The 89,550-nt window shown below is 73.7% G+C and carries 86 protein-coding genes and 1 riboswitch (1 of these 87 cut by a window edge); of the genes, 48 read left to right on the plus strand and 38 right to left on the minus strand.

The window, feature by feature from the left end; genetic code table 11:
- The 6 genes in view from ACFY3U_RS13050 to rfbB are tightly spaced (each overlapping or abutting the next) and all read right to left on the minus strand, a layout consistent with a single transcriptional unit that may run on beyond the window.
- On the minus strand, positions 1 to 675 hold the 5' portion of the coding sequence (locus tag ACFY3U_RS13050; RefSeq protein ID WP_387199679.1) for a glycosyltransferase family 2 protein. Its footprint begins 354 nt before the window's first position; 675 of the gene's 1,029 nt are visible here — the first part of the coding sequence; the start codon lies at positions 673 to 675; its stop codon lies off the left edge, out of view.
- The gene (locus ACFY3U_RS13055; RefSeq protein ID WP_387199682.1) at positions 672 to 1,985 is read right to left on the minus strand and encodes a lipopolysaccharide biosynthesis protein; all 1,314 of its coding nucleotides are present in this window, start codon (positions 1,983 to 1,985) and stop codon (positions 672 to 674) included. The genes ACFY3U_RS13050 and ACFY3U_RS13055 overlap by 4 nt, the downstream gene beginning before the upstream one ends.
- On the minus strand, positions 1,982 to 2,683 hold the full coding sequence (locus ACFY3U_RS13060; protein WP_387199685.1) for a glycosyltransferase family 2 protein: 702 nt from the start codon (positions 2,681 to 2,683) through the stop codon (positions 1,982 to 1,984). The genes ACFY3U_RS13055 and ACFY3U_RS13060 overlap by 4 nt, the downstream gene beginning before the upstream one ends.
- The gene (locus ACFY3U_RS13065; RefSeq protein WP_387199688.1) at positions 2,676 to 3,062 is read right to left on the minus strand and encodes a DUF2304 domain-containing protein; all 387 of its coding nucleotides are present in this window, start codon (positions 3,060 to 3,062) and stop codon (positions 2,676 to 2,678) included. Before ACFY3U_RS13065 ends, ACFY3U_RS13060 begins: the two co-directional genes overlap by 8 nt.
- A complete protein-coding gene (gene rfbD, locus ACFY3U_RS13070) occupies positions 3,059 to 3,946 on the minus strand; it encodes a dTDP-4-dehydrorhamnose reductase (RefSeq protein WP_387199691.1) in 888 nt (295 codons plus the stop codon). The genes ACFY3U_RS13065 and rfbD overlap by 4 nt, the downstream gene beginning before the upstream one ends.
- Positions 3,943 to 4,944 carry a dTDP-glucose 4,6-dehydratase gene (gene rfbB / locus ACFY3U_RS13075; protein WP_387199694.1) on the minus strand — a complete coding sequence of 334 codons (1,002 nt, stop codon included), beginning with the start codon at positions 4,942 to 4,944 and terminating at the stop codon, positions 3,943 to 3,945. The genes rfbD and rfbB overlap by 4 nt, the downstream gene beginning before the upstream one ends.
- An 88-nt stretch (positions 4,945 to 5,032) precedes the next feature.
- On the opposite strand from rfbB, the gene rfbA reads away from it, so the two are divergent.
- From rfbA to ACFY3U_RS13095, 4 genes are all read left to right on the plus strand, one after another.
- Positions 5,033 to 5,908, plus strand: a complete 876-nt coding sequence (rfbA, locus tag ACFY3U_RS13080; RefSeq protein ID WP_387199697.1) for a glucose-1-phosphate thymidylyltransferase RfbA — start codon at positions 5,033 to 5,035, stop codon at positions 5,906 to 5,908.
- The gene (locus tag ACFY3U_RS13085) at positions 5,905 to 6,528 is read left to right on the plus strand and encodes a dTDP-4-dehydrorhamnose 3,5-epimerase family protein (protein WP_387199699.1); all 624 of its coding nucleotides are present in this window, start codon (positions 5,905 to 5,907) and stop codon (positions 6,526 to 6,528) included. Before rfbA ends, ACFY3U_RS13085 begins: the two co-directional genes overlap by 4 nt.
- Positions 6,529 to 6,596: 68 nt before the next feature.
- A complete protein-coding gene (pafA, locus tag ACFY3U_RS13090) occupies positions 6,597 to 7,955 on the plus strand; it encodes a Pup--protein ligase (protein ID WP_387199702.1) in 1,359 nt (452 codons plus the stop codon).
- A 62-nt stretch (positions 7,956 to 8,017) separates the two neighbouring features.
- Positions 8,018 to 8,215: a hypothetical protein gene (locus ACFY3U_RS13095; RefSeq protein ID WP_387199705.1), complete on the plus strand. Its 198-nt coding sequence runs from the start codon at positions 8,018 to 8,020 to the stop codon at positions 8,213 to 8,215.
- Positions 8,216 to 8,305: 90 nt separating this feature from the next.
- Here the strand turns inward: ACFY3U_RS13095 and ACFY3U_RS13100 are convergent, their stop codons facing one another.
- Together ACFY3U_RS13100 and ACFY3U_RS13105 are read right to left on the minus strand one after the other, a co-directional pair.
- A complete protein-coding gene (locus tag ACFY3U_RS13100) occupies positions 8,306 to 9,394 on the minus strand; it encodes a DUF3866 family protein (RefSeq protein WP_387199708.1) in 1,089 nt (362 codons plus the stop codon).
- A gap of 43 nt (positions 9,395 to 9,437) precedes the next feature.
- Complete coding sequence (locus ACFY3U_RS13105; protein ID WP_387199711.1) at positions 9,438 to 10,439, minus strand: cation diffusion facilitator family transporter; 1,002 nt, start codon at positions 10,437 to 10,439, stop codon at positions 9,438 to 9,440.
- 107 nt (positions 10,440 to 10,546) lie between these two features.
- On the opposite strand from ACFY3U_RS13105, the gene ACFY3U_RS13110 reads away from it, so the two are divergent.
- The 7 genes from ACFY3U_RS13110 (at position 10,547) to ACFY3U_RS13140 (ending at position 16,946) form a co-directional block, all read left to right on the plus strand.
- Positions 10,547 to 11,548 carry a helix-turn-helix transcriptional regulator gene (locus ACFY3U_RS13110; protein ID WP_387199713.1) on the plus strand — a complete coding sequence of 334 codons (1,002 nt, stop codon included), beginning with the start codon at positions 10,547 to 10,549 and terminating at the stop codon, positions 11,546 to 11,548.
- Positions 11,545 to 12,543 (plus strand): helix-turn-helix transcriptional regulator, encoded by a 999-nt coding sequence (locus ACFY3U_RS13115; protein WP_387199716.1) that lies wholly within the window; start codon positions 11,545 to 11,547, stop codon positions 12,541 to 12,543. Before ACFY3U_RS13110 ends, ACFY3U_RS13115 begins: the two co-directional genes overlap by 4 nt.
- A 10-nt stretch (positions 12,544 to 12,553) precedes the next feature.
- Complete coding sequence (locus ACFY3U_RS13120) at positions 12,554 to 12,802, plus strand: hypothetical protein (RefSeq protein WP_387199719.1); 249 nt, start codon at positions 12,554 to 12,556, stop codon at positions 12,800 to 12,802.
- A 213-nt stretch (positions 12,803 to 13,015) separates the two neighbouring features.
- Positions 13,016 to 13,384, plus strand: a complete 369-nt coding sequence (gene tatA, locus ACFY3U_RS13125) for a Sec-independent protein translocase subunit TatA (protein ID WP_387199721.1) — start codon at positions 13,016 to 13,018, stop codon at positions 13,382 to 13,384.
- Positions 13,385 to 13,402: 18 nt separating this feature from the next.
- Positions 13,403 to 14,356 carry a twin-arginine translocase subunit TatC gene (gene tatC / locus ACFY3U_RS13130; protein ID WP_387199724.1) on the plus strand — a complete coding sequence of 318 codons (954 nt, stop codon included), beginning with the start codon at positions 13,403 to 13,405 and terminating at the stop codon, positions 14,354 to 14,356.
- A 176-nt stretch (positions 14,357 to 14,532) separates the two neighbouring features.
- Positions 14,533 to 14,910 carry an SCP2 sterol-binding domain-containing protein gene (locus ACFY3U_RS13135; RefSeq protein ID WP_387199726.1) on the plus strand — a complete coding sequence of 126 codons (378 nt, stop codon included), beginning with the start codon at positions 14,533 to 14,535 and terminating at the stop codon, positions 14,908 to 14,910.
- Complete coding sequence (locus ACFY3U_RS13140) at positions 14,907 to 16,946, plus strand: glycogen debranching N-terminal domain-containing protein (RefSeq protein ID WP_387199729.1); 2,040 nt, start codon at positions 14,907 to 14,909, stop codon at positions 16,944 to 16,946. Before ACFY3U_RS13135 ends, ACFY3U_RS13140 begins: the two co-directional genes overlap by 4 nt.
- 67 nt (positions 16,947 to 17,013) lie before the next feature.
- Here the strand turns inward: ACFY3U_RS13140 and ACFY3U_RS13145 are convergent, their stop codons facing one another.
- The 3 genes from ACFY3U_RS13145 to ACFY3U_RS13155 are packed head-to-tail and all read right to left on the minus strand — an operon-like array spanning position 17,014 to position 19,464.
- Positions 17,014 to 17,763 carry an amino acid ABC transporter ATP-binding protein gene (locus ACFY3U_RS13145; RefSeq protein WP_387199731.1) on the minus strand — a complete coding sequence of 250 codons (750 nt, stop codon included), beginning with the start codon at positions 17,761 to 17,763 and terminating at the stop codon, positions 17,014 to 17,016.
- Entirely contained in the window at positions 17,763 to 18,572 is an 810-nt protein-coding gene (locus ACFY3U_RS13150; RefSeq protein WP_387199734.1) for an amino acid ABC transporter permease, read from the minus strand. Before ACFY3U_RS13150 ends, ACFY3U_RS13145 begins: the two co-directional genes overlap by 1 nt.
- Positions 18,573 to 18,609: 37 nt before the next feature.
- Positions 18,610 to 19,464: an ABC transporter substrate-binding protein gene (locus ACFY3U_RS13155; RefSeq protein WP_387199736.1), complete on the minus strand. Its 855-nt coding sequence runs from the start codon at positions 19,462 to 19,464 to the stop codon at positions 18,610 to 18,612.
- Between the two features lie 247 nt (positions 19,465 to 19,711).
- Positions 19,712 to 19,823: riboswitch (SAM riboswitch) on the minus strand.
- Between the two features lie 220 nt (positions 19,824 to 20,043).
- Here ACFY3U_RS13155 and ACFY3U_RS13160 point away from each other — a divergent pair.
- From ACFY3U_RS13160 to ACFY3U_RS13170, 3 genes are all read left to right on the plus strand, one after another.
- Positions 20,044 to 20,694: a fasciclin domain-containing protein gene (locus ACFY3U_RS13160; protein ID WP_387199739.1), complete on the plus strand. Its 651-nt coding sequence runs from the start codon at positions 20,044 to 20,046 to the stop codon at positions 20,692 to 20,694.
- A gap of 99 nt (positions 20,695 to 20,793) precedes the next feature.
- Positions 20,794 to 21,702 (plus strand): hypothetical protein, encoded by a 909-nt coding sequence (locus ACFY3U_RS13165; RefSeq protein WP_387199742.1) that lies wholly within the window; start codon positions 20,794 to 20,796, stop codon positions 21,700 to 21,702.
- Positions 21,703 to 21,849: 147 nt separating this feature from the next.
- Positions 21,850 to 22,407, plus strand: a complete 558-nt coding sequence (locus ACFY3U_RS13170; RefSeq protein WP_387199745.1) for an RNA 2'-phosphotransferase — start codon at positions 21,850 to 21,852, stop codon at positions 22,405 to 22,407.
- On the opposite strand, the gene ACFY3U_RS13175 is transcribed toward ACFY3U_RS13170, so the two are convergent.
- The 6 genes from ACFY3U_RS13175 to ACFY3U_RS13200 all read right to left on the minus strand — a co-directional run bounded on the left by ACFY3U_RS13175 (position 22,374) and on the right by ACFY3U_RS13200 (position 30,726).
- Complete coding sequence (locus ACFY3U_RS13175; protein ID WP_387199747.1) at positions 22,374 to 22,580, minus strand: hypothetical protein; 207 nt, start codon at positions 22,578 to 22,580, stop codon at positions 22,374 to 22,376. The two genes, ACFY3U_RS13170 and ACFY3U_RS13175, sit on opposite strands and share 34 nt — an antisense overlap.
- Before the next feature lie 86 nt (positions 22,581 to 22,666).
- On the minus strand, positions 22,667 to 23,404 hold the full coding sequence (locus ACFY3U_RS13180) for a GAF and ANTAR domain-containing protein (RefSeq protein WP_387199750.1): 738 nt from the start codon (positions 23,402 to 23,404) through the stop codon (positions 22,667 to 22,669).
- A 266-nt stretch (positions 23,405 to 23,670) separates the two neighbouring features.
- Positions 23,671 to 25,038 carry a carbohydrate-binding protein gene (locus tag ACFY3U_RS13185; RefSeq protein ID WP_387199753.1) on the minus strand — a complete coding sequence of 456 codons (1,368 nt, stop codon included), beginning with the start codon at positions 25,036 to 25,038 and terminating at the stop codon, positions 23,671 to 23,673.
- A gap of 115 nt (positions 25,039 to 25,153) precedes the next feature.
- Positions 25,154 to 27,406 carry a catalase gene (locus tag ACFY3U_RS13190; RefSeq protein ID WP_387199756.1) on the minus strand — a complete coding sequence of 751 codons (2,253 nt, stop codon included), beginning with the start codon at positions 27,404 to 27,406 and terminating at the stop codon, positions 25,154 to 25,156.
- A 124-nt stretch (positions 27,407 to 27,530) separates the two neighbouring features.
- Positions 27,531 to 29,090 carry a Na+/H+ antiporter gene (locus ACFY3U_RS13195; RefSeq protein WP_387199759.1) on the minus strand — a complete coding sequence of 520 codons (1,560 nt, stop codon included), beginning with the start codon at positions 29,088 to 29,090 and terminating at the stop codon, positions 27,531 to 27,533.
- A gap of 190 nt (positions 29,091 to 29,280) precedes the next feature.
- Positions 29,281 to 30,726, minus strand: coding sequence for a cellulase family glycosylhydrolase (locus ACFY3U_RS13200; RefSeq protein ID WP_387199761.1), 1,446 nt, complete (start codon positions 30,724 to 30,726; stop codon positions 29,281 to 29,283).
- A 213-nt stretch (positions 30,727 to 30,939) separates the two neighbouring features.
- Here ACFY3U_RS13200 and ACFY3U_RS13205 point away from each other — a divergent pair, with 213 nt between their 5' ends.
- Positions 30,940 to 32,025, plus strand: a complete 1,086-nt coding sequence (locus tag ACFY3U_RS13205) for an NYN domain-containing protein (protein ID WP_387199764.1) — start codon at positions 30,940 to 30,942, stop codon at positions 32,023 to 32,025.
- A gap of 54 nt (positions 32,026 to 32,079) precedes the next feature.
- On the opposite strand, the gene ACFY3U_RS13210 is transcribed toward ACFY3U_RS13205, so the two are convergent.
- The 3 genes from ACFY3U_RS13210 to ACFY3U_RS13220 form a co-directional block, all read right to left on the minus strand.
- Positions 32,080 to 32,931, minus strand: a complete 852-nt coding sequence (locus tag ACFY3U_RS13210; RefSeq protein ID WP_387199766.1) for an SAM-dependent methyltransferase — start codon at positions 32,929 to 32,931, stop codon at positions 32,080 to 32,082.
- A 112-nt stretch (positions 32,932 to 33,043) separates the two neighbouring features.
- Positions 33,044 to 33,385 carry an MmcQ/YjbR family DNA-binding protein gene (locus ACFY3U_RS13215; RefSeq protein ID WP_387199768.1) on the minus strand — a complete coding sequence of 114 codons (342 nt, stop codon included), beginning with the start codon at positions 33,383 to 33,385 and terminating at the stop codon, positions 33,044 to 33,046.
- A gap of 46 nt (positions 33,386 to 33,431) precedes the next feature.
- Positions 33,432 to 34,424, minus strand: coding sequence for an undecaprenyl-diphosphate phosphatase (locus ACFY3U_RS13220; RefSeq protein ID WP_387199771.1), 993 nt, complete (start codon positions 34,422 to 34,424; stop codon positions 33,432 to 33,434).
- Between the two features lie 216 nt (positions 34,425 to 34,640).
- Here ACFY3U_RS13220 and ACFY3U_RS13225 point away from each other — a divergent pair, with 216 nt between their 5' ends.
- On the plus strand, positions 34,641 to 36,098 hold the full coding sequence (locus ACFY3U_RS13225; protein WP_387199774.1) for an SDR family NAD(P)-dependent oxidoreductase: 1,458 nt from the start codon (positions 34,641 to 34,643) through the stop codon (positions 36,096 to 36,098).
- A gap of 13 nt (positions 36,099 to 36,111) precedes the next feature.
- Here the strand turns inward: ACFY3U_RS13225 and ACFY3U_RS13230 are convergent, their stop codons facing one another.
- Entirely contained in the window at positions 36,112 to 36,951 is an 840-nt protein-coding gene (locus ACFY3U_RS13230; RefSeq protein WP_387199777.1) for an SAM-dependent methyltransferase, read from the minus strand.
- A 211-nt stretch (positions 36,952 to 37,162) separates the two neighbouring features.
- On the minus strand, positions 37,163 to 38,425 hold the full coding sequence (gene kynU, locus ACFY3U_RS13235) for a kynureninase (RefSeq protein WP_387199780.1): 1,263 nt from the start codon (positions 38,423 to 38,425) through the stop codon (positions 37,163 to 37,165).
- 206 nt (positions 38,426 to 38,631) lie between these two features.
- Here kynU and ACFY3U_RS13240 point away from each other — a divergent pair, with 206 nt between their 5' ends.
- The gene (locus ACFY3U_RS13240; protein ID WP_387199783.1) at positions 38,632 to 39,675 is read left to right on the plus strand and encodes a zinc-dependent alcohol dehydrogenase family protein; all 1,044 of its coding nucleotides are present in this window, start codon (positions 38,632 to 38,634) and stop codon (positions 39,673 to 39,675) included.
- A 58-nt stretch (positions 39,676 to 39,733) separates the two neighbouring features.
- Positions 39,734 to 40,660, plus strand: coding sequence for a diacylglycerol kinase family protein (locus ACFY3U_RS13245; protein WP_387199786.1), 927 nt, complete (start codon positions 39,734 to 39,736; stop codon positions 40,658 to 40,660).
- On the opposite strand, the gene ACFY3U_RS13250 is transcribed toward ACFY3U_RS13245, so the two are convergent.
- Together ACFY3U_RS13250 and ACFY3U_RS13255 are read right to left on the minus strand one after the other, a co-directional pair.
- Entirely contained in the window at positions 40,623 to 41,570 is a 948-nt protein-coding gene (locus ACFY3U_RS13250; RefSeq protein ID WP_387199788.1) for a DMT family transporter, read from the minus strand. The two genes, ACFY3U_RS13245 and ACFY3U_RS13250, sit on opposite strands and share 38 nt — an antisense overlap.
- Positions 41,571 to 41,667: 97 nt before the next feature.
- Complete coding sequence (locus tag ACFY3U_RS13255) at positions 41,668 to 42,432, minus strand: HAD family hydrolase (protein WP_387199791.1); 765 nt, start codon at positions 42,430 to 42,432, stop codon at positions 41,668 to 41,670.
- A gap of 86 nt (positions 42,433 to 42,518) precedes the next feature.
- Between ACFY3U_RS13255 and ACFY3U_RS13260 the strand changes: the two genes are divergently transcribed.
- Positions 42,519 to 45,320: a DEAD/DEAH box helicase gene (locus tag ACFY3U_RS13260; protein WP_387199794.1), complete on the plus strand. Its 2,802-nt coding sequence runs from the start codon at positions 42,519 to 42,521 to the stop codon at positions 45,318 to 45,320.
- Positions 45,321 to 45,486: 166 nt separating this feature from the next.
- Positions 45,487 to 46,380 carry an MHYT domain-containing protein gene (locus tag ACFY3U_RS13265; protein ID WP_387199797.1) on the plus strand — a complete coding sequence of 298 codons (894 nt, stop codon included), beginning with the start codon at positions 45,487 to 45,489 and terminating at the stop codon, positions 46,378 to 46,380.
- Positions 46,381 to 46,430: 50 nt separating this feature from the next.
- Here the strand turns inward: ACFY3U_RS13265 and ACFY3U_RS13270 are convergent, their stop codons facing one another.
- Positions 46,431 to 47,351 carry a 5'-3' exonuclease H3TH domain-containing protein gene (locus tag ACFY3U_RS13270; protein WP_387199800.1) on the minus strand — a complete coding sequence of 307 codons (921 nt, stop codon included), beginning with the start codon at positions 47,349 to 47,351 and terminating at the stop codon, positions 46,431 to 46,433.
- A gap of 113 nt (positions 47,352 to 47,464) precedes the next feature.
- Between ACFY3U_RS13270 and ACFY3U_RS13275 the strand changes: the two genes are divergently transcribed.
- On the plus strand, positions 47,465 to 48,538 hold the full coding sequence (locus ACFY3U_RS13275) for a DUF4037 domain-containing protein (RefSeq protein ID WP_387199803.1): 1,074 nt from the start codon (positions 47,465 to 47,467) through the stop codon (positions 48,536 to 48,538).
- Here the strand turns inward: ACFY3U_RS13275 and ACFY3U_RS13280 are convergent.
- Entirely contained in the window at positions 48,522 to 48,869 is a 348-nt protein-coding gene (locus tag ACFY3U_RS13280) for a cupin domain-containing protein (RefSeq protein ID WP_387199806.1), read from the minus strand. The two genes, ACFY3U_RS13275 and ACFY3U_RS13280, sit on opposite strands and share 17 nt — an antisense overlap.
- 181 nt (positions 48,870 to 49,050) lie before the next feature.
- Positions 49,051 to 50,076 (minus strand): aldo/keto reductase, encoded by a 1,026-nt coding sequence (locus ACFY3U_RS13285; protein ID WP_387199808.1) that lies wholly within the window; start codon positions 50,074 to 50,076, stop codon positions 49,051 to 49,053.
- Between the two features lie 169 nt (positions 50,077 to 50,245).
- Between ACFY3U_RS13285 and ACFY3U_RS13290 the strand changes: the two genes are divergently transcribed.
- The 6 genes from ACFY3U_RS13290 to ACFY3U_RS13315 are packed head-to-tail and all read left to right on the plus strand — an operon-like array spanning position 50,246 to position 57,173.
- Positions 50,246 to 51,730 (plus strand): hypothetical protein, encoded by a 1,485-nt coding sequence (locus tag ACFY3U_RS13290; protein WP_387199811.1) that lies wholly within the window; start codon positions 50,246 to 50,248, stop codon positions 51,728 to 51,730.
- A 48-nt stretch (positions 51,731 to 51,778) separates the two neighbouring features.
- Positions 51,779 to 52,894 carry a M24 family metallopeptidase gene (locus ACFY3U_RS13295; RefSeq protein WP_387199814.1) on the plus strand — a complete coding sequence of 372 codons (1,116 nt, stop codon included), beginning with the start codon at positions 51,779 to 51,781 and terminating at the stop codon, positions 52,892 to 52,894.
- The gene (locus ACFY3U_RS13300; protein WP_387199817.1) at positions 52,891 to 54,033 is read left to right on the plus strand and encodes an acyl-CoA dehydrogenase family protein; all 1,143 of its coding nucleotides are present in this window, start codon (positions 52,891 to 52,893) and stop codon (positions 54,031 to 54,033) included. The genes ACFY3U_RS13295 and ACFY3U_RS13300 overlap by 4 nt, the downstream gene beginning before the upstream one ends.
- A gap of 9 nt (positions 54,034 to 54,042) precedes the next feature.
- On the plus strand, positions 54,043 to 54,258 hold the full coding sequence (locus tag ACFY3U_RS13305) for a DUF433 domain-containing protein (RefSeq protein ID WP_387199820.1): 216 nt from the start codon (positions 54,043 to 54,045) through the stop codon (positions 54,256 to 54,258).
- 60 nt (positions 54,259 to 54,318) lie between these two features.
- A complete protein-coding gene (locus ACFY3U_RS13310) occupies positions 54,319 to 54,804 on the plus strand; it encodes an Lrp/AsnC family transcriptional regulator (RefSeq protein ID WP_387199823.1) in 486 nt (161 codons plus the stop codon).
- Positions 54,801 to 57,173, plus strand: coding sequence for an ATP-binding cassette domain-containing protein (locus ACFY3U_RS13315; RefSeq protein ID WP_387199826.1), 2,373 nt, complete (start codon positions 54,801 to 54,803; stop codon positions 57,171 to 57,173). The genes ACFY3U_RS13310 and ACFY3U_RS13315 overlap by 4 nt, the downstream gene beginning before the upstream one ends.
- 15 nt (positions 57,174 to 57,188) lie before the next feature.
- Here ACFY3U_RS13315 and ACFY3U_RS13320 read toward each other — a convergent pair whose 3' ends face one another.
- Entirely contained in the window at positions 57,189 to 57,755 is a 567-nt protein-coding gene (locus tag ACFY3U_RS13320) for a histidine phosphatase family protein (RefSeq protein ID WP_387199829.1), read from the minus strand.
- A 211-nt stretch (positions 57,756 to 57,966) separates the two neighbouring features.
- On the opposite strand from ACFY3U_RS13320, the gene ACFY3U_RS13325 reads away from it, so the two are divergent.
- Together ACFY3U_RS13325 and ACFY3U_RS13330 are read left to right on the plus strand one after the other, a co-directional pair.
- A complete protein-coding gene (locus tag ACFY3U_RS13325; RefSeq protein WP_387199831.1) occupies positions 57,967 to 58,161 on the plus strand; it encodes a CsbD family protein in 195 nt (64 codons plus the stop codon).
- Positions 58,162 to 58,226: 65 nt separating this feature from the next.
- On the plus strand, positions 58,227 to 58,562 hold the full coding sequence (locus ACFY3U_RS13330; RefSeq protein WP_387199834.1) for a YnfA family protein: 336 nt from the start codon (positions 58,227 to 58,229) through the stop codon (positions 58,560 to 58,562).
- Between the two features lie 54 nt (positions 58,563 to 58,616).
- Here the strand turns inward: ACFY3U_RS13330 and ACFY3U_RS13335 are convergent, their stop codons facing one another.
- Entirely contained in the window at positions 58,617 to 60,023 is a 1,407-nt protein-coding gene (locus ACFY3U_RS13335; RefSeq protein ID WP_387199837.1) for a KamA family radical SAM protein, read from the minus strand.
- Between the two features lie 156 nt (positions 60,024 to 60,179).
- Between ACFY3U_RS13335 and ACFY3U_RS13340 the strand changes: the two genes are divergently transcribed.
- The 9 genes from ACFY3U_RS13340 to ACFY3U_RS13380 all read left to right on the plus strand — a co-directional run bounded on the left by ACFY3U_RS13340 (position 60,180) and on the right by ACFY3U_RS13380 (position 70,583).
- Positions 60,180 to 61,229, plus strand: coding sequence for a zinc-binding alcohol dehydrogenase (locus ACFY3U_RS13340; RefSeq protein WP_387199955.1), 1,050 nt, complete (start codon positions 60,180 to 60,182; stop codon positions 61,227 to 61,229).
- 5 nt (positions 61,230 to 61,234) lie between these two features.
- Positions 61,235 to 62,800, plus strand: coding sequence for an amidohydrolase (locus ACFY3U_RS13345; protein ID WP_387199840.1), 1,566 nt, complete (start codon positions 61,235 to 61,237; stop codon positions 62,798 to 62,800).
- Positions 62,801 to 62,838: 38 nt separating this feature from the next.
- Positions 62,839 to 64,398: a lysine 5,6-aminomutase subunit alpha gene (locus ACFY3U_RS13350; RefSeq protein WP_387199842.1), complete on the plus strand. Its 1,560-nt coding sequence runs from the start codon at positions 62,839 to 62,841 to the stop codon at positions 64,396 to 64,398.
- Positions 64,399 to 64,508: 110 nt separating this feature from the next.
- On the plus strand, positions 64,509 to 65,288 hold the full coding sequence (locus ACFY3U_RS13355; RefSeq protein ID WP_387199845.1) for an OAM dimerization domain-containing protein: 780 nt from the start codon (positions 64,509 to 64,511) through the stop codon (positions 65,286 to 65,288).
- Positions 65,285 to 65,683, plus strand: a complete 399-nt coding sequence (locus ACFY3U_RS13360) for a hotdog domain-containing protein (protein WP_387199848.1) — start codon at positions 65,285 to 65,287, stop codon at positions 65,681 to 65,683. The genes ACFY3U_RS13355 and ACFY3U_RS13360 overlap by 4 nt, the downstream gene beginning before the upstream one ends.
- A 46-nt stretch (positions 65,684 to 65,729) precedes the next feature.
- Positions 65,730 to 67,124 carry a glutamate mutase L gene (locus tag ACFY3U_RS13365; RefSeq protein WP_387199851.1) on the plus strand — a complete coding sequence of 465 codons (1,395 nt, stop codon included), beginning with the start codon at positions 65,730 to 65,732 and terminating at the stop codon, positions 67,122 to 67,124.
- Between the two features lie 422 nt (positions 67,125 to 67,546).
- Positions 67,547 to 69,157 carry an apolipoprotein N-acyltransferase gene (gene lnt, locus ACFY3U_RS13370; protein WP_387199958.1) on the plus strand — a complete coding sequence of 537 codons (1,611 nt, stop codon included), beginning with the start codon at positions 67,547 to 67,549 and terminating at the stop codon, positions 69,155 to 69,157.
- Positions 69,158 to 69,200: 43 nt separating this feature from the next.
- Positions 69,201 to 69,974, plus strand: a complete 774-nt coding sequence (locus ACFY3U_RS13375) for a polyprenol monophosphomannose synthase (RefSeq protein WP_387199854.1) — start codon at positions 69,201 to 69,203, stop codon at positions 69,972 to 69,974.
- Positions 69,975 to 70,058: 84 nt separating this feature from the next.
- Positions 70,059 to 70,583, plus strand: a complete 525-nt coding sequence (locus tag ACFY3U_RS13380) for an FxsA family protein (protein WP_387199857.1) — start codon at positions 70,059 to 70,061, stop codon at positions 70,581 to 70,583.
- Between the two features lie 60 nt (positions 70,584 to 70,643).
- Here ACFY3U_RS13380 and ACFY3U_RS13385 read toward each other — a convergent pair whose 3' ends face one another.
- Positions 70,644 to 70,985, minus strand: a complete 342-nt coding sequence (locus ACFY3U_RS13385) for an RNA polymerase-binding protein RbpA (protein WP_387199860.1) — start codon at positions 70,983 to 70,985, stop codon at positions 70,644 to 70,646.
- A 218-nt stretch (positions 70,986 to 71,203) separates the two neighbouring features.
- On the opposite strand from ACFY3U_RS13385, the gene ACFY3U_RS13390 reads away from it, so the two are divergent.
- Entirely contained in the window at positions 71,204 to 72,685 is a 1,482-nt protein-coding gene (locus ACFY3U_RS13390) for a peptide MFS transporter (RefSeq protein ID WP_387199862.1), read from the plus strand.
- 76 nt (positions 72,686 to 72,761) lie between these two features.
- Positions 72,762 to 74,822: a molybdopterin-dependent oxidoreductase gene (locus ACFY3U_RS13395; RefSeq protein WP_387199865.1), complete on the plus strand. Its 2,061-nt coding sequence runs from the start codon at positions 72,762 to 72,764 to the stop codon at positions 74,820 to 74,822.
- A 65-nt stretch (positions 74,823 to 74,887) separates the two neighbouring features.
- Here the strand turns inward: ACFY3U_RS13395 and ACFY3U_RS13400 are convergent, their stop codons facing one another.
- Positions 74,888 to 76,048: a hypothetical protein gene (locus tag ACFY3U_RS13400; RefSeq protein WP_387199867.1), complete on the minus strand. Its 1,161-nt coding sequence runs from the start codon at positions 76,046 to 76,048 to the stop codon at positions 74,888 to 74,890.
- 129 nt (positions 76,049 to 76,177) lie between these two features.
- Here ACFY3U_RS13400 and ACFY3U_RS13405 point away from each other — a divergent pair, with 129 nt between their 5' ends.
- Both ACFY3U_RS13405 and ACFY3U_RS13410 read left to right on the plus strand, forming a co-directional pair.
- Positions 76,178 to 76,732 carry a GNAT family N-acetyltransferase gene (locus ACFY3U_RS13405; protein ID WP_387199870.1) on the plus strand — a complete coding sequence of 185 codons (555 nt, stop codon included), beginning with the start codon at positions 76,178 to 76,180 and terminating at the stop codon, positions 76,730 to 76,732.
- 21 nt (positions 76,733 to 76,753) lie between these two features.
- The gene (locus ACFY3U_RS13410) at positions 76,754 to 77,341 is read left to right on the plus strand and encodes a hypothetical protein (RefSeq protein ID WP_387199873.1); all 588 of its coding nucleotides are present in this window, start codon (positions 76,754 to 76,756) and stop codon (positions 77,339 to 77,341) included.
- A gap of 34 nt (positions 77,342 to 77,375) precedes the next feature.
- On the opposite strand, the gene ACFY3U_RS13415 is transcribed toward ACFY3U_RS13410, so the two are convergent.
- Entirely contained in the window at positions 77,376 to 78,101 is a 726-nt protein-coding gene (locus ACFY3U_RS13415) for a sulfite exporter TauE/SafE family protein (protein ID WP_387199876.1), read from the minus strand.
- Positions 78,098 to 78,514, minus strand: a complete 417-nt coding sequence (locus tag ACFY3U_RS13420; protein ID WP_387199961.1) for a YkvA family protein — start codon at positions 78,512 to 78,514, stop codon at positions 78,098 to 78,100. Before ACFY3U_RS13420 ends, ACFY3U_RS13415 begins: the two co-directional genes overlap by 4 nt.
- 142 nt (positions 78,515 to 78,656) lie before the next feature.
- Between ACFY3U_RS13420 and ACFY3U_RS13425 the strand changes: the two genes are divergently transcribed.
- Positions 78,657 to 79,142 (plus strand): DUF1992 domain-containing protein, encoded by a 486-nt coding sequence (locus ACFY3U_RS13425; protein ID WP_387199879.1) that lies wholly within the window; start codon positions 78,657 to 78,659, stop codon positions 79,140 to 79,142.
- Between the two features lie 7 nt (positions 79,143 to 79,149).
- Here the strand turns inward: ACFY3U_RS13425 and ACFY3U_RS13430 are convergent, their stop codons facing one another.
- A complete protein-coding gene (locus ACFY3U_RS13430) occupies positions 79,150 to 79,716 on the minus strand; it encodes a maleylpyruvate isomerase N-terminal domain-containing protein (protein WP_387199963.1) in 567 nt (188 codons plus the stop codon).
- Positions 79,717 to 79,859: 143 nt separating this feature from the next.
- Entirely contained in the window at positions 79,860 to 80,444 is a 585-nt protein-coding gene (locus tag ACFY3U_RS13435; RefSeq protein ID WP_387199882.1) for a hypothetical protein, read from the minus strand.
- Between the two features lie 338 nt (positions 80,445 to 80,782).
- Between ACFY3U_RS13435 and ACFY3U_RS13440 the strand changes: the two genes are divergently transcribed.
- Positions 80,783 to 81,220 (plus strand): alpha/beta fold hydrolase, encoded by a 438-nt coding sequence (locus ACFY3U_RS13440; RefSeq protein WP_387199885.1) that lies wholly within the window; start codon positions 80,783 to 80,785, stop codon positions 81,218 to 81,220.
- A gap of 539 nt (positions 81,221 to 81,759) precedes the next feature.
- On the opposite strand, the gene ACFY3U_RS13445 is transcribed toward ACFY3U_RS13440, so the two are convergent.
- Both ACFY3U_RS13445 and ACFY3U_RS13450 read right to left on the minus strand, forming a co-directional pair.
- Positions 81,760 to 84,171 carry an FtsX-like permease family protein gene (locus ACFY3U_RS13445; RefSeq protein WP_387199888.1) on the minus strand — a complete coding sequence of 804 codons (2,412 nt, stop codon included), beginning with the start codon at positions 84,169 to 84,171 and terminating at the stop codon, positions 81,760 to 81,762.
- Between the two features lie 38 nt (positions 84,172 to 84,209).
- Positions 84,210 to 84,926: an ABC transporter ATP-binding protein gene (locus ACFY3U_RS13450; RefSeq protein WP_387199891.1), complete on the minus strand. Its 717-nt coding sequence runs from the start codon at positions 84,924 to 84,926 to the stop codon at positions 84,210 to 84,212.
- A gap of 439 nt (positions 84,927 to 85,365) precedes the next feature.
- Between ACFY3U_RS13450 and ACFY3U_RS13455 the strand changes: the two genes are divergently transcribed.
- Positions 85,366 to 85,722: a hypothetical protein gene (locus ACFY3U_RS13455; RefSeq protein WP_387199894.1), complete on the plus strand. Its 357-nt coding sequence runs from the start codon at positions 85,366 to 85,368 to the stop codon at positions 85,720 to 85,722.
- 259 nt (positions 85,723 to 85,981) lie between these two features.
- On the opposite strand, the gene lexA is transcribed toward ACFY3U_RS13455, so the two are convergent.
- Positions 85,982 to 86,629, minus strand: a complete 648-nt coding sequence (gene lexA, locus ACFY3U_RS13460) for a transcriptional repressor LexA (RefSeq protein WP_387199897.1) — start codon at positions 86,627 to 86,629, stop codon at positions 85,982 to 85,984.
- A gap of 239 nt (positions 86,630 to 86,868) precedes the next feature.
- Between lexA and ACFY3U_RS13465 the strand changes: the two genes are divergently transcribed.
- From ACFY3U_RS13465 to ACFY3U_RS13475, 3 genes are all read left to right on the plus strand, one after another.
- Entirely contained in the window at positions 86,869 to 87,618 is a 750-nt protein-coding gene (locus ACFY3U_RS13465; protein ID WP_387199900.1) for a TnsA-like heteromeric transposase endonuclease subunit, read from the plus strand.
- Positions 87,615 to 89,189 (plus strand): integrase, encoded by a 1,575-nt coding sequence (locus ACFY3U_RS13470; protein ID WP_387199903.1) that lies wholly within the window; start codon positions 87,615 to 87,617, stop codon positions 89,187 to 89,189. Before ACFY3U_RS13465 ends, ACFY3U_RS13470 begins: the two co-directional genes overlap by 4 nt.
- Positions 89,190 to 89,239: 50 nt before the next feature.
- Positions 89,240 to 89,550 (plus strand): transposase (locus ACFY3U_RS13475; RefSeq protein WP_387199906.1); only part of this gene is annotated, 311 nt, incomplete at its 3' end.

An 89,550-nucleotide genomic window follows, 5' to 3' on the forward strand; every position in this document is an offset into this window, starting at 1 on the left:
CAGGTAGAGCTTGAGCGAGTTGCGGGAGAACTCGTAGTGGTGGGCGACCACGGCGTCCGGGACGTACTCGGCGCGCAGGCCGCGCTGCCAGAGCCGCAGGCTCAGCTCGGTGTCCTCGTGGTAGGCGAAGTACTCGGCGGCGAAGCCGTCCAGCTCGCGCCACAGCTCCCGGTTGATCACGAAGCAGCAGCCGCTGAGCGACGGCACGCTGGTGCGGACGGCGTGCGCGCTGGCCGGCTCGCCGTTGCCGCCGGCCCAGGACAGGCCCATGAAGTGCAGCGGGTTGCCGGAGGTGTTGATCAGTTCGGGGTTCTCGGCGAGCCGGATGGAGGCCATCGCGGCGCCGACGCCCGGAACGCCTGCCACCGCGACCACCTTGGCGAGCGCGTCGGGGGCGACGATGGCGTCGGAGTTGACGAAGGCGAGCCACTCGCCGGTCGCCTCGGCGGCGCCGACCCGGCAGCCGCCGGAGTAGCCGGTGTTCTCCTCGGGCCGGATCACCCGGACGCCGGGGAAGCCCTTGACCACGTCGATGCCGTCGCCGGTGCAGCCGTTGTCCACCACGATCAGCTCGATCTCCACGTCGGTGGAGGCGAGCACGGCCCGGGCCCCCTCCACCAGGTACGGCTCGGCGCCGTACGCCAGCATCACCGCGGAAACCAGCGGGCGGGTCATCGGATGCCTCCGGTCGCTCCGGTCGCCACGGCCTCGTCGACCGGCCGGGCGGGGGTGGTGGGGGTGGTGCGGGGGCCGGAGCGCAGCAGCACGGCCATCACGGCGGCCACCACCACCGAACCGACGGCGTAGCCGAGCTCGACGCGCAGCGCCAGCGGCGCCGGGTACGCGGTCACCGCGGCCAGCGCGGCGACCCCGACGACCCAGGCCAGGGCCTGGGACCGGTGCCGGTCGAGGGCGAGCAGCCCCTGGCCGAGCACCATCGCCCAGAGGTAGGCGAGGGTGGCGACGGCCAGCCAGGCGAAGTCGCCGTGGTCGAGCACGTCGGCGGTGTCGAACAGGGTGCGGACCAGCCAGGGCCCGAGCAGCACCGCGCCCAGGGCGCCGAGGACGCCCAGCGCGGTTACGATCCCCAGCGCGCGGCGCAGCTGGGCGCGGAACCCGGTCAGGTCGTCGCTGCTGGCCGCGGTGGCCAGGCCGGGCAGCAGGGACGCCTGCAGCGAGGCGAAGACGAACAGCGGGATGCGCACCAGCACCAGCGCGGACAGCAGCGCCCCGGCGGTGGTCTCGTCGGACGGGTCGAGCAGCCGGACGTTGATCACACCGATGTTCACCACGACCTGGGAGAGCAGGCTGGAGACGGTGAGTAGGCCGAGCCCGCGCAGCAGCGCCGGCCAGGCCACCGGCACGCCGCCGCCGATGGCGCGCAGCACCGGCGGCAGGGTGGCCAGCACGCCGAGCAGCGGGGCGATGACCAGCACGACGCCGTACCAGATCGGGTCGGTGACGCCGGTCAGGCCGAGCAGGGCGACCATGGCGATCCGCAGGCCGCCGTCGACCCCGAGCTGGGTGCCGTACCAGGGAAAGAGCTGGAGGCCGGAGAGCACGCCGCGGGTGGTGTAGGCGACCGCCATGGCGGCGAGCGCGCCGATCAGCACGGTGACCATGGTGTCGTCGCCGGCGAAGAACCGGTCGGTGAGCTGCCGGTGCAGGGCGAGGACGACCCCCACCATGACCACGAGGACCGCGCCGGCCAGGATCGCGCCCCGGGTGAGCACCGGGCCGGCCGCCTGGCCCCGGGTGCGCCGGCCGGCGACCACCCGGGCCACCTCCTGCTCGACGGGGAGGAACACGCCGATGCCGAGGGTGAAGACGATCGCCCAGAGCACCGACAGGGAGGAGTAGTCGGCCTTGGCCAAATTGTGCCCGGCGACCGCGAGGTGGACGTACGAGGCCAGCCCGAGCAGGGCCAGCCCGGCGCCGACCGCGAGGGTGCCGGGTGGGACGAGATTGAGCAGCCGGCGGATCACCGGCGGATGAGCGCCAGCGTGAGCACCGCGAAGGCGCGACCGAGGTAGATCATGGCCTTGGCGGGGGAGTGGCTGGGGGTGCCGGCCATCCGCTTGCGCATGGCCACCGGCACCTGGCGGATCCGGTAGCCGCGCCGGGCGGTGTGCACCAGCGTCTCCACGGTGTCGCCGAGGTACTCGGCCGGGTACCAGCCAGCGAACATCTCGATCACCCGTCGGTTGGCGGCGCGGAACCCGGAGGTGGTGTCGGTGAGCTTGGTCCGGGCGACCTTGGACAGCACCGCGGAGAGCATCACCATCGCCCAGCGGCGGGGGCCGCGGACGCTGTAGTCGCCCTCGCCGGCGAACCGGGCGCCGATCACCAGGTCGTTGTCGTCGAGCAGGTCGATCAGCTTCGGCACGTACCGGGGGTCGTGCTGCCCGTCGGCGTCGATCTGCACGGCGACGTCGTAGTCGTTGTCCCGGGCGTACCGGTAGCCCAGCCGCATGGCGCCGCCCACGCCGAGGTTGTACGGCAGCTTGGCGACCCGGGCGCCGGCCGCGGCGGCCACGGCGGCGGTCCGGTCGGTGGAGCCGTCGTCGACCACCAGCACGTCGACGCCGGGCAGCTCGCCGCGGACCTCGCCGACCACGTCGGCGATCGAGCCGGACTCGTTGAGCGCGGGGATGATGATCAGGGTGCGCTTGCCGTTAACCATCGTGGGACACCAGTTCGTCTCGGGCGGGGGCGATCCGGGCGGCCCGTTCCGCGTCCACCTGGGCGCGGAGCAGGGCGAAGTCCTCGGCGAGGGTGCGGGTCTCCTCCTCCAGCGCGCTGACCTCCCAGCTCAGGTGCACGCACACCAGCAGCAGGAAGACGATGCCGAGGAACAGCACCAGGCTGACGCCGGAGACCACCCCGAAGAAGCCGGCGACGTTGTCCAGCAGCCGGGGGAACAGCGACAGCGGAATGATGATGACCAGCACGCCGAGCCAGAGCATGCCGTACTTTTCGCGCAGCTGTCGTCGGCGCAACAGCTCGACGATGGTGGCCAGCAGGACCAGGCCGGTCAGTGCGGTGACCAGGGTGAGCTTCATGCGACCTTCCACGGGGCGGGTGGAGCGGCTGAGTCGAAGGCGTCGGACAGCGTGTCACGCCAGTCCGGCAGCGGGGGCAGCCCCGCGGCGGCCCAGCGGTCGTGCCCTAGCACACTGTACGCCGGGCGCGCGGCCGGACGGGGAAACCGGTCGCTGGTGGTGGGCCGGACCCGGTCCGGGTCGAGGCCGGCCAGGGTGAAGGTGGCGCGGGCCAGGCCGTACCAGGTGGTGTGGCCGGAGCAGGTGCCGTGGTAGATCCCGGCCGGGGCCCGGCCGGCCAGCGCCGCGTCGGCGAGCCCGACCAGCTGGGTGGCCAGGGCGTACGACCAGGTGGGCTGGCCCTGCTGGTCGTCGACGACGTCGAGGTGTTCGCGCTGGTCGGCCAGCCGCAGCATGGTGGCCACGAAGTTGGGCCCGTGCGCGCCGTAGAGCCAGGCGGTGCGCACCACGTAGCCGGTGTCGGGCAGGAACTCGGCGACCGCCCGCTCGCCGGCGAGCTTGCTGCGGCCGTACGCGTTGATCGGGTCGGTCGGCGCGTCCTCGGGGTACGGGCTGGTGGCGTCGCCGGCGAACACGTAGTCGGTGGAGAGGTGGATCAGTCGGGCGCCGGCCTCGGCGCAGGCGCGGGCGAGGTGCGCCACGGCGTCCCCGTTGACCGCGGTGGCCGCTGCCTCGGCCCGCTCGGCGCCGTCGACGTCGGTCCAGGCGGTGGCGTTGAAGACCACGTCGTGGCCGGCCACGGTGGCCCGGACGGCGTCGGCGTCGGTGACGTCGAGCTCGGCCCGGGTGGTGGCGGTGACGGTCAGGTCGGGTCGGGTGGCGAGCACGGCCAGCAGGTCCCGGCCGAGCATGCCACCGGCGCCGGTGACGAGGACGCGGGTCATGCCGCTCGGGCCGCCTTCAGCGGCTCCCACCAGGCCCGGTTGTCCCGGTACCACTGCACCGTCTCGGCCAGGCCGCGCTCCAGGTCGATGCTGGGGGCGTACCCCAGCTCGCTGTTGATCTTGGTGATGTCCAGCGAGTAGCGGCGGTCGTGGCCCTTGCGGTCGGCGACCGGGACCACCCGGTCCCAGTCGGCGCCGCACGCCTCCAGCAACCGGCCGGTGAGCTCCTTGTTGCTCAGCTCGGTGCCGCCGCCGATGTTGTAGACCTCGCCGGCGCGCCCCTTGAGCTGCGCCAGCGCGATGCCCCGGCAGTGGTCGTGCACGTGCAGCCAGTCCCGGACGTTGCCGCCGTCGCCGTAGAGCGGCACGGTGCCGCCGTCGAGCAGGTTGGTCACGAACAGCGGGATGACCTTCTCCGGGAACTGGTACGGCCCGTAGTTGTTCGAGCAGCGGGTGACCACCACGTCCATGCCGTGGGTGCGGTGGTACGCCAGGGCGAGCAGGTCCGAGCCGGCCTTCGAGGCGGAGTAGGGGGAGTTCGGCGCGAGCGGCCAGGTCTCCGTCCACGATCCTTCGTCGATCGAGCCGTACACCTCGTCGGTGGAGACGTGCACGAAGCGGCCGGTGCCGTGCCGCAGCGCGGCGTCCAGCAGGGTCTGGGTGCCCAGCACGTTGGTGGTGACGAACGGCGCGGCGCCGGCGATCGAGCGGTCGACGTGCGATTCCGCCGCGAAGTGCACGACCACGTCGTGACCGGCGACCACCTCGTCGACCAGCGTCGGGTCGCAGATGTCGCCCTGGACGAAGCGCAGCCGGGGGTTGTCGCGCACCGGCGCGAGGTTCGCCAGGTTGCCCGAGTAGGTCAGCTTGTCGAGCACGGTCACCGCGGCCGGTTCGAGCGCGGGAACGCCCGTGGCGTCGCCGAGGGGCGCCCCCAGCAGCATGCGAACGTACTCCGACCCGATGAATCCGGCTCCGCCGGTGACGAGGATCCTCACGGGACCGGAAGTGTACGCGACCCGTCCGGGCCGGCGGGGGACCTGCACCCCGACGTCCGGTTCGGGGCGCTGCCGGTAGGCTCCCGGCGTGCGCGGAATCCTTCTTGCCGGTGGCACCGGTTCCCGACTGTGGCCGATCACCCGGGCCGTGTCCAAGCAGCTGATGCCGGTCTTCGACAAGCCGATGGTCTACTACCCGCTGTCCACGCTGGTGATGTCCGGGGTGCGGGAGATCCTGGTGATCACCACCCCGGAGGACCAGGCCCAGTTCGAGCGGCTGCTCGGCGACGGCAGCCAGTGGGGGCTGCGCCTGGAGTACGTCACCCAGGCCCGCCCGGAGGGCATCGCGCAGGCCTTCGTGCTCGGCGCCGACTTCATCGGGGACGACTCGGTGGCGTTGATCCTCGGCGACAACATCTTCCACGGCGCCGGCCTGGGCACGCAGCTGGCCGCGAACACCGAGCTGGTGGGCGGCCGGGTGTTCGCGTACCCGGTGGCCAACCCGGAGGCGTACGGCGTGGTCGACTTCGACGCCGACGGCCGGGTGCTGTCGATCGAGGAGAAGCCGGAGAAGCCGAAGTCCCGGTACGCGGTGCCGGGGCTGTACTTCTACGACAACCGGGTGGTCGAGATCGCCCGCGGGCTCACCCCGAGCGCCCGCGGCGAGCTGGAGATCACCGCGGTGAACGAGGCGTACCGGGCGGCCGGCGAGCTGTCGGTGACCGTGCTGGACCGGGGCACCGCCTGGCTGGACACCGGCACCTTCACCTCGATGATGCAGGCCGCCGAGTTCGTCCGGGTGATCGAGGAGCGGCAGGGCATGAAGATCGGCTGCGTCGAGGAGGTGGCCTGGCGGGCCGGCCTGATCGACGACGCGCGGCTGCGCGAGCTGGCCGAGCCGCTGACCAAGAGCGGCTACGGCGACTACCTGCTCGGCCTGCTGGAGTCGGAGGCCCCGCGGTGAAGATCCGGCCGCTGAGCATCGAGGGCGCCTGGGAGGTCTCCCCCCGGCAGCACGGCGACCCGCGCGGGATGTTCATGGAGTGGTACCGCTTCGACCGGCTGGCCGAGGCGGTCGGCCACCCGCTGTGGCTGGCCCAGGGCAACCTGTCGGTCTCGGCGAAGGACGTGGTGCGCGGCATCCACTTCGCCGACGTCCCGCCCGGCCAGGCCAAGTACGTCAGCTGCGTGCGGGGCGCGGTGCTCGACGTGATCGTCGACCTGCGGGTCGGCTCGCCGACCTTCGGCCGCTGGGAGGGCGTCCGGCTGGACGACGTCGACCGCCGCGCGGTCTACCTCGCCGAGGGGCTGGGGCACGGCTTCTGCGCGCTGACCGACGACGCGACGCTGAGCTACCTCTGCTCGGCCACCTACAACCCGACCGGCGAGCACGCGGTGCACCCGCTGGATGAGGACCTGGCGATCGACTGGCCGGCCGGGACCCCGCAGCTGTCCGCCCGGGACGAGGCCGCGCCCACCCTCGCCGAGGCGATCGGGACCGGCCTGCTGCCCCGGTACGACGAGTGCCGGGCGTTCGTGGCCGGGATCGGGCCGGACGGAATGTCGCACTCGGACGGGATTTGATCGACCGGAGCGCACGATGAGTGCGGTGACAGTGACGAACGGGGCCTCCGGGCGGCTAATGTCACACCATGGACCGGCGAATCTTCGGGCTTGAGACCGAGTACGGCGTCACCTGCACCTACCGGGGGCAGCGGCGGTTGTCCCCCGACGAGGTCGCCCGGTACCTCTTCCGCCGGGTGGTGTCGTGGGGGCGATCCAGCAACGTCTTCCTGCGCAACGGCGCCCGGCTCTACCTCGACGTGGGCTCCCACCCGGAGTACGCCACCCCGGAGTGCGACTCGGTGGTGGACCTGGTCGCCCACGACCGGGCCGGCGAGCGGATCCTCGAGGGGCTGCTCATCGACGCCGAGAAGCGGCTGCACGACGAGGGCATCGCCGGCGAGATCTACCTGTTCAAGAACAACACCGACTCGGCCGGCAACTCGTACGGCTGCCACGAGAACTACCTGGTGTCCCGGCACGGCGAGTTCGGCCGGCTGGCCGACGTGCTGATCCCGTTCCTGGTCACCCGGCAGCTGATCTGCGGCGCCGGCAAGGTGCTGCAGACCCCGCGCGGCGCGGTCTACTGCCTGTCCCAGCGGGCCGAGCACATCTGGGAGGGCGTCTCCTCGGCGACCACCCGCAGCCGCCCGATCATCAACACCCGGGACGAGCCGCACGCCGACGCCGAGCGCTACCGCCGGCTGCACGTGATCGTCGGCGACTCCAACATGAACGAGGTCACCACGCTGCTCAAGGTCGGCTCCGCCGACATCGTGCTGCGGATGATCGAGGCCGGGGTGGTGATGCGCGACCTGTCGCTGGAGAACCCGATCCGGGCGATCCGCGAGGTGTCGCACGACATCACCGGCCGGCGCAAGGTGCGGCTGGCCTCCGGCAAGGAGGTCAGCGCGCTGGAGATTCAGCAGGAATACCTGGCCAAGGCCACCGAGTTCGTCGAGCGCCGGGGCGGCGACCAGACCGCCAAGCGGGTGGTGGAGCTGTGGGGCCGGGTGCTGCGGGCGGTGGAGACCGGCGACCTCGACCCGGTGGCCCGGGAGATCGACTGGGTGAGCAAGCTGAAGCTGATCGAGCGGTACCAGCGCAAGCACGACCTGCCGCTGTCGCACCCCCGGGTGGCGCAGATGGACCTCGCCTACCACGACGTGCGCCGCGGTCGGGGCCTCTACGGCCTGCTGGAGCGCCGGGGCCAGGTCGACCGGATCGCCACCGACCCGGAGATCTTCGAGGCCAAGGAGACCCCGCCGCAGACCACCCGGGCCCGGCTGCGCGGCGAGTTCATCCGGCACGCCCAGGAGAAGCGCCGCGACTTCACCGTCGACTGGGTGCACCTGAAGCTGAACGACCAGGCCCAGCGCACCGTGCTGTGCAAGGACCCGTTCCGGGCGTACGACGAGCGGGTGGAGCGCCTGATCGCCAGCATGTGACGCCGGCCGGCGGCCGGTGCCCCGCGCGCCGGCCGCCGGCCGGCCGGTACGCTTTCGTGGCGATGAACACCTCCGAACCCTCCGGCCGCGAGCGCGGCGGCACCGAGAAGCTGAACTGGGTCGAGCGCCGCCGGGAGAAGATCCGCGGCGAGATCGAGCGCAACCGCCGCGGTGAGTACACCGTGCCGACCTGGGTGCTGACGGTGGCCCTGGTCGCCATCGTCGCGGGTTGGCTCGCCCTCATCTTCCTGGCCGGCTGACGCCCGGCGCCCCGCCTGCCGGGGCGTCCCCGGGCCGGCCGCACCGACGCCCGCCCGGACGCGCGCAGGCCCGGACGAGGTCGGCTCGGGTCAGCGGGTGGCGAGATCCGCGGCGTGCCGGCCGGCGGCCGCCGCGGCCAGGAAGTAGGCGTGATCGGCGTCCAGGCCGCGACCCATCGTGGACAATCCCACCGGGCTGGCCCGCAGCGCCGCGTCGAGACCGTCGACGGGCACGGTGACGACCCGGTGCCGCGCGGCCAGCGGCGCCAGCGCCGCGTCCACCTCGGCGGCCAGCCCCGGCGCCAGGCCCGCCGGCACCACCAGCTCCGCGCCGGCCAGGGCGACCCGGCCGTACGCGGTCAGGCTGTGGTGCGACACCCCACGGTGCCGGGGACGGGGATCGGCGGCGGAGATCCGCAGCGAGCCGACCGGCCGCCCGCCGAGCACCGCCACCGCGTTGACCGCCTCCCCGACCGCCACCCCGGAAAAGCCCCAGCGGGTGCCGGTGCCCAGGTTGCCGGGGCCCTGCGCGACCACCGCCAGGTCGGCGCGCAGCACGTGCCGGGCGGCCAACAGCCCGCTGTGCAGGGTGCTCGCCTCCAGGTCGCCGCCGAACGCCTGCCCGACGCTGACCGTGCCGACCAGCTCGCCGCGCAGCCCGGCCAGGGTGCGCGAGAACCAGGCCGGCAGCGCGCCGCCGTCGGTGAGCAGGTACGCGACCCGGGCGTCCGGCGCGTCGGCGCGTACCCCGGCCAGGATCGCCGGCAGCGCCGAGTGCAGGTCGGCGGTGACCACCGGCATGCCGTCGACGCCCTGGGCGCCGGCCAGCAGCTCGTGGTGCGGTGAGGCCTGCTCGTCCACCCCCAGCACGATCGGCTGCAGCGGGGTGTAGCGGGCCTTGACCAGGTGCCCGGCGTCGCGGCCGTGGCCGACCTCGGGCGGGTCCGGCGGCAGCCGGTCGGGCAGGGCGACGACCAGGGCGTACCCGCCGGTGCCCAGGCCCATCAGCAGCGCCCCGGCGTTCAGCAGCACCCGGTCGCCGACCCGCGGGTCACCGACCAGCTCGGGGTACGCCAGGGCGCGCATGCCGGCGCCGTCGGGCAGGGCGACGTCGAGCTCCACCGCGCCGGCCCAGCGCCGTCGTACCGCCGTGACCGTTCCGGACCGCCATCGCACCATGGCCGGCACGCTATCCGTCGGCCGCGACGGGGCACGGATCGGGTCAGGGTTGGGCGGCCTGCTGGTCGGCCGGCCGGTTCGCCTCGTCCTGGGTCCGCCGGGCCCGCCCCTCCCGGCCGGGCATCGACCGGGTCGGGTCCAGGAAGACGTACCCGATCTCCGGGTAGCGCTCGGTGAGCCGGCGCTCGGCCTCGTCGGCGGCCGCCTCGATGTCCGCGCCGGTGGCGTCGTCGTGGAAGTCGACCTTGGCGGCGACCAGGATGTCCTCCGGGCCGAGCTGCATGGTCATCAGGGTGTCGATCCGGTCCACCGTCGGCAGCCCGACGAGCGCCTGCTCGATCTCCCGGTGCAGCCGCTCCGGCACGGCCCGACCGACCAGCAGCGAGACGTTGCTCTTGGCCAGGATCGCGGCGACCACCAGCAGCAGCACGCCGATCAGGATCGAGGCGATGCCGTCGTAGAGCTCGTCGCCGGTCAGCTGGGACAGGCCCACCCCGGCGGCGGCCAGCACCAGGCCGGTGAGCGCGGCGCTGTCCTCCAGGAAGACGGCCTTGACGGTGGTGTCGGCGGTCAGCCGCAGGAACCGGCGCGGGGTGGTGCGCCAGCGGCGGGACTCGTTGCGCACCTGCCGGACCGCCCGGGCCAGGGAGATCGACTCGATGACGAAGGACACCGCCAGCACGACGTACGACACAAGGTAGTTGCCGGTGTGCTCGTGCACCAGGATGGTGGTCACGCCGTGGGTGATCGCGAAGCCGGCCCCGGCGACGAAGGTGAACAGCGCGGCGAGGAACGCCCAGACGTAGCTCTCCTTGCCGTACCCGAAGGGGTGTCGGGTGTCGGCGGGCTTGGCGCCCCGGCGCAGCGCGAGGTAGAGCAGCACCTCGGTGGTGGTGTCGGCGACCGAGTGGGCGGCCTCGGAGAGCATCGCCGCGGAGCCGGAGAGCAGCCCGGCGACCAGCTTGGCGATGGCGATGGCGAGGTTCGCCGCGCCGGCCACCACCACGGTGCCGACGCTCTCGGTCTTGACGTCACCTTCGGACATGGGGCTCACCCTAGGTCCGGCCGGCGGCCGCCGCTCGGCGAGGTCCGACACCCGGCACGCCCGCGCGGGGTGCACGCCGCCGGCGCGAGGGCTGCTAGCGTTCAACCGTGTCGCGCAGCCGTACCGAACGCCTGGTCAACCTGGTGATCTGCCTGCTGTCCACGCGACGGTTCCTGACCGCCGCGCAGATCGCCGCGACCGTGCCCGGTTACGAGCACGATCCGGACGACCCGAAGGAGCACGAGGCCTTCCAGCGCAAGTTCGAGCGGGACAAGGCCGAGCTGCGGGAGCTGGGCGTCCCGCTGGAGACCGGCACGGCGAGCGTCTTCGACGCCGAGCCCGGCTACCGGATCGCCCACCGGGAGTACGCGCTGCCGGACATCCCGCTGGCGCCGGACGAGGCCGCGGCGGTGGGCATCGCCGCCCGGCTCTGGCAGCACGCCGGGCTGGCCGCGGCCGCCTCCTCCGGGCTGGCCAAGCTGCGCGCCGCCGGCGTCGACGTCGACCCGCAGGCCACCCTCGGCCTGGAGCCGATGGTCACGGTCGACCCGGCGTTCGCGCCGCTGACCGCCGCCGCCCGGGACCGCCGCCAGGTCACGTTCGACTACCGGGTGCCCGACCGGGACGCCCCCGCCCGGCGCCGGCTGCAGCCGTGGGGGGTGGTCTGCTGGCGCGGCCGGTGGTACGTGGTCGGCCACGACCTGGACCGGGACGCCACCCGCTGCTTCCGGCTCTCCCGGGTGGTCGGCGCGGTCCGGGTGACCGGCGCGCCGGGCGGCTACCAGCCACCGGTCGGCGTCGACCTGATCAGCCACGTGGCCCGCTGGTCCGGCCCGGTCGAGCGGCCCGGCCGGGCCACCGTGCTGGCCGCCCCCGGGCGGGCCGCCGGGCTGCGCCGCTGGGCCGTGCGGAGCGTGCCGGGCCCGGACGGCGACCGGCTGGTCCTGCCGTACGCCGACCCGGACCACCTGGCCGGCCAGCTCGTCGGGTACGGCCCGGACGTGCGGGTGCTCGACCCGCCGGAGGTGCGCGAGGCGGTCATCCAGCGGCTCAAGGAGATCGCCGCCCGGCACGACGAGCTGGCCGTCGCCGGTGGTGGTGCCCGGTGACCCGACCCGCCTCCCGCACCTCGGCCGACCGGCTGGCCCGGCTGCTGAACCTGGTGCCCTACCTGCTGGCCCGGCCGGGCATCGAGATCGCCGAGGCCGCCGGCGACCTGGGCGTCACCGAGCGCCAGCTGCGCGAGGACCTGGAGCTGCTCTGGGTCTGCGGGCTGCCCGGTTACGGCCCGGGCGACCTGATCGACATGGCGTTCGACGGCGACCGGGTGACGATCACCTACGACGCGGGCATCGACCGGCCGTTGCGGCTCACCCCGGACGAGGCGATGGCCCTGGTGGTGGCGCTGCGGATGCTCGCCGAGACGCCCGGGGTGGCCAACCGGGAGGCCGTCGAGCGGGCCCTCGCCAAGATCGAGAACGCGGCCGGCGACCTGGTCGGCGCGCCGGTCGAGGTGCGGCTGCCGGGGGAGACCCGCCGGGTCCGGGAGCTGCGCGCCGCGGTGGAGACCCGCCGGGCGCTGCGGATCACCTACTACACCGCCGCCCGGGACGAGAGCACCGAGCGGACCATCGACCCGCTGCGGATGCTGATGGTCGACGGCCGGGCGTACGTGGAGGCGTGGTGTCGCCGGGCCGAGGCGGTCCGGCTGTTCCGCGCCGACCGGATCGACGCGGTCACCGAGCTGGACGAGCCGGCCGTGGTGCCGCCGCAGGCCCGCCCGCACGACCTGCGCGACGGGGTGTTCCGCCCGACGCCCGACCTGCCGCTGATCACCGTGCGGATCGGTCGCGGCGAGCGGTGGATCACCGAGTACTACCCCTGCGAGCGGATCGAGGCCGACGGCGACCAGTGGCTGGTCTCGCTGCGGGTGACCGACCTGAGCTGGGCCCGCCGGTTCGTTCTCGGGCTGGGCCCGGACGTCACCGTGGTCGCCCCGCCCGAGCTGGCCGAGCAGGTACGCGCCCAGGCCACCGCCGCCTTGGAGGCGTACGCCACCCCGGCGCCGGCGGCCGACCCGGCGCTGCCGACTGTCACCCAGTAGGCTGACCGCCGTGGTGACGTGGATCGTGGTCGCGGTGGTGCTGTTCGCCCTCCTGGTGCTGGCCCTGGCGGTCCGCCCGGTGCTGGCGCGGCTGCCCCGGCTACGCCGGGCCGCGCTGGCGTTGCGCCGCCGCCAGGCCGAGGCGGACACGCTGCGGGTGACCGCCGAGGCGCTCCGCGAGCGGGCCGAGGAGCTCCAGCAGCGTTCCGTCGTCACCCAGCGGCGGGTCGAGCTGATCCGGGCCAAGCGGGGCAGCTGATCGATCCCGGTCGGTGCGCCGCGCGCCGGCCGCCCGGACGGTGCCCGATTCGGGCCCAGATGGACGGGTCCAGACGGTTGACGGGACGCTCCGGGGTGGTCAAGACTTCACCGGCCGGGCACCGTTGGCAGTGGCCCGGCGGGTGGCAATGCCCCTCGACGCACGTACGATGGGCTACGACACACCCTCGACTCAGAGCGACTGGAGCTTCCCATGGGTGCCCTCAAGCCGTGGCACATCGCCGTACTCGTGGTCGTGCTGATCCTGCTGTTCGGCGCGAAGCGGCTCCCCGACGCGGCCCGCTCGCTGGGCCGCTCGCTGCGGATCATCAAGGCGGAGACCAAGAGCCTGCACGACGACGACGACCGCGACCTGGCCGAGAAGGCCGACGCGCAGGCCGGCTACCAGCCGCTGCCGCCCAACGGTCAGCAGCCCTACGCCCCGCAGCCGCAGCAGCCGTACGGCCAGCAGCCGCAGTACGCCCCGCAGCCGCAGCAGCAGCCGTACGCTCAGCAGCCGCAGTACGCGCCGCAGCCGCAGCAGCAGCCGGTCAACCCGGTGCAGCACGTCCGCGACAACTGATCGAGGGGCTCCACCACCGTGGCCTTCGCGCTTCGCAAGCGCGGCCCGAGCGAGTTCCAACGGGCCGCCGACGGTTCGATGACGCTCGTCGAGCACATTCGTGAGCTGCGCAACCGTCTCTTCCGTGCGTCCCTGGCGATCCTGGTCGGCTTCGGCTTCGGCATCTGGCTGGCCGAGCCGGTGCGGCACCTGCTCTCCCAGCCGTACTGCAACCTGCCGCAGGCGATCGACAAGGCCACCGGGCAGTGTCGGTTCGTGCAGCTCGGCGTGGCCGACCTGTTCCTGCTCAACCTGAAGATCGGCCTCTGGGTCGGGTTGATCGTCGCGGCGCCGGTCTGGCTCTACCAGCTCTGGGCGTTCATCGCGCCCGGCCTGCACCGGCACGAGCGGCGGTACGCGTACATCTTCACCGCCCTCGCCGCGCCGCTGTTCGCCGCGGGCGCGGTGCTGGCCTTCTTCGTCACCACCAAGGGCCTGGAGTTCCTGCTGGAAATCTCTGGGCCGGACATCGCCACCACCCTCGAGGTGACCCGCTACATCGGGTTCGTCACCAACCTGATCCTGCTGTTCGGGGTGGCGTTCGAGTTCCCGCTGGTCGCGCTGATGCTCAACTTCGTCGGCCTGGTCAGCGCGCGCAAGCTGCTCGGCTGGTGGCGGGTGGCGATCTTCGTGTTCTTCGCCTTCTCGGCGGTGGTCACCCCGACGCCCGACCCGTTCGGCATGACGGCGCTGGCGGTCTGCCTCTCCGCGCTCTACTTCGGCGCGGTCGGCATCGCCTTCCTCAACGACCGGCGCAAGGGTCGCCGCACAGACACCTACGCCGGCCTGGACGACGACGAGGTGTCGCCGCTGGAGCTGGACGACGAGCCCGTCCCGGTGGCCTCCCGGGTCGACTTCGCCGACCCGATCGAGGCGCCCGCCCCGGTCCCCGCGCCCCGGCCGATCGAGCCCCGCTACGACGACATGACCTGACCCGCCCGGGTCACCGACGACGCCGTTCCCGCATCCCCGGGGGCGGCGTCGTTCGCGTCCGGGCCGCCTGCGATTCGTCCCCGCCCGGGGTGGACCGCTGGCTAGGCTGAGGACCGCGTCCGGAACTTGCGGGCCGCGTCGCGACGGCGGCCGGTCGACTCTGCGGAAGTGGTGCGATGGCGGACACGGTCACCCGGTTCTTCGACGACCTGGCCCGCCACGGTCACGAGCGGCTGCTGCCCAAGACGAGCGGCACCATCCGGTTCGACCTGCGGCACGGGCACACGGTCGACCACTGGTTCGTCGAGTTCGGTGGCGGCGCCGTCCGGGTGACCCGGGACGAGCGGGACGCCGACACGGTGATCGGCGCCGACGAGGATTTCTTCCGCCGGATGGCGCTCGGCGAGGCCAAGCCGTTGACCGCGTGGTTGCGCAACGACATCACCGCCGAGGGGCAGTTCCGCTTCGTGGTGATCCTGGAACGGCTCTTCCCGGCGCCACCGGGGGCGCGCCATCCGCGGTCGCTGGTGCGCAACAGGCGGGTCCGGCGATGAGGAGCGAGCTGGTCCGGATCCTGGACGGCAACATGTTCGTGCTGAGCGAGGGCAGCGGCGACATCGAGGCCAGCACGCACAATCCGGGCGGTTTCTTCGACTTCGACACCCGCTTCCTGTCTCACTGGCGGTTGAGCGTGAACGGGGAGCGGCTGAACCCCCTGGCGGTCGACCAGCCGCACTACTTCGAGGTGCGGTTCTTCCTGGTGCCGGGGGTGCCGACGCACTACGTGGACGCCAAGGCGTCGGTGATCCGGGAGCGGTCGCTCAGTGACGGCGCGGTCGAGGAGCGGCTGACGGTGATCAACCACGACGCGGAACCGGTCGACTACACGGTGCGGGTCGACGCCGACACCGACTTCGCGCCGGTGACCGCCGTGCAGCAGCGGCGGCAGCCGGTGGGCCGGCTGGACCGGCGGGTCGAGCCGGGTCGCCTGGTGCTGGCCTACCGGCGGGAGCGGTTCCGGCGGGAGACGGTGGTGTCGGTGGCCGAGCCGGCGGAGATCGACGAGCAGGGGGTGACCTTCCGGTTCCGGCTGGCGCCGGGCGAGCGGTGGACGACCGTGGTCCGGGTGGTCGGTGCGGTGTTGCGCCCGGACGGGCAGGACGTCCGGACCAGCCTGTACCACCATCGGCCGCGGTCGCGGTCCCAGCTGCGGCACGACCTCGACCGATGGTTGGCGCGGGCGCCCCGGATCAGCTGCGACTGGGAGGTGTTCACCGAGACCTACCGGCGCAGCCTGGTCGACCTGGCCGGCCTGCGGTTCTCCCCGCTGACCCTGCCGGACGAGGTGCTGCCGGCCGCCGGGCTGCCCTGGGTGGCCACCCTGACCGGCCGGGACAGCATCCTCACCAGCCTGCAGGTGCTGCCGGTCGCGCCGGAGATGGCGGTGGCGACGCTGCGGATGCTCGGCATCGACCAGGGCGCCGTGCTGGACGACTTCCGGGACGAGGAGCCGGGCAAGATCCTCCGGGAGTTCCGCTACGGCGAGCCGGCCGCGTTCGAGGAGGCACCGGACTCGCCGTACTACGGCAGCGCCGACGTCACCCCGCTCTACGTCGTCCTGCTCGACGAGTACGAGCGGTGGAGCGGGGACGTCGCGGTCGCCCGGGAGTTCGAGGCGGAGGCCCGGGCCGCGCTGCACTGGATCGACGAGTACGGCGACATCATGGGCGACGGGTACGTCTGGTACCAGAGCCGCAACGAGCGCACCGGCCTGGAGAACCAGTGCTGGAAGGAGTCCGCCGAGGCGATCTCCTACCGGGACGGCCGGCTGCCCGGCCTGCCGCGCGCCACCTGCGAGCTGCAGGGGTACGCGTACGACGCGAAGCGCCGCGGCGCCCGGCTGGCCCGGGAGTGCTGGGGCGACCCGGAGTACGCCGACCGGCTGGAACGGGAGGCGGCCGAGCTGAAGCGACGGTTCAACCGGGACTTCTGGGTGGCCGACGGCGAGTACTACGCCCTGGCCCTGGACGCCGACGGCGCACAGGTGGACGCCCTGTCGTCGAACATCGGCCACCTGCTGTGGAGCGGCATCGTGGACGAGGACCGGGCCGGCGCGGTCGCCCGGCACCTGGTCGGTCCGCGGCTGTTCTCCGGGTGGGGGGTGCGCACGCTGGCGGCCGGCGAGGCCCGGTTCAACCCGCTCGGCTACCACGTCGGTGCGGTGTGGCCGTTCGACAACGCGCTGATCGCCGCCGGGCTGCACCGGTACGGGTTCCGCCGGGAGGCCGGCGTGATCGCCGAGGGCATCATCGACGCGGCCGGCTACTTCGCGGGCCGGCTGCCGGAGGCGTTCGCCGGGTTCGGTCGCGAGCAGACCGGCTATCCGGTGTCGTACCCGACGGCCAACAGCCCGCAGGCGATGGCCACGGCGGCCCCGATCCAGCTGCTGCGTACCCTGCTGGGCCTGGAACCGTACGGCGAACACCTGGTGGTGGCGCCGGCCCTGCCGGCGCGGTTCGGCCGGCTCGAGATGCTCGACATCCCCGGCCGGTGGGGCCGGATCGACGCCATCGCCACCACCCGCGACTGACTCCGCGCCCTGCCGGCCCGGCCCGCGCCGGCCGACCGCCACAGCTGAGTCGGCGCGGACCGCCCGGTCAGAGCACCTGGGACAGGAAGCGGCGCAGCCGCGGGTGCTCCGGCGCCTCGAAGATCGCCGCCGGCTCGCCGGCCTCCAGCACCACCCCGTTGTCCATGAAGGCGACGGTGTCGGCGACCTGCCGGGCGAAGCCCATCTCGTGGGTCACCACCACCATGGTCATGCCCGCCGCGGCGAGATCCGCCATCACCGCGAGGACGCCCTTGACCAGCTCCGGGTCGAGCGCGGAGGTGGCCTCGTCGAAGAGCATCACCTGCGGTCGCAGCGCCAGCGCCCGGGCGATCGCCACCCGCTGCTGCTGCCCACCGGACAGCTGCGCCGGGCGGGAGTCGGCCTTGGCGGCCAGCCCGACCAGCTCCAGCTGGGCCCGGGCCAGCTGGGCCGCCTCGTCCTCGGGCAGCTTCTTGAGCTTGCGCAGCGCGAGGGTGACGTTGCGCAGCACGCTCAGGTGCGGGAACAGGTTGAACTGCTGGAACACCATGCCGACCCGCTGGCGCAGGGCGTCCGGGTCGTCGCCGAGCACGCTGCGCCCGTCCAGCAGCACGTCGCCGGAGTCCGGCTCGATCAGCCGGTTGATCGTGCGCAGCAGAGTCGACTTGCCGGAGCCGGACGGCCCGATCACGCAGGCGGTGCCGCCGCGCGCGACGTCCAGGTCGGCGCCGCGCAGCACCCGGTTGGCGCCGAACGCCAGGTGCACGTCGCGCACCGCCAGGCTGACCGGGGTGGTGGTGCCGGTGTCGATGCTCATCACTGTTCCTCTCGTCCGCCGTCGGAAAGCGCGCCGCCGGCCGGCACACCGCCGGGCAGCGGGTGCTCGCCGGCCAGGGCCAGCTCGTCGTCCGGCGCGGCGGGCGGCCGGCCCTGCCGCAGCCGCCGGTCGATGGCGTTCACCGCGTGCGTCAGCGGCACGGTGAGCAGCAGGTAGCACAGCCCGGCCAGCAGCAGCGCGGACTGGTTGCCGGTGTTGGCCGCGTAGTCCTGCCCGATCCGGAACAGCTCCCGCTGGCTGGCCAGCAGGCCGAGGAAGTAGACCAGGCTGGAGTCCTTGATCAGAGCGATCAGCTGGTTGACCCAGGCCGGCAGCACCCGGCGCACGCCCTGCGGGACGATCACCAGCCGCATCGCCTCGCCCCAGGAGAAGCCGAGCGCCCGCGCGCCCTCCAGCTGGGCGGCCTCCACGCTCTGGATGCCGGAGCGGAAGATCTCCCCGAGGTACGCGGCGGCGATCAGCGACAGCGCCAGGATGCCCAGCGGGTACGGGTTGGGCCCCCACAGTCGCAGGCCGAGCGGGGCCAGGCCGACGCCGATGAGCAGGATGGTGGCCGCCGCCGGCAGGCCCCGGAAGACGTCCGTGTAGACCCGGGCCGGCCAGCGCAGCCATCGGGTACGGGAGATGCCGCCGATGGCCAGCAGCATCCCGAACACCGAGCCGAGTCCGGCGGCGGTGACCGCCAGGATCAGCGTGTTGGGCAACCCCACGGTCAGCATCTCGGGCAACGCCTCGCGCATCGACCGCCAGTCGAAGAAGGTGTCCCAGAGGGTGCTCAACGGTTCCATGTCACCTACCGCCCCGCTCGCTCGTCGTCTCGTACCGTCAGGAGGTGGCCGACGCGGACGGCGCCGCCGCCGTGCCGCTGCCCGGGGTGAAGTCGGCCGGGATGGGCCGGCCCGGGTAGTACTGCTCCTGCAGCTTCTTCCAGGTGCCGTCGGCGATGACCTCGTCGAGGCCCTTGTTCAGCGCCTCGCGCAGCGTGTCGTTGCCCTTGGCCACCGCGTACGCGGTCGGCGCCGGGCTGAGCTCCTTGGCCGCGACGGTGATCTTGCCGCCGCTGTCCGCGGCGGACTTCTCGCCGATCTCGGCCGGGGCGATCCACGCGTCGGCGGTGCGGGACCGCAGCTGGTTGAGCGCCGCGTTGTAGTCCGGCACCCGGACCGGGTTCAGGCCCTTGCCGGTGGCGTAGTCGTCCTGCACGGTGCCCTGCACGACCACCACCCGCTTGCCGCCGAGCTGGTCGAAGCCGGTGATCGGCGAGCCGGCCGGCACGTCCAGCCCGAAGTAGCCGAAGTCGTAGCCGTTGCCGAAGTCGACGGTCTTCTTCCGCGCCTCGGTGATGGTGATCGAGGAGCTGCCCACGTCGAACTTGCGGTTGTTGACCTGGGACAGCAGCGCGGAGAAGTCGGTGCCGACGAACTCCACCCTCAGCCCGATCTTTCCGGCCACCGCGGTGAGCAGGTCGTTGTCGAAGCCGGTGAACTTGCCGTCCTTGAGGTAGACGTTCGGCGGCGCGTCGGTGAGCGTGCCGGCGCGCAGCACGCCCGGCTGCTGTAGCCGGTACGGGTTGTCCGCGGCGGCGGACGAGTCGCCGCCGCAGGCGGTCAGCGTGGTGGCGGCCAGCACGGCGGCGGCGCCGAGGACGGCCACCTTGGACAGGGCGGGAAGGAAACGCACGGGTCACTCCAGAGAGGTCGGTCGGCGGGCGTGCGGGCACGCCGGGGAGCGGCGGGCCCGTCGGGCGCGCCGTTGCCGGTGGTACGAGGAGAAAGGCGAGTCGTCTACTGCGCGGCGGGACGGCGACAGCCGTCGCTGCACACCCGCATCAGGTCGACGTGCCGTCGCCGGGTCAGCGGAACGCCGGGCGGCGGGGTGCGGTGGTGCGCAGACATGGTTCTCCAGAGTCGGTGCTGACCTGGGAACCAGGCCACGCTTGCACCGGTGCCACACCGGTGCCTGGTCCTCACCCGGAGCACCCCACCGTGGCGGAGGGTTGCCGGCCAGCGAGCCGGGGCTTGACGCTGGCGCTCATGACCTGCCGGAAACGGTAGCAGCAACCCGACGGTGATCGTCCAGCCGTTATGACGGCCCTCACGTCCGCCCCTTACCCGTGGTGGCCGTGGACGGCCGGGCGGGCCGGGGGCACCGGATTCGTCGAAGCTGTTCGCGACGGGGTGCATCCGCAGAGCGGGGGTGCGGCGAAGCAATGGTCGTGACGACAGTCACCACCAGCTCGCACCGACGAAGGGTTCGCCGATGAACATCGCACGACTCGCCGCCAGGGTCGCCGTGGGCGTCATGGCCACCGCGCTGGTCACCACGGCCGTCGCGCCGGCCGCGCAGGCCAGCGGCAAGACGTTGGGCACGAAGAGCCTGGCCGCCGTCCTGACCAAGGACACCAGCGGCTTCGACCGCAACTCGCGGGACTTCGACGTCCTCACCGCCGCCGTGCTGGCGGTGCTGGACGCCAAGCCGAACTCCCCGGTCAAGGTGCTGACCGACGGCAAGACGGCGCTCACCGCGTTCCTGCCGACCGACGCCGCGTTCGAGGAGCTGGTCCGGGACATCACCGGCGCGCACCGGCTCCCCACCGAGCAGGCGGCCTTCACGGCGGTGGCCGGGCTCGGCATCGACACCGTGGAGAACGTCCTGCTCTACCACGTCGTCCCGGGCGCCACGATCGACCGCAAGGCGGCGCTCAAGGCCGACGGCGCCACGCTCACCACAGCGCTCGGCGCGGGCCTCGGCGTCGACGTGCGCCGCCACTGGTGCTTCACCCAGGTGCGCCTGGTCGACGCCGACACCAGCGACCGGGACGCGCGGGTGATCCGGTTCGACATCAACAAGGGCAACCGGCAGATCGCGCACGCCGTCGACCGGGTGCTGCGCCCGATCGACCTGCCCTGATCGACCGGCCCTCGACCGTCGGCGCCCGGGAGCCCTCCCGGGCGCCGACGCTCGTCCGGGCTCGCGGCGGCCGGGTCGGCCCGTGACATGATGGCGGCCATGGCGAAGCAGCAGGACGTCGGCGGGTCCGACCGGCACAGCGGGTCGGACGGCGCCCCACCCGGCGCGACGGTGGACGGCGTCGACGCGCGCCTCGCCCTCGCGCAGGATCCCGCGACGCCTCAGCTGACCCTCATCGACCTGGCCGCCGACCCGTCGCCGGTGGTCCGCGCCGCGGTCGCGATCCGTTCCGACGCGCCCGCGCAGGCGCTGCGGCCGCTGACTCGCGATCATGACCGACACGTCCGGGAGGCGGTGGCGAGGAACCCTTCGACGTCGCCCGCGAACCTGCTGCGACTGGTCAGGGACGCCGACCGGTGGGTCCGGTGGGCGGTGGCCGGGAATCCGGCCTGCGACGAGGCGATCCGCCGGGTGATGGCGGACGCCCGCGACAAGGAACTGCGCGGGCTCCTCGCGGAGCGGAGCGACCTGGAGCCCGAGATCGCCGCCCGACTGGCCGGCGACGTCTCGCCGGAGGTGCGGGAGCGACTCGCCACCCACACCCCGCACGCCGACGTGATCGCCACCCTGCTGGCCGACCGGACGGCCCGCGTCCGCAAGGGCCTGGCCCGTAACCCGCGGACGACCGTCGCCCAGCGCAGCGTGCTCGCCCGGGACCCGGTGGTCGACGTCCGGGTCGCGCTGGTGCTCTCGGTCGAGCTGACCGAGGCGGACCTGCGCGACCTCGTGGACGACCGCGCCGTGCAGGTGCGGATGGCGATGGCGACCTCCGAGCTGGTCCCGGCGCACATCCGGGAGGCGCTCGGTCGCGATCCCGAAGGCATGGTCGCCGACGCCGCCCGTGACTTCCGGCCGGGGGCGGGCGCCGCCTCGGCGGTGCGGGCTCCGCGCGTCGGTCAGCGGCCCACCGGGACCGCCCGCGGCCGGGCCGGCGACTCGCGGGGCTGACGGCGGTCGGGGCGTCACCCGCGGATCCTCCTACTCCTGCGCCCGGATCAGTCGCAGCGGCGCGGCACGGAGTTCGGGATGTCATCCGACGCGCGGGACGGTAAAACCGGGTCGAGCGCCGGCGCCGGCTTGGTCCACAATGGCGGTGTGGAGCACCGGGCACTGGTACGGCTGAGCAAGCGGATGTCCCTGGCGTTGCGCCACGAGCCGGCCCGGTTCGGCCTGCGACCCGACCCGGGCGGCTGGGTGCCGGTGGCCGACCTGCTCGCGGCGCTACGGATCGGGCGACCGGCCCTCGACCAGGTGGTGGCGGGCAACGACAAGCAGCGCTTCGCGGTGCGGCGGGACGCCGACGGGGTCGAGCGGATCCGGGCCAACCAGGGCCACTCCTACCCGGTGGACCTCGGCCTCGCCCCGGAACCGCCGCCCACCCGGCTTTACCACGGCACCGGCCCCGGGGCGCTCGACTCGATCCGGGCCGGTGGGCTGCACCGGGGCGGGCGACACCACGTACACCTGTCGCCGGACGTGGAGACGGCCCGGCGGGTCGGCGCGCGCCGCGGCGCCGAGCCGGTGGTCCTCGCCGTGGACGCGGCGGGGATGGCCCGGGACGGGCACGTCTTCTACCGCAGCGCGAACGGGGTGTGGCTGACCGACGCGGTGCCGGCGGCCTACCTGGTCTGGGAGATGGCCGGACCGGCCTGATCGCGGGCCGCCGCCGGTCGGTCGGTGTCGAGCCGCAGCTGGTCGGCGCCGGTCAGCCCGGAGCAGGTGCGCGACCTGCCGGGACGGTCGCCGCAGGTCAGCTCGCCGCCGGCCCCGCGGATCAGCCCGTTCGTGTCCAGCAGCGCGCAGGCCGTGCAGGTCGAGCGCACCAACGGCCCGGACCACCACGACCGGGCGCTCGTGCGGGACGTCCAGCGGCAGGGCCGGCGTGACGGTGGGCGCGTCCGGCGCCGGCCGGTCAGTCGCCGTCGAGCCCCGGCCGGCCGGCCGGCACGTGCGGCCGGCTGATCTGCCGGACCAGCGACTCGGCGACGTCCCGCACCTTGCGGTTGGAGTTCTGCGACACCTTGGCGAGGATGGCGAACGCCGCGTCGGGGCCGCACCGGCGCTGCCCCATGATGATCCCCTTGGCCTGTTCGATCACCGCGCGGCTGCGCAGGGCCACACGCATCTGCTCGGCGAGGCTGGCGGTGCTGTCGTAGAGGTGTGCGTTCGCCAGCGCCACCGCGGCGTGGTCGGCGAAGGTCTGCGCGTCCGCGCTCACGTCGTCGAAGACGTACGGCGCCCGACCGTAGACGTTCAACGCGCCCACCACCGCCTCCTGGATGGGCAGGCCGAGCGACATGCTGCTGCCGGCGCCCGCGGCGTGCGCCCGGGCCGCCCACTCCGGCCACCGGCTCTCCGTCGCCATGTTCCGCACCATCATCACCGCGCCGGTGGTGGCCGCGTCCAGGCACGGCCCGCGGCCCTGCTCGTACTGCCAGCCGTCCAGGCGCAGTGCGAGATCGCCGGTGGACGCCGCGGTGTGCGCGTCCGTGCCGTGCACCAGGGTGACCGAGACCTCCGCGGCGCCCGGGATGCTGGCCCGGGCGACTTCGGCGATCCGGTTGAGGACGGTGTCGAGGGTCGTCTCGTCGTGGCGGATCGATCCCAGTTGGAGGAAGGCCTCGGTGAGGTCGAGCGGTGACTGCGGCATGGCGTCTGACGTCCTTGCGAACCGGCGCGCTCGATCCGGCGGAGCCGGCAGCGCATGGCGGGAGCGGTCCGTCCCGTCCACCGCTGATGCGGCTGCGCGGGGTGGACCGGGGGGACCAGCGCCGCTGCTTGACGCTCGCGTCCGGCGCCCCTGTGGACGCCGAATGCGGAGCACCACATTACCGGCCCGTCGGCCGCCGCGGCCACGGACACCACCCGCCGCCCGGCGGGACCGCCGATCGTCGGCCCCGCCGGGGAAACGGTCGGTCAGCGACCCTGCAGCGCCCGGACGTTGTCGCCGAACGTCCAGCCCTTCGCGCCGTCCCAGTTCACCGACCAGGTCATCAGCCCCTTCAGGGCGCCGTGGTAGGTGTTCCAGGCCTGGGCCACCGCCGCCGGGGCCAGGTAACCGCCGCCCGCGCCGGGCTGGGCGGGCAGGCCGGGAACCTGCTTGTCGTACGGCACCCGGACGGTGACGCCCTGCACCACGAGGCCGGCGTTCAGGCAGTCGGTCTGCGCGACGAAGCCCGGCACCGTGCCGGCGGGGTACGACTCGCCGGCGCAGCCGTACATGCTGCCGTTGTAGTACTGCACGTTGAGCCACCAGAGCCGGCCGTTGTCCGCGTACCGCTTCACGATCGGCAGGTAGGCGCCCCAGATCGAGCCGTAGGTGACGCTGCCCCCGGTGACGTACGCGGTCTCCGGCGCCATGGTCAGCCCGAAGTTCGCCGGCATCTGGGCGAGCACCCCGTCGATGATCCGGATCAGGTTGGCCTGCGAGGGGGAGAGCCGGTTGATGTCGCCGCTCCCGCTGAGCCCGGTCTCGATGTCGATGTCGATCCCGTCGAAGTGGTACGCCTTTAGGATCGGCACCACGGTGGCGACGAACCGGTCGGCGACGGCGGCGGAGCTGAGGTCGATGCCGGCGGTGGCGCCGCCGATGGACAGCAGCACGGTCAGCCCGGCGGCCTTCGCCTGGCACATCTGCGCCGGGCTGGGCACCCGTACGGTGGCGTCCATGCCGTCCTCCCAGAGCGCGGTGCCGTCGGCGCGGATCACCGGAAAGGCCGCGGTGACGACGTTGTAGCCGTGCGCGCCGATCCGCGGGTCGGTGATCGGGATCCAGCCCAGCGGCGGGTGCACGCCGTTCGCGGCGCCGTCCCAGTTCTCCCAGTACCCCTGCAGGACCCGGCCGGCGGGCCGGGACTTCACCGCGCAGGCCCCGCCGTCCGGCGGCGCGGTGCCGGACGGGGTGGCCGTGGCGGTGGGCGACGGCGAGGTGGTGGGCGAGGGCGAGGTGGTGGGTGACGGCGGCGCGGTGCTGGTGGGGGAGGGTGTCGGGGTTCCGCCCGGGTCGCAGGCGCCGAGGTCGCGCCAGAGCGCCGGCGTGGCGGCCGGGTTCCAGCCGGCGCCGGGTGGCGGGGTGTGGGTGACCAGCGCCTCGTAGCGTCGGCCGGCGTAGCTCACCCGGGTGCCGGCGGGATAGCTGGTGCCCTCGGTCCAGGCCGGCGCGTCGCAGGCCGCGAGGGTGGTCGTGCCGGTCGCGGCGAGCCCGGTGGCCGCCGGGCCGACGGCCGCGCCGGTGGCGAGCGCCGCCAGCGCCAGCACGGCGGTGGTTCCGCGTCGAAGTCGCATGACATGCCTCCTCATCGATGGGCTGGAGGCTATCAGTTAACTTTGTTAAACGTAAACCGGCGCCGGGCACGCGGAAGGGGGCCACCCGACGCCGGGCGGCCCCCTCCGTGGTGGGTCAGGCGACCGAGGCGGGGAACCGTTCCCAGACCCGGTGCGCGGCCATCAGCTCCTGGACGCCGGACAGCGCCGCGGCGGCGCCGTCGGCCGCCAGCACGCCGGGCGTGCCGGTCACCCCGGCCTGGTCGAGCACGGTCGCCCCGGCGCCCCAGGCGCCGATCGCCTTGGCGTGTCGCCAGCACTCCTGCACCAGCAGCAGCACCCGGGGGTCGACCGCGGCCGGCGTACCCGCCTTCGCGTCCGGCGTCGGCAGCGCGTCCGGCGCCGGCGCCGGCGCGCCGGCCAGCAGCAGGGCGTCGAACTCGACCGACCGGCCGGTGGCGAAGGTCCGCTGCACGGCCAGGTCACCCACCGTCCCGCCGTGCGCGGCGATCAGCAGCGGCACCAGGCCGGCGGCGAGCACCGCCCGGCGTACCTCGCCGACGCCGTCGAGGTCGGACTCCGCGTCCACCACGATCCCGACCGTCCGGCCGTCGGCCGGCCACTCGCGGCCGACCTGGGACAGCGCCGGGCTGGGCGCGACCTCGGCCAGCGGGACGGTGGGCTGCGGCGCGGGCAGGCCCAGCCCGGCGGCGACCTGGGCGCACAGCTCCGGGTCCACGTTGGCCAACGCCCGCAGCTGCCGCTCCTTGATCGCCTGATGGTAGCACTTGCCCAGCTCGAAGGTGTACGACCGGATGATGTGCTCCCTCTCGACCGGCGACATGCTCAGCCAGAACAGGCGCGCCTGGCTGTAGTGGTCGTCGAACGAGGCGGGGTTCGCCCGGACCTTCGGGGCCTCGGCCACGGTGACCGGCACGTCGAGGAACGCGTGCTCCGCGTCGCCGGCCGGGAACGGGTTGCCGCCGTCGAGCGAGTTCGGCCGGTACGGCGCCACCCCGCCGTGCACCGCCTGCTGGTGGAAGCCGTCGCGCAGCATGTCGTTGACGTCGGCGTGCGGGCGGTTGATCGGGAGCTGCGCGAAGTTCGGCCCGCCCAGCCGGGTGAGCTGGGTGTCCAGGTAGGAGAAGAGCCTGCCCTGCAGCAGCGGGTCGTTCGTCACGTCGATGCCGGGCGGCAGATGCCCCAGGTGGAAGGCGACCTGCTCGGTCTCGGCGAAGAAGTTCGTCGGCGTGCGGTTGAGCACCATCCGGCCGATCGGCTGCACCGGCGCCAGCTCCTCCGGGACGAACTTCGTCGGGTCGAGCAGGTCGATCCCGTCGAAGGTCTCGTCCGGGGTGTCCGGGAAGACCTGGATGCCGAGCTCCCACTCCGGGTACGCGCCGGCCTCGATCGCGTCGTACAGGTCGCGCCGGTGGAAGTCCGGGTCCATGCCGCTGAGCAACTGCGCCTCCTCCCACACCAGCGAGTGCACGCCCAGCTTCGGCTTCCAGTGGAACTTCACCAGCACCGTCTCGCCGGCCTCGTTGATCATGCGGAAGGTGTGGACGCCGAAGCCCTCCATCGTCCGGTACGAGCGCGGGATGCCCCGGTCGGACATGTTCCAGATGGTGTGGTGCTGCGCCTCGGTGTGCAGCGAGACGAAGTCCCAGAAGGTGTCGTGGGCGCTCTGCGCCTGCGGGATCTCCCGGTCGGGGTGCGGCTTGCCGGCGTGGATGATGTCCGGAAACTTGATGGCGTCCTGGATGAAGAACACCGGCATGTTGTTGCCGACCAGGTCGAAGGTGCCCTCGTCGGTGTAGAACTTGGTCGCGAAGCCGCGGGTGTCGCGCACGGTGTCGGCGGAGCCCCGCGAACCGAGGACGGTGGAGAACCGGACGAAGACCGGGGTCTCCCGACCCTTCTGGAGGAAGCCGGCCCGGCTGACCGCCGCGCCGCTGCCGTACGCGGTGAACACGCCGTGCGCGCCGGCGCCCCGGGCGTGCACCACCCGCTCCGGGATCCGCTCGTGGTCGAAGTGGGTGATCTTCTCCCGGAAGTGGTGGTCCTGCAGCAGGATCGGGCCGCGCGGCCCGGCCTTGAGGGAGTGGTCGGTGTCGCGCAGCCTGGCCCCCTGCGCGGTGGTCAGGTAGGCGCCCTGCTGGCCGTTCGCGGTCGTCGGCGCGCCGGTGGTGGCACCCGTCGGGGTACGGGTCTGCGGGGCGCCCTGTTCCGGCTTGGGCGGCGGCGGGCCGTGCGGCGTGGTCGGCTCGTCGAGGGGCGGTGGGGCGCTGCCCGGCGCGCCGGGAATCTCCGGCTTCACCACGTCGGCGATCTTCTCTGCGGCGGCCTCCACGGCGTTCTTGACGGCCTTGGCGGGGTTGGAATCCACTGGACGAGTCCCTCCAGGAGCTGAAGAAGCATGCCCCAACCGCCCTACCCTCGCCCGAACGGGCAAAACACGGGCAAGGTCGGCATCGGGCCCGGCCGGTCCCACCACCGCCGCGCGCCCCCGGTCAGTCCTCGGTGTCCGGACCGAGCAGCCGGATCTCCTCCAGATCCAACGCCGCCTGCACCTCACGCAGCACGGTGTCGTCGATCTCGTTGGCGTTGCGCAGCCGGGTCAGCTCGCGCCGCTTGCGCTCCAGCACGCCGAGCCGCAGTCGGCGGTCCAGCTCGCGTTCCCGCTCCGCCTCCTCGCCGGACTCGGCGGCCGTCGACTCCGCCAGGTGCCGCTGGTAGTCGCGCCGCAGCCGCTGCGCCGCGTCCGCCGACGCGCCGAGCTCCGCCGCCACCTCGGGCAGCGCGGTCAGCGCCGCCTCGCTGGCCCGCACCCGTGCCTGCCGCACCTCGACCTCCCGCTGGGCGTCGCCGCGCAGGCCGGCCCAGGCGACCACCGCCGGCAGCGTGGTGCCCTGGATCAGGATGGTCGACACGATCACCACCGCGGTGCAAAAGATGATCAGGTCACGGTCCGGCACCGGCGTACCGGCCAGCGTGGTGACCGGCACGGCGAGCGCGGCGGCCAGCGACACCGCGCCGCGGAAACCGGCCCAGCCGGCCGCCAAACGTACCCGGCGGTCCACGTCCGGCCCGCGCACCACCGGCAGGCCGTACGAGAACAGCTGCACCCAGACCAGCCGGATCACCACCACCAGCGCGGTCACCGTGGCCGCCAGCAGCCACGCCTGCGCCATCGACCGGCTGGTGATGCTCTCGAAGGCCCGGGGGATCTGCATGCCGAGCAGGACGAACAGCGACCCGTTGACGAGGAACGTGGACAGGTCCCAGAAGGCGAAGGCGAGCACCCGCGAGCGGGCCCGGATGACCCGCGGCCCGGCGTACGACAGGATCAGCCCGCTGACCACCACGGCGAGCACGCCGCTGCCGTGCACCACCTCGGCGAGCAGGTAGGCGGTGAACGGGGTGAGCACGCTCAGCGCCCCCTCCCGCAGCGGGTCGTCCAGGCGCTTTCTGATCAGCACCACCAGCAGGCCGACCACCAGCCCGGAGCCCACCCCGCCGCCGGCCGACAGGACGAACCGACCGAGCAGCCCGAGGGTGCCCGGCGCGGCGTGGCCGACGACCAGCCCGACGGCGACCGAGAAGAGCACCAGCGCGGTGCCGTCGTTGATCAGGCTCTCCGCGCGCAGCGTGGTGAGGATCCGGCGGGGCATCCGCTTGGCCAGGCCGGCGACGGCCGCGGCGTCGGTCGGCGCGAGCACCGCCCCCAGCACCCAGGCGGCCTGCTGGCTCATCCCGAGCCGCCCGGCGACCAGCGCCACCCCGACCATGGTCACCCCCACCAGCACGACCGCCAGCGACGTGATCACCAGCAGGTTCGCCCGGATCTCCCGCAGGCTGATCACCAGGCTCTCCCGGTAGAGCACCGCGGGCAGGAACAGCAGCAGCACGACGTCCGGTTCGAGCACCACGTGCGAGAACGGCGGCAGCAGCGCCAGCAGGCAGCCCATGCTGATCAGCAGGACCGGCGGCGCGACGCTGTACCGCCCGCCGATCGTGGTGCCGACCAGCACCGTGGCGCCGAGCACCACGATCAGGACCAGGACCTCCACGGCGTACTCCCGTCTCCGCCGGTGGCGGGTCGTCGCCGCCGGTCCCGGGCCGTCGCGCTCCGGCTGCGCCATCCGACATGCTGGTACGGATTCCGGGGGCCGCGCAGTGGAATCCACGATCCAGCCCGGCCGTCCCGGCACGCGCGACGGCGCCCCGCCCGGGGTGGGCGGGGCGCCGTCGGGGGTGGTCTCAGCTGGTCGGGAAGGCGTCCGGGGTGCGGATCCGGCTGCGCATGAACGCGCCGGACTCGGTGAGCACGCCGGTGCCGGCGTACGTGCTGCCGGCGCAGGTGCCGGGCCGGAACGCGGCGCTGCCCTCGTCGGCGTCGGAGTAGGTCCAGTTGGCGTAGCTGATCTTCAGACGGTCGAGCAGGTCCAGCCAGGCGGTGCTGCTGGCCGCGTCCACCGCGCCGCCGCCGGTGTAGGTGACGGTGCCGAACTCGGTGACGAACATCGGCAGCCGGGCGGCGGCCCGCTCCAGCTCGGCCCGGTAGTTGTCCCTGTGGGACGCGGCGTAGAAGTGGAAGGTGTACATGATGTTGCTGGCGTTCACCGGGTTGTTGATCACCTCGGCGGAGTTGCTCCCGTCGGAGACGCCGAGCGAGGACCAGCCGCGGGTGCCGACGATCACCACCGCGTCCGGGTCGGCGGCGCGGATCACCGGGATGACCTGCTCGGCGTAGTTCTTGATGGTCTGCCAGCTGACGCCGTTCGGCTCGTTGGCGATCTCGTAGATCACGTTGTTCTTGTTCGCGTTGCGGGCGGCCACCGAGGCGAAGAAGGTCTTGGCCCGGTCCAGGTTGTACGTCGGGTCGCCCGGGGTCAGGGTGTGGAAGTCGATCAGGGCGTACATGCCGCGCTCACCGGCCTCGTCGACCAGCGTGTTGACCTGGTTGGTGAACGCGGTCGGGTTCGTCTCGTAGCCCTGCTCCTGCACGTACATGGCGATCCGCAGCAGGTCGGCGTTCCAGTCGGTGGCGAGCGCGTCCAGCGCGGCGTCGTTGTAGCAGCGGGCGAACCACTGCAGGCCGTGCGTGCTCATGCCGCGCAGCTGGATCGGCCGGCCGTACTGGTTGCAGAGGTTGACCCCGCAGACCCGCAGCTGCCCGTTGATCGCCACCGGCGTCGTACCGGTCGGCGGCGGGGTGGTGGGCGGCGGCGTGGTCGGAGGCGGCGTGGTGGGTGGCGGGGTGGTCGGGGGTGGGGTCGAGGTGCCGCCGGTGCAGGCCGTGCCGTTCAGGGTGAACGAAGTGGGCGCGGGGTTGCTGCCCGACCAGGTGCCGTTGAAGCCGATGGTGGTGGCGCCCCCGCTGGCCAGCGACCCGTTGTAGCTCACGTTCCGTGCGGTCACGTCCTGACCGCTCTGCTGGTAGGTCGCGGACCAGCCCTGGTCCACCCGCTGGCCGGCGTCCGGGAAGCGGAAGCCCAGCGTCCAGCCGTTGACCGGGTCACCGAGGTTGGTGACGGTGAGGTTGGCGGTGAAGCCACCGGACCAGGAGTTGGTCGTCCAGCTGACCGCGCAGCCGGTCGCGGCGAGCGCCGGGGTGCTCGGCAGCAGCGCCGCCGCGCCGAGGGTCAGCGCGGCGGCCGCCACGGCGACCAATGATCGGCGGGTGGGGCGGGGGAGTGTCGTCATGGGACCGTCTCATTCTCCGAGGGGGCGGTGACGCGGCGCTCGGGAGCGCTCCCACGGCAGCCTAGAGCGATCGGTAACATCCCCGCAATATGTGCGTCCATCGAAGTCTTGCCGGTGGGCACGGGGCGGGCCGGATCGCGGCGGGGACGACACCGGGGGACCGGCCGCACCGGTTGCCCGGGCCGGACCACGGCCCGGCGTAGGCTGGCCGGCGTGGATCAGGAAGATCGCATTGCCATGTTCCTCGACTACGAGAACCTGGCGCTGGGCGCCCGCGAACACCTCGGCGGCATGGTCTTCGACCTGCGGCCGATCGCCGACGCCCTGGCCGAGCGGGGCCGGGTGGTGGTGCGCCGGGCGTACGCGGACTGGTCATACTTCGACGAGGACCGCCGGATGCTCACCCGCTCGCACGTCGAGCTGATCGAGATGCCGCAGCGGATGGGCGCCTCCCGCAAGAACGCCGCCGACATCAAGATGGCGGTGGACGCCGTCGAGCTGGCGTTCGAGCGGGCGTACGTCTCGACGTTCGTGATCTGCACCGGGGACAGCGACTTCACCCCGCTGGTGCACAAGCTGCGCGAGCTCAACAAGCGGGTGATCGGCGTCGGGGTGGAGAAGTCCACCTCCGCGCTGCTGCCGCCGGCCTGCGACGAGTTCCTCTACTACGACCGGCTGGAGGGGGTGGAGATCCCGCCCGCCCGGGCCCGCCGGGGCCGCCCCGCCGCCCGGGCCACTGAGCCGGCCGCGCCCCCGCCGCCCGAGCTGGAGCCCGAGCCGGAGCAGCCGGTCACCGTCGAGGAGCCGGTCCGCGACGTGGACACCCTCGCCGTGCTGGTCGCCCAGACCGTGGCGGGCCTGCAGGGCAGCTCCAGCGGGGAGGTGACCGCCTCCACGCTCAAGCGCACCCTGCTGCGCAAGGACCCGACGTTCAGCGAGTCGGACTACGGCTTCCGCGCCTTCGGCGAACTACTGCGCCACCTGGCCGAGCGCACCGTCATCGAGCTGACCGAAGGGCCGGCCAAGGGCGACCCGGAGGTGTCGCTGCCCGAGCACGGCGACCGCGAGGTGGCGTTCGGCCTGCTCCGGACCGTGGTGCAGGACCTGGCCGGCGCGGACGGCGCGGTGGCGCTCTCCGGCCTGAAGAACCAGCTGCGCCGGGCCCGGCCCGACTTCAGCGAGAAGAAGCTGGGCTACCGCAGCTTCCTGCAGTTCTGCAAGGCGGCCGCCACCAGCGGCACCGTCGAGCTGCGGTGGAGCCCCGAGGTCGACGACTACCTGCTGTCCCCGCCGGCCTGAGACCGGAGCGCTTCCGCCCGCCCGGCCGGCCGGCGGGAGCGCCGCCGGGCGCGGTCAGGGCTTGCGGGCCACCGCGGCGTACATCGAGGCCTGCGCGACCGGGGTGCGGCGCTGCGGCGGGTCGTCCGCGCGCCACTCGGTGACCGGGGTGATGCCCGGCGGGACGAGCTCCAGGCCGTCGAAGAAGGCGGCGAACTCGTCCCGGGTGCGGAACGCCATGTCGATCTGGCTGGTGGCGGTGCTGGGCGCGGCGGTCGCCGCGACGTGCCCGGGCACCAGGTCCGTGGTGGCGTGCGAGACGGTCAGGTAGCTGCCCGGGGGCAGCGCCTCGACCAGCCGGCGGACGATCCCGTACGGGTCGTCGGCGTCGGTGAGGAAGTGCAGGATCGCCACCAGCATCAGGCCGACCGGTCGGTCGAGATCCAGGGTGGCGAGCAGGTCCGGGTGCTTCAGGATCCGCTCGGGGTCGCGCAGGTCGGCGTCGATGTACGCGGTCGCGCCGCCCGGCGCGCTGGTCAGCAGGGCCCGGGCGTGGGCCAGCACGATCGGGTCGTTGTCCACGTAGACCACCCGCGCCCCCGGCGCCGCGTCCTGCGCGATCTCGTGCATGTTCGGGCTGGTCGGGATGCCGGTGCCGATGTCGAGGAACTGCCGGATGCCGGCCTCGGCGGCGAGGTGCCGGGTGGCCCGCCGCATGAACCGCCGATTCTCGATCACGGTGGTCCGGATGGCCGGATATGCGGCGGCGACGGCGTCCCCCGACGCTCGGTCGGCGGCGAAGTTGTCCTTGCCGCCCAGCCAGTAGTCGTAGCGGCGGGCTGCGTGCGGCACGGTGGGATCGATCCGGGCCGAGGGCGGCGCGTCGTCCGCCGGGGTGGGCACGGGTCGCGACGCCGGCTCGACCATCGGGACCTCCGGGGCGCTCGGGGACGGCCACGGCGATCGTACCGGCCGGGCCACGCGGGCACCGTCCTGCGTGGAGCACGGCTCAGCCGCCCAGCCGACGCGGGGCAGCGGCTCAGTCGCCCAGCCGCTGCCGGGCGAGGAACTTCGGCACCACCATCCGCCAGGCCTCGGTGACCAGCTCGGTCATCTGCTCGTGGTCGAGCCGGTCGAGGTGGCAGCACACCCAGTGGAACCGCAGGTCCGCCGGGCCGGGCAGGAAGAACAGCCCCGGCTCGGCGGCGACCAGGGCGTCCCGCTGCTCCCTGGGGTAGCCGAAGCCCATGGTGCGCTCGTCGCGGGAGAACGCGACGTAGACGATCGCGCCGACCCGGAACTTCACCCGGTCGCGGATCAGGTGCTCGCTGCTGCGCGGCAGCGTACCCGCCAGCGCGCGCACGTCGGCGACGGTGACCATGCCCGGGACCGTACCCCGACCGGCCGCCAACGTCCGGTGCGGCTGGTCAGGCGACCCCGAGCCAGACCAGGCTGACCAGGCCGGCCAGCAGGCAGTAGACCGCGAACGGGGTGAGCGTCCGGGTCTCGAACCAGCGGGTCAGGAACCGCACCGCCGCGTACGCCGACAGCCCGGCGGCCAGGCTGCCGGCCAGCACCTGGCCGCGGATGCCGGCGCCCAGGTCGCCGAAGAGGTCGGGCAGTTTCAACACGCCGGCGGCCAGGATCACCGGGGTGGCCAGCAGGAACGAGAACCGCGCGGCGTCCTCGTGACCGAAACCGCGCAGCAGGCCGGCGGCCATGGTGGCGCCGGAGCGGCTGATCCCGGGCAGCAGGGCGAGGATCTGCGCGGCGCCGATCAGCACCGCCCCGCCCATGCTGCCGGCCGCCAGCCGGTGGTCGCTGGCCAGGTCGACGTCGGCCTGCCGGGCGCCCGGCCCGGCGGTCGCGGCGGAGGCGAAGGCGGTGCCCTCCCGGTCGGAGCCGACCAGCACCGGGACCGGGTCGCCGGCGCGCGCGCCGACCGGCTCGGCGGTGGCGGCCCGCCGGCGCAGCCGCTCCGCGCCGAGCAGCAGCAGGCCGTTGAGCATCAGGAAGACCGCGGCCGGCACGGGTCGACCGAGCACGGTGCGGAAGGTGTGTTCCAGCAGCAGTCCGGCCAACCCGACCGGGATGGTGGCCAGGATGATCATCCAGGCCAGCCGCTCGTCCGGCCCGGCGACCCGCCGGTGCCGCACCGAGGTCAGGAAGCCGCGGACCACCCGGACCCAGTCCCGCCAGAAGAACACCAGCAGGGCCAGTGCGGTGGCCACGTGCAGCCCGACCACGAAGGCCAGGTAGGGCGACTCCGGCGCGGACACGTCCAGGTCGCGGGCCCACCGGCCGCCGATCAGCGCCGGCAGGATCACGCTGTGGCCGAGGCTGGACACCGGAAACAGCTCGGTCACCCCCTGCAGGACGCCGATGACCACCGCTTCCGGATAGGTCAGACCGCCACTCATCCGTGCTCCTCCGTCGGACGTGACCTCCCCGCCGGGCAGCCTACTCCGACATTCGTGCTGGATCCCCGCAAAGGCGCGGGGCGCCGTCGGGGCCGTGGCGCCGGCAGTGGCGTGCGCCACCGGCCCGCGGGCGTGGCGACGAACGTGAAGATGCGTACAGTTCCCGGGGCGGTCGGTCGGCCGACCCGGCGGACGAGGGGCGAGACGGTAGCGGGCATGACGGTGGACGAGACGGCAGGGCCGGGGCGGGACGCGAGCGCCGTGGGCATCGACCCGGAGCAGCTGCGGGCCTGCCTGAGCGTGTTCGAGGCGCTCGAGGAGCTGCCCCCCGAGCACCCCGACGTGGTGCGGGTGCAGCGGGCCACCGCGCGGCTCTACAAGGTGATCAAGCAGCGGCGTCGCGAGCAGCGGCGGGACGCCGTGCTGGCCCACGACCAGGCGGTCACCGCGGCCACCGCGACCGGCGCCCCCGGCCGGATCGACGACGAGACGCAGGGCATTCCGCTGGTGTCACCGACCCCGGGCGCCACCGCCGGCACGTTGATCAACCCGCGTGGCTGCTACATCTGCAAGGTGCGCTACCGCGAGGTGGACGCGTTCTACCACCAGCTCTGTCCGGACTGCGCGACGCTCAACCGGGAGCGCCGGGACGCCCGTACCGACCTGACCGGCCGGCGGGCCCTGCTCACCGGCGGCCGGGCCAAGATCGGCATGTACATCGCGCTGCGGCTGCTGCGCGACGGCGCGCACACCACCGTCACCACCCGGTTCCCGCACGACGCGGTGCGCCGGTTCACCGCCATGCCGGACAGCGACCAGTGGCTGCACCGGCTGCGGGTGGTCGGCATCGACCTGCGGGACCCTGCGCAGGTGGTGGCCCTGGCCGACTCGGTCGCCGCGCAGGGCCCGCTGGACATCCTGATCAACAACGCCGCGCAGACCGTCCGGCGCAGCCCCGGCGCGTACGCCCACCTGGTCGCCGCCGAGTCCGCGGCCCTGCCTGACGGGCCGCTGCCGGAGCTGCTCACCTTCACCGGCGGGCGCGGCGACACCGCGGCGCTGCCCGGCGGCCCGACCACGATGGCCCCGCACGCCCTCACCGCGCTGGCGCTGACCAGCGGTTCCACCTCGCCGGAGCGGATCGCCGCGGCCACCGCCGTCGACGCGGGCGGCCTCGCCCCGGACCTGGCCCCGGTCAACAGCTGGGTGCAGCGGGTGCACGAGGTCGACCCGGTCGAGCTGCTCGAGGTCCAGCTGTGCAACGTGACCGCCCCGTTCGTGCTGGTCAGTCGGCTGCGCCCGGCGCTGGCGGCGGCGCCGACCGGCCGGTCGTACGTGGTGAACGTGTCCGCGATGGAGGGGCAGTTCGGCCGGGGCTACAAGGGGGCCGGGCACCCGCACACCAACATGGCCAAGGCGGCGCTGAACATGCTCACCCGCACCAGCGCCGAGGACATGCGCGCCGACGGCATCCTGATGACCAGCGTCGACACCGGCTGGATCACCGACGAGCGGCCGCACCCGACCAAGATGCGGCTCGCCGACGAGGGCTTCCACGCGCCGCTGGACCTGGTCGACGGCGCCGCCCGGGTGTACGACCCGATCGTCCGCGGCGAACGCGGTGAGGAGCTGTACGGCTGCTTCCTCAAGGACTACGCCCCCTGCGCCTGGTGAGCGCCCCCGGCCCTCAGGGCTTGCGGGCCACCGCCCCGAGGATCGACGCCTCGGCCAGCGGCGGCCGCTCCGCCTCGGGGACGTCCGGACGCCACCGGGTGACCGGCACGATCCCGGGCTCGACCGGCTCCAGCCCGTCCAGCAGGGCGGTGAACTGCGCCCGCGAGCGGGGGATGGTGTCCTGCTTCATCCGGCCGGCGGCGAACTCCGCGTACATCCGCTCGGTGATCTCCGGGGGGATGAAGTCGGTGGTGAAGTGGGTCAGCGCCAGGTAGCTGCCCGAGGGCAGCGCGTCGACCAGCTCGGCGATCACCTCGCGCGGCCGGTCGGAGTCGGTCAGGAAGTGCACCACCGCGACCAGCATCAACGCCACCGGTCGGGACAGGTCCAGCGTCCCGCGCAGCTGCGGGTCGGCGAGGATCGCCCCGGGCCGCCGCAGGTCCGCGTCGAGGTACGCGGTGGCGCCCCGCGTCGAGCCGGTCAACAGCGCCCGGGCGTGCGCCAGCACCATCGGGTCGTTGTCCACGTACACCACGCGCGCCTCGGGGGCCAGCGCCTGGGCGACCTGGTGGGTGTTGTCGGCCGCCGGGATGCCGGTGCCGATGTCCAGGAACTGCCGGATGCCGGCCTCGGCGGTGAGGAACCGCACCGCGCGCCGCAGGAACGCGCGGTTCTCCCGGGCCAGGGTCCGGATGGCCGGGTAGACCGCGGCGATCTGGTCACCGGAGAGCCGGTCGGCGGCGAAGTTGTCCTTGCCGCCGAGCCAGTAGTCGTACCGGCGGGCCGGATGCGCCACCGAGGTGTCGATCAGGTCGGCGAGCCCGCCGGTGGCCGGGTCGGTCGATGCGTCCATGGCGACCTCTCGTCGACGGCGTCGGTGTCCCGCCACCCCGTCGCCGGGCCCGGGGCGGACGTCCGTCGATCCTAGGTGCCCCGCCGGCCCGCCGCTGCCCCGCGCCGCCGCTGCCCCGGTCCGCCGCTGCCCCGCCCGGTCGGTGCCGGGCGGACGGCGTCCGGCCGGCGGCCCCGGTCACCGCCCGCCGCCACCGACCGCCCCGATCCGCTCAGGTGACCCGGGACGCCTCGCCGGGGAACCGCTCCCAGGAGCGTCGCTCGGCGATGTCGCGCAGCCGGTCCAGCGCGTCCCAGACGTCCACGAACCGGGTGTACAGCGGCGCCGGGCCGAGCCGCAGCCGGTCCGGCACCCGGTAGTCGCCGACCACCCGGCCCTCCTCGGCCAGCGCGCGGGAGATCCGCAGCGCCTCCGGGTGGTGCAGCGAGACGTGGCTGCCGCGCCGGTCCGCGTCCCGCGGCGAGGCGACGGTGAAGCCGTACGGGGTGAGCCAGGCGTCGGCCAGCGTCACGATCGCCTCGCCGAGGCGGCGGCCCTTGTCCCGTACCCGGTCGATGCCGGCCTCGGCGAGCACGTCCAGCGCCGGGTCCAGCGCGGCCATCCCGAGCACCGGCGGGGTGCCCACCTGGAACCGGTCGATGCTCGGCGCCGGGTCGTACGTCGGCCCCATGGCGAATTGGCCCCGCTGGCCGAACCAGCCCTGGATCGGCTGGCGCAGCCGGGACTGCAGCTCCTGCCGCACATAGAGGAAGGCCGGCGCGCCCGGGCCGCCGTTGAGGTACTTGTAGGTGCAGCCCACCGCGAGCTGCGCGCCGGTGGCGGTCAGCGCGACCGGCACCGAGCCGACCGCGTGCGACAGGTCCCACAGCACGTACGCCCCGACCCGCTCGGCGGCGGCGTTCACCGCGGTCATGTCCAGCATCGCCCCGCACCGGTACGACACCGCCGAGACCACCACCAGCGCCACGTCCTCGTCCAGCGCGGCGGTCAGCGTGTCCAGCGCCAGCCCCTGGTCGAGGTCGGAGGGGAGCGCCCGCAGGGTCAGCCCGCGCGCCTCGGCGAGCCCCTGCAGCACGTACCGGTCGGTGGGGAACTCCTCGGCGTCGACCAGGATCGTCCGCCGGTCGCCGGCGGCGTCCAGCGCGGCCGCGGCCAGCTTGTAGAGGTTGACCGAGGTGGAGTCGGAGACGGTCACCTCACCCCGGCGGGCGCCGAGCGCGTGCGCCGCGAGCCGGTCGCCGATCCGCCCGGCCCACTCGATCCAGGTCGGCCAGCCGCGCACCAGGTCACCGCCCCAGCCGTCGCGGACCAGCCGGGCGAGGTGGTCACCGGTGGCCGCGGGCAGCCGGCCCAGCGAGTTGCCGTCGAGATAGATCAGGTCCTCGTCGCCGATCACGAACCGCTTCCGCAACCCGGCCAGCGGGTCGGCGTCGTCCAGCTCCTGGTAGCGGGACCGGGGGAACTCCTCGCGCACACGCACTCCTTCGCCTGCCGGCCGCCGCCGGAACCGGCCGAGGGGGACCGGCCGACCGGCTCCAGGGTAGGCGGCCCGGCCGCCACCGGGTGAGCCCGGCCACCACCGGCGGGCGGGGGGTGGGCGACCGGGGACCGGGCCGTCTACCGTCACCGGGGCGGCCACCATGGTGGCCGCCCCCTGTCGCCCCTGCCGAGGACGGTCACATGCGCGCCACCGTGATCCACGGACCGAACGACATCCGCGTCGAGGAGGTCCCGGACGCCGCCGTACGCCGGCCCACCGACGCCGTCGTCCGGGTCGTCACCGCCTGCATCTGCGGCAGCGACCTGTGGGCGTACCGCGGGGTGGCCGCCCGGCAGCCCGGCCAGCGGATCGGGCACGAGTTCCTCGGCGTGGTCGAGGCGGTCGGCGCGGACGTCACCTCGGTGCGCGCGGGTGACCTGGTGGTGGCGCCGTTCGTCTGGTCCGACGGGGTCTGCGACTTCTGCCGGGAGGGCCTGCACACCTCCTGCCCGGAAGGCGGCTTCTGGGGCTCGGCCGGCTCGGACGGCGGCCAGGGCGAGGCGGTCCGCGTCCCGTACGCCGACGGCACCCTGGTCCGGCTGCCCGCCGAGGTGGCCGGCGACGAGCGGCTGCTGACCGCCGTGCTGGCGCTGTCCGACGTGATGTCCACCGGCCACCACGCCGCGCTGGCCGCCCGGGTCCGCCCCGGCGCGACGGTCGCCGTCGTGGGCGACGGCGCGGTGGGCCTGTGCGGCGTGCTGGCCGCCCGCCGGCTGGGCGCCGAGCAGATCATCGCGCTCGGCCGGCACACCGCCCGCACCGACATCGCCCGCTCCTTCGGCGCCACCGACGTGGTGGCCGAGCGCGGGGAGGCCGCCGTCGCCGCGGTCCGGGAGCTGACCAAGGGGCAGGGCGCGGACGCCGTGCTGGAGGCGGTCGGCACCGAGGAGTCGATGCGTACCGCGATCTCGATCGCCCGCGACGGCGGCGCGGTCGGTTACGTCGGCGTGCCGCACGGCGGCAGCGCCGGGGTGGACATCGGCCAGATGTTCGGCCGGAACGTGGCGGTCGGCGGCGGGGTCGCGCCGGCCCGCAACTACATTCCCGAGCTGCTGACGGACGTGCTCGCTGGTGACCTCGACCCGTCGCCGGTGTTCGACCGGACGGTCACCCTGGACGGGGTGCCGGACGGCTACCGGGCGATGGACGAGCGCACCGCGCTGAAGGTGCGCATCACCTTCTGATCACGACCATGACCAGCGGGGGTCGCGCCGGTTAACGGTTGTCGGTCGGGCCGGTACGGTGCTCGCCGTGACCGCGGACGACCACCTCCCGCCCGGCCCCGTCGCCGTGCTGGCCAACCCGGACGCCGGCCGGGGCCGGTACCGGGGACTGCTGCCCCGACTGCTCGACGGGCTGGCCGCCGCCGGCCGCCCGGTCCGGCTGCTGACCGCCGGCACCCCGGCCGATGCCGAGGCGGCCTGCCACGCCGCGGTCGCCGCCGGCGCCGGCGCGCTGGTCACCGTCGGCGGCGACGGGACGGTGCACCGGGCGCTGCAGGCGGTCGCCGGCACGCCGGTGCCGTTCGGTCCGGTCCCGGCCGGCACCGGCAACGACTTCGCGGCCGACACCGGCTTCCCGGCGGATCCGCTCGCCGCGGTGGGGGTGATCGCCGAGGCGCTGCGGGCCGGCCGGAGCCGGCCGGTGGACCTGGCCCGGATGACCGGCGCCGACGGCGCCGACCGGTGGTACGGCGCGGTGCTCGCCGCCGGCTTCGACGCGATCGTCAACGAGCGGGCCAACCGGATGCGCCGGCCGCGCGGCCCCCGCCGGTACGACCTGGCGATCCTGGTCGAGCTGGCCCGGCTGCGCCCGCGCAACTACACGCTCACCCTCGACGGCGTCCCGCACCGGCTGGACGCGGTGCTGGTGGCGGTGGGCAACTGCGCCAGCTACGGCGGCGGCATGCGGATCTGCCCGGACGCCGACCCGACCGACGGGCTGCTGGACGTGGTGGTCGGCGGGCGCTTCGACCGGCGCACCCTGATCCGGGTCAAGCCCCGGCTGTACCAGGGCACCCACGTGACGCATCCGCTGGTGCGCAGCTACCGGGCCCGGACGGTGGAGCTGGCCGCCGAGGGCATCACCACGTACGCCGACGGCGAGCGGGCGCTGGACCTGCCGGTACGGATCACCGCCGTGCCGGGGGCGGTCCGGCTGCTGCGCTGACGACCGGCACGGGCGGCTCGGCCGGCGCCGCCGGCTGCCGGGCGGCGCCGGCCCGGACCGCACCGATGCTGGCCGCGATCACCAGGCCGATCGCCAGCACCTCCACCGGGTGCAACGCCTGGTCCAGGATCAGCCAGCCGGTGAGCGCGGCCAGCGCCGGGCCCAGGCTCATCAGCACCGCGAAGGTCGACGTGGCCAGCCGCCGCAGCGCCAGCAGCTCCAGCGTGTACGGCAGCACCGAGGCCAGCAGCGCCAGTCCCGCCCCGAGCGCCAGCACCCGCGGCTGGGCCAGCCGGCTCCCGCCGTCGACCAGGCCGAACGGCAGGCTGACCAGCGCGGCCAGGGTCAGCGCCAGGGCCAGCCCGTCGGCCCGGGGGAAACGCCCGCCCACCCGCGCCGAGCAGACGATGTACGCCGCCCAGAGCGCCCCCGCGCCGAGCGCCAGGCCGGCGCCGGCCGGGTCGAGCCGGTCGAAGCCGCCCTGACCCAGCAGGGCCACCCCGGCCAGCGCCAGCCCCGCCCAGCACCAGGCGGTCCACCGGCGGGCGGTCAGCACCGACAGGGTGAGCGGCCCGAGCACCTCCAGGGTCACCGCCGGGCCCAGCGGGATCCGCTCGATGGCCTGGTAGAAGACCGAGTTCATGCCGGCCAGCGCCAGCCCGAACGCCACCACCGACCCCCAGGCGGCCCGGTCGTGCCCGCGCAACCGGGGTCGGCAGACCGCGAGCATCAGCAGCGCGCCGATGCTCAGCCGCAGGGTGACCGTGCCGGCCACCCCGGCCCGGCCGAACAGCAGGGCGGCCAGCGCCGACCCGGTGTGCACCGACAGCGCCCCGCCGAGGACCAGCGCGACCGCCCCCAGGTGGCGCCGCTGCGCGGCGGGCGGGTGCGGCTCGGCACGGGTCGTCATGACCGCGACGCTAGCCGGCCGGCGGACCGGCACGCCGGCGGGTCGTCGGCGTGGTGGTGGGCGCCGCACCGGCGCGGTGCCGCCGCGTATGTGCCGTTCAGCCGCGCAGGGCCAGGTCCAGCACCGCGCCGAGCCCGTTGGGCCGTCCGGCGTCGGCGCAGGGCAGCACCAGCACCGCGCAGCCGGCCCGCACCGCCCCCGCGTCGGCCGGGGTGTCGCCCACCATCAGGGCGCGTTCCGGGTCCACCCCGAGCATCCCGCAGGCGCGCAGGAAGATCCCCGGGTCGGGCTTGCAGCGCCCCACCTCGTACGACAGCGCGTACGCGTCGACCAGCCCGTCCAGCCCCCAGGCGGCGAAGTGCGGCCGGATGTCGAAGCCGATGTTGCTGACCACCGCCACCTTCACGCCGGCCTCGCGCAGGGCGGTGAGGGTCGCCACCGTGTCCGGGTACGGCACCCAGCCGTCGGGGATCAGCACCCGCTCGTAGAGCGCGTCGGCGAACCCGTCGATGCCCGCGTCGACCGTCTCGGCCAGCCCGGTGTACGCCCCGCGGTGCGCGTGCTCGTACAGGTCGCGGTCGGCCCAGAGCTCGGCCAGCCGGGGCGGCACCCGGGCCGGCAGCGGCCCACCCGCGCGGCCGGCGGTGAGCAGCCGGTCGGCCAGGGCGGTGACCCGGACCCGCTCCAGCGACACCCCGCAGGTCATCGCGGCGGCCGTCACCCAATCGTGTGGCTCCTCCACCTGGGCCAGCGTGCCGTGGAAGTCGAAGAGCACCGCCTCGACGGGTCGGCGGGACGCGCTCGGGCGGGCGGCGTCGTCGGCGCCGCGCGAGGCGTGGGTCGGTTCGGCATGATCCGGCACGCCGTGCACCCTACCTACCCGCTCCGACTGTCCTGCCGGACGGCCTTGGCCGGTGGCGGTGTGCGACACCAACTAATCTTGGATCCATGTCGAGCCCCGCCGAGCGGTACGCCGCGGCGCGCCGCCGGGCCGCGCAGGCCTCTCAGTTCCCGGCGCTGGACGAGTTCGCCTCCGAGTTGGGGTTCGATCTCGACGACTTCCAGCGGGAGGCGTGCCAGTCGCTGGAGCGGGGCAGCGGGGTGCTGGTGTGCGCCCCGACCGGCGCCGGCAAGACCGTGGTCGGCGAGTTCGCCGTACACCTGGCGCTGCGCGGCACCCCCGACCGGCCGGCGGCCGCCGACGGCGACCAGCCAGCGGCGCCCCGGCGCAAGTGCTTCTACACCACCCCGATCAAGGCGCTGTCCAATCAGAAGTACCACGACCTGGTCGACCGGTACGGCGCCGCGCAGGTCGGCCTGCTCACCGGCGACAACGCGATCAACGGCGACGCGCCCGTGGTGGTGATGACCACCGAGGTGCTGCGCAACATGCTCTACGCCGGCTCCAGCACCCTGGAGGGCCTGGCGTACGTGGTGATGGACGAGGTGCACTACCTCGCCGACCGGTTCCGCGGCGGGGTCTGGGAAGAGGTGATCATCCACCTGCCGGAGTCGGTCACCCTGGTCTCGCTGTCGGCCACCGTCTCCAACGCCGAGGAGTTCGCCGACTGGCTGGTCACCGTGCGCGGCGAGACCGCGGTGGTGGTCAGCGAGCACCGGCCGGTGCCGCTGTGGCAGCACATGCTGGTCGGCAAGCGGATGTTCGACCTGTTCCACGACGCGGACGCGGCGCGCAAGCACGACGTGCACCCGGAGCTGCTGCGCTACACCCGGGACACGATGCGCCGGCTGGAGCTGGGCGAGGGCCGCAGCGCCGGCCCCGGCGGCGGCCGGCGCGGCCCCCGCTGGCGCGGGCCGATGCGCCCGGACATCGTCGAGCGACTGGACCGGGAGGGCTTGCTCCCGGCGATCCTGTTCATCTTCAGCCGGGCCGGCTGCGCCGCCGCCGTGCAGCAGTGCCTCGCGGCCGGCCTGCGGCTCACCTCCGCCGAGGAGCGCGCGGAGATCCGCGAGGTGGTGGAGCGCAAGGTCACCGCGATCCCCGGCGAGGACCTGACCGTGCTGGGCTACTGGGAGTGGCTCGACGGGCTGGAGCGCGGCCTGGCCGCCCACCACGCCGGGATGCTGCCGGTGTTCAAGGAGGTCGTCGAGGAGCTGTTCGTCCGCGGCCTGGTCAAGGCGGTCTTCGCCACCGAGACCCTGGCGCTGGGCATCAACATGCCGGCCCGCTGCGTGGTGCTGGAACGGCTGGTCAAGTACAACGGCGAGGCGCACGTCGACCTGACCCCGGGGGAGTACACCCAGCTCACCGGGCGGGCCGGGCGACGCGGCATCGACGTCGAGGGGCACGCGGTGGTGGTCTGGTCACCCGAGACCGACCCGCGGCACGTGGCGGGGCTCGCCTCCACCCGCACCTACCCGCTGCGGTCGAGCTTCCGCCCGTCGTACAACATGGCGGTCAACCTGGTCGGCACGGTCGGCGCTCAGCCGGCCCGGGAGCTGCTGGAGTCCTCGTTCGCGCAGTTCCAGGCGGACCGCTCGGTGGTCGGCCTGGCCCGCCAGGTGCAGCGCAACACCGAGACCATCGAGGCGTACGCCGCCGAGTCGGCCTGCCACCACGGTGACTTCGACGAGTACTTCGGGCTGCGGGTGGCGATCGCCGACCGGGAGCGGTCCATCGCCCGGCAGGGGCAGACCCAGCGCAAGGCGGCGGCGGTGGCGTCGCTGGAGCGGCTGCGGGTGGGTGACGTGATCCGGGTGCCGTCCGGGCGGCGGGCCGGCCTGGCCGTGGTGCTCGACCCGGCAACCGGCGGCTTCGGCGAGCCCCGCCCGCTGGTGCTCACCCAGGACCGCTGGGCCGGTCGGGTCAGCCCGGGCGACTTCACCACCCCGGCCGAGGTGCTGGCCCGCATCCGGGTGCCGAAGCACTTCAACCACCGCTCGCCCGCCGCCCGGCGGGACCTGGCCGCCGAGGTCAGCGGCACCGGCCTGGATCGGCACGGCGGGCGGCGCGGCGGCCGCAGCCGGCAGGCCGCCGGCGAGGACCACCGGCTCAGCCAGCTGCGCACCGAGCTGCGTAACCACCCGTGCCACGCCTGCCCGGAGCGGGAGGAGCACGCCCGCTGGGCGGAGCGCCGCCGCCGGCTGGAGATCGACACCGAGGAGCTGCGGCAGCGGGTCTCCGGGCGGACCGGCTCGCTGGCCCGCACCTTCGACCGGATCGTCGCGCTGCTCACCGCGCGCGGCTACCTGTCCACCGACGGCGGGGTGACCGACGCCGGGCGGATGCTCGGCCGGATCTGGACCGAGGCGGACCTGCTGGTCGCCGAGTGCCTGCGCCGCGGGGTCTGGGACGGGCTGTCCCCGGCCGAGCTGGCCTCGGCGGTGTCGGTGGTGGTCTTCGAGGCCCGCCGGGACGTCGACGAGCGGGCGTCGCTGCCGCGCGGCGCGGTCGCCGACGCGGTCGAGGAGACGCTCAAGCTGTGGGGTGAGATCGAGGCCGACGAGGCGAACCGCGGCCTCACCGCCACTCGGGAGCCGGATCTCGGCTTCGCCTGGCCGATCTACCGGTGGGCCCGCGGCGAGGCACTGGCCAAGGTGCTGGCCAGCGGGCACGAGATCGACGGCGAGATGCCCGCCGGCGACTTCGTGCGGTGGGCCCGGCAGGTGGTCGACCTGCTCGGTCAGCTCGCCGACTCCGGCGGCGCGTCGGCCGAGCTGCGGGCCACCGCCCGCCAGGCGATCGCCACCGTCAACCGGGGTGTGCTGGCCTACCACGCCTCCGCCTGATCGTCACTTTCGGTCACCCGCCGGCCGGGAATCGACGCATCGCTGCGTCACCCCCGCGGCACCCCACGAAACCTCGGGGGGTGGTGTCCTGCCTGCTCCGGGCCTACCCGATCATTGCCCGGGCGCGGTTTCTACGCGCCGGTAATCAGGGGGAGGAAGTGCCGCCGTGGCGGAGATCAATCACTTTGAGTACGGGTGGATCACGCCCGCGCTGAGCTACGCGTTGTCCGTGCTCGGCTCGTCCCTCGGCCTGGTCTGCGCCGGCCGGATCCGGACCGCGCCGACCTCCGGCCAGAAAATGTGGTGGGGGACGCTCGCCGCCTGGGCGATCGGCGGCACCGCCATCTGGGCCATGCACTTCATGGCGATGCTCGGCTTCGCCGTGCAGGGCACCCGGATCCGGTACGACGTGCCGCTGACCGTGGCCAGCACGGTGATCGCCGTGGTCGGGGTCGCCATCGGGCTGGCCATCGTCGGCACCGGCCGGCTGCGCCCGGTGCGGCTGCTGGTCGGCGGCCTGTTCACCGGCGCGGGCGTGGCCGCCATGCACTACACCGGCATGGCCGCCATGCGGCTCGACGGCGATCTGCGCTACGACCGCACCCGGGTCGCGCTGTCCGTGGTGATCGCCCTGGTCGCGGCCACCGCGGCGCTCTGGCTGGCGATGACCGTCCGGCGGGCGCCGGCGATCGCCGCGTCCGCCCTGGTGATGGGCGTCGCGGTGAACGGCATGCACTTCACCGGCATGACCGCCCTCTCGGTGCACCTGCACCCCCGCGAGGGCGAGCTCACCGGCGCCGGGGTGAGCACCCTGCTGGTGCCGATCATCCTCGCGGTCATCTTCGTGGTGGTCGGGCTGGTCTACGCCCTGCTGGCCGCGCCCACCGACGACGACCGGGCCGGCGCGGCGTACCTGGACGCCCGGTGGGCCGGCGCCGAGCACACCGCGGCCACCCCGGAGCCCGCCCCGGACCCGGTGGGCCTGCGCGCTCGGTCCACCCTGGGACAGCCGGGCACCCCGTTCCCGTCGCGCCGCGGCTCCGACCCCGGGGGCCGCTGACCGACGCGCGCGGCGGCCTTCCGGCCGCCGCGCGGCCGCCCCGGCGGTGATCAGGAACGGGCGGCCAGCGCGTCCACCAGCCGCCGGCAGGAGCCGGCCAGGTTCCACCGCTGCGCCAGCTCCAGCAGCCGGTCCGGGTCCGCCGGCGCGATCGGCAGCGCGGTGGGCAGCTCCGGCAGCGGTACGTCCAGCGCCACCCGCACCACGGTCGGCGCGACGGCCAGGTAGTCCCGGGCGGCGTCCAGCTTGCCGCGCAGGCCGGGCGCGAAACCGGAGCCCGGGTCGTCCAGCGCGGCGAGGATGCCGGGCAGGCCGCCGTACCGGTCGATCAGCCGGGCGGCGGTCTTCTCACCGACCCCCGGCACCCCGGGCAGCCCGTCGCTCGGGTCCCCGCGCAGCGCGGCGAAGTCGGCGTACAGGTCGGCCGGCACGCCGTACCGGGTGCGCACCGCGGCGTCGTCGCAGTCGTCCAGCTTGGCCACCCCGCGACCGATGTAGAGCAGCCGCACCGGCCGGGCGTCGTCGACCAGCTGGAACAGGTCCCGGTCGCCGGAGACCACCTCGACCGGCCCGGGCTGGGTCACCGACAGGGTGCCGAGCACGTCGTCGGCCTCGTAACCGTCGGCCCCGGTCGCGGTGATGCCGACCGCCGCCAGCACCTCGAGGATCATCGGCACCTGCGGGGAGAGGGTGTCCGGCACCACCTCGCCGCCCTGCGGCGCCACCCGGTGCGCCTTGTACGACGGCAGCAGCTCCACCCGCCAGGCGGGCCGCCAGTCGTAGTCCAGCGCGCAGACCATCCGGTCCGGCTGGCGGGTGCGGATGAGCTGGGCGAGCATGTCGAGGAAGCCGCGCACGGCGTTGACCGGCTGGCCGTCGTCGGTCTTCGCGGCCGACTCGGGGATGCCGAAGTAGGCCCGGAAGTAGAGGCTGGGCGCGTCGATCAGCAGGATCGGGGGTTGGTCTGCCACGGGGGACAGCCTGGCACAACCCTCCGACGAGCGGGTGACGCCGCGACGCGGCCCGCTGCGCCCGGTGCGACAAACCGCTGGGCGGCCACCCGGGCGGCCGGCAGACTGCCCGGATGAGCTTCCTACCCGGGCTGGCGCTCGCCCGCCGCTTCCACGCCGAGGTCGTCGGCCCGCTGCTGGCTCGTCGGTTGCCGGGGCTGCGGTACGCCGCGGGTCTGCTCGACGGCGGCTCCGAGCTGCTCGGGCTGGACACCGACCGGTCCACCGACCACGACTGGGGGCCACGGCTGAACGTCTTCGTCGCCGACCCGGCCGACGTGCCGCCGGTGCGGGCGGTGCTGGACGCGGGCCTGCCGGCCGAGTTCCTGGGCTGGCCGACCCGGTTCGCCGGGGACGCCGCCCGCCTCGGGGTGGCCGACCCGACCGGCGACCGGCACGGCGTCAGCGTCGACGAGCGGGGCGACTGGCTGCGCGAACGGCTCGGCTTCGACCCGGCCGACGGGGTGACGACCGCCGACTGGCTGTCCGCGCCCACCCAGCGGCTGGCCGAGCTGACCGGCGGGGTGGTCTGCCACGACGGGCTCGACGGCGCGCTCACCGCCGCCCGGGCCCGGCTGGCCTGGTACCCGGACGACGTCTGGCGGCACGTGCTGGCCGCCTGCTGGACCCGGGTCGGGCACGCCGAGCACCTGCCCGGCCGGTGCGCGGAGGTGGGCGACGACCTGGGCAGCCGGGTGGTGACCGCCGGGCTGGCCCGGGACCTGATGCGGCTGGGTCTGCTGCTGCACCGCCGCTTTCCCCCGTACGACAAGTGGCTGGGGACGGTCTTCGGCCGGCTGCCGGCGGCGGCGCCGGTGGTCGCGGCGCTGTCCGACGCCCTCGCGGCGGCCGACTGGCCGGCTCGGGAGGCCGGCCTGGGCCGGGCGCTGGCGGCGGTGGCCGGCTGGACCAACGACGCCGGCCTGGCCCCGCCGCTCGACCCGGGGGTGCGCCCGTTCCACGGCCGGCCGTTCCAGGTGCTCGACGCGGGCCGGTTCGCCACCGCGCTGCGCGACGCCATCACCGACCCGGCGCTGCGGGCCCGGCCGCCGCTCGGCGCGGTGGACCAGTACGTGGACGCGGTGGAGGTGCTCACCCGCGCCGACCGGTTCGGGCCGGTCGCGGCGGCGCTCAGCCGCAGTTGGTGACCAGCGGCTGGTTCTCGTCGACCAGGTACGTGGAGAGCATCCTGGTCTCCACGTCGCCGACGTTGCGGGCGTTGTGCACCACGCCCGGCGGGATGAGGAACGGTTCGCCGGCCGCGATGCGCAGCGTCGGGCGGTCGTCGAACTCCATGTCCACCCGGCCCTGGATGAGGTAGCCGACCTCCTCACCCGGGTGGTGGTGCCGGCCGGACGCCTGGCCCACCGGGATCTGGAACAGCGTCTGGACGATCAACCGGCCGGGCGCGGACGCCGCCGCCCGCTGCAGCTCGGTCCGCGTGATGGTGGCGGCCTGCCCGCCCGGTCCCTGGTTCATCGCCGTCCCCCCGACCGTCCCGGCCGCCCCGGAGCGGGCGCCCGACTCTCCGCACGGTAGCCCGCGGGCGACCGGTCCGACCGGCCAACGCCTAGCCCCGTCGGGACCGCGGATCGGCGTCGGGGCCGGACCGGCGCCGCTGGGCGGGACGCGGCGGACCGCGTCCCGCCCGAGCGGTCGGTCAGGCCGGCAGGTCCCGGCCGCGCTGGCGTACGCCCGGCCCGCCGTACGGGTAGTCGGCGGCCGGTGGCGTGCTGGCCTCGTCGAGCAGTCGGGTCTGCTCCGGGTCGAGCACCAGGTCCGCGGCGGTGAGGTTGTCGTCGAGCTGCTCGGTGGTGCGGGCGCCGAGGATCACCGAGGTGACCGCGGGCCGCTCGGCCAGCCAGGCGAGGGCCACCGCCGACATGGACACCCCGCGCTGCCCGGCCACCTCGCGGACGGCGTCGAGCACCCGCCAGGTGCGCTCCTGCGCGTTGCGCCCGGCGTACGCCTCGACGCCGCGCTCCGGGTCCTCGCCGAGCCGGGTGGCCCCGGTCGGGGCGGTGTCCCGCTGGTACTTGCCGGTGAGCCAGCCGCCGCCCAGCGGCGACCAGGGCAGGATGCCGATGCCCTCGTTCTCGCACACCGGCACCAGCTCGAACTCGATCTCCCGGACGAGCAGGCTGTACTGCGGTTGCAGGGTGACGATCGGGGCCAGGTGCAGGTGCTGGGTGAGCAGCGCCGCCTTCTGCAGCTGCCAGCCGGTGAAGTTGCTGACCCCGGCGTAGCGGATCTTGCCGGCGCGGACCGCGTCGTCGAAGAAGCGCAGCGTCTCCTCGATCGGCGTCAGCGGGTCCCAGGCGTGCGCCTGGTAGAGGTCCACGGCGTCCACGCCGAGCCGGGTCAGGCTGGCGTCCAGCGCCCGGGTGAGGTGCACCCGGGACAGGCCGGCGTCGTTCGGGCCGGGACCCATCGGGAAGCGGCCCTTGGTGGCGATCACCACCCGGTCGCGCATGCCCGGCCGGTCCCGCAGCCAACGCCCGACGATCTCCTCGGAGACGCCGGCGGAGTAGACGTCGGCGGTGTCGACGAAGGTGCCGCCGGCCTCGACGAACCGGTCCAGCTGGGCGAAGCTGCCCTTCTCGTCGGTCTCCGCGCCGAAGGTCATCGTGCCGAGGCAGAGGTTCGACACCACCGTTCCGGTGGCGCCCAGGGTGCGGTAACGCATGATGTCCTCTCGGGTTCGACTTCCCGCCGATCCTTCCACCGACCCGGGCCCGCCGCAGCGCGCCGCCCTGCGGGCGGTGGAGCGGGCCCGCCCTGCGGGCGGGCGGCGGGTGCGGCAGAGTGGTCAGCCGCGGCGGGGAGTGCCGCGGGCGGCGAGGAGGGTGGTCACCGTGGCGGGTCCGAGCGGAGTGGTGTTCCCGCGTACCGGCGAGGGCCGCAGCACGAGTGCGCTCGGCCGCGCCGTGGTCGCCGACGCGCTGCGCGCCGTCGACCCGGTGGGCGCCCGGGCGGCCGAGCACGAGACGGACTGGCGGCACCACTACCTCGGTCACTTCCGCCGGCTGGTGGAGGCGGGGCTGCTGTCCCGGGACGCCGCGCTCACCGTGGCCCGGGACGGGCTGGCCTCGCTGCACTCCCGGATGACGGTGATCGGCGACGACGGCCGGGAGACCGCCCTGGCCGAGGCCTTCGCCACCGGCGGCGGCGATCCGCTGGAGACGGCCACGGTCACCGGCGCGGGGCCGGTCGAGCGGGAGCTGTCCCTGCCGTACCGGGGGCAGCGGTTGCGCGGCGACGACCTGCGCCGGCGGCTGGACGCCTGGGTGGCCGCCGGGGTGGTGGAGCCGTCCTGCGCGGAGGCGGTGAGCGCGGTGCAGGCCAACCCGGACTGGCTCGACCTGCGCGACCAGCGGGTGGTGGTGCTGGGCGCGGGCGCCGAGATGGGCCCGCTGCCGTCGGTGCTGCGCTGGGGCGGCGAGGTGGTGGCGGTGGACCTGCCCCGGCCGGAGCTGTGGCGTCGGGTGCTGCGGATCGCCCACCGGTACGGCGGCCGCCTGCACCTCCCGGTCCGCCCCGGCGCCGCCGGTTCCGCCGGCCCGAACGGCACCTCGGGGGACGCGGCGCTGGCCGCCGGCGCGGGCGCGGACCTGCTGCACCGGCTGCCGCAGGTGGCGGACTGGCTGGGCGGCCTCGACGGCCGGCTGGTGCTCGGCAACTACGTGTACGCCGACGGCGCCACCAACGTCCGGGTGGCCGCCGCGGTCGACGCGCTCACCGTCGAGCTGCGCCGCCGCCGGGACGACGTGGCGCTGGCCTTCCTGGCCACCCCCACCGACGTCTTCGCCGTCCCGGCCGAGGCCGTCGCGCACGCGGAGCGCGGGTACGCCGAGCGCGGCTGGCTGCGCCGGTCGCTGCGGGTCGCCTCGGGCGGGCGGCTGCTGCACCGCAACTACCCGCCCGGCGCCGACCCGGGGATCAACGACAGCCTGGTGCCGCAGCAGGGGCCGAACTACGCGCTGGCCAAGCGGTTGCAGCGGTGGCGGGCCACGGTGGAGAGGGACGCAGGCGCCACCGTGTCGTTCACCGTCGCCCCGCCGACCCGGACCCGGTCGGTGCTGCGCAACCGCGCGCTGGCTGCCGCCTACGCGGGGGCGCACCGGTTCGGCATCGAGGTGTTCGAGCCGGCCACCAGCAACACGCTGATGGCCGCGCTGCTGGTGCACGACCTGCGTACCGGGGGTGGGCCGGCGCAGCCGCAGCCGTGGCGGGACGAGGCGTACGCGGCGGCGCACGGCGGCCTCTGGCGGGTGCCGTACGCCCCGCGCAGCGCCCTCGGCCTGGCCGTCCTGCTCGGCCTGGGCGGCGCCCGAGGCTGACCGGCGGCCGGGCTGGGTCCCGACCCGAACGACCGTTAAGCTGACCGGGTGGACCTCGCCGCGCTCTACCCGCCGGACCGGCTCGCCGCCGCCCGCGCGGCCACCGCCGCCGCCGGGCTGGACGCGCTGCTGCTCACCCCGGGCTCCGACCTGCGCTACCTGACCGGTTACCCCGCGCACGCGGGGGAGCGGCTGACCTGCCTGGTGCTGCCGGCCGAGGGCGAGCCGACGCTGATCGTGCCCACCCTGGAGCGCCCGGCGGCCGAGGCGTCCCCGGCGCCGGCCACCGGGGTGCGGATCGTCGACCACGCCGACGGCACCGACCCGTACCCGCTGGTCGTCGCCGCCCTCGGTGGGCCGGTGGCATCGGTCGGCCTGGCCGACCGGATGTGGGCCGAGCAGGTGCTCGCCCTGCGCGCGGCGCTGCCCGGCGCGACCCAGCGGCTCGCCGGCGAGGTGCTGGGCGCGCTGCGGATCCGCAAGTCCCCGGCCGAGGTCGCGGCGCTCGCCGCGGCCGGCGCCGCGATCGACGCGGTGCACGCCCGGATGGGCGAATGGCTGCGCCCGGGGCGCACCGAGGCGGAGGTGGCCGCCGACATCGCCGCCGCGATCCGGGCGGCCGGCCACGAGACCGTCGACTTCGTCATCGTGGCCGCCGGCCCGAACGGCGCCAGCCCGCACCACGGCACCTCCGACCGGCCGATCGGCGCCGGCGAGCCGGTGGTGGTGGACATCGGCGGCACCATGCCGTCGGGCTACCGCTCCGACTCCACCCGGACCTACGTCGTGGGCGGCGCCGCCCCGGGCGAGTTCGTCGAGTACTACGCCGTGCTGGCGGCCGCCCAGCGGGCCGCCGTCGCCGCGGTCGCCCCCGGGGTCACCGCCGAGGCGGTCGACGCGGCCGCCCGGGCGCCGATCACCGCCGCCGGGTACGGCCCGGCGTTCCTGCACCGCACCGGGCACGGCATCGGCCTCGACACCCACGAGGAGCCCTACGTCGTGGCCGGCGCCGTCCGGCCGCTGGAGCCCGGCATGGCGTTCTCCGTCGAACCGGGCATCTACCTGGCCGGGCGGCACGGCGCCCGGATCGAGGACATCGTCGTCTGCACCCCGGACGGCGGGCAACGGCTCAACACCACCCCCACGGAGCTCATCGCGCTATGACCGTCGACCGGATCCTCCCCACCGACGAGGCCCACGACCTGCTGGACCTCGCCACCGAGCTGGCCGACCGGGAGCTCGCGTCCCGGGCCGCCGACTTCGAGCAGCGCGCCGAGTTCCCCCGCGAGGTGCTGCGCACGCTGGGCCGGGCCGGCCTGCTGGGCCTGCCGTACGCCGAGGAGCACGGCGGCGCCGCCCAGCCGTACGAGGTCTACCTGCAGGTGCTGGAGGTGCTCGCCAGCCGCTGGCTCGCCGTCGCCGAGGCGGTCAGCGTGCACACCCTGTCCTGTTACCCGCTCGCTGCGTTCGGCACCGACGCGCAGCGGGCGCTGCTGCCGGACATGCTCGGCGGCGAGCTGCTCGGGGCGTACTGCCTCAGTGAGCCACAGGGCGGCTCGGACGCCGCGGCGATGACCACGAAGGCGGTCCGCGACGGCGACGACTACGTGGTGACCGGCACCAAGGCGTGGATCACCCACGCCCGGGTGGCCGACTTCTACAACATCTTCTGCCGCACCGGTGGCCCCGGCCCGAAGGGCATCTCCTGCCTGCTGGCCGACCGCGGCACTCCCGGCATCCTGCCCCAGGCGGCCGAGCGGACCATGGGCCTGCACGCCTCACCGGTGGCCCAGGTGGTGTTCGACGACGCCCGGGTGCCCGCCGACCGGCTGATCGGCGGCGAGGGCGCCGGCTTCGGCATCGCGATGGCCGCCCTGGACTCGGGCCGGCTCGGCATCGCCGCCTGCGCGGTCGGGCTGGCCCAGGCCGCGCTGGACTACGCGGTCGGCTACGCCCGGGAACGCCGGCAGTTCGGCCGGGCGATCGTCGACTTCCAGGGGCTCGGCTTCAACCTCGCCGACCTGGCCACCCAGATCTCCGCCGCCCGGGCGCTCACGCTGGCCGCCGCGCGGCTGCGCGACGCCGGCCGGCCGTACTCGATCGAGGCGGCCAAGGCGAAGCTGTTCGCCACCGACACGGCGATGCGGGTGACCACGGACGCGGTGCAGGTGCTCGGCGGCGCCGGCTACGTCGTCGACCACCCGGTCGAGCGGTACCTGCGGGAGGCGAAGGTGCTGCAGATCGTCGAGGGCACCAACCAGATCCAGCGGCTGGTCATCTCCCGCGCGCTGGCGAAGGGCTAGCCTGTCCCGGTGACCTTCCCCCGGATCACCATCGACCCCGAGGTGATGGGCGGCGCGCCCTGCGTGCGGCAGTCCCGGATCCCGGTGGCCACCCTGCTGGCGATGATGGCCGACGGGATGTCCGTCACCGACATCCTCACCGATCTGCCCTTCCTCGACGAGGAGGATCTGGTCGAGGTGCTGACCTTCGCCGCGGACGCGGTGCGCGACCGGTCGGCCCGCTGAGCGTCACGCCCGGCGGGCCCGTCCTCGCCCGCCAGCGCTCCAGCGGGTAGGTTCCCTGCCGTGGAGGAGATCGACCAGGCCATCGTCGCCGCGTTGACCGCGGACGGGCGGCTGTCGTACACGGACCTGGCCGAGAAGGTCGGCCTGTCGGTCTCCGCGGTGCACCAGCGGGTGCGCCGGCTGGAGCAGCGCGGGGTGATCACCGGGTACACCGCGCGGGTGTCGTTCGAGGCGTTGGACCTGCCGCTGAGCGCGTTCGTGGCGATCCGCCCGTTCGACCCGTCGCAGCCGGACGACGCGCCGGAACGGCTGGCCCACCTGCCCGAGATCGACTCCTGCTACTCCGTCGCGGGCGAGGACTTCTACCTGCTGCTGGTGCGGGTGGCCAGCCCGGCCGACCTGGAACGGGTGCTGCAGGAGATCCGCACCGCCGCCAACGTCACCACCCGGACCACGGTGGTGTTGTCCACCCCGTACGAGGGACGACCACCGAAGATCGGCACCGGCGAGCCGGTGCGCGGCCGCAACCGGTTGGAGGCGACGTGAGCGGGGCGACGAAGGCCGGGCACGTGGCGGACACCCGGGACGTGATCCGGGTGCACGGCGCCCGGGTCAACAACCTGCGCGACGTCGACGTCGAGATCCCGAAGCGCCGGCTGACGGTGTTCACCGGGGTCTCCGGCTCGGGCAAGAGCTCGCTGGTCTTCGGCACCGTCGCCGCCGAGTCGCAGCGACTGATCAACGAGACGTACAGCGCGTTCGTGCAGGGCTTCATGCCGACGCTGGCCCGCCCCGACGTCGACCTGCTCGAGGGGCTGACCACCGCGATCATCGTCGACCAGGAACGGATGGGCGCCAACGTACGCTCCACCGTGGGCACCGCCACCGACGCGAACGCGATGCTGCGCATCCTGTTCAGCCGGCTCGGCAAGCCGCACATCGGCTCGCCACAGGCGTTCTCGTTCAACGTCGCGTCGATCAGCGGCGCGGGTGCGGTGACGGTGGAACGCGGCGGGCAGACGGTGAAGGAGCGGCGCAGCTTCAGCATCACCGGCGGCATGTGCCCGCGCTGCGAGGGCATGGGCACGGTCAACGACATCGACCTGACCGCCCTGTACGACGACAGCAGATCGCTCAACGAGGGCGCCATCACGGTTCCCGGCTACAGCATGGACGGCTGGTTTGGCCGGATCTACCGCGGCAGCGGGTTCTTCGACCCGGACAAGCCGATCCGCCGGTTCACCAAGAAGGAGCTGCGGGACCTGCTCCACAAGGAGCCGACCCGGATCAAGGTCGACGGGATCAACCTCACCTACGAGGGGCTGATCCCGAAGATCCAGAAGTCGATGCTGGCCAAGGACGTCGGCGCCCTGCAGCCGCACATCCGCGCCTTCGTCGAGCGGGCGGTGACGTTCTCCACCTGCCCGGAGTGCGACGGCACCCGGCTCAGCGCGGCGGCCCGCTCCTCGACGATCGACGGCCGGAGCATCGCGGACGCCTGCGCCATGCAGATCACCGACCTGGCCGAGTGGGTCCGGGGCATCCGGGAGCCCTCGGTGGCGCCGCTGCTGACCGGGCTGCAGCACCTGCTCGACTCGTTCGCCGAGATCGGGCTGGGCTACCTGTCGCTCGACCGGCCGGCCGGCACCCTCTCCGGCGGGGAGGCGCAGCGGACGAAGATGATCCGCCACCTCGGCTCCTCGCTCACCGACGTCACGTACGTCTTCGACGAGCCGACCGTCGGGCTGCACCCGCACGACATCGCGCGGATGAACGACCTGCTGCTGCGGCTGCGCGACAAGGGCAACACCGTGCTGGTGGTGGAGCACAAGCCGGAGGCGATCGCGATCGCCGACCACGTCGTCGACCTGGGCCCGGGCGCGGGCGCCAGTGGCGGGGAGGTGGTGTTCACCGGCACCGTCGACGGGCTGCGGGCCAGCGGCACGCTGACCGGGCGGCACCTGGACGACCGGGCCCGGCTGAAGTCGTCCGTCCGGCCGCCGACCGGCTTCTTCGAGGTGCGCGGCGCGAGCACGCACAACCTGCGCGACGTCGACGTGGACCTCCCGCTCGGCGTGCTGGTGGTGGTGACCGGGGTGGCCGGGTCGGGCAAGAGCTCGCTGGTCCACGGCTCGGTGTCCGGCCGGGACGGGGTGGTGTCGATCGACCAGGGCGCGATCCGCGGCTCGCGGCGGAGCAATCCGGCGACCTACACCGGCCTGCTGGACCCGATCCGCAAGGCGTTCGCGAAGGCCAACGGGGTGAAGCCGGCGCTGTTCAGCGCCAACTCCGAGGGCGCCTGCCCGGCCTGCAACGGCGCCGGGGTGATCTACACCGACCTGGCCATGATGGCCGGCGTCGCCACCACCTGCGAGGAGTGCGAGGGCCGGCGGTTCCAGGCGTCGGTGCTGGAGTACCGCCTCGGCGGGCGGGACATCAGCGAGGTGCTGGCCATGTCGGTGGCCGAGGCCGAGCGGTTCTTCGCCGACGGGGAGGCCCGTACGCCGGCGGCGCACGCGGTGCTCGACCGGCTCGCCGATGTCGGGCTGGGCTACCTGACCCTCGGCCAGCCGCTGACCACGCTCTCCGGTGGCGAGCGGCAGCGGCTGAAGCTCGCCACCCACCTCGGCGAAAAGGGCGGCGTGTACGTCCTGGACGAGCCGACCAGCGGCCTGCACCTGGCCGACGTGGAGCAGCTGCTCGGGCTGCTGGACCGGCTGGTGGACGGCGGCAAGTCGGTGATCGTGGTCGAGCACCACCAGGCGGTGATGGCGCACGCCGACTGGATCGTGGACCTCGGCCCGGGCGCCGGTCACGACGGTGGCCGGATCGTCTTCCAGGGCACGCCCGCCGACCTGGTCGCGGCCCGCTCCACCCTGACCGGCGAGCACCTCGCGGCGTACGTGGCCGGCTGAGCGCACCCGTTCGGGTCAGGCGCCGTTCCAGCGCTGCAGGACCGGGCGGCCGTGCTCGTACCCGAGGACGCTGACGGTGGCGGTGTCCAGCCGCAGCTTGCCACCGCCGGAGGCGGGCAGGCCGATCCAGCGGGCGCCGACCACCCGCAGGCAGTGCCCGTGCCCGACCAGGCCGACGCTGCCGCGCTCCAGCAGGGGAGTGACCCGGGTCAGCAGCCGGTCGATCCGCTGGCCGATCTGCTCGGGGGACTCGCCGCCGGGGCAGCCGTCCTCCCAGAGGTTCCACTCCGGCCGGTCGGCGTGGATGTCGTCGGTGGTGCGGCCCTCGTAGGCACCGTAGTTCCACTCCGCGAGGTCGTCGTCGGTGTCGTCCACGGTCAGGCCGGCGAGCTGCGCGGTGCGCAGGGCGCGCAGCCGGGGGCTGGACAGCACCCGGGCGAACCGCCGGCCGACGAGCACCCCGCCGAGCGCGCGGGCCTGCCGCTCGCCGTCGGGGGTCAGCTCCAGGTCGGTGTACGAGGTGTGCCGGTGGCTGGCGCTCCAGGTGGTCTCGCCGTGCCGGATCAGGACGATCTCGCTCATGTCCCCAGTCAACCAGCCGGCCGTCCGCCCGGCCCGCCGAGCGCCCGTCCCGGTTACAACCTATTGTCCTAGGATGCCCTGCAGGTTGTGCGAGGCCGCACAACAGCGAAACCAATCGCCGGTGACGACCCGGGTTTGTCGATCCGGGCAGCGGGGACGCACCAGGGGAGCGGGCCGACCGGCCCGGACCGCCGCAGCTACAGGAGGCGACATGAGCTTCACCGACAAGGCGAAGAGCAAGGCCCAGGAGCTGTCCGGCGTTGCCAAGGAGCGGATCGGCGACGTCACCGACAACGAGCGGATGCGAGCCGAGGGCGCCCAGGAGCAGAGCGAGGCGCGGGCCCGGCAGGCCGGTCAGGACATGAAGCAGGCCGGCAAGGAGGCGAAGGACGCGATGCGGCGCTGACCGCTTTTCGCGTCGCGGGCGGCCTTCGGGGATTCCCCGGGGGCCGCCCGCGCTAGCCTTCGCGGATGCTGGTGGTCCGCTCGTTGCTGCTGTTCGTGCTCGCCGCGCTCGCCGAGATCGGCGGGGCCTGGCTGATCTGGCAGGGCTGGCGGGAGCACCGGGGCCTGTGGTGGATCGCCGCCGGCGTGATCGCGCTGGGGGCCTACGGGTTCGTGGCGACGTTCCAGCCGGACGCGAACTTCGGCCGGATCCTGGCCGCCTACGGCGGGGTCTTCGTGGCCGGCTCGCTGGCCTGGGGAATGCTGGTGGACGGCTTCCGCCCGGACCGGTGGGACGTGGGCGGGGCGGCGATCTGCCTGCTCGGCGTGGCCGTGATCATGTACGCCCCGCGCGGGGCCTGAGACACGATGACGCCCGGTGACCGGATGCGGTCACCGGGCGTCGGACGAGCGTGGTCAGTCGTCGCGGTGGGCGGCCCACCACTGCTGGCCGGCCTCGGGCAGGGTGTCGATCGGGTCGTAGTAGGCGTAGCGCTTGTTGAGCGCCTCCAGGTCGGCCGACTCGATCGAGGTGCGGTAGTTCTTGGTCCAGTACGAGATGCCGCGCTCGCGGTCGTACTCGGTGAGCATGTGCACCCAGCGCTTGCCGACGAACGGGACGTCGCAGACGATCCGCGGAGTGGCGTAGCCGGGCAGGTAGCCCATGATGTCGTGCTGGAGCTGCTGGGCGTGCCAGACCGGGACCCGCCAGTGCTCCGCATTGGGGATCATGTCGCACATGTAGAAGTAGTACGGCAGGATCCCCGCTTCGCCCTGCAGGGCGAAGCAGAGGTCGAGCAGGTCCTCGCTGGTGGCGTTGACGCCGCGCATGAGCACGCCCTGGTTGCGCACGTCGCGGACGCCGACGTCGAGGGCGGTCTGGGCGGCCGTGGCGACCAGCGGGGTGATCGACTGGGCGTGGTTGACGTGGGTGTGGATGGCGAGGTTGACGCCGCGCCGGGCGGCGGTGCGGGCGACCCGCTCCAGGCCCTCGACCACGTCGTGCTGGAGCCAGTGCTGGGGCAGGCCCATCAGCGCCTTGGTGGCGAGCCGGATGTCGCGGACCGTCTCCAGCTCCAGCAGCCGCATCAGGTACGACTCGAGGTTCTTCCACGGCACGTTGGCCACGTCGCCGCCGGAGACGACCACGTCGCGGACGCCGGGGTGGGCCTTGAGGTAGGCGATGTGGGCGTCGTACCGGTCGACGGGCTTGAGGGTGAGCTTGAGCTTGTCGACGACGGGGGTGGAGTTGCCGACCAGGTCCATCCGGGTGCAGTGCCCGCAGTACTGGGGGCAGGTGGAGAGCAGCTCGGCGAGGACCTTGGTGGGGTAGCGGTGGGTGAGCCCTTCGGCGACCCACATGTCGTGCTCGTGCAGGCTGTCGCGGCTGGCGTACGGGTGGGACGGCCAGTCGGTGCGCCGGTCGGATGCGACCGGGATCATGTAGCGCCGGATCGGGTCGGCGAGGAACGCCTCGGTGGTCATCGGGGCGAACGGCACCATCGTGTTGATCATCTGCGGCGGCACCAGCATCGACATGGTGGCCAGCGCCTGCTGGTCGGCCTCCAGGTCGGTGTAGAAGGTCTCGTCGACCGTGTCGCCGAGCACGGTGCGCAGCTGCTTGATGTTCTTGACGCAGTTGACCCGCTGCCACTGGGCGTTCTCCCACTGCTCGCGGGTGACGTGGCGCCAGCCGGGGAAGCGGGTCCAGTCGGGTTCGACCAGGGGGCTGCGGCGGTACTCGTAGGGCTGGCCGGCGGTCGGCACGGCGACCGGGGCGGGGCGGGGCCCGGGGATGGTCTCCACGGGTTGGGTCTGGGTCACGGCCCCTCCTCGGTGCGTGGTGTGGATGATCAGCGACCCGAAGGCTACTGGAAAATATCCGGTGGAGAAATTAGTCTGCCGTAAGTTTTCCCGCGACGCGAGTCCTGACCAGGGCTTCGGGCGGCCGAACAGGGGGAGGTCGGGGTGACGTCACCGGTGGGTCTGCACCGCGTCGTGGAGCCGGCGGGGGTGCTGCCGCAGGCGGCCTGGCGGTTGGACGCCGACCCGCGGATCGCGCCGAACGAGGTGCGCATCCGGGTGGAGCGGCTGAACCTGGACGCGGCGAGCTTCCGCCAGCTGTCGGAGAAGCACGGCGGGGACGGCGAGAAGGTCCGGGCCGAGGTGCTGGACATCGTCGCCACCCGGGGCAAGATGCAGAATCCGGTGACCGGGTCCGGCGGCATGCTGATCGGCACCGTGGAGGAGGCGGGTCGCCGCTCCCCGCTTCAGCTGGGGGTTGGTGACCGGGTGGCCACCCTGGTGTCGCTGACGCTGACCCCGCTGACCATCCTCGACGGCCTCGCCCGCTGGGACGGGCGCAGCGAGCAGGTGCCGTGCGACGGGTACGCGATCCTGTTCGCCCGGTCGATCGCGGCGGTGCTGCCGGCGGACCTGCACCCGGAGCTGTCGCTGGCGGTGCTGGACGTGTGTGGGGCGCCCGCGTTGACCGCCCGGGTGGTGGCCGAGCACGTGGCGCGCCGGGAGCGGGCGGGTGATCCGACGCCGGTGAACGTGGCGGTGATCGGTGGGGCCGGCAAGAGCGGGTCGCTGTCGTTGGCCGCGGCGCGGCGGGCGGGCGCGGGTCGTACGGTCGGGGTGGTGCCGGTGGCGGCGGAGCGGGACGCGCTGGAGCGGGCCGGTCTGGCGTCGGGCGTCGCGTTGGCGGACGCGCGGGATCCGGTGGCGTTGTCGACGGCGGTGACCACCGCGTTGGGCGCGCCGGCGGACGTGACGGTGGTGTGCGTGGACGTGCCGGGGTGTGAGCACGGTGCGGTGCTGGCCACGGCGGACGGCGGCACGGTGATCTTCTTCTCGATGGCGACGAGTTTCGCGGCGGCGGCGTTGGGCGCGGAGGGTCTGGCGGCGGACGTGACGATGCTGGTGGGCAACGGGTACGTGCCGGGGCACGCGGAGCTGGCGTTGGAGTTGTTGCGGTCGGAGCCGGGGGTCCGTGGTCTGTTCGAGTCCCGGTTGGCGGCAGACTGAGTGTCATGACGAACCCCTCGACGTTGTACCGCGGCGGAATGTTGCACTGTCCGGCGGAGCCGACCGCGACGGCGCTGCTGGTGGCGGACGGCCGGATCGCCTGGTTGGGCGCGGGCGCGGACGCGCCGGCCGCGGACCGGGTGGTGGAGCTGGGTGGGGCGCTGGTGACGCCGGCGTTCGTGGACGCGCACGTGCACGCCACGGACACCGGGTTGGTGCTGTCGGGGCTGGATCTGTCGGCGGTGCGGTCGGCGGGTGAGTTGCTGGCGGCGGTGTCGGCGTTCGCGGCGGGGTTGCCGGCGGACGGGGTGTTGCTGGGGCACGGTTGGGACGAGTCGACGTGGTCGGAGCGGCGGTTGCCGGACGCGGCGGAGTTGGACCGGGCGGCGGGTGGCCGGCGGGTGTACCTGTCGCAGGCGTCGATCCATTCGGCGTTGGTGTCGGCGGCGTTGCTGGCGGCGTGTCCGGAGGCGGCGGTCCAGCCGGGTTTCGACGCGTCGGGTTGGTTGCGCCGGGACGCGCACCACGTGGTGCGGGCGGCGGCGCGGGCCGGGGTGACCCGGGCGCAGCGGGTGGCGGCGCAGCGGGTGGCGTTGGCGCACGCGGCGTCGGTGGGGATCGCGGCGGTGCACGAGTGCGGTGGTCCGCAGATCTCCGACGAGGAGGACTTCACCGCTCTGTTGGGCGTCTCGGGGGCGGGTCTGCCGGAGGTGTACGGGTACTGGGGTGAGTTGTCGGGGGCGGCGCGGGCCCGGGAGCTGGGTGCGGTGGGCGCGGGTGGTGACCTGTTCGCGGACGGGGCGTTGGGGTCGCGGACGGCGCACGTGTCGCGGGACTACCTGGACGGCGACGGCTGCGGGCACGGTTACCTGAGCGCGGAGCAGGTGCGTGACCATCTGGTGGACTGCGCGGCGCACGGGATGCAGGGCGGGTTCCACGCGATCGGTGACGCGGCGATCGCGACGGTGCTGGAGGGGTTCGCGGCGGCGGCGGCGCGGCTGGGCACGGACCGGTTGCGGGCGGCCCGGCACCGGGTGGAGCACGCGGAGATCATGAGCAAGCGGTTGATCGCGGGGTTCGTGGAGTACGGGATCGTGGCGTCGATGCAGCCGGCGTTCGACCGGTTGTGGGGTGGCGCGGGTCGGATGTACGAGTCGCGGTTGGGGTTGGACCGGTCGTGGGAGTCGAACCCGATGGGTGCGATGCACTCGGTCGGGGTGGCGTTGGCGTTCGGGTCGGATTCGCCGGTGACGCCGTTGGATCCGTGGGGGTCGGTGCGGGCGGCGGTGGCGCACCACAATCCGGCGCAGCGGATGAGTGTGCGGGCGGCGTTCGCCGCGCACACCCGGGGTGGTTGGCGGGCGGTGCACCTGGACAGCGAGGGTGTGATCGCGAAGGGCGCGCCGGCGACGTTCGCGGTGTGGGACACCCCGGCGGGCGCGGAGCGGGGTCTGCCGGTGTTGCAGGCCGAGGATCCGGAGTTGCGGGGCGCGGGGGATCCGACGCCGTTGCCGACGTGCCGGGCCACGGTGCTGCGCGGTGAGGTCATCTATGAGGAAGGCGGGTCGTGAGCGAGCTTGCGAGCGGACCATCGGTACGGCGTGACGGCGTGACCGGGAAGCTTGATCTGGATCCGGCGCTGGTGGCGCGGGCGCGGGAGTTGGCGCGCCGGGCGGGCCGGCCGGTGGTGGACCTGGCGCGTAGCCACACCACGGTGTCGGTGGAGCGGGCGGTGTTGCGGCTGGCCGGGGTGGCCGGCGCGGATCCGGACGGTATTCCGTGGGTGAACCGGCTGGTGGACGCGGTGGTGGCGGACGTGGGGCTGGGTCACGGGGTGGCCGCGCCGGTGTTCGACGCGCTGGTCCGGGAGCAGCTCGACGACGTGACGTTGCTGGCGCAGAAGGCGGCGGCGGGGTCGGTGCGCTTCGGGCAGCCGACCGGTAAGGCGGCCACGGCGGCGCGCCGGGCCGCCCGCAGGGCGGTGGCCGGGGGGATCCGGCAGGTGGACCAGCGGCGGGCCGAGCGGGACCGGCTGGTGAAGCGGTACGGGGATCCGAAGCAGCGGCCGTGGATCTACCTGATCGTGGCGACCGGGGACATCTACGAGGACATTCCGCAGGCGCAGGCGGCGGCGCGGGCGGGCGCGGACGTGATCGCGGTGATCCGCTCGACGGGGCAGTCGTTGCTGGACTACGTGCCGGAGGGGGCGACCCGGGAGGGTTTCGCCGGGACGTACGCGACGCAGGAGAACTTCCGGTTGATGCGGGCGGCGTTGGACGAGACGTCGAAGGAGTTGGGCCGGTACGTGCGGCTGACGAACTACGCGTCGGGGTTGTGCATGCCGGAGATGGCGACGCTGGCCGGCCTGGAGCGGCTGGACATGATGTTGAACGATTCGATGTACGGGATCCTGTTCCGGGACATCAATCCGATCCGCACGTTCGTGGACCAGCGGTTCTCCCGGCAGGTGCACGCCCGGGCGGGGATCATCATCAACACCGGTGAGGACAACTACCTCACGACCGCGGACGCGGTCGAGGAGGCGCACACGGTGACGGTGTCGCAGCTGCTGAACGAGTACTTCGCGCACGAGGCGGGGTTGGCGGACTGGCAGTTGGGGTTGGGGCACGCGTTCGAGATCAACCCGGACGTGCCGGAGTCGTTCCGGCTGGAGTTGGCGCACGCGTTGCTGGCGCGGGAGTTGTTCCCGGACGCGCCGTTGAAGTGGATGCCGCCGACGAAGCACATGACCGGGGACGTGTTCCGGGGGAACCTGTTGGACGGGTTCTTCAACCTGGTGGGCACGATGACCGGGCAGGGCATCCTGCTGGTGGGGATGATGACCGAGGCGGTGGTGACGCCGTGGTTGTCGGACCGGGACATCGCCCTGCAGAACGTGCGGTACGTGTTGGGCGCGGCGGGCGGGTTGCACGAGGACTTCGTGCCGGCGCCGGGCGGGTTCATCCAGCAGCGGGCGAACCGGGTGCTGGGTGAGGCGATCGACCTGTTGGAGCGCATCGGTGACCAGTCGTTGTTGACGGCTATCGCCGAGGGCACGTTCGGCATCATGAAGCGGCCCGCGGACCGGGGCAAGGGCCTGGCCGGGGTGGCGCGGCACGAGGCCGACTACTACAACCCGGCCACCGAGATCCTGGAGCAGCCGGCATGAGCGAACGCACCGAGCGGAGCGAGGGCCGTGAGCGCATGCCCGATCAGCCCCGCATGAGCGAACGCACCGAGCGGAGCGAGGGCCGTGAGCGCATGCCCGATCAGTCCCGCATGAGCGCCGTGGAGTCCGGCGGCGCGACCGTCGACAAGAAGATCGTCCGGCCGTACGGGGACACCACCGGTGACGGCATGGTGCAGGTGTCGTTCACGTTGCCGGTGCCGCACGACAAGCGGGCCGAGGGCGCGGCGATCCAGCTGGCGAACAAGATGGGCATCGACCCGGCGATGCTGGTGCACGCGAAGCCGATGAGTGACGGGTTCACCTTCTTCGTGGTGTACGGGCGGGTGAACCACCTGGTGGACCTGGCCGCGGTGCAGGTGGTGGAGCGGGACTTCCCGCTTTTGAGCGCCAAGGAGGTCAACTCGGTGGTGAAGCAGAAGCTGCGCCGGAAGCTGTCGGTGGTGGGGGCGTGCATCGGCACGGACGCGCACACCGTGGGCATCGACGCGATCCTGAACGTGAAGGGCATCGCGGGGGAGAAGGGCCTGGAGTACTACCGGGAGTTGAAGGTCACCAACCTGGGCGCGCAGGTCAGCGTGCCGGAGCTGGTGGAGGCGGCCCGGGTGGAGCGGGCCGACGCGGTGCTGGTGTCGCAGGTGGTCACCCAGCGCGACGCGCACCTGCACAACACCCGGGAGATGTCGGCGGCGTTCCGGGAGGCGATGCCGGCGGGGAAGCGGCCGTTGCTGATCGTGGGCGGGCCGCGGTTCGACGAGACGATGACCGGTGAGCTGGGCGTGGACCGGATCTTCGGTCGGGGCACCACCCCCGGTGAGGTGGCGTCCTACCTGGTGCACGCGTTGGTGACGAACAAGAAGGCGAGAGCATGAGCGAGCAGGATCCCCGGTCGGGTCTGACCGTCACCCACCGCCGGTACGTGCCGTACGCGCACGCCCACTACGCGGGGAACCTGGTCGACGGGGCGTACGCGTTGGGGTTGTTCGGTGACGTGGCCACCGAGGTGTGCATCCGCACCGACGGCGACGAGGGGTTGTTCGCGTCGTACTCGGACGTGCAGTTCCGGGCGCCGATGAAGGCCGGTGACGTGCTGGAGGTGACCGCCACGGTGACCCGGGTGGGCACCCGCAGCCGCACCATCGACTTCGTCGCGCGGGTGGTGTGTCGGGGCCGGCCGGGCGAGTCGGAGTCCGCCGCCGAGGTGCTGGACCCGCCGATCGTGGCGGTCACCGCGACCGGCACGGTGGTCGTCCCGCCCACCCCGTGAGCGCGAGGAGGCGGCACCGCGTGAGCGCGACGATGGACAGCACCGCGTGAGCGTCGCGGTCTGCGCGGACGTCGGGTCCACGTACACCAAGGTCGCGGTGGTGGACCTGGACGCCGGCCGGCTGGTCGCGGCGGCGTCCGCGCCGACCACGGTGGGCACGGACGTGCTGCACGGGCTGGACGCCGCGGTCGCGGCGGCCACCGCCGGTCTCGGTGTCCGCGACGTGCCGCTGTACGTGTGTTCGTCGGCCGGTGGTGGGCTGCGGCTGGCGGTGATCGGGTACGAGCCGCTGGTGACCGCGCAGGCCGGCCGGCGGGTGGGCCTGTCGGCCGGGGCGAACGTGGTGCACGTGGCCGCCGGTCGGTTGGGCGCGGCGGAGCTGGCCGCGTTGCGGGCGGCCCGCCCGGACGTGGTGCTGCTGGTCGGTGGCACCGACGGCGGTGACGCCGACACGTTGACGCACAACGCGACCCGGTTGGCGCGGGCCCGGTGGCGGGTGCCGGTGGTGCTGGCCGGCAACGTCGACGTCCGCGCCGACCTGCACGCGCTGCTGGCCGGCGCGAAGGTGCCGGTGACGGTGGCGGAGAACGTGCTGCCGCGGATCGGGGTGCTGGCGCCGGCGTCGGCGCGGGCGGCGATCCGGGAGGTGTTCCTGCGGCACGTGATCGGCGGGAAGCGGCTGTCGCGGGGGACCCGGTTCGCGCGGCTGGTGCGGGCGGCCACCCCGGACGCGGTGCTGACCGGGGTGGAGGTGCTCGCCGACGCGCTCGGCGGTGACCTGGCGGTGGTGGACGTGGGTGGCGCCACCACCGACGTGTACTCGGTGCTCACCCCGGACGAGCGGGCCACCGGGCCGGGTCGGGAGGTCGCCGGGACGCTGTGGCGGGCCCGCACGGTGGAGGGCGACCTGGGCATGCGGTGGTCCGCCCCCGGGGTGGTCCGCGCCGCGGTGGAGGAGCGCCTGCTGGGCGCGGACGAGTCGGCGGGTCTGGCTGCGGCGGCCGAGGCGCGGGCGGCCGACCCGGGGTTCCTACCCGGCGACGAGCGGGCGCGGGCGGTGGACGCCCGGATCGCCGCGCTGGCGGCGACGGTGGCGTTGCGCCGGCACGCCCGGGGCGCGGCCACCGGGGAGCGCGCCGGCCGGGACCTGCGGGACGTGCGGCTGCTGGTGGGTTCAGGCGGGGTGCTGCGGCACGCCGACCCGGTCGGCGCGGCGGGGGTGCTGGCGGCGGTGCTGGCCGACCACGCGGGCGGGTGGGCGCTGCCCCGGGCGGCCCGGCCGGTGGTGGACGTCGACTACGTGCTGGCCGCCGGCGGGCTGCTCGCCGGGGACCATCCGGAGGCGGCCCGGGCGTTGCTGCGCCGGCATCTCGGCGCGGATTCCGGGCCCGCCGACGCGACACGCCGTGTCGCAACACACGCCGGGCCCGGGGCGGGTTGACAGCGGATGGGGGGCAGGCCGTACCGTCTTTGAGTCCTACCACGGGAAAGCGGTTGTTGTTCGCTTCGTCCCTTCGTCCGCTGGCCGAGCGACACGGTGCACTCTCGTCGCGGCGGCCAGGTCCAGCGGGCGGGGGTCGGCGGGGCGGCGCGAACCGACCGCGGTCACGGTGCACGGGCAGGGACGTGAGGCACGGCCAGTAGACAACGGCCGGGCGTGGGCAGCCAGTCCACGTCGGGTCGGTCCGAAGGTCGGCGCCGATCGTTCTCGCCGCACCGGCCGGGAAGGGCCTGGGAGCGTCGGGGCGCGGCTGAGGAGGCCGCGCCCCGATTTTCGTCTCCGGTCTCGGGGTGCCGTGGCCGGTCAGGCAGGATCGGCGCCCGGCCGGGTAGCCTTCGGCGCGTGATCGTGGTGAGGTGCCGGTGACGACGCTCGACCGGGACGAGGCGCGTACCCCCGACGTGGCGCGGCCGCTGGCCGTGGCCGCGCCGCTGCCGCTGCGGGTGGCGGCGCCGCTGGCGGTGGCCGCCGGAGTGGCGCTGCTGCTGGCGTTCCCCCCGTACGGGCTGTGGCCGCTGGCCCCGGTCGGGGTGGCGGCGCTCGGCGCGGCCGTGCACCGGCGGCGGCTGCGCGCCGGCGCCGGCCTGGGGTTCCTGGCCGGGGTGGCGCTGTTCGCGCCGCTGCTGGAGTGGACCAACCTGCACACCGGTTACCTGCCGTGGGTGCTGCTGTCGCTGCTGCAGGCCGGCTACCTGGCGCTGCTGGGCGCCGCCACCGCCTGGGTGTCGCCGCTGGTCGACCGGTGGCGGTGGGCGTGGCCGGCGGTCACCGGGCTGCTCTGGGTGGGGCAGGAGGCGCTGCGCGGGCGGGCCCCGTTCGGCGGGTTCCCGTGGGGGCGGCTGGCGTTCGGTCAGGACGGCTCACCGCTGCTGGGGCTGGCCCGGCTCGGCGGCGCCCCGCTGATCACCCTCGCCGTCGCGGTGCTCGGCGGGTTGCTGCTGGCGGCCGCTTGGCGCCGCCCGCCCGGCCGGGACCCGCGCGCCTGGGCGCCGGTGGCGGTGCTCGCCGCCGTGGCCGTGGTGGTGACCTGCGCCGGCCTGCTGGTGCCCACCGGGGGCGGCGGCGGGCGGCGGATCACCGTCGCCGTGGTGCAGGGCAACGTGCCGCGGCTGGGGCTGGACTTCAACGAGCAGCGGCAGGCGGTGCTCAACAACCACGCCGACGCCACCATCGAGCTGGCCGCCCAGGTGACCGCCGGCGCCCGACCCCACCCCGACCTGGTGGTGTGGCCGGAGAACTCCTCCGACATCGACCCGCTGCGCAACCCGGGGGCCGGGGCGCGGATCTCCGCCGCCGCCGACGCGATCGGCGCGCCGATCCTGGTCGGCGCGGTGCTGCTCGGCCCCGGCGCCGGCCAGGTCCGCAACGCCGGCATCCTGTGGCGGCCGGGCGCCGGGCCGGACCTGGACCAGCTGTACACCAAGCGGCACCCGGTGCCGTTCGCCGAGTACGTGCCGCTGCGGCGCATCGCCCGGGCGGTCAGCTCCCAGGTCGACCGGGTCCGCGCCGACTTCGTCCCCGGCGCCACCGCGGGCGTTCTCGACGCCGGCCCGGCCGTGCTCGGCGACGTGATCTGCTTCGAGGTCGCCTACGACGGGCTGGTCCGGGACACCGTCGACGGCGGCGCCCAGCTGCTGGTGGTGCAGACCAACAACGCCACCTTCGACGTCGCCGAGGCCCGCCAGCAGTTGGCCATGGTGCGGGTACGCGCGGTTGAGCACGGTCGGGACGCCCTGATGGCCTCCACGGTCGGAGTGTCCGGGTTCGTGACCCCGGACGGGCGGGTAAGCGGCGCGACCGGGTTCAACACCCGCGCGGTGGTGCTGCGGCAGGTGGCGCTCACCGACGGGCGTACCCCGGCCAGCCGGGCCGGGGTGTGGCCGGAGGCGGCCCTCGCCGGGGCGGCCGTCCTGCTGCTGGTCGGCGCGGCGGTGCTGCGCCGGGCCGGCCGGCGGGAGGCCGACGCCGGCTGAGGCGCGGCCCCGCCGGTCGCCCCGGGACGATGCGGAGGATGCGGTGGGCAGCGGAACGGGCGACGTCCCCGGGGTGGGCCGGGTGCTGGTGGTGATCCCCACCTACAACGAGGCCGACAACGTCACCGAGGTCGTCGCCGGGGTCCGGGCCGCCGCGCCGGCCGTGGACATCCTCGTAGCCGACGACAACAGCCCCGACGGCACGGGCGTGCTGGCCGACGCGATGGCCGCCACCGACCCGCAGGTGCACGTGCTGCACCGCCGGGGCAAGGAGGGCCTGGGCGCGGCGTACCTGGCGGGGTTCGCGTGGGCGCGGGAGCGCGACTACGACGCGGTGGTGGAGATGGACGCCGACGGTTCGCACGCCCCCCGGGACCTGCCGACGCTGCTGGCCGCCGCTCGCGACGCGGACGTGGTGATCGGGTCCCGGTGGACCGGCGGGGCGCGGGTGCTGAACTGGCCGCTGTACCGGCTGCTGCTGTCGCGCGGCGGCAACCTGTACGCGCGGCTGGCGTTGGGCATGCCGGTGTCCGACGCCACCGGCGGCTACCGGGTGTACCGGGCGGCCGCGTTGAAGGCGATGGAGCTGGAGTCGGTCTGCTCGCAGGGCTACTCGTTCCAGGTGGAGCTGTCCCGGTTGGCGCACCGCAGCGGCGCCCGGATCGTGGAGGTGCCGATCACGTTCGCCGAGCGGGAACGCGGTGCCAGCAAGATGAGCCCGCTGATCGTCGCCGAGGCGCTGTGGCGGATCACCACCTGGGGGCTGCGGGACCGGTGGCCCCGCCGGCCGCGGCGCGGCCACGACCGGTGGCCGTGAGCGGCGGCGTGTCATGCTGGAAGGGCGGGATGTCCATCGCCCCGGAGCGTGTCCGCCGGGCGCCCGCGCGACGGATGAGGTGAGATGCGCCGTTACCTGAGGTTCGTGCCGCCGGCCCTGCTGCTGGGGGTGCTGCTGGAGCTGGCCGTGTTCGTCGGCGTGGGGCACCTGATCGGGTACGGCCCGGCGGTGCTGCTGGCGTTCGCGGCGTCCCTGCTGGGGCTGGTGCTGCTGCGCCGCGAGGGCCTGCGGGCCTGGCGGGGTTTCCGGGCGTCGGTGGAGTCCCGCCAGCCGCCCGGCCGGCAGGTCACCGACGGGTTCGTCGGTCTGCTTGGCGCCCTGCTGCTGGCCGCCCCCGGCCTGATCAGCGGGGTGGTGGGCCTGCTGCTGCTGGTGCCGCCGGTGCGCCGGCTGGCCCGCAGCGGGGTGCAACGTGCCGCGGAGCGCCGGGTGTCCTCGATGACCGCCGCCGACCTGTTCGGGCCCCGCCGGGTGCGGGTGCGCCGGGGCGCGCCGACCGGGGAGCCCCCGGCCGAGCCCGAGGCGCCGCCGACCGTGGTCGACGGCGGGCGGGCCATCGAGGGTGAGATCGTCGAACCCCGCCCCTGAGCACCGACACACGACGGCGCCCCCGGGAAGCTCTCCCCGGGGGCGCCGGCTTGTCGTCGCTCAGGCGCGGCCGCGGCGGGTACGGACCTCGTGCAGCCGCTCGGCGAGGATGTCCTCCAGCTCGGCGATGGAGCGCCGCTCCAGCAGCATGTCCCAGTGCGTGCGCGGCGGCTTGGCCTTCTTCTGCTCCGGCTCGGTGCCGTCGACCAGCCGGGCGACGCTGCCGTCGAACTTGCACTCCCAGGTCGTGGGGACCTCGGCGTCGACGGCGAACGGCACCTCGAACTGGTGGCCCTTGGCGCAGAGGTACTCGCGGGTCTGGCGCGGCGCGAGCTCCGTGTTGCGGTCGGACTCGTAGCTGACCGCGCCCAGCCGGCTACCGCGCAGCATCCGCTCGCCCATGATCGACTTCCCCTCGCTCGTGGTGCTGGTCTCCCGGTGCAACGACCGGTGGCCGCCGGGGCATTCCCACCCCGGTGGGTGGTCCGGCCCCGTTGCCCCTGCAAGGGTAGCCCGACACCCGGCACGACCGGCGAGGTCGTCCCGGCGCGGGACGTAATCACCGGGAGTGTTTCGGCGCGCACCGGGGATGTCCCCTGCACCACGTGACGGAGGTGACGATGAGCGGTGCCACGCCGGTCGACGCTCGGCCGCCGGCGGGGAAGACCTTCTTCGGTCACCCGCGCGCCCTGTCGACCCTGTTCCTCACCGAGATGTGGGAACGGTTCAGCTTCTACGGGATGCGAGCCATCCTGGTGCTGTACCTGACCGCGTCGGTCGCCGACGGTGGGCTGGCCATCGGGGAGTCCAGCGCCAACGCCGTGTACGGCACGTACAACGCGATGGTCTACCTGATGGCGCTGCCCGGCGGGTGGGTCGCCGACCGGCTGGTCGGGGCCCGGCGCAGCGTGCTGTGGGGCGGCGTGGTGATCGCCGTCGGTCACTACGTGATGGCGATCCCCGCCCGGTGGAGCGTGTTCGCCGGGATGGCGCTGATCGTGCTCGGCACCGGGCTGCTCAAACCCAACATCTCCACCATGGTCGGCGGCCTGTACGACCGGGACTCCCCGCGCCGCGACGCCGGCTTCTCGATCTTCTACATGGGCATCAACCTGGGCGCGTTCCTCGCCCCGCTGGTCACCGGCTTCCTCGGCGAGAAGATCAACTGGCATCTCGGGTTCGGGGCGGCCGCGGTCGGAATGACCTTCGGGGTGCTGCAGTACGTGCTGGGCCGGCGTAACCTCGGCGACGCCGGTGACCGGCCCGCCGACCCGCTGCTCGGCGTGGACCGGCGGCGGGCGCTGACCCGCGCCGGAATCGGCGTGCTCATCCTCGTGGTGGTGCTGGTGGTGCTCGCCGTCACCGGGCTGTTCACCGTCGACACCGTGGTCAACCTGCTCGCCGTCGTCACCGTGGTGGTCACCGTCGGGTACTTCGCCCGGATCCTCACCGACCGGGAGATCAGCCCCACCGAACGGTCCCGGATGAAGGCGTACGTGTGGCTGTTCGTGTTCGCCGCCTCGTTCTGGCTGATCTACGACCAGGCCGGCTCGGTGCTGAACATCTTCGCCGCCGACAACACCGACCGCAACGCGTTCGGGTTCACCTTCCCCGCGTCCTGGCTGCAGTCGGTCAACCCCATTCTGATCATCATCGGGGCGCCGCTGGCGGCGTGGCTGTGGCTGCGGCTCGGCCACCGGGTCTCCACCCCGGTGAAGTTCGCCGTCGGCCTGGTCCTCAACGGCCTGTCGTTCGTGCTGATGGCCGCCGCTGCGCGGGCCGCCGTGGGCGGGAACCTGGTCTCCCCGTGGTGGCTGGTCGCCGTCTACGCCATCCAGGTCGCCGGTGAGCTGTCGCTGAGCCCGGTGGGCCTGTCCGCCACCACCCGACTCGCCCCGGTCAAGTACGCCAGCCAGGTGATGGGCCTGTGGTTCCTGGCCACCGCCGTCGGCGACGCGATCGGTGGGCAGGTGGCCCGGCTCGCCGACACCTGGCCCCAACCGACGTACTTCCTCACCTTCGGGTTGGCGTCGGTGGGCCTCGGGCTCGGGGCGGTGATGTTCACCCGGCACATCTCCCGGCTGATGGCCGGCATCCACTGACCGACCCCGGGCCGCCTGTCACCGCCGGACCGCGCGGGGACCCTCAGCCCGGCGGTACGGCGGTAGCATCCGCGCCATGGCCCCCACCAGCACCACGCACCGCGGCGCCTGCCCCCTGGACTGCCCGGACACCTGCACCTGGCAGCTCACCGTCACCGACGGCCGGGCGGTGGCGCTGCGCGGCGACCCGGACCACCCGTTCACCCGGGGCGCGCTGTGCGGCAAGGTCAACCGCTACCTGGACGCGGTCAACGGCCCCGACCGGCTCACCGAGCCACTGGTCCGGGTCGGGCCCAAGGGCGCCGGGCCGGTGGCGTACCGCCCGGCCAGCTGGGACGAGGCCCTCGACCGGGCCGCCGCCGGGCTGCGCGCCAGCATCGACCGGCACGGGCCGCAGTCGATCCTGCCCTACTACCTCGCCGGCACCATGGGCCTGGTGCAGGGCTGGACGCTGGGCCCGCGACTGTTCGCGCACCTCGGCGCGTCCCGGCTGCGCACCACCATCTGCACCGCGGCGTCCAACGCCGCGCTCGGCTCGCTCTACGGCGCGTCCGTCGGCTTCGAACCCGAGTCGATCGTGGACGCCAAACTGATCGTGCTGTGGGGCGCGAACCTGCTCTCGACCAACCTGCACCACTGGCCGTTCGTGCGCGAGGCGCGGGCCCGCGGCGCGTACCTGGTCACCATCGACCCGCTGCGCACCGACACCGCCGCCCGCAGCGACGAGCACCTGGCGCCGCTGCCCGGCACCGACGCGGCACTCGCCCTCGGGCTGATGCGGCACGTGCGCGACCTGGGCGCCGCCGACCGGGAGTGGCTGGCGGCGCACACCACCGGCTGGGACCGGCTGGAGGCCCGCCTCGACCAGTGGCCCGTCGAGCGGGCCGCCGCCGAGTGCGGCCTCGACCCCGCCGTCGTACGCCGCCTCGGCGAGCGGATCGCCACCACCCGACCCACCGCGATCCGGGTCGGCCTCGGCCTGCAACGGCACGCCGGCGCCGGGCAGGCCGTCCGGGCGATCTGCGCGCTGCCGCTGGTCACCGGGGACTTCCGCTACCCGGGTGGCGGGGCGCTGTGCACCACCAGCGGGCACCACACCATCGACGAGGGTCCGCTGGCCACCCCGCCGGGCATGCCCGCCCCACCGGCCCGGTCGATCAACATGAGCCGGCTCGCCGCCGCGCTGACCGGCGAGGCCGACCCGCCGGTCACCTCGCTGGTGGTGTTCGACGCGAACCCGGCCGCCACCATCCCGGACCAGAACCGGCTGCGCGCCGGCCTGGTCCGCACCGACCTGTTCACCGTGGTGCTGGAACAGCGCTGGACCGACACCTGCGACTGGGCCGACGTGGTGCTGCCGGCCACCATGCAACCGGAACACCTCGACCTGCACACCTCGTACGGCCACCACTACGCCACCCTCAACCTGCCGGCCGTCACCCCGCCCGGCCAGGCGCTGCCGAACACGGAGATCTTCCGCCGGCTCGCCGACGCCCTCGGGCTGGACCATCCGCGGCTGCGCGACAGCGACGAGGAGCTGGCCCGACAGCTGCTCGACGGCACCGGCCTCACCCTGGAGGAGCTGACCGAGCGCACCTACGCCCGGGCCACCGGGGTGCGTGCCGGCGACGCCCCGTACGCGGACGGGGGTTTCCCGACCCGCGACGGGCGCGCCCGGCTGTACGACCCGATGCTCACCGCGCAGGGCGTCGACCCGCTGGTCGGGTACACCCCGCCGGCCGAGGTCGCCGACCCGGAGCTGGCCCGCCGGTTCCCGCTGGCGCTGATCTCCCCGGCCGGCCGGTTCTTCCTGAACTCCACGTTCGCGTCGCTGCCCTGGCACCGGGACCGCACCGGCCCGCCCCGCGTCCACCTGCACCCCGACGACGCGGCAGCCCGCGGGCTGGTCGACGGCGACCAGGCGCGGGTGCACAACGACCGGGGGGAGTTCCTCGCCACCGTGGCCGTCGACGACGCCACCCGGCCCGGCCTGGCGTTCACCTACAAGGCGTACTGGGCGCGGCTGAGCCCGGGCGGCAGCACCGTCAACGCGGTCACCGGTGTCCGGGACACCGACCTGGGCGGCGGCCCCACGTTCCACGACACCCGGGTCGAGGTGACCCCCGCCGCCGGCTGACCGTGGCCGGCGGCGCCGCCGGCCGAAGCGGGAGGCCGGCCGGCGGTGGAGACCGCGGGCGCGGCTCAGCCGGATCCGGTGGCCGAACCCAGCCGGGCCAGCGCCGACGCCAGATCGCTGACCTGGTCGGCGAGCTGCCCGGCCCGCCGCTGGGCGGCGTCCCGGTCGTCCTGCGCGGCGCGCAACCGGGCCTCCAGCTCGCCCAGCCGGGCCTGCACGGCCGCGTCGGCCTGCCGCGCCGCCGCCAGCTGCGCGGCGTGCGCGTCGCGCTGGGCGCCCGCCGCGGCCAACTCCTCGCGGGCCCGGGCCGCGGTCGCCGCCGTCTCCTGCCGGGCCGCCTCGGCGGCGGCGAGCGCGGCGTCCCGGTCGCGGTGGGCGCCCTCGACGTCCGCGCGGGCCCGCGCGGTCTCCGCCCGGGCGGCGTCGGCGTCGGCACCCGCCCGGCGGGCTTCCTCCCGGGCGGCGTCGGCGTCGGCACCCGCCCGGGTCACCTCCGCCGCCGCGTGTTCGGCCCGCCGCAGCGCCTCCCCGGCCGCGGCGGTGGCCCGCTGCGCGTCGGCGCGGGCCGCGTCGCGTTCGGTGCCCAGCTCGGCGGCCCGCTGCCGTTCGGCGTCCCGCTCGGCGCGCAGCGTCCGCACCTCGTGCCGGGCGGCGTCCCGGTCCCGTTCGGCCTGCACCCGCAGCGCCTCCGCGGCACTGGCGTCGGCGCGGGCCGCGTCCCGCGCGGTCTCCGCCCGGCCGGCACGGGACAGCGCCTCTGCCTCCGCCACCGCCGCCTGCTCGGCCGCGCGCGCCGCGGTGTCCCGGTCGGCGGTCGCGGCGCGGGCCTCCTGCGTGGCCCGGGTGGCGTCCGCGGCGGCCGCGTCGGCGTCGGCCCGGGCGTCGTCGCGCTCGGTGTGGGCCTGCGCCACCTGCGCGGCGGTCTCGGCGCGCAGCTGGGCCAACTGCCGCTCCACCCCGATCGGGGACAGCTCGGCGTGCAACGCCTCGGTCAGCGTGTCGACGATCTGGTCGAGCCGGTCGACCGCCTCCCAGGTGCGCGCCACCTGCCCCGGCAGGCCGGGAGCGTTGCGGTGCCGCATCCGCAAGTTGCGGGAGGCGCGCTGGCAGGCGCCGTCGTTGTCCCGGCAGTACCGGAACGGGCGGCCGGCGCCGGCGCGCTGCGGCACCTCCCGTCCACAGTGGGCACACGGGCGGGTGTCGGCGGCGGCGGGCTGGGCGTCCATCGAGGGCGAAGTCTAGTGCGGGCCCCCGACGACCCGGCCACGCAGATCGGCGGCCTCGTCCGGCCGTACCCGTGGGGTCCGCCGACGCGGGGGGTGTCGCGGCGGCGCGGGACGGGCGAGACTGCTCGGATGTCCACCACGCTGCGGGTGACCGCGACCCTCGCCGCCCCCGAGCTCGTGCTGCGGCCGTGGCGCGCCGACGACGTGCCCGCGCTGCTCGACGCCTACCGCGACCCGGAGCTGCTGGCCCGCACCCGGCGGCCGGTGGCCACCCCCGCGCAGGCCCGCCGGTGGATCGACCGCGCCCGGCAGGGCTGGGCAGCGGATCGCTCGTTCAACTTCGCTGTCTGCGAGACGGTGCCGGGGACCGACGCGCGCCCCCTGGTCGCCTGCGTGGTGGTCAAGGACGTCCGGCCGGGCCGGCCCGACGCCGAGGTGGGCTACTGGACGGCCGCCCCGGCCCGCGGCCGGGGGGTGGCGCCGCGCGCCCTGGACGCGGTCAGCCGGTGGGCGTTCACCCGGTTCGCCGCGGTCGGCCTGACCCGCCTCGACCTGCTGCACCAGGTGGACAACGTGGCGTCCTGCCGGGTCGCCGAGAAGGCCGGGTACGACTTCGTCGAGGTGCTGCCCGCCCGGCCGCCGTTCCCGCTCGACGGTCACCGACACGTCCGCCTTCGGGGCTGAGCCGGGCTGCATACTGCACCAATGGCACTGCGGTACTGCCCGGACCCGGGACCCGCCGACTGGCTCGCCCGATCCGGTACGCCCCCGGCACAGTTGATCACGTTTGGGCCGGCCGGCCACGAGGCGTACGCGCGGCTGCGGTTCATTCCCGACCCGACTGGCCCCGGCCAGCTCGAGACCGACGCGGTCGTACCCGACGACCACTCCTCGGACCTGGCGCAGACCGGCCGGGCACTGCGCCTGCTCGCCGGGTTCACGGCCACCCCCGAGGTGTGCTGGTTCTGCCTCTGGGAGGGCTACGCCGACGCCCCGTTGCCGCCGGCGGTGCGGCACGGGCCGCTGGTGGAGCTGCCGCACCGCCGCTACGCCCTGCTGCGCGGGGCGCTGTCCGACATCGACGACTGGGCGGCGCGGCTCGGCGACGGGCAGGTCATCGCGCCGCCGGCGTTCATCTGGCCGGCCGACCACGCGTGGTGCGTCGCCAGTGACGTCGACCCACACTGGGCCGGTGTCGGCGCCTCCCGGGCGGCCGTGGACGCACTGGTCGCCGACCCGATGCTGGACGTCGTGACGGCGGACCCGGCGGCTGACCAGCCCCGCTACCGCTGACCGGGGCGCCGGTGGACGCGCCCGCGCCCGAGCGTCAGCCGCCCACCAGGAACAGCGCCCCGGCGACGACCAGCCCCGCCTCGACCAGCACCACGAACATCCGGTCGCTGATCCGCGCCACGATCCGCCGGCCGGCCGCCGCGCCCAGCAGGGTGGCCGGCGTCAACGCGGCGCCGAGCAGCAGCACCTGCCCGCTCAGCAGCCCACCGGCCGCGTAGCCGGTGAGCTTCGCCAGGTGCAGGGTCACCGCACCGGCCGCCTCGGTCCCCACGTACGCGGCCCGGGTCAGCCCGTACGCCAGGAAGAACGGTGCGGTCAGCGGGCCGACCGAGCCCAGCAGCGCCGACCCCAGGCCGGACGCCGCGCCGACCGCCACGAACGTCCGGTCACCGGGCCGCCCCGGGCGCGGCCCCCACCGCCGCCAGGCGACCACCCCCAGCAGGAACACCCCGAGCAGCCGCTTCAACGCGGCCAGCGGGGCGTGCGCCAGCAGCAGCGCCCCGGCCAGCGCCAGCGGCACCGCGCCGAGCGCGAACCGGCCGACCAGCCGGCAGTCCAGCTCCCGCCGGTTGAGCCAGACCCGGGCGCCGTTGCTGGCCAACTGCGCCAACGTCAGCACCGGCACCGCCACCCGCAACCCGAACAGCGCGGCGAACACCGGCAGCAACAACACCCCACCCCCGAAACCGGTCACCGCGGACAGCAACGCCAGCGCTCCCGCGGCGGCCGAGGCGACCAGCAGCTCCTCGACGACGGTCACGACGCCGGCGGTACGGGGTCCACCCGCGCCGGGCCGAGCAGCCGCAGCAGCAGGCGCGGCTCACCGGGCCAGGCGGCCAGCAGCACCTCGCGGGGCACCTGCCGGCCGGCGTACCGCAGCGCCAGGGCGACCACCACGATGTCGTCCAGCGGCCCGATCACCGGCAGGAACTCCGGGATCAGGTCGATCGGGCTGGCCAGCCACACCCCGGCTACCACGATCGCGATCTTCGCCTTCCGGGGCACCCGCGGGTCGGCGCGCAGCCGCCGTACCGTGGTCAGGCAGTCCGGGATGAACGCGGCCAGATCGCGCAGGATGCCCGGCGGGAGCCGCCGGGCCAGCAGCACCAGCAGCGCCCAGCTGGCCAGCAGGCAGGCCACCGCCGCCCCGAGCCCGATCAGCCAGTCCCGCAGCACGGTGCCCCTCCCTCGCCGGTCCGCCCCGGCGCGGCCCTGCCGGGAATGTAGCCCCGCGTCGTCGCCCGGGGAATGCCGGCCGGCACCGGCGCGCTGAACCGACGCGGCCCGGATACGGTGGAGCGGGAGGTGGGCTACGGTGAGCAACGCCTGGGAGGCGGCGGTCGAGGCGAAGATCCGCACCGCCGTGGACAGCGGCGAGTTCGACAACCTGCCCGGCATGGGCAAGCCGATCCCCGGCCGGGACACCCCCTACGACGAGGCGTGGTGGATCAAGAGCTTCCTGGAGCGGGAGAAGCTCCCCTCCGACCTGCTGCTGCCCACCCCGCTGCAGCTGCGCCGCCGGATCGAGCAGGTGCCCGACGAGGTGCGGGACCTGCCCACCGAGGAGTCCGTCCGGGCGTACGTGGCGGTGTTGAACGCCGAGGTCGTCGCCTGGCTGCGCAACCCGACCGGGCCGCGCGTGGTGGTCCGGCCGGTGAACGTCGAGGAGGTGCTGCGCGGCTGGCGCGAGCACCGGTCGCGACCCGCGCCGCCCACGACGGCGCGCGACGCGACCCCGGTCGCCTTGGCGCCGCCCCGCCGGCGCCGGCGGTGGCGGCTGGCCTGGTGGCGCCGCAGCTGAGCGGGGCTCAGGGCAGCGCGGCCCGCCAGCTCCAGGTCGAGCGCTGCGACCGGCCGTCCCACTCCACCCGGCCGGTCAGCCACAGCAGCACGTCCGCCGGTGGGCCGGACGGGGCGTCGGGGAACAGCCGGCGCAGCACCCCGGCGCACGGATCGGCCGGCGGCCGCCAGGGCAGGTCCAGCCCGCGGGTGATGTCGTGGGTGTGCAGCAGGGTCTCCGCCACTCCCATCGCCGCGAAGCCGCCCGGATCACACGGACCCCAGTGCCAGGCGCGCAGGTCCGCGGGCGCGGCGTCCACCGCCGCCGCCAGCAGCCCACCCGCGGCGGTCACCACCTCAAGCACCCGCGCCGGCGGGGCGTCGGCGCGTACCCGCAGGTCGAACGGCAGGTAGTCGCCGTCCGGGCGGGCCGCGACCTGGCCGGCGTACGCGGCCAGGTCGTGCGCGACGTGCGCGGCGGTCGTCCAGCAGGACCACTCCAGGCCGCCGGCGGGCACGGTCCAGTCCCGACCGGTGTACGGCCCGAGCACGCCGACCATCTCGGCCACCGCGGCCCGCACGTGCCCCCCGGTCATCCCGACCGGTGGCTGGGCGACGTCACCGATGATGTCCATGCGACGCATCCTGCCCGCCGACCGTGGTGCCGTGTTGCCCGTCGCAACTGGCGGACCGGTCAGGTTCTCTCGTCATCGCGCTGAAGACCGGCCGCACCCCGAGATCAGGTCCTGTCGCGCTGACGGCGGGCTTCGATGTCGCGCAGCACGTCGGGGTCCCACTGGCCGGCGTTCCAGTCGTCGCTGGTCGGTGTGGGCGACAGCGGCCAGGCCCGGTCCTGCCCGGTGACCGGTGCGTAGTGTCCGGCCACGACCCGGTCGACCTGGTCGATCAGCCGCAGGACCCGCGCCCGGCTGTGCAGCACTCCCCCCACCAGCGCGGCGGCCCCGAGGGTACGCAGGGCCGCTCGGCCGAACAGAACCTCCGGGGAGTCGTGATCAGTGGCCAACCAGGCCGTGGCGGCGCTGAGGAAGAGGCAGGCGGAGAAGACGCGTGTGCCCCAGTGGCGGCTGTAGGAGCGGCCGGGGGAGCCGTGCGCCTCGGCGAGCTGGCGGGTGCCGCGGCCCCAGATCAGGCCGCTGATCACCAGGCCGATGACGGCGACCAACAGCACGAGGTTGGCCAGGACGAAGGCGCCGGCTGCCCCGGTGCCGGACGGGGGCAGCGGCCGGGCCCGGTCGCTCAGGGCGTTGCCGAGGACGGCCGAGGTGATCGCGGCTACGGCGAAGAGGATGGCGAACCCGACCACGAACCCGGTCGCGACGTCCCAGCCTGTCGTCCTGGGCGCGGGCGGAGGCGCCGAGGACCGGCAGCTGTGGCCCTGGCCGGGGTGTTCGAGTTCGGTTCCGCATCTCGTGCAGTGCACAGTGTTCTCCAAGAACGGCGCGGCGGAGACTTCGGCAGGTCGGTCGAGCCGGGTACCGCGTATCGGGTCGCCCGGGAGAAAGGAGTCGCCCGGCGCAGAGGATCATGCCCGTTCGGTGCCCTTCCGGCGACCCCGCGTTCCGCGGGAGGCTCCCGACGGGCGGCACCGGCCGGTCAGGCGTCGGGACGCCTCAGGTCGTCCGGCGTTGGTAGCGTCCCGACATGGAGTCGCGGACGATCCCCGTGGGCGGGGCGACCCTGCACGTCGGCGTGACGGGCCACGGCCCCGACGTCGTCGTCCTGAGCGGCGGCCCTGGTTGCGTGCAGTACCTGGAACGCGACGACCTCGCGCCGCGGGGACATCGCGTCTGGTATCCCGAACCGCGCGGCGTGGGCCGTTCCGGCGGCGGCCCGCACACCATGGAAGAGGCGATCGCCGACCTGGAGGGCATCCGTGAAGCGGTCGGCGTCCGCAGGTGGATCGTGGTGGGCCACTCCTGGGGTTGCGACCTGGGTGTGCGTTACGCGGTCGAGCACCCGCGGGCGGTGGCCGCGCTGGTCGGCGTCGCCGGGCGGGGTCCGCAGCGTGACCGCACGTGGTCCGAGGCCTACGAGTCGGGCAAGGCCGCCGCGCCCACCGACGCCTGCGCCACCTGGTGACCTCCTCCACCCGAAGCCACGCGCGGTCGGAAGAACCGGCCCGCCGGATCGGGTGAGCCTTCTCCACCGGCGTGCCACGCCAGCCTCCGGTCGTTCGCCCGAGATCTGATGCCACGTCTGTCCCGACCTCGTCCACACCTCACGGTTTTTACCGGATAACCATTACCGGTAATTCAATAAATTACGGCGACAATTCGGTCATATGGAGCACGCACCATAATGACTGTTCTGTTGTTTACTGGCTTGGAGGTTGGGATTGGCCCTCGGGTGGCAACTGTCCCGTACTAGCGAAGTTGAGATGTGCCACTGAGGTTTGCGGTGTTGGCCCGTCTATCTGCGCTCGGCCCACTGAATCTGATCAGTGGCTGGCCATACTGGGCCGCACGTAGCTGTCACCCCGAACATCGCCGAGCCCGACCGGTAGATCTCGTCAATCGTGAAGCTGCTCGGGATGGGGCGCTGCCTGACCTCGTCCCGCCGCAGCTGGGCCCGAGACCGACTGGCGGGGGCTACCGGCTGATGTGGTTACCGGGCCGATGTCAGGTGATGCGTCGGGTGAGCAGTAGTCGGGGTTGGCGGAGGGTGACGGCGGTGGCCATGGCGAGCAGGGGGGCGCCGACGACGATGATGGCGAGGGGTCCCCATGCCATGTGCCAGGTCATGTCGGGGCGGAGTGCGACCAGCCCGGCGGCAGGGGCGACGCCGGCTAGTGTTCCGGCCAGCGCGCCGAGACCGACGATGAACGCGGCTTGAACGGCGTTGACGGTGCGGAGCACGCGGGGTTCTGCTCCGATGGCAGACATGGTGCTCATATCGGTGCGCATCTCGATGCGGGCTAGGCCGACGACCACGGTGGTGGCGACGATGGTGACGATTCCGCTGAGGATTGCCAGGACGTAGAGCAGTGGGTCGGTGGGCTGGACGGTGCCCTTGGTGGGTGAGACGAGTCGGGCGGGTGAGCCGAGCTGGCTGCCTTCGGCGCGTACCTGAGCCCGGAGGACGACGGATTCGGCGGCTTGCGTTTCCTCAGCGGTGGGAGGGCGGAAGGCGTTGATGATCAGGCCGCTGGTGGTGGTCGGGAGGCCCAGCTGTTTGGCGGTGGCTGGGGAAATCATTACGGTTGGTAGTTGGCGGTAGTAGTTGTCGGTTGGGACTACCAATGCCGTGAGGTCTGTGTTCTGGCCGTTGGCGGTGATCCGTGCATGGCCGTCGCGCACGAACGCCGGATAGAACGCCACGGCGTCGCCTCGGTTGAGTGCTTCGCGCGCCTCGCCTGGTGCCTCGTGTCCGGTGATCGCGCTGATCAGTTCGGGTCCGCCGACGGCGACTGTTTGGGACAGGTCAGGCGGGGGTTGGTTCGATGGTCCCTCCTGGCCGAAGTAGGCGGCGGTCACGGGCACGGTGGTGATGGGCACCAGGGTGCGGATGGGCAGTTGTTGCCGCAGGGCACGTTGGTCGCTGTCGGTGAGTGCGCTCGCGGCGGGTGCGGGAACGAGTAGTTGCGCGGCGCGGAGGTTAGGTTGCCGTGCCGCGCCGGTGCTGGTGTTCGCGGACAAGAAGAAAACGATGGCGGTGCTGCCGGCGACGGCGGCGCAGATGGCGGCGACGGCGGCGCCGGTGCGTAGCCGGTGTCGGTCGGCGTGCCGCACCGCAATGCGGGCGGGAAAGGATAGTCGGGTGGCGATGCGGCTAATCACGGCGACCAGCGCCGGCCCGGCGCTGGCTAGGCCGAGCAGGATCAGTCCTGCACCGATTGCCGCGAACTTAGCGTCGCTGACCTGCGGTCGCACGGCGTACAGCACGACCAGCAGTCCTGCTGCGGCCAGCGCTATTGCGGCTCGGGTTAGCCGCACGGCCTCTGCGCGGGGTGTGAGTTCGCGGCCGGCGAGCGCGGCCCACACGGGCATCCGGGCGAGGTTCGCGGCGGGGCCTAAGGCGGCGAGCAGACCGAACCCGATGGCGCCGAGTACGAGTAGCGTCATCGCGATAATTGGGGGTTTCGTCTCCTGCAGGGGATGATTCACCACTCGCTCGAGGCTGTCTCGAGCGGCGGCGAACGTGATGGCGGCTGCGGCGACGCCTGTCATGCCGCCGATGAGGCCCAGCAAGGCCCCGTCGGCCAGGAGCACCCGCCGCACCTGAGGTGGGGTGGCGCCCACGGCGCTGAGCATTGCCATCTCCCGGCGCTGGCGGCGTGCTCCGACGGAGAACGCCGTCGCGGTCAGCAGGCCGACCTGGACCGCCGCGAAACCGATCACGACGATGAGCCCGGCAATCCGGGCTGCCTGTTGCGCGACTGTGGGTTGGATTGACGCGCGGTCGGCGTAGCTGAGCCCGTTGATCGCCGGTGGGTTCCAGGTCGACTGGTCACCGGGGAGGTCCACGAGCATATGCCGCGTGCCCTTCTGCGTGAGCGGGTCGGCATCGCTGACGATCATGATCTGTCGGCTGAGTTCATCGGCGGTGTCCACCACGCCGACCACCTCGAGTGTCCGCCCCGGTGAACCCGCCAGGGTGATGACCGACCCGGACTTGGCGTTCAGGGCGTCGGCGAGTGCGGTGGACAGCGTCACCTGCCCCGCGCGCTCGGCCGGGTGCCCGGACCGCAGCACGTAGCGGCCTTGCTGCAACGGGTTGTTCAGCTGTGCCGCGTCGAACTCGGCAGCCCGATATCCGCTCGGCCCGTCGATCACAGTCTCACCCGAGCTGAACGCCGCGAAGCGGCTCTCCGCCGGCAGGTCAGCCTTCACGGTCTCCGTCGTGGAACCATCTAAGCGCAGATCCGCCTGCCCGAGTTTCCAACTCGCTTCTCGAGCTGTGGAGGCGTAGCTGGCATTCCAGACCAGCATCAGAGCCGCCCCGGCAAACACCGGGACAGCCAGCAGAGCGGCAATCAGCAGGGCGCGACGCTTGTTGCGCGCGGCGGAACGCTTGGCGATGCGAAGTGCCACCAACCAGGACTGAAGATGACCGCCTCGCGGGCTTGCCGTCATGACGCCGTCCCCGCCGTCTTAGCCCGGTCTGCTCGGTCCTTGCCGGTCAGCCGACCGTCGGCCAACCTGATGACTCGGTGTGCCAGCCCGGCGAATCGCTCATCGTGCGTGACCAGGACACAGGCGGCGCCGTCGCGGACCCGTGTCTGCAATACCGCCAGCACCGCTTCGCCCGTCTCGCTGTCCAGCGAACCGGTAGGCTCGTCAGCCAGCACCAGCCGCCTGTCGCCCATCAACGCCCGAGCGATGGCGACACGCTGCTGCTGCCCACCGGACAGCTGATCCGGGTACCGATCGACCAAGTCGCCCAGCTGCATCTCGCCGAGCGCTGCGTGCGCTTCTGCCAACGCCGCACGAGCCGACACTCCGGCCAACTCCCGCGGCAACGCTACGTTCTCCGCCGCCGTCAAGGCACTAATCAGGTTGAGGTCTTGAAACACATATCCGATGTGGTCTCGGCGAAGTCGCGCACGCTCGGCCGCCGAACGGCCCGACAGTGGTTGCCCTTCCACCCATACCTCTCCGGATGTGGGTGAATCGAGGCCGCCGGCAAGAGCTAGCAGGGTGGACTTACCAGATCCAGACGGTCCCATCACAGCCACGAACTCACCCGGCTCCACGGTCAGGTCGACGCCGTCGAGCGCCCGCACCGTCACCGGTCCTGTGGCGTATTCCCTGCGCACGGAGTCGAAGCGCAAAACGGGAGTAGTCATCGAAAATCACCACACCCTTCGTAATCACCCTAATCAAATCGTTTCAAGCAGGCCCATGGCCGGGCCGCAGTTGCTGAGCGCTGACACCCGATCAACATACAGGGGTGGGAGCGCCATCAGAACCACTGCGTCAGCATCTCGTGGCTAGAGCCAGCGTAGGCGCACGTGCTCTCCGGCCGGCTGGATGCGGCTGGGCTCGTCGACCACCCGAGACGTGAGATCAATTCGGCGGCCGTGACTCTCAAGGTGTTCATTCCGCGTAGAGGTTGTTCAAGATGAGCGGATACGGCCGAATCCACATCATCGAGATGGGTGACGCACGGAGTGTGATCGGCCAAAAATTTTCGCGACTTGACAAAAGCCTTGCTCCATGTAATTCGATCTTATACGTTGAGAACCGCGCGCGTAGCGAAGCCCATCAATCAGAAAGGGCCTCAACATGAAACTTCGTCGAGTATTGGCGATCACTGGCGTGTCGGTGCTCACCAGCATGGGCGCCGTCGTGATCGACGGGGCGCCCGCGCTGGCCGAGACATGCCCAGCCTCACGGGACGTGTACCTCGGGGCATGGCCGCACTCGGGCGAGTCCCACTACACAATCACCTGCCAGGGCGGCAACGTCTACGTCGACGGCCGGGTCAAGGACACGAAGTCCGACGGGCTGTGTGTCCAGGTCAAGGCACTCATCAACGGAAACTGGAACTACAGCGAGAAGGCATGCCCGAGCGGAACGCAGAAGACGTTCAGCTGGTCCGGCCCCGGCAACAACGCCGACGTGTACACGTACACGATCTGACGAGGCGAAGCAGCCGAGCTGGTCGACTGGCTGGCGACGTCCCCCTCGGCTACACCTGTCAACCGGCGCTCACCCTGAGGGTGGGCGCCGGATCGCGTTCGACCCGTGCAAAGCAGTGACGAGGAAGGCCGTGCCCTGGTGACGACTCAGTTCAGTCAGCCGCCTTGTCGGTCCTCGGCTCGGAGGGTCGGGACCGTACCTGGTGGCGCGTCAGGCACCACTCCGCTAGAGAGCTGTCCTCCCCGCCCAGAAGGCCGTATCAGCTACGGCGTAGCACGCAGACGACTTTGCCGAGGATGACTGCCTGGTTCCCGGGGATGGCGGCGTATTGCGGGTTGCGGGGCAAGAGTGTGACGACGCCGGCGCTGGCGTGGAAGACCTTGACGGTGGCCTCGTCGTCAATCATCGCGGCGACGATGTCGCCGTTGTCAGCCACCGGCTGCTGCCGCACCACGATGAGATCTCCGTCCGCGATCGCGGCTTCAATCATGGAGTCCCCTCGCACACGCAGCGCGAACAGCGTCCCGCAGCCGACCATCTCGGCGGGCAGAGCCAAGATCTCCTCGATGTGCTCCTCGGCGAGAATCGGCGTGCCCGCGGCGATGACGCCCAGCAGCGGAACCTGAACTCCCGAACGCGGGGCTGAACCACCAGCGGTGACGGGCGCACGCGGCCGGGCGTCGACCGCGCGGGGCCAGTGGGCGGCCCGGCGCACGAGGTCGCGTTGGTGGAGCACCTTCAGGTGGTGCGCCACCGACGATGGCGACCGAAGGCCGACCTCCGTTCCGATCTCCCGCACCGTCGGTGGGTAGCCATGGCGCTCGACCCACTCGCGGATCACGGTCAGGATCTGCTGCTGACGGATGCTCAGGCCGGGCGGTTCCGGCGGCGGGTCCGAGGACGTCATCCTCGGACGATACCCCATCTTTCGATCATACGTACTAAAAGCCGGAGTGGCCATCGAGTTCTGGGCCTACCCGGCATACAGATGGACAGCGATACTGTCGCATACGGACACGCTCCGTGCCGCGGTCGGCGCACCGACCAGCGTCCCACGCGAAAGGTGCGGTGGCGAGGTGACTTCGACCCGATGTCTCGGAGGTTGCGGCACCCGCGGACCGGTGGGGCAGAGGGGTCATGGGTCGGATGGCTGATCTGCGGTTAGTGTCAGGTGGACGCCTGACGGATCCGGCGGATGTCGAGGTCGGCTTCGTCGTGGAGGGCGGGGGCAAGGTGCGTCGCGGCCTGGTAGATGTGGCAGATGTTGCGTTCGAGCAGGTGCCGGCGGTTCGCTCGTTTCCGTCGTACCGGGGGCAACGTAACTATCCGGGCTTGTACTGGGCGGCCTGCACCGGTGCTCACGTCGGTTTCGAGTCCTGGTTGGAACGGGACGAGGCGATGGCGTTGGACTTCGACGCGTCCGTGGTGGGCTTCGCCGCGCAGCCGTTTTGGTTGTGGTGGCCGGTGGCGAAGGGGCTGAGGTCGCACGCTCCGGACTTCTTCGCCCGCCACCAGGACGGCACCGGTGTCGTGATCGACTGCCGTCCAGCGGAGCGGATCGCAGCGAGGGACGCGGCCGCGTTCCAGGCCACCGCCCGGGCGTGTGACCTGGTGGAGTGGGATTACCGGCTGGTGAGCGGGCACGATGCCGTGTGGTTGGCGAACCTGCGGTGGCTGGCCGGCTACCGGCACCCCCGTCACCTTGACGTGCCGGTCGCGGCTCGGCTGCTTGACCTCTTCAGCTCACTGACCCCGTTGATGGAGGGGGCAGCGCAGGTCGGTGACCCCATCGCGGTCCTGCCAGTGCTCTATCACCTGCTCTGGTCGCAGCGGTTGTCCGTCGACATGGCGGTTCGGCTGGACGCGACATCGGTCGTGGTGAGGACGGGATCGTGACCCGGCTGCTGCGGGTGGGTGATCGAGTTGCGTTCGACGGCGCGGAGCACCTGGTGGCGGTGTTGTCGGGGTCATGGGTGCGGCTGGTCGGTCCGGACGGTACGCCGAGTGCGGTGCTGTTGACGCACCTAGTGGGCTCGCCGGGTTTCGATGTCTTGGGCGGGGATCCGGCGGAGTCGCGCACTGTTCTTGCCGATCATGCCCTCGCTGATGTCGCGGAGGACGTCGCGCAGCGGGCCCGGCAGTGGGAGCGACACATCATCGAGGTCGAGACCGGTCTTCCTCCCGGCGCCGAGCCCGCAACGCAGCCGCGCAGCGAGTATGACCCGCGCCTGCACGGCCTGCGGCAGCGGGTGGCGGCGAAGGCCGAGGAGTTGTCCGCGTCCGGGATTCCCGCGAGCGTGGCGACCGTGCAGCGGATGCGGCAACGCTATCGCTCCGGCGGACTACGTGCCCTGGTGGACGGACGGTCGCAGCGGCCTGTCTCGCCGGTCGGGCGGGCCGACGAGCGGGTAGTGGCCGCGGTCCGTGAGGCGTTGGCCGCGCAGCTGAATCAGTCGACCGGCACCAGGGGTCGGCTGCGACATCAGGTCGAGAACATCCTGACTCAGCGACACGGGGCAGGTGTGGTGGCCCTGCCACCGAAGACCACGTTCCACCGCCTGGTCGCCGCGTTGTCCATCGGCGAGCATGCTTTCGGCGCGGCGACGACCCGCCGGTCGGCGGCGAACCGGCCAGGCGGCCCGTTCACGGTCACGTGGGCGGCCCGGCCGGGTCAGCAGGTGCAAGTCGACACCACCGTGTTGGACGTGATGGTGCGCTTCGACGACGGGCAGGCCCGTCGGGTCGAGCTGACCGCGGCGGTGGATGTCGCCACCCGCACGATCTGTGCGGCGGTGCTGCGGCCGGTGGGCACGAAGGCAGTGGACGGCTCCCTGTTGTTGGCGCGGATGCTGGTGCCCGAGCCGATGCGGCCGGGCTGGGATGAGTCGCTGCGGATGGCGGCGTCGAGGCTGCCGCACCGGCGGCTGACTGCCATCGATGAGCGGATGGAGCAGGCCGCCGCGAAACCGGTGGTGGTGCCGGAGACGATTGTCTGCGATCGGGGGAAGGTCTATCTGTCCGACACGTTCCTGCGGGCCTGTCAGACGTTGGGGATCTCGGTGCAGCCGGCGCATCCGCGCAGCCCCACGGACAAGGGCATCGTCGAGCGCACCTTCGGGTCGATCAACACACTGTTCTGTCAGTACGTGGCTGGCTACACGGGCCGGGACGTCGCGCACCGGGGCAGCCGGGTGCAGTCCGAGGCGGTGTGGTCGATGGCGGAGATGCAGGACCTGCTCGATGAGTGGATCATCGTCGGGTGGCAGCAGCGTCCGCACGAGGGTCTGCGAAGTCCGGACACGGGGCGGGTGCTGTCACCGAACGAGATGTTCGCGGTGTTGGTCACGGCGGCGGGTTACGTCCCGCTGATGCTCACCGGCGACGACTACGTCGAGTTGCTGCCGGGGACGTGGCGCACGATCAACGATTACGGCGTGCGCCTCGAGGGTGTCAGATCTGCTGTGTAAGGGCGTGACCTCTGTTCCGAGTCGTTGAGCGACTCGAGGGAGGACTCGTCATGAGCGATGTGCAGGACACTGTTGAGGTGGGGCGGCGGCGTAGAGATGCCGATGAGCCGCGTCTGGTGGATCAGCAGCAGGCGGAGGCGCTGGTTGCGCAGGCCCGTGAGCAGGGTGTGGATCTGCTCGGTGATGGCGGCCTGCTGCGGCAGATGACCAAGGCGGTGCTGGAGCGGGCCCTGGCCGAGGAGCTGACCGACCATCTGGGCTATGAGGTGGGCGATCCGGCGGGGCAGGGGTCGGGTAACAGCCGCAATGGTTACTCGCCGAAGACGGTCCTGACCGAGGCCGGCGCGATCGACATCGACGT

Origin of the sequence: Micromonospora sp. NPDC000089, assembly GCF_042899365.1 — a bacterium.
GTDB lineage: Bacteria > Actinomycetota > Actinomycetes > Mycobacteriales > Micromonosporaceae > Micromonospora.

Bases quoted from the DNA above. Each gene is read 5' to 3' on its own strand.
- ACFY3U_RS13060 (WP_387199685.1), bottom strand. From the start codon at position 2,683: ATGGTTAACGGCAAGCGCACCCTGATCATCATCCCCGCGCTCAACGAG.
- ACFY3U_RS13065 (WP_387199688.1), bottom strand. From the start codon at position 3,062: ATGAAGCTCACCCTGGTCACCGCACTGACCGGCCTGGTCCTGCTGGCC.
- rfbD (WP_387199691.1), bottom strand. From the start codon at position 3,946: ATGACCCGCGTCCTCGTCACCGGCGCCGGTGGCATGCTCGGCCGGGAC.
- pafA (WP_387199702.1), top strand. From the start codon at position 6,597: ATGGACCGGCGAATCTTCGGGCTTGAGACCGAGTACGGCGTCACCTGC.
- ACFY3U_RS13095 (WP_387199705.1), top strand. From the start codon at position 8,018: ATGAACACCTCCGAACCCTCCGGCCGCGAGCGCGGCGGCACCGAGAAG.
- ACFY3U_RS13100 (WP_387199708.1), bottom strand. From the start codon at position 9,394: ATGGTGCGATGGCGGTCCGGAACGGTCACGGCGGTACGACGGCGCTGG.
- ACFY3U_RS13105 (WP_387199711.1), bottom strand. From the start codon at position 10,439: ATGTCCGAAGGTGACGTCAAGACCGAGAGCGTCGGCACCGTGGTGGTG.
- tatA (WP_387199721.1), top strand. From the start codon at position 13,016: ATGGGTGCCCTCAAGCCGTGGCACATCGCCGTACTCGTGGTCGTGCTG.
- ACFY3U_RS13135 (WP_387199726.1), top strand. From the start codon at position 14,533: ATGGCGGACACGGTCACCCGGTTCTTCGACGACCTGGCCCGCCACGGT.
- ACFY3U_RS13140 (WP_387199729.1), top strand. From the start codon at position 14,907: ATGAGGAGCGAGCTGGTCCGGATCCTGGACGGCAACATGTTCGTGCTG.
- ACFY3U_RS13145 (WP_387199731.1), bottom strand. From the start codon at position 17,763: ATGAGCATCGACACCGGCACCACCACCCCGGTCAGCCTGGCGGTGCGC.
- ACFY3U_RS13150 (WP_387199734.1), bottom strand. From the start codon at position 18,572: ATGGAACCGTTGAGCACCCTCTGGGACACCTTCTTCGACTGGCGGTCG.
- ACFY3U_RS13160 (WP_387199739.1), top strand. From the start codon at position 20,044: ATGAACATCGCACGACTCGCCGCCAGGGTCGCCGTGGGCGTCATGGCC.
- ACFY3U_RS13165 (WP_387199742.1), top strand. From the start codon at position 20,794: ATGGCGAAGCAGCAGGACGTCGGCGGGTCCGACCGGCACAGCGGGTCG.
- ACFY3U_RS13180 (WP_387199750.1), bottom strand. From the start codon at position 23,404: ATGCCGCAGTCACCGCTCGACCTCACCGAGGCCTTCCTCCAACTGGGA.
- ACFY3U_RS13185 (WP_387199753.1), bottom strand. From the start codon at position 25,038: ATGCGACTTCGACGCGGAACCACCGCCGTGCTGGCGCTGGCGGCGCTC.
- ACFY3U_RS13200 (WP_387199761.1), bottom strand. From the start codon at position 30,726: ATGACGACACTCCCCCGCCCCACCCGCCGATCATTGGTCGCCGTGGCG.
- ACFY3U_RS13210 (WP_387199766.1), bottom strand. From the start codon at position 32,931: ATGGTCGAGCCGGCGTCGCGACCCGTGCCCACCCCGGCGGACGACGCG.
- ACFY3U_RS13215 (WP_387199768.1), bottom strand. From the start codon at position 33,385: ATGGTCACCGTCGCCGACGTGCGCGCGCTGGCGGGTACGCTGCCGCGC.
- ACFY3U_RS13220 (WP_387199771.1), bottom strand. From the start codon at position 34,424: ATGAGTGGCGGTCTGACCTATCCGGAAGCGGTGGTCATCGGCGTCCTG.
- ACFY3U_RS13225 (WP_387199774.1), top strand. From the start codon at position 34,641: ATGACGGTGGACGAGACGGCAGGGCCGGGGCGGGACGCGAGCGCCGTG.
- ACFY3U_RS13230 (WP_387199777.1), bottom strand. From the start codon at position 36,951: ATGGACGCATCGACCGACCCGGCCACCGGCGGGCTCGCCGACCTGATC.
- ACFY3U_RS13240 (WP_387199783.1), top strand. From the start codon at position 38,632: ATGCGCGCCACCGTGATCCACGGACCGAACGACATCCGCGTCGAGGAG.
- ACFY3U_RS13250 (WP_387199788.1), bottom strand. From the start codon at position 41,570: ATGACGACCCGTGCCGAGCCGCACCCGCCCGCCGCGCAGCGGCGCCAC.
- ACFY3U_RS13260 (WP_387199794.1), top strand. From the start codon at position 42,519: ATGTCGAGCCCCGCCGAGCGGTACGCCGCGGCGCGCCGCCGGGCCGCG.
- ACFY3U_RS13275 (WP_387199803.1), top strand. From the start codon at position 47,465: ATGAGCTTCCTACCCGGGCTGGCGCTCGCCCGCCGCTTCCACGCCGAG.
- ACFY3U_RS13280 (WP_387199806.1), bottom strand. From the start codon at position 48,869: ATGAACCAGGGACCGGGCGGGCAGGCCGCCACCATCACGCGGACCGAG.
- ACFY3U_RS13285 (WP_387199808.1), bottom strand. From the start codon at position 50,076: ATGCGTTACCGCACCCTGGGCGCCACCGGAACGGTGGTGTCGAACCTC.
- ACFY3U_RS13300 (WP_387199817.1), top strand. From the start codon at position 52,891: ATGACCGTCGACCGGATCCTCCCCACCGACGAGGCCCACGACCTGCTG.
- ACFY3U_RS13320 (WP_387199829.1), bottom strand. From the start codon at position 57,755: ATGAGCGAGATCGTCCTGATCCGGCACGGCGAGACCACCTGGAGCGCC.
- ACFY3U_RS13325 (WP_387199831.1), top strand. From the start codon at position 57,967: ATGAGCTTCACCGACAAGGCGAAGAGCAAGGCCCAGGAGCTGTCCGGC.
- ACFY3U_RS13330 (WP_387199834.1), top strand. From the start codon at position 58,227: ATGCTGGTGGTCCGCTCGTTGCTGCTGTTCGTGCTCGCCGCGCTCGCC.
- ACFY3U_RS13345 (WP_387199840.1), top strand. From the start codon at position 61,235: ATGACGAACCCCTCGACGTTGTACCGCGGCGGAATGTTGCACTGTCCG.
- ACFY3U_RS13355 (WP_387199845.1), top strand. From the start codon at position 64,509: ATGAGCGCCGTGGAGTCCGGCGGCGCGACCGTCGACAAGAAGATCGTC.
- ACFY3U_RS13360 (WP_387199848.1), top strand. From the start codon at position 65,285: ATGAGCGAGCAGGATCCCCGGTCGGGTCTGACCGTCACCCACCGCCGG.
- ACFY3U_RS13380 (WP_387199857.1), top strand. From the start codon at position 70,059: ATGCGCCGTTACCTGAGGTTCGTGCCGCCGGCCCTGCTGCTGGGGGTG.
- ACFY3U_RS13385 (WP_387199860.1), bottom strand. From the start codon at position 70,985: ATGGGCGAGCGGATGCTGCGCGGTAGCCGGCTGGGCGCGGTCAGCTAC.
- ACFY3U_RS13390 (WP_387199862.1), top strand. From the start codon at position 71,204: ATGAGCGGTGCCACGCCGGTCGACGCTCGGCCGCCGGCGGGGAAGACC.
- ACFY3U_RS13395 (WP_387199865.1), top strand. From the start codon at position 72,762: ATGGCCCCCACCAGCACCACGCACCGCGGCGCCTGCCCCCTGGACTGC.
- ACFY3U_RS13400 (WP_387199867.1), bottom strand. From the start codon at position 76,048: ATGGACGCCCAGCCCGCCGCCGCCGACACCCGCCCGTGTGCCCACTGT.
- ACFY3U_RS13405 (WP_387199870.1), top strand. From the start codon at position 76,178: ATGTCCACCACGCTGCGGGTGACCGCGACCCTCGCCGCCCCCGAGCTC.
- ACFY3U_RS13410 (WP_387199873.1), top strand. From the start codon at position 76,754: ATGGCACTGCGGTACTGCCCGGACCCGGGACCCGCCGACTGGCTCGCC.
- ACFY3U_RS13430 (WP_387199963.1), bottom strand. From the start codon at position 79,716: ATGACCGGGGGGCACGTGCGGGCCGCGGTGGCCGAGATGGTCGGCGTG.
- ACFY3U_RS13440 (WP_387199885.1), top strand. From the start codon at position 80,783: ATGGAGTCGCGGACGATCCCCGTGGGCGGGGCGACCCTGCACGTCGGC.
- ACFY3U_RS13450 (WP_387199891.1), bottom strand. From the start codon at position 84,926: ATGACTACTCCCGTTTTGCGCTTCGACTCCGTGCGCAGGGAATACGCC.
- ACFY3U_RS13455 (WP_387199894.1), top strand. From the start codon at position 85,366: ATGAAACTTCGTCGAGTATTGGCGATCACTGGCGTGTCGGTGCTCACC.
- lexA (WP_387199897.1), bottom strand. From the start codon at position 86,629: ATGACGTCCTCGGACCCGCCGCCGGAACCGCCCGGCCTGAGCATCCGT.
- ACFY3U_RS13465 (WP_387199900.1), top strand. From the start codon at position 86,869: ATGGCTGATCTGCGGTTAGTGTCAGGTGGACGCCTGACGGATCCGGCG.